Source organism: Luteibacter sahnii, from assembly GCF_034063545.1.
Taxonomy (GTDB): domain Bacteria; phylum Pseudomonadota; class Gammaproteobacteria; order Xanthomonadales; family Rhodanobacteraceae; genus Luteibacter; species Luteibacter sahnii.
This window is the reverse complement of record NZ_JAQLOK010000002.1, coordinates 282,739-398,081: the sequence shown is the minus strand read 5'-3', so window position 1 is coordinate 398,081 and position 115,343 is coordinate 282,739. Positions and strand designations below refer to the sequence as shown.

101 protein-coding genes, 2 tRNA genes and 1 pseudogene (2 of these 104 only partly in view) are annotated in these 115,343 nt (G+C 65.7%); 53 read left to right on the top strand and 51 right to left on the bottom strand.

The window, feature by feature from the left end:
• The 19 genes from PI246_RS07135 to PI246_RS07045 all read left to right on the top strand — a co-directional run.
• A protein-coding gene (locus PI246_RS07135; protein ID WP_320550598.1) for a sensor histidine kinase crosses the window boundary here: on the top strand, window positions 1-469 show its end. It extends 737 nt beyond the left edge of the window; only the last 469 of its 1,206 coding nucleotides appear in the window; its start codon lies off the left edge, out of view; the stop codon is at window positions 467-469.
• Window positions 469-1,602: a sensor histidine kinase gene (locus PI246_RS07130; RefSeq protein WP_320551206.1), complete on the top strand. Its 1,134-nt coding sequence runs from the start codon at window positions 469-471 to the stop codon at window positions 1,600-1,602. The genes PI246_RS07135 and PI246_RS07130 overlap by 1 nt, the downstream gene beginning before the upstream one ends.
• Window positions 1,599-2,201 carry a response regulator transcription factor gene (locus tag PI246_RS07125; protein ID WP_320550597.1) on the top strand — a complete coding sequence of 201 codons (603 nt, stop codon included), beginning with the start codon at window positions 1,599-1,601 and terminating at the stop codon, window positions 2,199-2,201. The genes PI246_RS07130 and PI246_RS07125 overlap by 4 nt, the downstream gene beginning before the upstream one ends.
• Before the next feature lie 81 nt (window positions 2,202-2,282).
• Window positions 2,283-3,479 carry a DUF3142 domain-containing protein gene (locus PI246_RS07120; RefSeq protein WP_320550596.1) on the top strand — a complete coding sequence of 399 codons (1,197 nt, stop codon included), beginning with the start codon at window positions 2,283-2,285 and terminating at the stop codon, window positions 3,477-3,479.
• Complete coding sequence (locus tag PI246_RS07115; protein ID WP_320550595.1) at window positions 3,476-5,812, top strand: hypothetical protein; 2,337 nt, start codon at window positions 3,476-3,478, stop codon at window positions 5,810-5,812. The genes PI246_RS07120 and PI246_RS07115 overlap by 4 nt, the downstream gene beginning before the upstream one ends.
• Before the next feature lie 73 nt (window positions 5,813-5,885).
• The gene (queA, locus tag PI246_RS07110) at window positions 5,886-6,917 is read left to right on the top strand and encodes a tRNA preQ1(34) S-adenosylmethionine ribosyltransferase-isomerase QueA (RefSeq protein WP_320550594.1); all 1,032 of its coding nucleotides are present in this window, start codon (window positions 5,886-5,888) and stop codon (window positions 6,915-6,917) included.
• A gap of 77 nt (window positions 6,918-6,994) precedes the next feature.
• Window positions 6,995-7,306: an STAS domain-containing protein gene (locus PI246_RS07105; RefSeq protein ID WP_320550593.1), complete on the top strand. Its 312-nt coding sequence runs from the start codon at window positions 6,995-6,997 to the stop codon at window positions 7,304-7,306.
• Window positions 7,307-7,316: 10 nt separating this feature from the next.
• On the top strand, window positions 7,317-7,679 hold the full coding sequence (locus PI246_RS07100) for a response regulator (protein ID WP_320550592.1): 363 nt from the start codon (window positions 7,317-7,319) through the stop codon (window positions 7,677-7,679).
• Between the two features lie 42 nt (window positions 7,680-7,721).
• Window positions 7,722-9,698 (top strand): chemotaxis protein CheA, encoded by a 1,977-nt coding sequence (locus PI246_RS07095; protein WP_320550591.1) that lies wholly within the window; start codon window positions 7,722-7,724, stop codon window positions 9,696-9,698.
• 181 nt (window positions 9,699-9,879) lie between these two features.
• On the top strand, window positions 9,880-10,389 hold the full coding sequence (locus tag PI246_RS07090; protein ID WP_320550590.1) for a chemotaxis protein CheW: 510 nt from the start codon (window positions 9,880-9,882) through the stop codon (window positions 10,387-10,389).
• 84 nt (window positions 10,390-10,473) lie between these two features.
• Window positions 10,474-12,186, top strand: coding sequence for a methyl-accepting chemotaxis protein (locus PI246_RS07085; RefSeq protein ID WP_320550589.1), 1,713 nt, complete (start codon window positions 10,474-10,476; stop codon window positions 12,184-12,186).
• 3 nt (window positions 12,187-12,189) lie between these two features.
• Window positions 12,190-13,059 (top strand): CheR family methyltransferase, encoded by an 870-nt coding sequence (locus PI246_RS07080; RefSeq protein WP_320550588.1) that lies wholly within the window; start codon window positions 12,190-12,192, stop codon window positions 13,057-13,059.
• Window positions 13,056-13,715: a chemoreceptor glutamine deamidase CheD gene (cheD, locus tag PI246_RS07075; protein WP_320550587.1), complete on the top strand. Its 660-nt coding sequence runs from the start codon at window positions 13,056-13,058 to the stop codon at window positions 13,713-13,715. The genes PI246_RS07080 and cheD overlap by 4 nt, the downstream gene beginning before the upstream one ends.
• Before the next feature lie 75 nt (window positions 13,716-13,790).
• On the top strand, window positions 13,791-14,909 hold the full coding sequence (locus PI246_RS07070; RefSeq protein WP_320550586.1) for a protein-glutamate methylesterase/protein-glutamine glutaminase: 1,119 nt from the start codon (window positions 13,791-13,793) through the stop codon (window positions 14,907-14,909).
• A gap of 17 nt (window positions 14,910-14,926) precedes the next feature.
• Complete coding sequence (locus PI246_RS07065; RefSeq protein ID WP_320550585.1) at window positions 14,927-16,108, top strand: methyl-accepting chemotaxis protein; 1,182 nt, start codon at window positions 14,927-14,929, stop codon at window positions 16,106-16,108.
• 10 nt (window positions 16,109-16,118) lie between these two features.
• A complete protein-coding gene (locus tag PI246_RS07060) occupies window positions 16,119-16,424 on the top strand; it encodes an STAS domain-containing protein (protein ID WP_320550584.1) in 306 nt (101 codons plus the stop codon).
• Between the two features lie 399 nt (window positions 16,425-16,823).
• Window positions 16,824-18,458 (top strand): collagen-like triple helix repeat-containing protein, encoded by a 1,635-nt coding sequence (locus PI246_RS07055; RefSeq protein WP_320550583.1) that lies wholly within the window; start codon window positions 16,824-16,826, stop codon window positions 18,456-18,458.
• Window positions 18,459-18,549: 91 nt separating this feature from the next.
• Window positions 18,550-20,220 carry a ShlB/FhaC/HecB family hemolysin secretion/activation protein gene (locus PI246_RS07050; RefSeq protein ID WP_320550582.1) on the top strand — a complete coding sequence of 557 codons (1,671 nt, stop codon included), beginning with the start codon at window positions 18,550-18,552 and terminating at the stop codon, window positions 20,218-20,220.
• An 80-nt stretch (window positions 20,221-20,300) separates the two neighbouring features.
• Entirely contained in the window at window positions 20,301-21,416 is a 1,116-nt protein-coding gene (locus tag PI246_RS07045; protein WP_320550581.1) for a catalase family protein, read from the top strand.
• 10 nt (window positions 21,417-21,426) lie between these two features.
• Here the strand turns inward: PI246_RS07045 and phbB are convergent, their stop codons facing one another.
• Together phbB and gluQRS are read right to left on the bottom strand one after the other, a co-directional pair.
• Complete coding sequence (phbB, locus tag PI246_RS07040; RefSeq protein ID WP_320551205.1) at window positions 21,427-22,167, bottom strand: acetoacetyl-CoA reductase; 741 nt, start codon at window positions 22,165-22,167, stop codon at window positions 21,427-21,429.
• Between the two features lie 62 nt (window positions 22,168-22,229).
• Window positions 22,230-23,102 (bottom strand): tRNA glutamyl-Q(34) synthetase GluQRS, encoded by an 873-nt coding sequence (gluQRS, locus tag PI246_RS07035; RefSeq protein ID WP_320550580.1) that lies wholly within the window; start codon window positions 23,100-23,102, stop codon window positions 22,230-22,232.
• 206 nt (window positions 23,103-23,308) lie between these two features.
• Between gluQRS and htpX the strand changes: the two genes are divergently transcribed.
• The 4 genes from htpX (at window position 23,309) to PI246_RS07015 (ending at window position 27,779) form a co-directional block, all read left to right on the top strand.
• Window positions 23,309-24,196, top strand: a complete 888-nt coding sequence (htpX, locus tag PI246_RS07030; RefSeq protein ID WP_320550579.1) for a protease HtpX — start codon at window positions 23,309-23,311, stop codon at window positions 24,194-24,196.
• A 218-nt stretch (window positions 24,197-24,414) separates the two neighbouring features.
• Entirely contained in the window at window positions 24,415-26,280 is a 1,866-nt protein-coding gene (htpG, locus tag PI246_RS07025) for a molecular chaperone HtpG (RefSeq protein WP_320550578.1), read from the top strand.
• Between the two features lie 162 nt (window positions 26,281-26,442).
• Window positions 26,443-27,342: an AEC family transporter gene (locus PI246_RS07020; protein WP_320550577.1), complete on the top strand. Its 900-nt coding sequence runs from the start codon at window positions 26,443-26,445 to the stop codon at window positions 27,340-27,342.
• Between the two features lie 38 nt (window positions 27,343-27,380).
• A complete protein-coding gene (locus PI246_RS07015) occupies window positions 27,381-27,779 on the top strand; it encodes an RNA-binding S4 domain-containing protein (RefSeq protein WP_320551204.1) in 399 nt (132 codons plus the stop codon).
• Between the two features lie 217 nt (window positions 27,780-27,996).
• Here PI246_RS07015 and mutS read toward each other — a convergent pair whose 3' ends face one another.
• Window positions 27,997-30,576 carry a DNA mismatch repair protein MutS gene (gene mutS / locus PI246_RS07010; protein ID WP_407069789.1) on the bottom strand — a complete coding sequence of 860 codons (2,580 nt, stop codon included), beginning with the start codon at window positions 30,574-30,576 and terminating at the stop codon, window positions 27,997-27,999.
• Window positions 30,577-30,767: 191 nt separating this feature from the next.
• Between mutS and PI246_RS07005 the strand changes: the two genes are divergently transcribed.
• Both PI246_RS07005 and PI246_RS07000 read left to right on the top strand, forming a co-directional pair.
• On the top strand, window positions 30,768-32,666 hold the full coding sequence (locus PI246_RS07005; protein WP_320550575.1) for an integrase: 1,899 nt from the start codon (window positions 30,768-30,770) through the stop codon (window positions 32,664-32,666).
• Window positions 32,638-33,123, top strand: a complete 486-nt coding sequence (locus PI246_RS07000; protein ID WP_320550574.1) for a hypothetical protein — start codon at window positions 32,638-32,640, stop codon at window positions 33,121-33,123. Before PI246_RS07005 ends, PI246_RS07000 begins: the two co-directional genes overlap by 29 nt.
• A 51-nt stretch (window positions 33,124-33,174) precedes the next feature.
• On the opposite strand, the gene PI246_RS06995 is transcribed toward PI246_RS07000, so the two are convergent.
• From PI246_RS06995 to PI246_RS06980, 4 genes are read right to left on the bottom strand one after another with little or no spacing between them, the layout of a single operon-like run.
• Window positions 33,175-34,326, bottom strand: a complete 1,152-nt coding sequence (locus PI246_RS06995; RefSeq protein ID WP_320550573.1) for a Wadjet anti-phage system protein JetD domain-containing protein — start codon at window positions 34,324-34,326, stop codon at window positions 33,175-33,177.
• Window positions 34,310-37,621, bottom strand: coding sequence for an ATP-binding protein (locus PI246_RS06990; RefSeq protein ID WP_320550572.1), 3,312 nt, complete (start codon window positions 37,619-37,621; stop codon window positions 34,310-34,312). The genes PI246_RS06995 and PI246_RS06990 overlap by 17 nt, the downstream gene beginning before the upstream one ends.
• Window positions 37,618-38,319: a DUF4194 domain-containing protein gene (locus PI246_RS06985; RefSeq protein WP_320550571.1), complete on the bottom strand. Its 702-nt coding sequence runs from the start codon at window positions 38,317-38,319 to the stop codon at window positions 37,618-37,620. The genes PI246_RS06990 and PI246_RS06985 overlap by 4 nt, the downstream gene beginning before the upstream one ends.
• 1 nt (window position 38,320) lies before the next feature.
• Window positions 38,321-39,814, bottom strand: a complete 1,494-nt coding sequence (locus PI246_RS06980; protein WP_320550570.1) for a DUF3375 domain-containing protein — start codon at window positions 39,812-39,814, stop codon at window positions 38,321-38,323.
• A 671-nt stretch (window positions 39,815-40,485) separates the two neighbouring features.
• Here PI246_RS06980 and PI246_RS06975 point away from each other — a divergent pair.
• Both PI246_RS06975 and PI246_RS06970 read left to right on the top strand, forming a co-directional pair.
• Window positions 40,486-43,623 (top strand): P-loop NTPase fold protein, encoded by a 3,138-nt coding sequence (locus PI246_RS06975; protein WP_320550569.1) that lies wholly within the window; start codon window positions 40,486-40,488, stop codon window positions 43,621-43,623.
• A 310-nt stretch (window positions 43,624-43,933) separates the two neighbouring features.
• A complete protein-coding gene (locus PI246_RS06970; RefSeq protein WP_320550568.1) occupies window positions 43,934-45,241 on the top strand; it encodes a hypothetical protein in 1,308 nt (435 codons plus the stop codon).
• Window positions 45,242-45,557: 316 nt separating this feature from the next.
• On the opposite strand, the gene PI246_RS06965 is transcribed toward PI246_RS06970, so the two are convergent.
• Window positions 45,558-46,103, bottom strand: coding sequence for a hypothetical protein (locus tag PI246_RS06965; RefSeq protein WP_320550567.1), 546 nt, complete (start codon window positions 46,101-46,103; stop codon window positions 45,558-45,560).
• Between the two features lie 460 nt (window positions 46,104-46,563).
• Here PI246_RS06965 and PI246_RS06960 point away from each other — a divergent pair, with 460 nt between their 5' ends.
• Together PI246_RS06960 and PI246_RS06955 are read left to right on the top strand one after the other, a co-directional pair.
• The gene (locus PI246_RS06960; protein WP_320550566.1) at window positions 46,564-50,346 is read left to right on the top strand and encodes an SIR2 family protein; all 3,783 of its coding nucleotides are present in this window, start codon (window positions 46,564-46,566) and stop codon (window positions 50,344-50,346) included.
• A gap of 334 nt (window positions 50,347-50,680) precedes the next feature.
• Window positions 50,681-51,214, top strand: a complete 534-nt coding sequence (locus PI246_RS06955) for a hypothetical protein (RefSeq protein WP_320550565.1) — start codon at window positions 50,681-50,683, stop codon at window positions 51,212-51,214.
• Here PI246_RS06955 and PI246_RS06950 read toward each other — a convergent pair.
• Window positions 51,181-51,900: a VgrG-related protein gene (locus PI246_RS06950; protein WP_320550564.1), complete on the bottom strand. Its 720-nt coding sequence runs from the start codon at window positions 51,898-51,900 to the stop codon at window positions 51,181-51,183. The two genes, PI246_RS06955 and PI246_RS06950, sit on opposite strands and share 34 nt — an antisense overlap.
• A 45-nt stretch (window positions 51,901-51,945) precedes the next feature.
• Complete coding sequence (locus PI246_RS06945) at window positions 51,946-52,365, bottom strand: lysozyme inhibitor LprI family protein (protein WP_320550563.1); 420 nt, start codon at window positions 52,363-52,365, stop codon at window positions 51,946-51,948.
• A gap of 358 nt (window positions 52,366-52,723) precedes the next feature.
• On the opposite strand from PI246_RS06945, the gene PI246_RS06940 reads away from it, so the two are divergent.
• Window positions 52,724-52,945 carry a hypothetical protein gene (locus PI246_RS06940; RefSeq protein WP_320550562.1) on the top strand — a complete coding sequence of 74 codons (222 nt, stop codon included), beginning with the start codon at window positions 52,724-52,726 and terminating at the stop codon, window positions 52,943-52,945.
• Window positions 52,946-53,011: 66 nt separating this feature from the next.
• Here PI246_RS06940 and PI246_RS06935 read toward each other — a convergent pair whose 3' ends face one another.
• The 4 genes from PI246_RS06935 to PI246_RS06920 all read right to left on the bottom strand — a co-directional run bounded on the left by PI246_RS06935 (window position 53,012) and on the right by PI246_RS06920 (window position 56,995).
• Entirely contained in the window at window positions 53,012-54,004 is a 993-nt protein-coding gene (locus tag PI246_RS06935) for a M23 family metallopeptidase (RefSeq protein ID WP_320550561.1), read from the bottom strand.
• 311 nt (window positions 54,005-54,315) lie between these two features.
• Window positions 54,316-55,101 carry a YkgJ family cysteine cluster protein gene (locus tag PI246_RS06930; RefSeq protein WP_320550560.1) on the bottom strand — a complete coding sequence of 262 codons (786 nt, stop codon included), beginning with the start codon at window positions 55,099-55,101 and terminating at the stop codon, window positions 54,316-54,318.
• 150 nt (window positions 55,102-55,251) lie between these two features.
• Window positions 55,252-56,334: a DUF4272 domain-containing protein gene (locus PI246_RS06925; protein ID WP_320550559.1), complete on the bottom strand. Its 1,083-nt coding sequence runs from the start codon at window positions 56,332-56,334 to the stop codon at window positions 55,252-55,254.
• A gap of 67 nt (window positions 56,335-56,401) precedes the next feature.
• Window positions 56,402-56,995 (bottom strand): NUDIX domain-containing protein, encoded by a 594-nt coding sequence (locus PI246_RS06920; RefSeq protein WP_320550558.1) that lies wholly within the window; start codon window positions 56,993-56,995, stop codon window positions 56,402-56,404.
• Between the two features lie 105 nt (window positions 56,996-57,100).
• Between PI246_RS06920 and PI246_RS06915 the strand changes: the two genes are divergently transcribed.
• On the top strand, window positions 57,101-57,856 hold the full coding sequence (locus tag PI246_RS06915; protein WP_320550557.1) for a DeoR/GlpR family DNA-binding transcription regulator: 756 nt from the start codon (window positions 57,101-57,103) through the stop codon (window positions 57,854-57,856).
• Window positions 57,857-57,882: 26 nt separating this feature from the next.
• Here the strand turns inward: PI246_RS06915 and PI246_RS06910 are convergent, their stop codons facing one another.
• The 4 genes from PI246_RS06910 to PI246_RS06895 all read right to left on the bottom strand — a co-directional run bounded on the left by PI246_RS06910 (window position 57,883) and on the right by PI246_RS06895 (window position 62,535).
• On the bottom strand, window positions 57,883-59,154 hold the full coding sequence (locus PI246_RS06910) for an HD-GYP domain-containing protein (RefSeq protein WP_320551203.1): 1,272 nt from the start codon (window positions 59,152-59,154) through the stop codon (window positions 57,883-57,885).
• A 340-nt stretch (window positions 59,155-59,494) separates the two neighbouring features.
• Complete coding sequence (locus tag PI246_RS06905) at window positions 59,495-60,433, bottom strand: DUF535 family protein (protein WP_320550556.1); 939 nt, start codon at window positions 60,431-60,433, stop codon at window positions 59,495-59,497.
• A 51-nt stretch (window positions 60,434-60,484) separates the two neighbouring features.
• The gene (locus PI246_RS06900; RefSeq protein WP_320550555.1) at window positions 60,485-61,225 is read right to left on the bottom strand and encodes a BPL-N domain-containing protein; all 741 of its coding nucleotides are present in this window, start codon (window positions 61,223-61,225) and stop codon (window positions 60,485-60,487) included.
• Window positions 61,226-61,461: 236 nt separating this feature from the next.
• The gene (locus tag PI246_RS06895; protein WP_320550554.1) at window positions 61,462-62,535 is read right to left on the bottom strand and encodes an ATP-binding protein; all 1,074 of its coding nucleotides are present in this window, start codon (window positions 62,533-62,535) and stop codon (window positions 61,462-61,464) included.
• A gap of 211 nt (window positions 62,536-62,746) precedes the next feature.
• Between PI246_RS06895 and PI246_RS06890 the strand changes: the two genes are divergently transcribed.
• On the top strand, window positions 62,747-63,457 hold the full coding sequence (locus PI246_RS06890; protein ID WP_320550553.1) for a response regulator: 711 nt from the start codon (window positions 62,747-62,749) through the stop codon (window positions 63,455-63,457).
• 26 nt (window positions 63,458-63,483) lie between these two features.
• Here PI246_RS06890 and PI246_RS06885 read toward each other — a convergent pair whose 3' ends face one another.
• The 25 genes and pseudogenes from PI246_RS06885 to PI246_RS06770 form a co-directional block, all read right to left on the bottom strand.
• Window positions 63,484-65,166 (bottom strand): type IV secretory system conjugative DNA transfer family protein, encoded by a 1,683-nt coding sequence (locus PI246_RS06885; RefSeq protein ID WP_320550552.1) that lies wholly within the window; start codon window positions 65,164-65,166, stop codon window positions 63,484-63,486.
• Between the two features lie 27 nt (window positions 65,167-65,193).
• Window positions 65,194-66,669, bottom strand: coding sequence for an XVIPCD domain-containing protein (locus PI246_RS06880; RefSeq protein WP_320550551.1), 1,476 nt, complete (start codon window positions 66,667-66,669; stop codon window positions 65,194-65,196).
• Window positions 66,666-67,181: a hypothetical protein gene (locus PI246_RS06875; RefSeq protein WP_320550550.1), complete on the bottom strand. Its 516-nt coding sequence runs from the start codon at window positions 67,179-67,181 to the stop codon at window positions 66,666-66,668. The genes PI246_RS06880 and PI246_RS06875 overlap by 4 nt, the downstream gene beginning before the upstream one ends.
• A 73-nt stretch (window positions 67,182-67,254) precedes the next feature.
• The gene (locus PI246_RS06870) at window positions 67,255-67,383 is read right to left on the bottom strand and encodes a hypothetical protein (RefSeq protein ID WP_320550549.1); all 129 of its coding nucleotides are present in this window, start codon (window positions 67,381-67,383) and stop codon (window positions 67,255-67,257) included.
• Window positions 67,384-67,393: 10 nt separating this feature from the next.
• The gene (locus PI246_RS06865; protein ID WP_320550548.1) at window positions 67,394-67,942 is read right to left on the bottom strand and encodes a hypothetical protein; all 549 of its coding nucleotides are present in this window, start codon (window positions 67,940-67,942) and stop codon (window positions 67,394-67,396) included.
• Window positions 67,943-67,950: 8 nt separating this feature from the next.
• Complete coding sequence (locus PI246_RS06860) at window positions 67,951-69,207, bottom strand: XVIPCD domain-containing protein (protein ID WP_320550547.1); 1,257 nt, start codon at window positions 69,205-69,207, stop codon at window positions 67,951-67,953.
• Window positions 69,208-69,234: 27 nt separating this feature from the next.
• The gene (locus PI246_RS06855; protein ID WP_320550546.1) at window positions 69,235-69,792 is read right to left on the bottom strand and encodes a hypothetical protein; all 558 of its coding nucleotides are present in this window, start codon (window positions 69,790-69,792) and stop codon (window positions 69,235-69,237) included.
• 24 nt (window positions 69,793-69,816) lie between these two features.
• Entirely contained in the window at window positions 69,817-71,043 is a 1,227-nt protein-coding gene (locus PI246_RS06850; RefSeq protein WP_320550545.1) for an XVIPCD domain-containing protein, read from the bottom strand.
• Between the two features lie 95 nt (window positions 71,044-71,138).
• Window positions 71,139-72,137 (bottom strand): XVIPCD domain-containing protein, encoded by a 999-nt coding sequence (locus tag PI246_RS06845; RefSeq protein ID WP_320550544.1) that lies wholly within the window; start codon window positions 72,135-72,137, stop codon window positions 71,139-71,141.
• Between the two features lie 84 nt (window positions 72,138-72,221).
• On the bottom strand, window positions 72,222-72,731 hold the full coding sequence (locus tag PI246_RS06840) for a hypothetical protein (RefSeq protein ID WP_320550543.1): 510 nt from the start codon (window positions 72,729-72,731) through the stop codon (window positions 72,222-72,224).
• Window positions 72,732-72,760: 29 nt separating this feature from the next.
• Window positions 72,761-74,050, bottom strand: coding sequence for a peptidoglycan-binding domain-containing protein (locus PI246_RS06835; protein ID WP_320550542.1), 1,290 nt, complete (start codon window positions 74,048-74,050; stop codon window positions 72,761-72,763).
• A 12-nt stretch (window positions 74,051-74,062) separates the two neighbouring features.
• Window positions 74,063-74,923, bottom strand: a complete 861-nt coding sequence (locus PI246_RS06830; RefSeq protein WP_320550541.1) for a DUF4189 domain-containing protein — start codon at window positions 74,921-74,923, stop codon at window positions 74,063-74,065.
• Between the two features lie 58 nt (window positions 74,924-74,981).
• Entirely contained in the window at window positions 74,982-75,290 is a 309-nt protein-coding gene (locus tag PI246_RS06825; RefSeq protein WP_320550540.1) for a hypothetical protein, read from the bottom strand.
• A 46-nt stretch (window positions 75,291-75,336) separates the two neighbouring features.
• Window positions 75,337-75,834 carry a DUF4189 domain-containing protein gene (locus PI246_RS18475; RefSeq protein ID WP_369335408.1) on the bottom strand — a complete coding sequence of 166 codons (498 nt, stop codon included), beginning with the start codon at window positions 75,832-75,834 and terminating at the stop codon, window positions 75,337-75,339.
• 5 nt (window positions 75,835-75,839) lie between these two features.
• The gene (locus PI246_RS06820; protein ID WP_320550539.1) at window positions 75,840-76,979 is read right to left on the bottom strand and encodes a type IV secretion system protein; all 1,140 of its coding nucleotides are present in this window, start codon (window positions 76,977-76,979) and stop codon (window positions 75,840-75,842) included.
• 61 nt (window positions 76,980-77,040) lie between these two features.
• Window positions 77,041-77,910: a hypothetical protein gene (locus tag PI246_RS06815; RefSeq protein WP_320550538.1), complete on the bottom strand. Its 870-nt coding sequence runs from the start codon at window positions 77,908-77,910 to the stop codon at window positions 77,041-77,043.
• Between the two features lie 27 nt (window positions 77,911-77,937).
• Complete coding sequence (locus PI246_RS06810) at window positions 77,938-80,406, bottom strand: VirB4 family type IV secretion/conjugal transfer ATPase (protein WP_320550537.1); 2,469 nt, start codon at window positions 80,404-80,406, stop codon at window positions 77,938-77,940.
• A gap of 58 nt (window positions 80,407-80,464) precedes the next feature.
• Entirely contained in the window at window positions 80,465-80,776 is a 312-nt protein-coding gene (locus PI246_RS06805; RefSeq protein ID WP_320550536.1) for a type IV secretion system protein VirB3, read from the bottom strand.
• Window positions 80,769-81,224, bottom strand: coding sequence for a TrbC/VirB2 family protein (locus PI246_RS06800; RefSeq protein WP_320550535.1), 456 nt, complete (start codon window positions 81,222-81,224; stop codon window positions 80,769-80,771). Before PI246_RS06800 ends, PI246_RS06805 begins: the two co-directional genes overlap by 8 nt.
• 533 nt (window positions 81,225-81,757) lie before the next feature.
• A pseudogene (locus PI246_RS18545) lies at window positions 81,758-82,504 on the bottom strand (lytic transglycosylase domain-containing protein); the annotation flags it as partial.
• A gap of 41 nt (window positions 82,505-82,545) precedes the next feature.
• Window positions 82,546-83,580, bottom strand: a complete 1,035-nt coding sequence (gene virB11, locus PI246_RS06790; protein ID WP_320550534.1) for a P-type DNA transfer ATPase VirB11 — start codon at window positions 83,578-83,580, stop codon at window positions 82,546-82,548.
• A 10-nt stretch (window positions 83,581-83,590) separates the two neighbouring features.
• The gene (locus PI246_RS06785) at window positions 83,591-84,859 is read right to left on the bottom strand and encodes a TrbI/VirB10 family protein (RefSeq protein WP_320550533.1); all 1,269 of its coding nucleotides are present in this window, start codon (window positions 84,857-84,859) and stop codon (window positions 83,591-83,593) included.
• Window positions 84,856-85,602: a TrbG/VirB9 family P-type conjugative transfer protein gene (locus tag PI246_RS06780; RefSeq protein WP_320551202.1), complete on the bottom strand. Its 747-nt coding sequence runs from the start codon at window positions 85,600-85,602 to the stop codon at window positions 84,856-84,858. The genes PI246_RS06785 and PI246_RS06780 overlap by 4 nt, the downstream gene beginning before the upstream one ends.
• Window positions 85,603-85,676: 74 nt before the next feature.
• Window positions 85,677-86,615: a virB8 family protein gene (locus tag PI246_RS06775; protein ID WP_320550532.1), complete on the bottom strand. Its 939-nt coding sequence runs from the start codon at window positions 86,613-86,615 to the stop codon at window positions 85,677-85,679.
• Window positions 86,616-86,628: 13 nt separating this feature from the next.
• Window positions 86,629-87,105: a hypothetical protein gene (locus PI246_RS06770; protein WP_407069788.1), complete on the bottom strand. Its 477-nt coding sequence runs from the start codon at window positions 87,103-87,105 to the stop codon at window positions 86,629-86,631.
• Between the two features lie 1,091 nt (window positions 87,106-88,196).
• On the opposite strand from PI246_RS06770, the gene PI246_RS06765 reads away from it, so the two are divergent.
• The 7 genes from PI246_RS06765 (at window position 88,197) to PI246_RS06735 (ending at window position 94,176) form a co-directional block, all read left to right on the top strand.
• Window positions 88,197-88,706 (top strand): CinA family protein, encoded by a 510-nt coding sequence (locus PI246_RS06765; protein WP_320550531.1) that lies wholly within the window; start codon window positions 88,197-88,199, stop codon window positions 88,704-88,706.
• Window positions 88,707-88,809: 103 nt separating this feature from the next.
• Window positions 88,810-89,853, top strand: coding sequence for a recombinase RecA (gene recA / locus PI246_RS06760; protein WP_320550530.1), 1,044 nt, complete (start codon window positions 88,810-88,812; stop codon window positions 89,851-89,853).
• Window positions 89,834-90,346: a regulatory protein RecX gene (locus PI246_RS06755; RefSeq protein ID WP_320550529.1), complete on the top strand. Its 513-nt coding sequence runs from the start codon at window positions 89,834-89,836 to the stop codon at window positions 90,344-90,346. Before recA ends, PI246_RS06755 begins: the two co-directional genes overlap by 20 nt.
• 65 nt (window positions 90,347-90,411) lie before the next feature.
• Window positions 90,412-93,045: an alanine--tRNA ligase gene (gene alaS / locus PI246_RS06750; RefSeq protein ID WP_320550528.1), complete on the top strand. Its 2,634-nt coding sequence runs from the start codon at window positions 90,412-90,414 to the stop codon at window positions 93,043-93,045.
• Window positions 93,046-93,346: 301 nt separating this feature from the next.
• Entirely contained in the window at window positions 93,347-93,544 is a 198-nt protein-coding gene (gene csrA, locus PI246_RS06745; RefSeq protein WP_144909934.1) for a carbon storage regulator CsrA, read from the top strand.
• Between the two features lie 74 nt (window positions 93,545-93,618).
• Window positions 93,619-93,711, top strand: a tRNA-Ser gene (locus PI246_RS06740).
• Window positions 93,712-93,825: 114 nt separating this feature from the next.
• Complete coding sequence (locus PI246_RS06735) at window positions 93,826-94,176, top strand: DUF3147 family protein (RefSeq protein ID WP_320550527.1); 351 nt, start codon at window positions 93,826-93,828, stop codon at window positions 94,174-94,176.
• Window positions 94,177-94,266: 90 nt separating this feature from the next.
• On the opposite strand, the gene PI246_RS06730 is transcribed toward PI246_RS06735, so the two are convergent.
• A tRNA-Pro gene (locus PI246_RS06730) sits at window positions 94,267-94,343 on the bottom strand.
• 152 nt (window positions 94,344-94,495) lie between these two features.
• On the opposite strand from PI246_RS06730, the gene hisS reads away from it, so the two are divergent.
• The gene (gene hisS, locus PI246_RS06725; RefSeq protein WP_320550526.1) at window positions 94,496-95,878 is read left to right on the top strand and encodes a histidine--tRNA ligase; all 1,383 of its coding nucleotides are present in this window, start codon (window positions 94,496-94,498) and stop codon (window positions 95,876-95,878) included.
• A 23-nt stretch (window positions 95,879-95,901) separates the two neighbouring features.
• Window positions 95,902-97,791 carry an HAL/PAL/TAL family ammonia-lyase gene (locus PI246_RS06720; protein WP_320550525.1) on the top strand — a complete coding sequence of 630 codons (1,890 nt, stop codon included), beginning with the start codon at window positions 95,902-95,904 and terminating at the stop codon, window positions 97,789-97,791.
• Here PI246_RS06720 and PI246_RS06715 read toward each other — a convergent pair.
• Complete coding sequence (locus PI246_RS06715; RefSeq protein WP_320550524.1) at window positions 97,788-98,471, bottom strand: response regulator transcription factor; 684 nt, start codon at window positions 98,469-98,471, stop codon at window positions 97,788-97,790. The genes PI246_RS06720 and PI246_RS06715 overlap by 4 nt on opposite strands.
• A 160-nt stretch (window positions 98,472-98,631) precedes the next feature.
• Between PI246_RS06715 and PI246_RS06710 the strand changes: the two genes are divergently transcribed.
• From PI246_RS06710 to hisIE, 9 genes are read left to right on the top strand one after another with little or no spacing between them, the layout of a single operon-like run.
• A complete protein-coding gene (locus tag PI246_RS06710) occupies window positions 98,632-98,949 on the top strand; it encodes a YerC/YecD family TrpR-related protein (RefSeq protein WP_320550523.1) in 318 nt (105 codons plus the stop codon).
• Window positions 98,946-99,839, top strand: a complete 894-nt coding sequence (gene hisG / locus PI246_RS06705) for an ATP phosphoribosyltransferase (RefSeq protein ID WP_320550522.1) — start codon at window positions 98,946-98,948, stop codon at window positions 99,837-99,839. Before PI246_RS06710 ends, hisG begins: the two co-directional genes overlap by 4 nt.
• Window positions 99,836-101,143, top strand: coding sequence for a histidinol dehydrogenase (gene hisD / locus PI246_RS06700; protein WP_320550521.1), 1,308 nt, complete (start codon window positions 99,836-99,838; stop codon window positions 101,141-101,143). The genes hisG and hisD overlap by 4 nt, the downstream gene beginning before the upstream one ends.
• A complete protein-coding gene (gene hisC / locus PI246_RS06695; protein WP_320550520.1) occupies window positions 101,140-102,204 on the top strand; it encodes a histidinol-phosphate transaminase in 1,065 nt (354 codons plus the stop codon). The genes hisD and hisC overlap by 4 nt, the downstream gene beginning before the upstream one ends.
• A complete protein-coding gene (hisB, locus tag PI246_RS06690; protein ID WP_320550519.1) occupies window positions 102,201-103,265 on the top strand; it encodes a bifunctional histidinol-phosphatase/imidazoleglycerol-phosphate dehydratase HisB in 1,065 nt (354 codons plus the stop codon). Before hisC ends, hisB begins: the two co-directional genes overlap by 4 nt.
• Window positions 103,262-103,855, top strand: coding sequence for an imidazole glycerol phosphate synthase subunit HisH (gene hisH, locus PI246_RS06685; RefSeq protein WP_320550518.1), 594 nt, complete (start codon window positions 103,262-103,264; stop codon window positions 103,853-103,855). The genes hisB and hisH overlap by 4 nt, the downstream gene beginning before the upstream one ends.
• The gene (gene hisA / locus PI246_RS06680) at window positions 103,852-104,595 is read left to right on the top strand and encodes a 1-(5-phosphoribosyl)-5-[(5-phosphoribosylamino)methylideneamino]imidazole-4-carboxamide isomerase (RefSeq protein ID WP_320550517.1); all 744 of its coding nucleotides are present in this window, start codon (window positions 103,852-103,854) and stop codon (window positions 104,593-104,595) included. Before hisH ends, hisA begins: the two co-directional genes overlap by 4 nt.
• Window positions 104,589-105,359 (top strand): imidazole glycerol phosphate synthase subunit HisF, encoded by a 771-nt coding sequence (hisF, locus tag PI246_RS06675; RefSeq protein WP_320550516.1) that lies wholly within the window; start codon window positions 104,589-104,591, stop codon window positions 105,357-105,359. Before hisA ends, hisF begins: the two co-directional genes overlap by 7 nt.
• Window positions 105,356-105,958, top strand: coding sequence for a bifunctional phosphoribosyl-AMP cyclohydrolase/phosphoribosyl-ATP diphosphatase HisIE (gene hisIE / locus PI246_RS06670; RefSeq protein WP_320550515.1), 603 nt, complete (start codon window positions 105,356-105,358; stop codon window positions 105,956-105,958). The genes hisF and hisIE overlap by 4 nt, the downstream gene beginning before the upstream one ends.
• Window positions 105,959-106,104: 146 nt before the next feature.
• Here hisIE and arsC read toward each other — a convergent pair whose 3' ends face one another.
• From arsC to PI246_RS06650, 4 genes are read right to left on the bottom strand one after another with little or no spacing between them, the layout of a single operon-like run.
• A complete protein-coding gene (gene arsC / locus PI246_RS06665) occupies window positions 106,105-106,440 on the bottom strand; it encodes an arsenate reductase (glutaredoxin) (protein ID WP_320550514.1) in 336 nt (111 codons plus the stop codon).
• A 2-nt stretch (window positions 106,441-106,442) separates the two neighbouring features.
• A complete protein-coding gene (locus PI246_RS06660; protein WP_320550513.1) occupies window positions 106,443-107,852 on the bottom strand; it encodes a pseudouridine synthase in 1,410 nt (469 codons plus the stop codon).
• Window positions 107,849-108,694 (bottom strand): SMC-Scp complex subunit ScpB, encoded by an 846-nt coding sequence (gene scpB, locus PI246_RS06655; protein WP_320550512.1) that lies wholly within the window; start codon window positions 108,692-108,694, stop codon window positions 107,849-107,851. The genes PI246_RS06660 and scpB overlap by 4 nt, the downstream gene beginning before the upstream one ends.
• A gap of 36 nt (window positions 108,695-108,730) precedes the next feature.
• A complete protein-coding gene (locus tag PI246_RS06650; RefSeq protein WP_320551200.1) occupies window positions 108,731-109,534 on the bottom strand; it encodes a segregation and condensation protein A in 804 nt (267 codons plus the stop codon).
• Window positions 109,535-109,911: 377 nt separating this feature from the next.
• On the opposite strand from PI246_RS06650, the gene dinB reads away from it, so the two are divergent.
• Together dinB and PI246_RS06640 are read left to right on the top strand one after the other, a co-directional pair.
• Window positions 109,912-111,099, top strand: a complete 1,188-nt coding sequence (dinB, locus tag PI246_RS06645) for a DNA polymerase IV (RefSeq protein ID WP_320550511.1) — start codon at window positions 109,912-109,914, stop codon at window positions 111,097-111,099.
• A gap of 130 nt (window positions 111,100-111,229) precedes the next feature.
• A complete protein-coding gene (locus tag PI246_RS06640; protein ID WP_320550510.1) occupies window positions 111,230-111,589 on the top strand; it encodes a PilZ domain-containing protein in 360 nt (119 codons plus the stop codon).
• Window positions 111,590-111,829: 240 nt separating this feature from the next.
• Here the strand turns inward: PI246_RS06640 and PI246_RS06635 are convergent, their stop codons facing one another.
• On the bottom strand, window positions 111,830-113,524 hold the full coding sequence (locus PI246_RS06635) for an AMP-binding protein (RefSeq protein WP_320550509.1): 1,695 nt from the start codon (window positions 113,522-113,524) through the stop codon (window positions 111,830-111,832).
• A gap of 119 nt (window positions 113,525-113,643) precedes the next feature.
• Here PI246_RS06635 and PI246_RS06630 point away from each other — a divergent pair, with 119 nt between their 5' ends.
• A complete protein-coding gene (locus PI246_RS06630) occupies window positions 113,644-114,078 on the top strand; it encodes a hypothetical protein (protein ID WP_320550508.1) in 435 nt (144 codons plus the stop codon).
• Between the two features lie 48 nt (window positions 114,079-114,126).
• Here the strand turns inward: PI246_RS06630 and acnA are convergent, their stop codons facing one another.
• Window positions 114,127-115,343 carry the 3' portion of an aconitate hydratase AcnA gene (acnA, locus tag PI246_RS06625; protein WP_320550507.1) on the bottom strand. It continues 1,528 nt past the right edge of the window, so 1,217 of the gene's 2,745 nt are visible here — the last part of the coding sequence; its start codon lies off the right edge, out of view; the stop codon is at window positions 114,127-114,129.

Here is a 115,343-nt window from a genome sequence, read left to right as displayed (position 1 = left end):
CCACGCGCTGGCCGAAGTGCGCTCGGCGGTCACCGGCATCCGTGCCACGGGCATCGCCGCCGAACTGGCCTCGGCCCGTCTCATGCTCAACGCGTCGCTGGTCACCTTCGACTATGTCAGCGACGTGCCGGCCCTGCCCGAACGCGTGGAGGCGGGACTGGCCCTGGTGCTTCGCGAGGCGGTCACCAACATCCATCGCCATGCGCAGGCGACGCACGCCGAGGCAAGGGTCGCCGTGGAAAAAGGCACGCTCACCCTGTGCATCTCCGACAACGGGCGAGGTGGCGTCGGGACCGAGGGCAACGGGCTGGCCGGCATGCGCGAACGCGTGAAGGCGCTCGGCGGTACCCTGCAGATCGATTCCGAGCGCGGCAAGGGCACGCGACTGCGCGTTGCCGTGCCCTTGCTCGCCGACGAACGTGACCGTCGCCCGCCGCTTTCGGTCGACGCAAGGCAGCTGGCGTCGTGATGGCTCTCCCGGTGCCACGCAAGGATTCGCTGCTCGGCAGCCTGCATTCGCCGGCCTACCTGCGTTGGCAGGCGGCCCTCCAGGTACTGTGGCTGTTTGCGCTCATCCAGGCGCCATGGGCGGTCAACGGCTTCCACTGGCGGTGGTTCCTGCCCACCGTGCTGTCCATCGTGATCTACCTGGTGTGTTACGCGCAGGCCTTCCTCGGGTCGATGAAGCGCCTGCCGTTCCACGCGCTCGCCATCGTGGCCACCGGTTTCGCGCTCTGGCCGGTCAACGGCGTGGCGCTCGGCCTCGTCGCCATCGGCCTGGCCCTGCTGGCGTTCGCCGCCCGCCCCGGGCTCTGGCTGGGAGCGACCGCGGCCGCCGCCATACTGACCCTCGCGTGGTCGGTGGCATTCGGTATTCCGGCGTGGCACGCCGCGGTCGTGGCTCTGACCGGCCTGGCGGGTGGCATGAGCAACTTTCTCTACGTGCGCTCGGCGCGCAGGGATCTCGAGTTGCGCCTTTCACAGGTCGAGGTGCGGCGCCTGGCGACGCTCGCCGAACGCGAGCGCATTGGTCGCGACCTGCACGACCTGCTGGGCCACACGCTTTCGTTGATCACGTTGAAATCGGAACTCGCCCGGCGCCTGGCCACGGCCGATCCCGCTCGCGCCCAACGCGAAATGGAGGAGGTCGAGCGGGTCGCACGGCATACGCTGGGGGAGGTGCGCAGCGCCGTCACCGGTCTCAGGGCGGGCGACCTGGCCAGTGAGCTGGTAGCGGCCCGGGTGATGCTCGAAGCCTCGGGTATCGCCCTGGACACGTCCATGCCCGACGCGCTGCGGTTGCCCGAATCGGTGCAGGCCTCGCTCGCGCTCGTGTTGCGTGAGGCGATCACCAATATCCATCGCCATTCGCAGGCCAGCGCCGCGCGAGTGGACATCATCCGGACAGGTAAGGAATTCTCGATGCGGATCAGCGACAACGGGCGCGGCGGACTCGCCGCCCACGGCAACGGCGTGTCGGGCATGCGCGAACGCGTTCGCCAGGTGGGCGGCTCGCTCGCCATCGATTCGCCGGCGAAGCAGGGCACCACGCTGACGATCGCGCTCACGCTGTCGCCGGCCCTGACGGAGTCCGTCGCATGATCCGCGTGCTGCTGGCCGAAGACCAGGCCATGGTGCGCGGGGCGCTTTCGGCGTTGCTCAATCTCGAGCCGGACATCGAGGTGCTCGGTTCCGCGCCCGACGGCGAGAGCGCGTGGCGCGAGCTGCAACGGCTCAAGCCCGACGTGCTGGTCACCGATATCGAGATGCCCGGGTTGACGGGCCTGGAAATCGCCCAGCGCGTGCATCGCCACGAACTGCCGATCAAGGTGGTGATCGTGACCACTTTCGCCCGCCCCGGGTTCCTGCGCCGTGCGCTCGACGCCGGCGTGAGCGGCTACCTGCTCAAGGATGCGCCGGCCGAAGGCCTCGCCGACGCGTTGCGTCTCGTGCATCGCGGTGGCCGCGCCATCGATCCGCAACTGGCGCTCGAGGCATGGTCGGATGCCGATCCGCTCAACGATCGCGAACGGCAGGTGTTGCGTCTGGCCGGCGAAGGGCACGCGGCCAGCGAGATCGGCACGCAGCTCAACCTATCGCACGGCACGGTGCGCAACTACCTTTCCGAAGCGATCGGCAAGCTCGGTGCCGCCAATCGCATCGAGGCCTACCGTCTGGCCCGGCAGAAAGGCTGGCTTTGATCGAAAGGACGATCTCGGTCGACGCATCCCGCTACAATGAGCGCCGCGCGCTTCGCGCGACGTAACGAAGGGATCCACGGCGTGGCCGTCTTCAATCGCCTGCTCCTCCTGGCCGCGATGGTCACGCTGGTGGGCGCGTGCGGCGCGCCGAACGCGCCGCTCACCCACGATGCCTACGTCTGGCAGCGGCAATGGACGCCGGGCCTGCGTGACGCCGTCGACGCCTCGTCCGACCTCGTGCGGGCCTGGCACGTGCTCGTGGCCCAGGCCGATCGCGACGGACGCTTCCACGGGTTCGCGCCCGATCGCGACACGCTCGCACGCAGCCGTCGCCCGGTCGTCCTCGTCGTGCGGATCGATGGTCGCCTTGCCCGGTTCGATCCGACAGCGTTGACCGCGCGCATCGTGTCCGTGGTGCAAGACTGGCCGGGGGCGGCTGGCCTGGAGATCGATTACGACTGTCCCACCGCGCGGCTGCCGGCGTACACCGCGTTCCTGCGCGACCTGAAGTCGCGGCTCCCCGGCGTGCCGCTGTCGATCACCGCGTTGCCCACTTGGAACGGGTCCACCGCGCTCGACGACCTTCTCGAGGTACCCGACGACGCCGTGCTCCAGGTCCACGCCGTCCAGGCGCCGCAGGCGGGCCTGTTCGATCCGGCCGTCGCCACGGCGTGGATCGACGCGTTCGCCCGCCACACGCACAAGCCGTTTCGCGTGGCCTTGCCCACCTACGGTTCGCGGGTCAGCTGGAATGCCGATGGCTCGTTGCTTTCGGTGGAAAGCGAGGCGGCCGCCCTGGCCGCGGGCGCCGAGGCCGCTGAGCTGTACGCCGCGCCGTCCACGGTGCGCGATTTCGTCGCCGGCCTCAACCGCCATCGTCCGGCCGGGCTCGTCGGGCTTGTGTGGTTTCGTCTTCCCACCCCGCAGGACACGCGGGCATGGAGTCTGGCGACCTGGCGTGGTGTCGTCACCGGGCGGCTTGCGGTGGCGACGCCGCGCATCGTGCTGCAAGCGGGGCGGGGTGGCGACGCGCCGTCCGACGTGATCGTCGACAATCCCGGCGACAGCGACATCGCGCCGCCACCGGTGGTGAGGCTGCCCGCCACCTGCCATCTCGCCGACGGCATCGACGGCTACACTCTGCGCCGTACCGCGCAGGCCCTCGAACTCGTCGCCACGCTGGCGCGGCCCATCCCGGCCCGCGGGCGTCGTGCGATCGGATGGGCGCGCTGCCGGCCCGACTCACCGCCACCCCAGCAAGGATCTCCCGTTTCATGACGAAATCGTCCACCCTGGCCGTCGCGCTGGCCGTTACGTTCGCCGGTGCCGTGGCCTGGGCCTGCGGGCCCGACTTTCCCACCCAGATGCTCGACGACCGCGCGGCGACGCTCGCGGCCGTACCGCAGAACACCTTTGCCTTCGAAGCGAAGCACCTGCTGCCGGCCACCGACGGTCTGAAGGCCGTGGAAGGCAAGCCCGGGGACGACCTCCCGGCCGCGCAGGGCGCGCGCGTCAAGGCGCTGATGGGCTCGACCCGCGGCGACGAGGCCTACGCCAACGGCGGCGACCTGCCGGAAGACGTGCGCCTGTATGTCGCGGGCGCGGTGGCATGGCACGCGGCGATGGCCGCGTGTCCGCAAGCCCCGGAAAGTCCGTATGGCGGCTCGCTGAGCAAGCCCTCCTGCACCACCTTCGACGACGCGTCGCTCGCGCGCGCGCAGTCGCGCTTCGAGGCCGTGCTGGCATTGCCCGCGGCCGATGCCGTGCGTCGCGGCGCCTGGGCCGCCTACATGCTGGGTGAAGTGCACGCGGCGCGCGCGGTGAAGGCCGCGGGCAGCCCAGCCTTCGACAGCGAGCGCGACGCGGCCGTCAAGGCGTTCCGCCAGGTGCGCGCGCTCGTGCTCGCCGGCGCCTCGGACGCGCAGGGGCTCGCGGTGGCGAGCTTCGGCGAAGAGGCGCGGCAGGCGCTGTATGTGCACGGCAAGCCGTGCGTCTGGGTCGACTTCGTCAGCGGCCGTGATTGCGGCGACGCCCTGGCGCCCACGGACCTCAAGCACGCCATCGCCCTCTACGCCGCGCAGGCGGGCCACGACTCGGACAACGCCGTACGCTCGCTGGCCGCGGTGGCCGGCGCCGTGCTCGCCGATCCGACCCAGACCGCGGCGCTGATCGACGGGCCGGTGTCACAGCGGCTCCTGGTGGCCTATGCGCTGGCACGGGTGGAACCGCAGACGGGCGACGGCAAGCCCAATCCGCTGCTCGGCACATTGGTCGACGCGATCGTCGCCGCCGGCCCTGACAAGGTGGCCGGTGCCGATCGGCTCGCTTCGCTGGCCTACCAGCTCGGCCGCTACGACCAGGCGGCGCAACTGGCCGCGAAGGTCGATTCCCCGATGGCCGCCTGGGTGCGCGCCAAACTGGCCCTGCGCAAGGGCGATCGTGAAGCCGCCGCGCGCGACTATGCCGAAGCGGCGAAGGCGTTTCCGCGCGCGGACGATCCGAAAGCCTCGCTCGAACCGGACAGCATCGACCGGATCACCGGCGAGCGGGGCGTGCTGGCGCTGGCCCGCGGCGAATACGTGGAAGCGCTGAGTCACATGCGCGACGCCGCGCTCGCGGTGGGCGGTGATGGCAACGTGTACGACGACGACCTCAGTGGCATCGGTTACGGCAACGACGCGCGCTACATCGCCGAGCGCGTGCTGACCGTCGATGAACTGAAGGCGTTCGTCGATGCGCACGTGCCGCCGACGTCACCCCCGGCCACGTCCAAGGACGTGAGTAGCCCGGGCCTGCCTGGCTTCGACGATCGTCTGCGCTGGCTGCTCGCCCGCCGGCTCATGCGCATGGGCCGGTTCGATGATGCCTATGGGTATTTCCCCGAAGGCGTCGACAAGCGCTACGCCGAGGTCGACCTTCGCGCCACCGCACGCCGTTACGCCGAGGCGCTGCACGACGGCGATCACGCCTGGACGGCGATCGGCAAGGCCGAGGCACGCTACGCCGCGGCGACGATCGCCCGGGAGCAGGGCATGGCCTTGCTCGGCTACGAGCAGGGGCCGGATTTCGCCGATGTCGATGGCGCGTATCAGTTCGGCAGCGGCCAGACCGCCCAGAGCCTGCAAGGCGACCTCGTCACCGAAGGCGAGCGCCAGCGCTTCAACGCCAGCGCCGCGCAGCCGGACATCCGCCTGCATTACCGCTACATCGCCGCCGACAAGGCCGCGTCCGCCGCCGACCTGCTGCCGCCGCGCTCGCAGGCCTTCGCGGCCACCTTGTGCACGGCCGCGTCCTGGATGCGCGAGGGCCCGCCGGATCATGACGAAGCGGAGGACGGTGAGGTCGGCAAACCGCTCAACGAGCGGCAGCGCCGGATCAAGGCCTATTACGCGCGTTACGTGAAGCAGGGGCCGTACGTGCTGTGGGCCTGGGATTTCGGTGCCACCTGCGAAGCGCCCGACTTCGATCGGGCACGCGCGCTCCAGCGGGCGGAGCGGGTGCGGGCGGTGAAGCACTTCGTCAAGCGCTGGTGGCCGGCGGAGCTGGGCCTGGCCCTGCTCGTGCTGGGCAGCCTGGGCTGGGCGTGGCGTCGACGCCGCCGCGGAGGGTGACGCCGCGCGACGGCAAGGGCCGGGTCGATTGGGCGATAATCGCCGCTTCCCCGCGACACCGGCCCTGCTCTCCGTGAAAAAATCCGACTTCGACTTCGACCTGCCCCCCGAGCTCATCGCCCAGGCGCCGCTCGCGCGCCGCTCCGGAAGCCGGCTGCTGGTCCTCGACGCGGCGGCCCGGACCAAGACCAATCGACGGTTCCACGAACTGACCGGCCTGCTCAACCCCGGTGACCTGCTGGTGTTCAACGACACCCGGGTGCTGCCGGCCCGCCTCCATGGCCATAAGGAGTCGGGTGGCGCGGTAGAGATTCTGATCGAGCGGGTCACCGGCGCGCACGAGGCCCGGGCCCAGCTCGGGGTGAGCAAGAAGCCGAAGGAGGGCGGTCGCATCCTGCTGGCCGACGGCAGCCTGATCACCGTGCTCGGCCGCGACGGCGAGTTTTTCAAGCTGCGTTTCGAGGGCGACGAACCGCTCGAGCGCGTGCTTTCCCGTTTGGGCGAGATGCCGCTGCCGCCCTACATCGAACGCCAGGCGGGGGCCGACGACCTGGAACGCTACCAGACGGTGTTCGCCCGGGAGCCCGGTGCCGTCGCCGCCCCCACGGCGGGCCTGCACTTCGATGACGAGCTGCTGGCGGCGTTGCGCGACAAGGGCGTCGATTTTGGCTACGTCACCCTGCACGTGGGCGCGGGCACCTTCCAGCCGATGCGCGCGGACGACGTGCGCGACCACGTGATGCATCGTGAATGGCTCAATGTCGGGGCGGCGCTGGTGGAGAAGATCCGCGCCACCCGTGAGGCCGGCGGCCGGGTGGTCGCGGTAGGCACCACGGTGGTGCGCGCGCTGGAGAGCGCCACGGTGGAGGGCGTGATGCGTCCCTTCGCCGGCGAGACGCAGATCTTCATCTTTCCCGGCTATCGCATCACCAGCATCGACGCCCTGATCACCAACTTCCACCTGCCGCAGTCGACCCTGCTGATGCTGGTCTCGGCGCTGGCCGGGAAGGACGCCATTCTCGACGCCTATCGCTACGCCGTGCTGCAGCGTTATCGCTTCTTTTCCTACGGTGACGCCATGCTGATCCTGCCGCCGAAGGCCTAAAGCTTTTTCGGCCAGGGCCGATAAGTCCTCCGAACGCCTCCCCGGGCAGTGGGCCCGGAGGCAAACGGGTAAGGACGATGGCCGGCAAATCCTCCAAAAACACGGGTGCCCTGGCGCTGGACGCCGATCTGCGGATCGGCGCGGCGCCGGCGCTGCGCGACGCCCTGCTGTCCGCGCTGTCCGCAGGCAAGCCGGTGGCGCTGGACGGCTCGGCCGTCAACCAGATCGACGCCGCCGGGCTGCAAGTGCTGGCCGCGTTCTCGCGCGACGCACGCGCGGCCGGTCTGACGGTAAGCTGGAGCGGCGCGAGCGACTCCCTCCATCGCGGTGTCGCCGTGCTGGGCCTTAACGAACTGATTGAATTGCCGGCGCGCGCCGGCACGAACTGAAGGTGCACCGATGGCTAAGATTCTCGCGGTAGACGATTCGGCTTCCATGCGCAGCATGGTCGCTTTCACCCTGCGTGGCGCCGGTCACGACGTCGAAGAGGCCGACAACGGCCGCGCGGCGCTCGACCAGGCGGGCGTGCACAAGTTCGACCTGGTGCTGGCCGACGTGAACATGCCGGTGATGGACGGCATCTCGATGGTCCGCGAGATGCGCACGATGGCCGGTTACAGCGGCGTGCCCATCCTCATGCTCACCACCGAGTCGAATCCGGAAAAGAAAATGGAAGGCAAGGCGGCCGGTGCCACCGGTTGGCTCGTCAAGCCGTTCGACCCCGACCAGTTGCTGGCCACCGTGGCCCGCGTGCTCGGCTGATCCACTTCCCTCCGTTCGTTCCGGTCACCCAGGTTTCTCCCCATGTCCAAAGTCGATCTGGCGCAATTCCACAAGGCGTTCCACGAAGAGAGCCTCGACGGCCTCGACGCCATGGAGCAGGCGCTCCTCGCGTTGGACGAAGGGGCGGAAGACCCTGAGCTGATCAACGTCGTGTTCCGTGCCGCCCATTCGATCAAGGGCGGTGCGGCCACGTTCGGCTTCAACGACGTCGCGGCGTTCACCCACGTGGCCGAAAACCTGATGGACGAGGTCCGCAGCGGCCGTCGCCCGATGGAAAAGGCCGTGGTGGAGCTGCTGCTGCGTTCGGGCGACATCATTCGCGACATGCTGTCCCTGCAGATGGCGGGCCAGCCGGGCGCCACGGCCGAGAGCCAGGCCCTGCTGGCCGAGCTGTCGGCCATGGTCAGTGGTGGCACGGCTGCGCCGGTGGCGGCGAAGGCCGCGGCGCCCGCCGAGGCGGTCGAGGGCTGGGATATCGCGTTCCGCCCGTTCGATTACCTGCTCAAGACCGGTAACGATCCGGCGCGCATGTTCCGCGAACTCGAGGCGCTCGGCCCGCTCACCACCATGGTGGATGCGTCGAAGCTGCCCGCGCTGGCGGACATGGATCCGACGGCGTCGTACCTGGCGTATACCCTTCGTCTCGACGCGGGCGCCAAGCGTGCCGCGGTCGAGGGCGTGTTCGACTGGGTGGACGGCGACTGCGACCTCGCCGTCACCCCCCGCGTCGCAGCCGCGCCGACGGCTGCGCCCGCACCGGTCGCTCCCGTCGCGGCATCGGCCGCGCCGCGCGCCGTGCGTGAGGTGGCCACCAGCAGCGAGGCCAGTTCGGTTCGCGTTGGCATCGAAAAGATCGACATGCTGATCAACCTGGTCGGTGAACTCGTCATCACCCAGGCCATGCTTACCCAGTTCGACGACGGCGTGGACGCCTCCCAACTGGAGATGTTCCGGCATGGGCTGGCCCAGCTGGGCCGCCATACGCGCGAACTGCAGGAAAGCGTGATGAGCATCCGCATGCTGCCGATCAGCACGGTGTTCAACCGCTTCCCCCGCCTGGTGCGCGATCTGGCGCAGAAGCTCGACAAGAAGGTGGTGCTCGACCTGCGTGGCGAGACCACCGAACTGGACAAGACCGTGCTCGAGAAGATCGGCGATCCGCTGGTCCACCTCGTGCGCAACGCCATCGACCACGGGCTGGAAGGGCCGGCCAAGCGCACGGCGGCGGGCAAGTCCGACACGGGCACCCTGCGCATGGAGGCCTTCCACCGCGGCGGCTCCATCGTGGTGGAGGTGGGCGACGACGGCGCGGGCCTGAACCGCGACGCGATCGTGGCCAAGGCGATCCAGCGCGGCATCATCGCCTCGGGCGAGGGTATGTCCGACGACGCCGTGGCCGAGCTCATCTTCGAGGCCGGGTTCTCCACCGCGGCCGCCACCACCGACCTTTCCGGCCGCGGCGTGGGCATGGACGTGGTCCGCCGCAACGTGATGGACCTGGGCGGCACGGTGAGCATCCGCAGCGTCTACGGCAAGGGCACCACCTTTACCATCACGCTGCCGCTCACGCTGGCCATCATCGACGGCCTCACGGCCGCCGTGGGCAGCGAAACCTACATCGTGCCGCTGGTCTCCATCGTCGAATCGGTGCAGGTCAAGGCCGATGCCGTGCGCAGCGTGGTCGGCGGCGGCGAGCTGTTTCGCTTCCGCGACGAATGGCTGCCCATCGTCCGCCTCTTCGACGTCTTCGGTTGCGAAGGCGAGCGCCGTGCGATCCAGGACGGCATCGTCATCGTCGTCGAAGGGGAGGGCACGCGCATCGGCCTGTTCGCCGACGAGCTGATCGGCCAGCAGCAGGCCGTGGTCAAGTCGCTGGAAGCCAACTATCGCCGGGTGGTGGGTATCTCCGGCGCCACCATCCTCGCCGATGGCTCGGTCGCGCTGATCACCGACATCGCCGGACTGGTCCGCCTCCAGGCTCGCCGCAAGGCCGCCTGAGTTCGTCCCCATCGCCGGTGCGTTCGGCCTTCCCTGACCAGGGGATCGCCGGTCGCACCGGCGATGTCGTGTCCGGCGCATGCCGCTCGTTTCCGGCAAGACGCCCCTCAAGTCTCCACGGACATGGCCGATACCCTTTTCAAGGGAGCCACCGCCCGATCCGACCCGCCGTGGAAACGACATGAACCAGCCAGCCAGCAACGCCGCGACCGCCGAGGCCGCCCAGTACCTCTCCGTGAACCTCGGCAACGAGGAATACGGCGTCGACATCCTCGCCGTCCGCGAAATTCGCGGTTGGACGGCGGTCACCCGCATCCCCCAGGCGCCGCCCTACGTGCTGGGCGTGCTCAACCTGCGCGGCGCCATCGTGCCGGTGCTGGACCTGCGCCTGCGCTTTGGCCTGGCCCGCGAGGAATACACCGCCACCACCGTATGCGTCATCGTGATGGTGGCCGGCCGTCAGTTCGGCGTGGTGGTGGACGCCGTCTCCGACGTGGTGGAAGTCGCACCCGACGGCGTGCGCCCGGTGCCCGACATGGGCACCACCGTGGATACCGAATACCTCAAGGGACTGACCTCGGTCGGTGAGCGCATGGTGCTGCTCCTGGACGTGGATCGTCTTCTGCAACCGCAGGACGCGCAGATGCTGGACGCCGCCCTGGCGGCCCAGGAAACGAAAGCTGTCGCCTGAGCATGGGCTATCGGCGGGGAAGGGGCCCCGCCGGACACATCGAGCCCGGATCGCCCTAGCCGCACTTTGACGATTGGAACCGTGATGAAGAAGTTCAGCCTTAAGATTCCTGCCTTGTCCGTCCGGGGCCGCCTCTACGGCGTTCTCGGCTTGCTCACGCTGATGCTGTTCGGCGGCGCGGCGCTGGGACTGGGCGCGATGTACTTCCAGAACGAAGGCATGCGCCAGATCTACGAGGAGGAGATGGTTCCCTCCGAAATGCTGAGCCGGGTCAATACCCAGTCGCTGCTCTCGTTCATCGTCCTGGGCGAAGCCGCGGCCAAGGTCGGCAATCCCGACCAGGTCAAGCAGAAGATCGCCGAATTCGATAAGTACCAGGCCGACCTCGACGCGGCCAAGGCCGAATTCCACAAGGTGCCGATGTCCGACGACATCAAGAAGCTGTACGCCAAGTGGGAAGCGACCAACGCCGATTACAACGATGCCAAGAAGGACATGCTCGACGCGCTCAAGGAAGGCGACCAGGGCGCCAACGACGTGCTCGAACTGCAGGTGCGGCCGTTGCTGATGGACCGCCAGTCGCAGCTGACCAACCTCATCGAGGCCAAGCGCAAGGAAGCCGAGGCGATCTTCGCCAAGGAATCCTCGCAGTACAAAGTCATCCGCGCCGTGGCGATCGCCTCGCTGGCGATCGGCCTCGCGATCTGCCTCATCATCGCGATCATGGTGGTGCGTTCGATCATCAACACGCTGGCGCAGACGGTGAACGTCGCCCACGAGATCGCCGGCGGCAAGCTCGGCCATGACATCAAGGTCACCCGCAACGACGAACTCGGCCAACTCCAGGCCGCGTTCAAGGCGATGGACGAGCGTCTGGCCGACATCGTCACCGAAGTGCGCCACGGCTCCAGCTCGGTCAGCACCGCCGCGCAGCAGATCTCGCGCGGCAACGACGACCTCTCGCAGCGCACCCAGGAACAGGCCTCGAGCCTGGAAGAAACCGCCTCGTCGATGGAGGAAATGACCTCCACCGTGAAGCAGAACGCCGAGAACGCCAGCCACGCCAACCAGCTTGCCCGCGGTGCCCGCGAGCAGGCGGAGAAGGGCGGCGAGGTGGTGGCCCAGACGGTCGTCGCCATGCGCGAGATCAACGCCTCCTCGAAGAAGATCTCCGACATCGTCAGCCTGATCGACGAGATCGCGTTCCAGACCAACCTGCTCGCCCTCAACGCCGCGGTGGAAGCCGCCCGTGCCGGTGAACAGGGCCGCGGTTTCGCCGTCGTCGCCACCGAGGTGCGCAACCTTGCCCAGCGTTCGGCGAACGCCGCCAAGGAGATCAAGGGCCTCATCAACGACAGCGCCAACAAGGTCAAGGCCGGCTCCTCGCTGGTCGACCAGTCGGGCAAGGCCCTGGCCGAGATCGTCGACAGCGTGAAGAAGGTGACGGACATCGTCGCCGAGATCGCCGCGGCCAGCTCCGAGCAGTCCGCCGGCATCGACCAGGTCAACCATGCGGTGCTGCAGATGGACGAAATGACCCAGCAGAACGCTGCGCTGGTCGAACAGTCCGCCGCCGCCGCCCGCGCCATGCACGAGCAGGCCACGGAGCTCAGCCGCCAGGTGTCGTTCTTCCACGTCACCGGCGAAGCGGCCGCCGCGCGTCCGCCGCGCAAGGACGCCACGCAGGTCGAGATGGAAACCGTGTTCGCCTCGGTGCGCGACACCGCCCCGACGCCGGCTCCGCGTGCCTCGCGTCCCACCGAATCGGCCGATACGGCCGTGTGGAAGGAGTTCTGATCGATGAATGCGCTCGTCGACACCGGCGATGCCGCCGCGGCGGGCGGCCAGGGCCCGAACCTCGGTGAGGCCGAATTCACCTTCCTGCGCGAGTTCGTGCTGCAGCATTGCGGCATCTCGCTGGGCGAACACAAACGGCAGCTCGTGCAGGGGCGCCTGTTGCGCCGCCTGCGCGCGCTGAGCCTGCCGGGGTTCGCGGCCTATTGCGACCTGCTGCGCCGCGATCCGGAGTCCGAACTGGGCGAATTGGCCAGCTGCATCAGCACTAACGTCACCTCGTTCTTCCGCGAGATGCACCACTACGACATGCTCGTCGACGAGCTGCTGCCGCGTTGGCTCGCGGAAAAGCAGGGGGGACGGCTGCGTATCTGGTCGGCGGGCTGCTCCACCGGCGAAGAACCCTACGCTATCGCGATGGTGCTGGCCGAAGCGCTGGAACGCGCCAAGGCGAACGTCGACGCGAAGATCCTCGCCACCGACCTTTCGCCGCAGGCGCTCGAGGCCGCGCGCAAGGGCGTGTACGCCGTGGATCGCCTGGGTGGTGTCAGCGAAGAACGCCGCAAACGGTGGTTCCAGCGTGGCGAGGGCAGCTTCGACGGCTACGCCCGCGTGCATCCGCGCCTGCGCGAGCTGGTGACCATCCAGCCGCTGAATCTCCTCCACGAATGGCCGATGCAGGGGCGCTTCGACGCTATCTTCTGTCGCAACGTGGTGATCTATTTCGACAAGCCGACCAAGCAGCGCCTGTTCTCCCGTTATGCGGGCATGCTGGACAGCCGCGGCTATCTCTTCCTCGGTCATTCGGAATCCATGTACGGACTGTCCGACGACTTCGATCTGATCGGCCGCACGGTCTACCGGAAACGCTCATGAGCGACATCCTGGTCGCGCCACCCCGCACCTTCGTCGGCTTCGACCCCAAAAACGTGCTGCCGGGGTTCGAGCACCTGCGCCGCTTCTGGGATCCCGCCCAGGAAGTGGTGACGGTGAAGATCCTGCCGGGCGAGTATTACGTCAGCTCGCAGGAGGAAATGATCTCCACCGTGCTGGGTTCCTGCGTATCGGCCTGCGTGCGCGACACGAAGCGTCGCCTGGGCGGCATGAACCATTTCATGCTGCCCGAGCCGACCGGCGAACGTGACAGCTGGAGTTCCACGGTGGGCCGTGCCGCGCGCTACGGCAACGACGCGATGGAGCAACTGATCAACGCGATCCTCAAGGCCGGCGGCAAGCGCGACGACCTGGAAGTAAAGATCTTCGGCGGCGGTCGCGTGCTTGCCACCATGACCGACATCGGCCAGCGCAACATCGCCTTCGTGCAGCGCTATATCGCGACCGAGAAGCTGAAGCTGTGCGCGGCCGATGTGGGCGACATCTACCCGCGACACGTGCAGTTCTTCCCGGTGAGCGGGCGAGTGCGCGTGCGTCAGTTGCGCTCCACCCACGACAACAACCTGGCCGATCGCGAGAAACGTTACCTCAAGCGATTGGCCGACGATCCGATAAAGGGAGAGGTGGAGCTGTTCTGACGCTCCATCGCCTGATCCACGATCCGGTCGGCATGCCGCCTCGGATGCCCAAGCCTCACCCACCGGCAAGAGTCCATGCAGAAAGTACGCGTCCTCATCGTCGACGATTCGGCCCTTGTCCGTAAGGTGCTGACCGCCATGCTCGAGTCCGACCCGGGCATCGAGGTGGTGGGCACCGCGCCGGACCCGCTGATCGCGCGTGAGAAGATCAAGGCGCTCAATCCCGACGTGCTTACGCTCGACGTCGAGATGCCGCGCATGGACGGCCTGACCTTCCTCGAAAACCTCATGCGCCTGCGCCCGATGCCGGTGGTGATGGTGTCCACCCTCACCGAGCGCGGTGCCGACGTGACGCTGCGCGCACTCGAGTTGGGCGCGGTCGACTTCTTCACCAAGCCGTCGGCAGACCTGGCCACCACGTTCATGGAGCACGCGCCGGACATCTGCGCGAAGGTCCGGCTCGCCGCCGGCGCCAAGCCGCGCGAGCGCTCCGCGGTGGTGAAGATCGACCTCAGCCCCGCCAAGCTCGACGTGGCGCCGCGCCTTTCGGCCGATGCCGTGCTGCCGCGCGCGCAGACGCCCGGCTCGCGCGGCGGTACCCGCATCATCGCCATCGGTGCCTCCACCGGTGGCACCGAAGCCATTCGCGTGGTGCTGGAGGCGATGCCGCCGACCGCGCCGCCCATCGTCATCACCCAGCATATCCCGGCCGCGTTCAGCGGGCCGTTCGCGGCGCGCATGGACACCTGCTCCGCGATGAAAGTATGCGAGGCCCGCGACGGCCAGCCCATCCAGCCCGGCCATGTGTATATCGCGCCGGGCAGCCAGCACCTGCTGGTGATGTGGGACGGCGCGCGCCACGTCTGTCGCCTGCACGACGGCCCGCCGGTGAACCGGCACAAGCCGTCGGTGGACGTGCTGTTCCGTTCCATGGCCGCCAGCGTCGGCGCCGCCGCCATCGGTTGCTTGTTGACCGGCATGGGCGACGACGGCGCGCGCGGGCTGGGTGAACTCAAGGAAGCGGGCGCCCCCACGCTCGTGCAAGACGAAGCCAGCTCCGTCGTATGGGGCATGCCCGGCGCCGCATGGAAGGCCGGGGCCGCCGCCGAGATGCGATCGCTCGACGCGATCGCCAACCGCCTGCTCGAACTGGCCCATACCCCCGTATCCGTCGCCGCGCGCGTCGGCACCTGAACAGCGAGACTTCCATCATGGTCATTCCCAAGAACGAACGCAGCATCGGCTTTGCCGCCAGCATCGTGGCATTGCTCCTGGTCCTGGTGTTCCACGCGGCCTGGGTCGCGCCCGTCGTCGTGGCGCTGCTCGCCGCCACCTGGATCGCGATCGCCCTGCGACCCGCGCCGGTGCCCGACGTGGAGGTGGTGCTGACCCCCTCGCCCTCCAGCGACGAAGCGTCGGTGCGTGAGGCCATGGAAGACGTGCGCAGCGCCATCGTCGACGAACTCGGCCACGCCAGCCGCGAACTGAACCAGGCCCTCGACCTGCTCCGCGACGCGGTGGCGGAACTGGGCGGCGGCTTCAACGGCCTGTCGCACAAGACGGGCAAGCAGCAGAAGCTGCTCAGCGAGATCATCGAGAGCGGCGGCAAGGGGATTTCCGTGCAGGACTTCGCCTCGCGCACCGCCGGCCTGCTCGAGCATTTCGTCGGCCTCATCGTGCACCTCTCGCGCGACAGCCTGCGCATCGTCTATCGCATCGACGGCATGGCCAAAGAGATGGACGCCGTGTTCGCGCTGCTCAAGAACGTGAACACGATCGCCGAGGAGACCAACCTGCTGGCGCTCAATGCGGCGATCGAAGCCGCCCGTGCCGGCGAATCCGGTCGCGGATTCGCGGTGGTCGCAGGCGAGATCCGCAACCTCGCCCAGCACAGCAACCAGTTCAACGAGAAGATCGGCACGCACGTGGAGCGGTCGCGCATCGCCATGGAGCAGCTGCGCGAACTGGTCGGCAACATGGCCTCGCAAGACATGAACGTGGCGCTGCAGGCCAAGGGCGACATCGACGAAATGATGTCGAACATCACCGAGTCGAACGCCCGCACCAGCGCCGCGGCCGACGAAGCGGCGACCATCAACCGCGGCCTCGGCAACGACGTCTCCACCACGATCCGTTCGCTGCAGTTCGAGGACATCCTCAGCCAGCTCCTGCACCAGACCCGCAGCCGCCTGGTCGAACTGCAGGACGTGACCGCCGACTGCACGCGTGACATCGAAGAGCTGGCCTTCGTGCCCGCCGAAACGAACGAACTCGGCGCCCGCGCCCAGCGTGTCCGAGCCCGCCTGGCCGAGCAGCGTGAGCGCGCCCGCCTGCGTGCACGCGGTCCCGCGCTGCAGCAGTCCATGGCCGCCGGCGACATCGACCTGTTCTGAGGAAAGCATCATGGCCATCAACGTCCACCACGATACCGAACAGGGCGCGCTCACCCTTCACCTGGGCGACCGCTTCGACTTCTCCATCCACCGCGCCTTCCATGACGTGTGCCTGGGCGACATTCCGCCGGCCCGCAGCTACGTGCTCGACCTTGAAGAGGTCACCACAATGGATAGTTCCGCGCTCGGCATGCTTATGCTGCTGCGCGAGCACGCTGGTGGCGACCGGGCCGAGATCCGCCTGGTGAACGCCAGCCCGCAGTTGCGCAACACGCTGCGCATCGCCGGCTTCGACAAGTTGTTTACCGTGCACTGAAGCCTCGTGTACGGATGGTTTCGACGCCCCTTCGGGGGCGTTTTTTTTTTGGTTCATCGCGCAAGTGCGGGGGATGTCGCATGGATGCTGGCCTTGCCGCCGGCTCGGACGGTGAGGCCCGAACCTTCGGTGCCCACCCTCAAGGCGAGCTCCGCACAAGGGATGCCGTGGCACGGGCCCGGTTTTTTGTATCGATCCAGATTAGCGGCTGTCGACATCGCATGGCCGCGTTTTTGACGTCTTTCCGAATTGGCGCATTGCGCGTCGCGATGGCGGCCAAATTTGCGTAATTGTTCTCTTTCCCTGGGCCTTAGATGACTTCAAGGCTGTGACGGGGGTCGCAGTCTGCGAATCGCTCCGTATCTGGAGCACGAAACGCTGAGGCGTTGGGAGACCGACATGAAAGACACGACTTTTGGCAAGGCCTTTTCCCGTACTGTCCTGGCGAGCTGCCTGCTCGCCGCGATGGTGTCGGTCACCGCGTGCAGCGGCCATGGTTCGACGCGTTCGGGTGGCGGTAGCGGATCCACCGTGAACCCGGGCGGTGCTGGCGGCAGCGACGGCTCCACGAATGGGGGCGGTAGCGGCGGCACCGGCGGTACCGGCAGTGGGACGGGCGGCGGAAGCGGCTCGAATGGCGGCGCGGGTGGCACCGGAACCGGCACCGGGACCGGCGGTGGCACGGGGGGCGGCGGCGATGGCGGCAACGGCGGCGGGAGCACGGGCGGCGGTGACGGTGGCGGCACCGGTGGCGGCACCGGTGGTGGCATTACACCCGCAACGGCCAGCAACGCGATCGGCATGGTCAGTACCGGCCTCGGTGGCATCATTTCCGCGACGGGAACGGCCGTCTCCGGCATCGGCGTGCAGATTCCCGCCGTCACCGCGCTCGGTGGCACCGGAGGCCTGGCGAACGCCGTGGGCAGCACGGTTGGCGATCTCGGTAACGCCGTTACCGCACTGGGCGATGGCCTCACCAGCGGCCTGGGCCAGACGGGCAACATCGAGAACCCGCTTGGCGTGACCACCGCCAGCGTGGGCAACGTCGTGAACTACACGGGCGAGGCCGTCCAGGACCTGGGCGGCGGCGTCGCCACGGTGGGCGGCGGTACGCCGATCGCGCCCATTACCTCGGCGACGGGCACCCTCGTGACCCGTGTCGGCGAGGGCGTGGATCAACTGGGCGACCGGCTGGGTGGGGCGATGGCGTCGAACGTGGGCGACACGTTGACCCAGGCGGTAAGCGACGTGCTGAACCCCGTCGCGTCGTCCATCGGCAGCACGACATCGCCGGTTGCGTCGGGGAACCTTGTCGCGGCGACCGGCATGGCGGCCGGCGGTCTCACCGGCGGCGTGGCGCAGGGCGTCACCAACCTCGGCACCACCGTATCCGGTGCGCAGGCGCCCGGACAGCTCGGCAGCGTGACCTCGCTGGCGGGGCAGGCGCTCCAGGACACGGGCGGCACGCTGGCATCGGTCAGCGGCACGCTCAACAGTGGTTTGGGCAAGGCTGGCGGCAGCAACGCCACCATCGCCAACACCGGTGCTGGCGTGGGCGCGACCCTGGAATCGGCCTCCAACCTCGTCAGCAACCTGACCGGCCCGACCAGTGCACTCGCGTCCCTTTCGCCGGTGACGTCGCCCGTTTCCACTATCGTCGACAAGACGGCGGCCACGGTGACCTCGGTGACCTCGACCAACGGTGCGTTGTCGGGCGTCACCAGCCCCGTCAACACGCTGGTGAACAACGTCGCCGACGCGACCGGTTTGTCCGGCGGAACGAGCGGCGCCGGTGGTGTGCTCGGCGGCCTGGTCAGTGGCGTGACGAGCACCGTGTCGAGCGTGTCGCAGCCGTCGGGCGGTACGGCCACACCCGTCAGCGGCGTGGTCGGTGGCGTCGTGGGCGGCGTGACCAACACGGTCTCCGGGTTGACCGGCTCGGTCGGTGGCTCGACCTCGGGCGCGACCCAGACCGACCCCGTGGGTGGGCTCCTCGGCGGCATCGGCGGTGCCCTGGGCGGCAAGCGCCGTTGAGTGAAACGACGGCGGGCGATGCCTGGACATCGCCCGCCGCCTGGAGGACGCGCCAGCGTCCGCGATACCGGCCCCGTTCGCAGGAGCTCGCATGCTTCGATGGATCGCTTGCCTCGCCGGCATGACCGTCGTATTCGCCGCGCACGCCCAGGTGCGCCTTCCCGCCAATCCCCTGCAGAACCTTCCCCGCACGGAAACACCCGCGCAAGCGCCGGCGGTCCAGGTCAACGTGCAGGCGCCGACGCAGGCGATGGAGGCGTTGCTCGCCACGTCGCTAACGCCGTCACGCTTCGACGTGACTGGCGTGAGGTCGATCCGGTTTTCGACGGTCGCCGACGTCTTTGCCCCGCTGCGGGGCAAACCGGTCACGGTGCGCGAGCTGATCGACGCCGCGAACCGGGTCACCGCGATGTACAAGCAGCAGGGATACGCGTTGTCGTTCGCGTTCGTACCCGCGCAGACATTCACCAACGGCGTCGTGCGGATCACCGTGGTCGAAGGGTACGTCGCGGAAGTGAAAATCAGCGGCGACGCGGGCAACATGGCATCGCGCATCCGTGCCATGGCCAACCATGTGGTGGGCGAGCGTCCCCTGCGCCAGGACACCTTCGAGCGCTACACGCAGCTTCTGGGCCAGCTTCCCGGTGTGAAAGTGGGGGCCAACGTGCCGCCGCCGACCACCACCGACGGGGCGACGCGCCTGGATCTGACGGTGACCCGCCAGCGCTATGACGTGAGCTACGGACTGGACTTCAATCACCCCGGTACGCAGGGCGTGTTCAACGTACTGGAAAACGGATTCACGCCACTGGGCGAGCAGTTGAGCCTGTCCACGTTGTTCCCGAACGGTGGCGGACAGCGGTTTTACTCGGCGGGATGGCTTGAGCCGATCGGTTCGCGCGGCTGGCAGGCAAGGGTGGACGCCAGCCGTTATTGGGGTAACCCCGATACCGACAGCAGCCAGTTGCCCTCGTACCTCGATCACCGACTGTCGCAACAACGCGTGTCGCTCAGCACGATCTATCCGCTGGTACTCACCAACACCCGACGACTTAATCTGACCCTGGGCGTGTACGCGTCGCGACAGGACGATCGCTATCGCAACGTGGATACCGGCGCGATGATCGCCCTGCAATCGAGCGTGCGCGTGCTCAACGCCGAGCTGGCCTGGCTGCGCGTCGCGACGGATCGCACCCTCCAGTTCAGCGCAGGCGTCGCCCACGGTTACGACGCCATGGGCGCCTATTCGCGGGTGGTGACCAACGTAGCCGGCGGCGTGACCGCGTCGTTGCCCGATGTCTCGTTTACCCGCTACATGATGAGCGGCTCGTGGTCGGAGCAGTGGCCCTACAAGGTCGGGACCGTGATGCGCGTGACCGGTCAATACAGCGACGACACGTTGCCGTCGACGGAGCAGATCAACTTCGGTGGCCCCAGCTACGCCTATGCCTACGATCCCGGGGACGCGGCCGGTGACAGCGGTTGGGCCGCGTCGCTGGAAGTCAATCGTGCGTTCGCGACAGGGCGGTCGTGGATCCGTTCGATCGTGCCGTACGTGGCGTACCAGAGCGCGAGGGTCTATGTGAACGGTGGACGCCCGTTGATCGATCGGCTCGACTCGGCCGCCCTCGGCGTGCGCGTCTCGGACGCGAAGCACTACTCGATCGATGTCGCGCTGGCCAAGCCCACCGGCGACCGCCCACCGGAGACCGGCACCCGCGAAAAACGCTGGAACCTCACCTTCAGCTACAAGCTGATGTAGCTTTCCGCGGCGTCGACCCGCCACCGCGCGTTCACATCCGCGGCGGCACGATGCGCCGTCATCCCGACGGACGCCGTGCCATGCCCCTGTCTCTCCACCCCGCGCCGATCCCCTATGACGACCGGCTGGAAGAGATCGCGCCCGACGAAGCCGAGACCACCGAGCAGTTGATCCAGACCCTTACGGAGATCAACCAGACGACCCTCAAGCATGAAGGCCACGCCAACCGTTCGGTACACGCGAAAAGCCATGCCCTGCTCGTGGGCGAGCTGACCATCGCCGACGACCTGCCGCGCGAACTCGCGCAGGGCATCTTCGCCCGGCCGGGCCGCTATCCGGTGGTGATGCGGCTTTCGACCGTACCCGGGGACATCCTCGATGACGCCGTGTCCACGCCGCGCGGCATGGCGGTGAAGATCATCGGCGTGGAGGGCGAGCGTCTTCCTGGCAGCGAGGGCGCGGTGACGCAGGACTTCGTCATGGTCAACGGCCCGGCGTTCAAGGCGGCCGACGCGAAGAAGTTCGCCAGTTCGCTCAAGCTGGTGGCGGCGACGACGGATCGCGCGGAGCGGGCGAAGAAGGCGCTGTCCGCCGTGCTGCGCGGCACCGAGCGGGTGATCGAAGCGTTCGGCGGCAAGAGCTCGACTTTGCTGGCGCTGGGCGGGCAACCGCAGACCCACCCGCTGGGCGACACCTATTACAGCCAGGCCCCGCTGCGCTTCGGCGACTACGTGGTGAAGGTCTCGGTAGCGCCGCATTCGCCCAACCTCACCGAACTCACCGACGCCTCGCTACCGCTGCAAGGTCGCTACGATGGGCTACGCGACGCGATGGTCGAGCATTTCGCGACGCAGGGGGGCGAGTGGGACCTGCGCGTGCAGTTCTGCACCGACCTGGACACCATGCCGATCGAGGACGCGTCAGTGCCGTGGCCAGAGGAGAAGAGCCCTTATCTCGACGTCGGGCGCATCGTGGTGTGGCCGCAGCCCGCCTGGAACGACGCGCGCCAGGCCGCCATCGACGACGGTCTCGCGTTCAGCCCCTGGCACGGCGTGCAGGCGCATCGCCCCATGGGCTCGGTGATGCGGGCCCGGCGCCTGGCTTACCGCACCATGGCGAGGTTCCGCGCGCACCACAACGGCGTGGCCATGAACGAGCCGACGTCGCTGGCGGACATCGGCCTGGACACGCCCTGAGCCCGGGCGTTCACCACCCCATGTAGTGCCCGCCGTTGATGGCGAGGTTCGAGCCGGTGATCCAGCCGGAGTCTTCGGAGGTGAGGAAGGCCACCGCATGGGCGATCTCTTCCGGACGGCCGAGCCGGCCGACGGGGATCTGCGACACGATCTTGGCGCGGATGTCCTCCGGCACCGCCATGACCAGGTCGGTGGCCACGTAACCCGGCGAGACCGTGTTCACCGTGATGCCGAAGCGGGCGTTTTCCTGGGCGAGAGAGATCGTGAATCCGTGCACGCCTGCCTTGGCGGCAGCGTAGTTGGCCTGGCCGTACTGGCCCTTCTGCCCGTTGATCGAGCTGATCTGGACGATGCGTCCCCACTGGCGCGAGCGCATGCCCTCGATCACCGGACGGGTGACGTTGAAGCAGGCGTTGAGGTTGGTGTTCACCACCTCGGTCCACTGCTGGTAATCCATCTTGTGAAACGTGGTGTCGCGCGTGATGCCTGCGTTATTGACGAGGATTTCCACGGGGCCGGCGTGGTCTTCGACGGCGCGGATCATCGCTGCCGCGGACACGGGGTCGGACACGTCGCCGGGGACCATCGTCACGTCGATGCCGTCGCGGATCATGTCTTCGCGCCAGGCGGCCGCCCGGGCTTCGTCGCGGTAATTGGTAGCCACCCGGTGGCCCTGCCGGGCAAGGTAACGCACGATCGCCGTACCGATACCGCCGGTACCGCCGGTGACCAGTGCCGTGCGTTGCGTGATGCCGTGCTTCATCCCAAGCCTTATCCGTGTTCGGTGGAGCCCGCGAGGCGGGCAATCGGGTGTTATAGCGCCGCTTCCCGCCCAAGACTACTGCGGCGAAGCGCCGCAGGATCGAAGGCATCCCGCGCCGCCTCCAGTAATGCCCAGGGCGTGTCCGGCGCCACGCGCACCGACACTCCCAGCCAGTCCAGCGCCCTGCGCAGGGCGGGCAGGGGATCCGAACGGTCCACCGGGAGGGCGGCGCTCGATTTGGAGAGCTTGCGGCCCTCGGCGTCGCGGACCAGTGGCAGATGCAGGTAACCGGGCGAAGGCAGGTGCAGCAGGCGTTGGAGGTGGATCTGCCGGGCGGTCGACTCCAGCAGGTCCGCGCCGCGCACCACGTGGGTGACACCTTGCGCGGCGTCGTCCACCACGCAGGCCAACTGGTAGGCCCACAACCCCTCGACGCGGCGGATGACGAAATCGCCGGCGACCTGGCGCAGGTTCTCTTCCTGCGGACCCCGGACATCGTCGATCCAGCGGATGACCGTGTCGGGGGCGTGCAGGCGCCAGGCCGGGGGACGTGACGGGTCGGGCGACGCCACACAGCGCCCGTCGCGATGCATGCCGCCGTCGGGCGCGAGGTCGGCACGGCTGCACCAGCAGGGAAACACCTGGCCCGCGTTACGTAGTTGATCGAATGCGGCGGCGTAGGCGGCCTCACGCCGGGACTGGTAAAGCACGCGCTCGTCGGCCTCCAGGCCGAACGCGTCCAGGGTGCGCAGGATGTCCCGTGCCGACCCCGCCACCTCCCGCGGTGGATCGATGTCTTCCATGCGCACCAGCCACTCGCCGCCCGCGTGGCGGGCCATCAGCCAACTGGCCACCGCCGTCACCAGGGAGCCGAAGTGGAGGGCGCCGGTGGGCGAGGGAGCGAAACGACCGCGATAGTGCATGGACGACGACCGGACCTATGGTGAGATGTTTCTCAGAATGGTGGCGAGGCGAGGCGGAGAGTGTAGGTCAGACCGCCGCCGCCACGCCCGCGCCGCAGCGGCCCTCGACATGGCGCGGGCATGGCAGGCATTGAATCGTTCAGCCTCTGCCCCGAACACTTGCCGTGGGCGGCGCCCCATCGACTGCCGCCGTGAGAGAAAACACCATGTTCAAACGCATCGCTTTGTTCGTCGCCACCAACCTCGCGGTCATCTTCCTGCTTTCCGCGGTCTGCCACCTCCTGGGCATCGACCAGTGGGCGGCGCAGCGCGGCATGGGCCTGGGCGGCCTGATCGTTTTCGCCTCCGTCTTCGGCATGGGCGGCGCCTTCATCTCCCTGGCCTTGTCCAAGTGGATGGCCAAGATGTCCACGGGCGCCAGGGTCATCGGGCAGCCCGCCAACGAGGCCGAACGCTGGCTGGTGGACACCGTGCGCCGCCACGCCGAGAAAGCGGGCATCGGCATGCCCGAGGTGGCCGTCTACGACGCCCCCGAGATGAACGCCTTCGCCACCGGCATGACCCGCAACAGCGCCCTCGTGGCGGTGAGCACCGGCCTGCTCCAGCAGATGGATCGCGAACAGGTCTCGGCGGTGCTCGGCCACGAGATCGGCCACGTCGCCAACGGCGACATGGTCACCCTTACCCTCATCCAGGGCGTGCTCAACACGCTGGTGATCGTGCTGGCCCGCGTCGTCGGCCGCGTGGTCGACAGCTGGCTCAGCGGCGGCCGCGACCGGGAGGGCGAGGGTGGCATCGGTTACTTCGTCACGGTGATGATCCTGCAGATCGTCTTCGGCCTGTTCGCCTCGATGATCGTCATGTGGTTCTCCCGTTGGCGGGAATTCCGCGCCGACGCCGCGGGCGCTAGCCTGGCCGGCCGGGGCTCGATGATTTCGGCCCTCCAGCGCCTGTCGGGCAACCACGGCGATACCACCCTTCCGCAGACCATCCAGGCCTTCGGGATTTCCGGCCAACTCGCCTCGGGCTTCAAGCGTCTGTTCATGAGCCACCCGCCGATCGAGGAGCGGATCGCGGCCCTTCAGCGCGGGTAAGTTCTTCAGGGGATGGAGAAGCGGGGCCCTGACCCGTGGGCCTGAGGGACCTCGAGCGACACGACGCGATATCGCCCTGACAAGGTAACCGGCCCCCTCAGGCGACCGCCGGCCCGGCGCCCCCACTTCCCATCCCCCGTCCCCATCCGCACCCTTTTGCCGCCCGCCTCCCATCCCCATAATCCCCGTTCCCTGTCCCAATCTGAAGGAACGGCACCGTGAGCCAGGAAACCCGTAAGTTCGAAGCCGAGGTCGCCCAGGTCCTGCACCTGGTGACCCATTCCCTCTACTCGCACAAGGAAATCTTCCTGCGCGAGCTGATCTCCAACGCCTCCGACGCCTGCGACAAGCTGCGTTTCGAAGCGCTGGCCGACGCCAGCCTCACCGCCGACGACGCGGACCTGCGCATCCAGATCTCGTGGGATCCCGACGCGCGCACCATCAGCGTTCGCGACAACGGCATCGGTATGAGCCGTGAGGACGTGGTGGCCAACATCGGCACCATCGCCAGCTCGGGCACCCGCCGCTACCTCGAAGCCCTGTCGGGCGAACAGAAGGCCGACGCACGCCTGATCGGTCAGTTCGGCGTGGGCTTCTACTCCGCCTTCGTCGTCGCCGACCGGGTCACCGTGATCACCCGTCGCGCGGGCCAGCCGACCGGGTCGGGCGTGCGCTGGGAGAGCGACGGCAAGGGCGAATACTCGCTCGAAGACCAGAACGTCACCGAGCGTGGCACCACCGTCGTGCTGCACCTGAAAGAAGGCGAAGACGAGTTCCTGAAGCGCTGGCAACTGCGATCGCTGGTCACCAAGTATTCCGACCACGTGGCCTTCCCGATCCGGATGCCGCAGGAGAAGGACGGCAAGCCCGATCCGACCGACTTCGAAACGATCAATTCGGCGTCGGCCTTGTGGTCCCGGTCCAAGAGCGAGATCAGCGACGACGAATACAAGAACTTCTACAAGGCGCTCGGCCACGACTTCAACGACCCGCTCGCCTGGACGCATAACCGCGTCGAAGGTAGCCAGAGCTTCACCACGCTGCTCTACGTGCCCGAGCAGCCGCCGTTCGACCTGATGATGGGCGGACGCGACGAGCGCAAGGGCCTGAAGCTCTACATCAAGCGCGTCTTCATCATGGACGCGGCCGAAGAGTTGCTGCCGAACTACCTGCGTTTTGTCCGCGGCGTGATCGATGCCGACGACCTGCCCTTGAACGTGAGCCGCGAAATCCTCCAGCAGAACCGCCAGCTGGAAAAGATCAAGGCGGCCTGCGTCAAGCGCGTGCTCGATCTGCTCGACAAGCTCTCGCGCGACGAGCCGGAGAAGTTCGTAACGTTCCTCAACAGCTTCGGCAACACGCTGAAGGAAGGCATCGTCGAAGACGCGTCCAACAGGGAACGCATCGCCAAGCTGCTGCGCTTTGCCTCCACCAAGGGCGAGGGCGCGCAGAAGACGGTGTCGTTCGACGACTACATGGGCCGCATGGCGGTCGGACAGGACGCGATCTGGTACGTCACCGCCGACAGTTACGCGGCCGCCGCGGGCAGCCCGCAGCTCGAGGCGCTGAAGGCCAAGGGCATCGAAGTGCTGCTCATGTTCGATCGCGTCGACGAATGGATGCTGGGTTATCTCAACGAGTACGACGGCAAGCGGCTGCGCAACGTCGCCAAGGGCGAGTTCCCGCTCGACGAGGCCGACAAGGCAAAGCAGGAAGCGGCCAGCGCCGAAGCGGCACCGTTGCTGGAGCGGGCCAAGACCCTCCTCGGCGAGCGGGTGAGCGACGTGCGCGTGTCGGCCCGCCTCACGGACTCGCCGTCGTGCCTGGCGCTGGCGGATTTCGAGATGGCCCCGCACCTGGCTCGCCTGCTGCGTGAGGCTGGCCAGGAGGTTCCCGACTCGAAGCCGGTGCTGGAGATCAACCCGGCCCATCCGCTGGTCAAGCGCCTGTCCAACGAAAGCGACGATGTGAAGGCCGGCGACCTTGCCGGATTGCTGCTTGAGCAGGCCGAAATCACGGCCGGCGCGCAGCTGGCCGACCCCGCGGCGTTCGTGCAGCGCATGAACCGGGTGCTGCTCGGCTGACGCGCAGGGCCCGCTCCGTTCAGGAGCGGGCCCACCGTATCGTTCGCCCGATGCCGGCTGCCGCCGGCGCCTGAGGATTCGCGGGCGGGACCCGCTCCTGCGACGCGTTTTCGAAGGGCGGGCGTGCCGCTGGCATGACGAGCCCTTTGCTATCGTCCCCCCATGTCCGCCTTGCTCACCCTGTTCGCCTGCCTGGCCCTCGGTATCCTCTGTCGCCGCTTCGCGCGCCTTCCCGACGGCATCGTGCCGGGCCTCAACTGGTGGGTGCTCAACGTGGCCTTGCCCGCCCTGGTGCTGGCCCTCGTCCCCCGCGTGGCCCTCGACGCGCACCTGTGGCTACCGGTCGCGGGGATGTACGTCACCTTCTTCGGCGCCTGGTTCGTGTTCGCGATGCTGGGGCGCCTGTGGGGCTGGTCGCGCCAGCGCGTGGGTTGCCTCACCCTCGCCTGCGGCTTAGGAAACACCTCGTTCATGGGCTATCCCATGATTGAAGCCCTGCATGGCAAGGACGGTCTCTCCATCGCCGTGATCGCCGACCAGATGGGCTGTTTCCCGTTACTCGCGGCGGGCGGCATCGTGGTTGCGTCGATCTATTCGGGCAAGGGTACCCAGGTCGGCGTGGTGGTGGGCCGGGTCCTCCGCTTTCCTGCGTTTCTCGCCTTGCTGCTGGGCATGCTCGTCGGCGTCACCGGTGGGTGGCCGGAGGCGGTGGATAGGCTGTTGATGCAGATCGGCCAGACCCTTACGCCGCTGGCGCTGTTCTCGGTAGGCCTGCAGTTCCGCCTCGCGCTGCGCCGTGAACACGCCGGGCCCCTGCTGGCGGGGTTGGGCTGGAAGCTCCTGCTGGCGCCGCTCGCCGTGTTCGGCTTCGGTGTCTTCGCGGGTGTCGGCGGACTCGTGCTCGTGGTGGCCGTGCTGCAGGCGGCGATGGCGCCGATGATTTCTGCCGCGATTCTCGCCGACCAGCACGGGTTGGAGCCCGATCTCGCCAACACCGTACTAAGCGCCGGCATCCTGCTGTCGCTCGTCACCGTGCCGCTGGGCAATGCGTGGCTGGGCTGAGTCTTGGATTTCAGCGACCTCGCCCGCACCACTCCGTGATGACCGAACACGCAACGACCGCCGGCGTCCGCGCCGACGTGTGGCTCTGGGCCGCACGCTTCTTCAAGACCCGAAGCCTTGCCAAGCAGGCGATCGATGGCGGCAAGATCGACATCAATGGCGCCGCCTGCAAGCCGGCGAAGACCCTGCATGTGGGCGACACCGTGCGGGTCACCCGCGGCGAGGAGCGGCTCGTCTGCACCGTGCAGGCGCTCTCGGAGAAGCGCGGTCCAGCGCCCGAGGCCCGCAAGCTCTACACGGAAACCGACGAAAGCCTCGCCGAGCGCGAACGGCAACGCGAGGATCGCCGGCTCACCGGCGGTGCGTTGCTACGGCCGGATGCGCGCCCCGACAAGCGTTCCCGCCGTCTGATCCAGGATCTGAAAAAAACGCTCTGACGCCATCGGCGCGTCGGAAAAACCGCCCCCCAATCCCCGGCCCGGGCTGCTGACGCGGGACGGGGGTAGGGGACGCCACGGGACCCGAAGATGGAGAGTCGGGAGGCCCCGTGAAACCTGAACACGCAAAGAGCCTGGAACGGGGGCCACTATAGGCAGCGACATCCCGCCAGGGAATTCGATTGTTCAGATCGTTCCGATAGAGTGGATCAATGTGTCAGCGCAGCATCTTGCGAAGTTTGTAGATCTGCTCCAGCGCGGCGCGCGGGCTCAGGTCGTCTGGATCGATGGCGCGCAGGGCCTCCTCCACCGGCGACGGCAGCGGAGGCGCAAACAAGCCCATCTGCGGCGCCGGCGTGGGAGGCGCCGCGACGGCGGCGGTCACCTCGTGGCCCTGTTCGAGCGCGGCGAGGTAGTGGCGGGCGTCGGCGATCACCGTCTTCGGCAGGCCCGCGAGGGCCGCTACCTGCAGTCCGAAGCTGCGGTTGGCGGGTCCGTCCTTCACCGTGTGCATGAACACCAGTTGCTCGCCGTACTCCACCGCGTCGAGGTGCACGTTGGCGATGGTGCGGAATTCGCCGGCCAGCTCGGTCAGCTCGAAGTAGTGCGTGGCGAACAGGGTGAACGCGCAGCTCACCGATGCCAGGTGCACCGCGGCGGCGCGGGCGAGCGAGAGGCCGTCATAGGTGCTGGTGCCGCGACCGACCTCGTCCATGAGTACGAGACTGCAATCGGTGGCGTTGTGCAGGATGTTCGCCGTTTCGCTCATTTCCACCATGAAGGTCGACTGGCCCCGTGAGAGGTCGTCGCCCGCGCCGATGCGGGTGAAGATGCGATCGATCGGTCCGATGCAGGCGGTCGATGCGGGCACGTAGCTGCCCACGTGAGCGAGCAGCACGATGAGCGCGTTCTGGCGCATGTACGTGGATTTGCCGCCCATGTTCGGGCCGGTGATCACCAGCATGCGACGTCCGCGGTCGAGTACGAGGTCGTTCGGCTCGAACGGCTCGTCGCGCACCTTTTCCACGACCGGATGTCGGCCGCGTTCGATCCGGATACCCGGCGCATCGGTCAGGTCGGGCATCGCCCAATCCAGCGTTTCGGCGCGCTCGGCCAGGTCGGCGAGCACGTCGAGCTCGGCCATCGCCGACGCCGCCGTCTTCAGTTCGGGCAGCCGTTCGATCAGGTTGTCGAGCAGCAGCTCGTAGAGCGCCCGCTCGCGCATCAGCGAGCGCTCTTTGGCCGAGAGTACCTTGTCTTCGAACTGCTTGAGTTCGTCAGTGATGTAGCGCTCGGCGTTCTTCGTGGTCTGTCGGCGCGTGTAATGCGTCGGTGCCTTCTCCGCCTGCGCACGGGTGATTTCGATGTAGTACCCGTGGACGCGGTTGTAGCCGACCTTGAGCGTCGAGATGCCCGTAGCGGCTTTTTCGCGTTCTTCCATGTCGACCAGAAACTGGTCGGCGTTGGTCGAGAGGCGGCGAAGCTCGTCGAGCTCGTCATCGTAGCCTTCGGCGAGCACGCCACCGTCGCGAAGCAGCACGGGCGGTTGCGCCACGATCGCGCGCGCGAGCAGGGCCGCGGTGTCGGCATGGTCGCCGATGCGCTCGACCAGCGCGTGTAGCAGCGGACTGTCCAGGCCTGCGATTTCTTCGCGCAGCGCGGGCGCCGCGGCGAGGCCGTCGCGCAGCGTGGAGAGGTCGCGCGGGCGGGCCGAGCGCAGCGCGACCCGGGCGAGGATGCGCTCGAGGTCGCCCACGCCGCGCAGGCGCTCGCGCAGGTTGCCGTGGCGGCGATGATCGATGAGGCTGCCGATGGCCTGGTGGCGGCCACGCAGCGTCGTGCGGTCGCGCAGCGGGCGGTTAAGCCAGCGGCGGAGCAGGCGCGCGCCCATCGGCGTCACCGTTTCGTCGAGCACGCCCAGCAGCGTGTTGTCGACGTTGCCGCTCGCGTGCGAATCGATTTCCAGGTTGCGCCGGGTGGCCGCATCCATCGCGATCGTCTCGCTGGCGCTTTCCACCGCCATGCCCGTGAGATGGGGCAGGGCGCTCTTTTGGGTTTCTTCGACGTAGCCGAGGAGACACCCGGCGGCGGCGATGGCCAGCGGCAGACCATCCACGCCAAATCCCCGCAGGTCGCGGGTCCTGAAGAACCGGCACAATTCACGCGTGGCCGCGTCGCCGTCGAAATGCCACGGCTGGCGTTTGCGCAGGCCCGGCAGGGCGCTCACCAGCTTCGGCCATGCGACGTCTTCGCCCACGAGCGTCTCGGCCGGCTGCAATCGGGCGAGTTCCGCCGCCAGCCCCTCGGCGGAGGCCACCTCGGTGAGCAGGAAGCGACCGGTGGAGAGATCGACCCAGGCCAGCCCGTACCCCTTCGGCCCCGCGGCGATCGACAGCAGGAGGTTGTCGCGACGCTCCTCCATCAGCGCCGCATCGGTCACCGTCCCCGGGGTGACGATGCGCACCACCTCACGTTTCACTGGCCCCTTGGAGGTCGCTGGATCGCCGATCTGCTCGCACAGCGCGACCGACTCGCCCAGTTTTACCAGGCGAGCGAGATAGCCCTCCACCGAGTGGTAGGGCACGCCCGCCATGGGAATCGGCGCACCGGCCGACTGGCCGCGCTGGGTCAGGGTGATATCGAGCAGCCGCGCCGCCTTGCGGGCGTCGTCGTAGAACAGCTCGTAGAAATCGCCCATCCGGAAAAACAGCAGGATATCCGGATGCTCCGCCTTCGCCGTGAGGTACTGGCGCATGAAAGGAGTGTGTTCAGCGGGCTTTGCGGCAGTGGCGTTCATTGCAGTTGGATCAATGGCTTGGTGCGATTCTGGGTGCGACATGAGCGTGACGGATGACCAATTTCGTGAGAGTCCGACGCCGCCATGGGAGTCCATGCGGCGTCCATGAAGACCTGTTGGCTTCTGTGGATGTGTCCATGGCGTCGGTGGTGTGCCAAGATCGCTAGATCATGGACACACCGGATGGACCTATGCCCAGCGCCAAAGTCGCCAAGTATCGCCTGTCGCAAGCGCAACTGCGCGCATTGACCATGGAGCAGCGCCCGGCCCTGAATGCCGAGGGCAAGACCGTCCTTGAACCGAATCCGGATCCCAGACCCTACCGGATTTCCGATGGGTCGCAAGGGGCGCCGGCGGGCTTTGGGTTCTATGTCGGGCCCCGCGGCGCGTTCTACGAAGTGCGCTCCCGCGTGGGCAAAAAGGCCGTGCGTTTGTCCTTGGGCTCGGTGCAGGAGCTGTCCCTGGTCAAGGCGCACGAGCTGGCAGCGGCGAAGCGCTCGTTCATCCGGTCGACGGGCGAGGATCCCCGCCAGGCCCTGCGCACCGCCGAAGCGGTCCAAGAGGCCCGCGGGTTGACCGTGGGCCAAGCGCTGCGGGGCTACATCCGGTTCTTGGAGGAGCAGCAAGGCCGCGGGAAGACCAAGCCTGCTGGCGTGAAAGGGGCTCAGGATTCGCTGGCGCGGTTGTCGCGCGAAGAGGTGGGGTTGGCCGATTCGCCGATTGCGGCGTTGACGGACGAAGCGTTGAAGGCTGCGTGGCATCGGGTGCGGCACTCAGCGATGCTGCGGTCCACCCGATTGCCGGCGGAGGTCAAACTGAAACTCGAAGCGGCGGGCGAGTGGTGGCGGCTCGATCGTGCCGCGCTGGTGTCCAAGCTGCGTCTGACGGGCAAGAACGTGGAACTCGCCTACGCCGCCGGCATGGCCGCCGCCGAGCACACCCTCAGCGACGCGTCGCGCGCCGTGGACCGGGCCATCAAGCTTGAGCGCAAGGCCGCCGACAGCGCCATGCGCCCGCCCGTTTTGATCTACAACCCGTTCCAGGTCCTGGCCGACGAAGGCCTGCATCGGTCCACGCGAGAATTGCGCAAGCATTACGATGCCGCCCGGGTGCGCAATCCGCTTGGCGTGGACGACGCTGCGACCGGGCAGCAATCGTTGCCGACCGTGCTCAAATCGCTCATCGAGCGCCGCGACATGCAGCAAGGTCAGAATGCCACGGCCATCGACTACATCCTGCTGACCTTGCTGTGGGGCACGCGCCGCAGTGAATCAGCGCGGTTGTGCTGGTATGACAGCTGTTCTGCAGAAGAGCGCGACGGGCTGGCATCGTGGGTCTGGATGGCCCGGTCGGCCGACGCCAAGAATCCGACGACGGGGCTTCGGGGGTCGCAGGTGTTCTTGCACGACACCAAAGCCGGCGAGGCCCAGCTTTTGCCGGTGGCCTATTTTGCTGAGCGCGTACTCCGTTGGCGGGTCGAGGCGCGCGCCCAGAGCGAGCAAGCGTTGGCGGGCGCGATCGCGGCCGGGCGCGAGGCCGCCAAGCAGATGCGGGCGCGCACGCGCGACATCGTCCTGCGCGCCAAGGCCGACGCCGTGGTCGACCGGGCCGAGTGGCGGCTCGCGCAGACCCAGCGCTGGGTCTTTCCCGCACGCAGCCCCAAGGCGGTCGAAGGCCATTACTTGGACAGCAAATCGATTCTGGCCACGATCAAAGCCGATGCGGGACTGACCGAGGTGGGGCTGACCATGCACGATTTTCGCCGCACCTTGGGTCGATTCGCGGCCAAGCTGTTGTCGGGGCATATGGTCAGCCAGTTGCTGCGCCATCACGCCACGCGCGGCAACGACACGGCGATGGCGGACGTGACCCAGCGGTACGCCCAAGGCGAATGGCCGGACTTGTGCATGGCCATGGCCAAGGTCGAAGAGGCGCTCATTGCCACGAGCCCCGCCGTTTGGAATATCCTGCGCGATCCAGGGGACGTCGCCCGCCCTCGGATGGATGAGCGCAACGACCCGTTGCTTGATGTGCCGAAATATCGGAGCAAGCGCAGTGGCGGTGAACGAGGTCAAACGGACGAAGGCTGAAGCAAAGGCGGCGCTGCTCAAGCGCCGCGCGGAGGCGCGCGCGCGGGCGGACCAGGCGATGGCGGTCCTCCATGCCACCGCCGAAGCGAAGCAGCACCGGGCGGCGCTCACGGCCCTCGATCGCATGATCGTGATCGGGAGGGTGTTGAAGTTCGACACGCTCGAGACCCTGTTCCGGCCGCACGTATGGATTCTGGACGTCAACGGGCACACGGTCGGCCACGCGCTCACCGTCGAGGCCATCGCGATCGACCCCTCGACCGGCGCAGACGGCGTGGTGGTGGAGCGACTCGATGAAGTCTTGAGACGGCCCTGGCGTGCGCCGGACGATCAGTCGGCGTGGGCGGCGCTGTACGCTCACGCGCTTGCGGCCCTCGCCGAGCAAGCGCAGGCCCACGCCGATGCCATCCAATCGGCGATCCGCCTGCGAGCCGCGCTCAGCGATCCGTCGGGTTGATCGCAACGGCGGACCCGCCCGGATCCCAGCCCTGGCATGCGCGTCACTTGATTACGATCCAAGGCTGCACCAGGCATGCAACGCTTGGTGCACGACGGCGTCGGGCAGCCGCTCTTGCTCTAGGCGCCCTCGATCGGATCGGCGCAGATGATCATAGAACCTTGCTTCCTCGACGGTCAGCCCATCGGGCGCTTCCATGGCCGCGGCGACGGGCTCGGGCACGGCCGATTGGCCTTGGTGCGCGTCGAACACGTCGCGGGACATCAGCAGCGCTTCGGTGTGCGGTTGGAGGCACCGCACATGAGCCAGCATCTGGAGGCCCCAGGTGTCCATGTCGCCCCAGTAGCCGATCTCGCATTCGTGCAACCACGGGGTCGACGTCCAGGACAGATTGAGGCCTGAGCCCAGCACCGCGATCGTATCGGGCAGTGGAGGCACTTGGTGGAGGCTGCTCTCGTTCTCGATCAGGAGCACGCGGGACGCCGGTAACGGCGACACCGCCAATTCATACGTCCGAACCCGCTGCTGCGCAAAGGACAGCAGGTTGGCGCTTAGGGGCACTACTAACAGCCAATGATTGGCCTCGTCCGCAGCGCCCAAGAACGCCTCCAAGCCCTGTCGCGAGGCCAGTCCTTCAAATCGCACATCGAGCAAGGCGACGATGAGGCCACGGTGGCGCTCCAAGAACTTGGTGTCGACGCCCGCGACGGCAAGCGCCCGCAACGGTCGGCCCTCGGCCATGCCAGGCGTGAGCGCCGATGCCACATGGGTGGCGCGGACCACCTCATCATCGTCGCGATCGCGCCACAAGGCACGCTGTCGAACGAGCACCGACCAATAGGTGCGATCGACGCGCGCACACAACAGTTGCAGCCGCGCCACTTCGGCCTGGACGGCTGCATCTCCTGTGGCCAACGCGGCGTCCGTGGCCGACCGCAGGATCCAATGCGTTGGCACAGACACAGGCTCGTCGCCGCTGCGAAAGCGGGTGTCCTCCCACATCACCTGTCCCACGGTGACCTGGCGCCACGCGGCAAGCTGCGCGCGCACTTGGCCCGTTTGATGGGTGAATGCGTGGGCCGAGGGGCGACCGATCGGCAAGTTCGCGGGCCACGCGTCAGCTTCCAGAAGCCACTGGACGCGCTTGTCGGCGCGTTCCCATTGCTTGGCGAGCGCAGCGGCCCATTCAGCGGGCAGTTTCAAGGTCAACCTCCGTTCGGCGGGCTGCGCGTTGGCGCGCATGGGTTTCCAAGTCGCTCCAACTGAGCGCAGTGAGGGTCGCTTGCGCCCCCTTGCGATGGACCACGATGGCCGACCGCGTGTGATCGCGCAGCAAGCGCAGCTCCTTGTTGGGGGTGACAAAGAGCGGGTGGAGCCCGAACTCGGTCAGCGCGCGAATGATGCGCGCGGCCACGGCGTGGGAACTCTTGGAAAAGGCTTCGTCGAGCACCACCGTGCCAAACAGCGGGCGCGTTCGCTCCGGTGGGCACAGGGCATAACTCAGGGAGGCGGTCAGCACATAGCTTGCGATGATTTCTTTCTCGCCGCCGCTGCCGCCCTGCGATCCCGTGCGCTTTTCGATGACTTTCCCCGTGGCGCGATCCTTGACCCAAACGGCAAATTGCAGGCGATAGCGGGGATCGAGCAGCGCCAATGCCCCGACGTTTTTGCGTCGCTCGACGGCATCGCGCAGCAGCGCCACCACAGCGGTCAACGCGCGGTAGTGGCTTTCGCCCGCATCGTCGTTCATTTGCGCCGAACGCAAGGTTTTCAAAGCGTCTCGCAAGGCGCGCAAACTTTGATGCTCGACCCGTTGGGGCTCTAAGCGAAGGTATCGGCCGGGTTGAAAATCGACGCGTTCGAGCGTGGCATTCAGCTCGGTCAGGCGCTCTTCGATGGCCGACACTTCCGCTTCGATCTCGCTCAGCAGCTGGGTCACACCTTGATCGGACGAATGGTTGAGGTAGTGCAAGAAGCGCTGGAGCTTTTCCGGGAGCGCCTCTTGTTCCAAGACGCGCAGGCGCTCGCGATAGGCTGGCACATCTTGGAGTTGCGTGCCGGCTTCACTCAGCGCACCGGTGTCGGCCGCTTTGGCCTTGAGCATGTTGCGCACGACCTCTTGTTCGAGCGTGTGGCGCCGGGTGGTCATGCGCCGGATGTCGCCGTCAATGCGCTCGCGCTCGGCGCGCTCGACGCCATCGAGCACGGCCGGGTCCTCAACGGACGGCAGCTGCAGCTTCTCAGCGGCCCACGCGTGGCGCTCGGGGTCCAGCGCCTCGCCAATCCGTTGGCGCACGCGATGCACGGCGCTGTCGGCTTTCTTGATGGCTTGCTCCAGACGATCGGACTGGATTTCCACGTCCCGCTCTTCGCGTCGCAGCGCTTCGGTGGCCATCCTTGCATCGTCCCAGCGCTGTTTGGCCTGGGCCGCGTCGGACGCTGGCGCGGTCAGCGCCGTCCATTGCTCTTTCAGACGCACCAGCTCCGCGTCCGCGCCCAGCGCATCAATGTCTTCGAACACCACTTGCTCGACGCGCGCGAGCAGGTCGAGCCCGCGCTGGGTGGCGTCGGCCAGGTCTTGTGCGCGGTGAGCAGCATCTTGACTGGCCTTATGAAGCGATCGTGCGTCAGCGACCTCGGCGGCGAGACGAGCCAACTGGTCGCGGTTGTCAAAACCGGTCATCCAGTCGCGATCGAGGCCTCGCTGATCTTGCTTATCGAAATAGCCCTCGCGGCTCGACATCAAGCCTTCGGCGGTCATGGCGTGTGGCGTGCGCCGCAAGGCGTCGACGCTGTCGACACAGTGACGGTCGATGTCGGCCAAGAGGTGCTTGAGCGCTTCGCGGTGCGGATGCGCCTTGAAGTTGAGCTTGCGGGTGAAGCCGTCGTCGAAGAATCGCGCCGGGTCGGCCGGGCGGTGCGCCGCCCGCACACGCACATGCAACTGGTTATCGCGCCCGTTGATCCAGGCGAGCGCGGGGCCCACTTGGTCTGGCGCGATCAACAAGCGCAGGCGCTGCCCACCGATGGCGCGCTCGATGGCTCCGCGCCAGCGCGACTCTTGGGCATGCACCTCGACCAGCTCTGCCACGAACGGCAGCTGGTCGGCGGGCACGCCCAAGTGGTCGGAAAGCTGGCGGCGGAAGTTTTGATAGTCCGGCGGGATGTTGGAATGGGGAAGGGCCTCGGCGTCCGACAGGGCTTGGGCCAAACGGTCGCTGTTGTTCTTGAGCGCCTGCTGCTTCGCGCCCAGCTCCCATGCCGTACGTCGCTGCTCAAGCAGATGGCCCGCCTCCTCTACGCGCCGACGCACCGCGGTGGCTTGATTCTCGGCCACGGCCGCGGCGGTGAGCGCCTCGCCGAGGCCGAGCGCGCCGGTCCACGCCCGATAGTCGGCAGCCATGCGCTGGCATCGGGCGAGCAGGTGTCCTTGCGTGGCGATGCGTTCCTCGAGGGCTCCGATGTGCTGTCCACCCAGTTGCCAGTAGGCGGTCTGAAGCGTCCCCTCCATCGCCTCAGCGCTTTTGAGGCGGCTTCGGACCTCCGCAAGCGTTTCGGCGCGCGCCAGGTGGAGCGCCCGGTCGCGCCCAGCCTGGGCCAGCCACAGCTCGATGGCGCGGCCGCCGTAAAACGCGGGCACGACGGCTTGCAGTCGTTCGTGCTCGTCGATGCGCAGGACCACCTCTTCGACGTCCAGCCAGCCCTTGGCGATGGGCAACAGCGTATCGCGTTGCTTGCGCGCCGTCTCCAGTGCATCCCGGATGTCGGCGAGGGTGTCGAATTCGGCCGCGACCGCGCGCGCGTTCTCAAACGCCGACCGATCGTCAAGGACCAGCTCACGAAACACCTCATCGATGCTGTCGAGCTGTTTGAGACCGGCCGCTCGATTGAGCAACGCGAACGCGTTATCACCGACCTCGAAGTGGTTGCGCAACCGAGCCAAGTAGCTTTGCTTGGCGTCGTAGATGCGCAAGCCGGCGTGCGCGCGCTCCAAATCCTTCAGCGCCCGCGTGCCACCTTCGCGGACCGCTTCGAGCCAGTCGTCCATGGCGGGGCGATCGTCGAGGCAGAAGAACCACCGTCGCTTGAGGTCATTCAGGGCCGAGCTGGCGCTGTCGAACCAGAACAGACCCCCGACGCGCACCACGGCTGTGCCGTTGCTGAAGCGGGCCGCGATGGCGGTGATGACAGGGCCCTGCCGCGCCACGTGCTCATTCGCCTCGCTGCCGTTGCCAGCGCCGGACACCCCTCGGACATAGGAGACCAAATCGCGATCGCTCTCATGCCCCCCCGTCGATGCGAGGTTATAGCGGGGCATCGCCACCAGGAGGGTCATCAGGGCATCGACCACCGTGGTCTTGCCGCTGCCTGTGGGGCCGATGATGGCGGTGCCGGCCGGGTCGATGGGGGCGCTGTGTCGCCCGTCGAAGGCTCCCCAGTCGTAAAGGTCAAGATGCGTCAGGACATAGGTGCCTGCATTCATGTCGGAAAAGGTCATACGTCAGTGCCGATGAGCGAGGGCGCAGCGCTTGGGGCCGATTCGGCCAGTGCCTTGAGGGTGCGAATGAGCCCGGCGAGGCTGTCGGGGTTGGCCAAGTGCACGATGATGGGGCGAATCGTGACGCGCTCATGCTGGTCCACATCGGAGACCACGCCGTGACCTTTCAGTTGCTCAAGGAGGGTCAGTAAGCGTTTTTTCTCCTTGGCGTCACTGCCCAGGTGGCCCAGATACGCCTGCAAATGCGGCACCAAGTCGTCCAGGGTCACGCGCGCGTCGGCGGCACCGATGCCTGCCTCGATTTCGTGCGCCACAAAGGCTTGGCGCAGCAGCGCCACGAGCAAGGATTGCTCCAGCGTCAAGCGTTGCCGGCGCACCAAGGGGTGGGACCAGTCGTCGGTCTCTTCGGCGTCAGTGGTGGCCACCACCAAGAACACCAGGCCTCGGATGTCGTCGACCCGCACCGCCAAATCCATCCATTGCAGGACGCCGCTCAGCTCCGCCGTGTGGGTGAGGGCGGCTCGGTAAAGATTGGGCTTGCTGGCTGCCTCGAGCAGGCCATACTTCATCAATTCCAGCAACGCTGCACGCATCCCAGCGTGGACGGTGCCATGCGGCGCCTCCGGCTCGGTGGGCAATGCGACGGGGGTGTCCATGGTGGCATCGGACGCGGGGGCATCTTCCATTGGCAGCGTCATCTCAAGGTTCCCAGTCGAATCGGGCGTAGGTGATGGGGTTAAACGCGAGTTCCGGCACCTCGAAGCGCAGCGCCTTGCCGTCTCGGGTCGTCAGGTCCAGCGATTCACGGGTGGCGCCCAGCGGGGTGTCTCCTTCCCGTGCCATGCCCAGCCATACCGCCAAAGTCTCGAGGTCGTGCGTCGGGGGCACGCGTTCGGCCAATTGGGGCAGGCTCAGCGGCGTGTCGCTCGACCGGATCGCCGCGAGCGTGTCTTGGACCAAGGCCTCGCGATCCAGCCCGTCGAGCGATGCCCAGAATTCGTCGTCAATGTGGTTGATGTCGCCGGCTTGCCGCTGCAAGTCAAGGTCACGCATCGTTTGTTGATCCAGCGCTTTGACGCGCAAACGCTCGATGAGCGGCAAGGACCCGCACGGGACAGCGATGGGCGGCAGCGGCGCGGATGCGCGACGCACGGCCTGTGAGTCCCAATCCACGCGTTGGGCCCACTGGAATACTTCGTTCAAGAGTTGCCCGACGCGGTGGTGCTCGGCGGCCAAACTGGTGCGCAGGAAGCTTCGCACGTCGCGTTCGCTGCGCGATCGCGTGCGAATGACCGAGGCAGACTCCTTGACGAGCCGCATGACCAACCAGCGCAAGTCGGTCCGTTGTGCGGGCGTCAGCGCGGCTTGAGCGGAGGGGTGTTGGAGGATGGCGCGAAGCCGTCGCTTCATCGCATCCAACTCCACCTCCTGCTGGAGTTGGTGATAAAACGCTTGGAACACCCGACCTTCGGCCGTCTCGAGCAGTGTGTCGTGGCCGTTGAGTAGGGTGTCGACGATGGCGCCCCGATGCTGCCCCTCGTCGACGATGGCATGACGCAGGCGGAGGTCGGCGTCTCGCCAGGAATCCTCGACGCGACGAAAGTCCGCGCGCAACCCGGTGGCCAGCGCGAACAGCTCCCGGACGCCTTCGGCTGCCTCCTGTGCGTCGGCGACCTCCACGCGCCCGGCCTCGGCCTCGCGCAGCTCGGACTCCAGACGCAGGATTTGTGCGCGCAAATGCACCGCACGGCTTCGAGGGTCCGGGTTGAGTCGGGCTTCCAAGCGTTCCACTTCGCGCTGGACCACTGCCAGTCGTGAGGCCGTGGAGGTCATGACCCGACTTTCCAGCTGACCCACAAACCGCAGTGCCGCTTCCAGGGCGTCGGTCGCATGGATGCGCCCCTCGCGCTCGGTGATAAGCCCTCGGCGAATCCAGTCCCTCAGCTCTTTGCGTGCGAGCGCCGAGGTGTCCCCATCGATGTCGAATTCGGACCGTCCGGCGTGTTCGGTGAGCAGGTCGCTCAAGGCGTGCTCGGCATCGTCGACATCCACGCCGTCCTGACGCTCCTCGAAGAGCGTTTGAAGGCAAGCAAGAATGAGCGGGCCGCGCCGGGCCGCAAGGAGCTGCCAAGCGGCGTGCTGGTGACGCGCGACCGAATAAGCCTGGGCGCGCTCTGGACTGTGCATGGCCATCACGCCGTCCTTGGTGCGGTGTGTTGATGTGCTCGTAGCCTACCGTGTCCTACGATCCTGCGGCAGAGGTGCTTGGCGGCACGTTCCGCGTGGCCGAGCCGCGCTGTGAGGCGATTTGGACCACCGGGCGTGGGTAACGCGCACCGGTGAGGTGCTGTGCAGATTCGGCAATTCTTCGCACGCCATCTCTCCCATGCCTCGGCTGCACCCGTGGCACCGAACGGCTGGGCTTGGGCCCTGGTTCAATCCCCCCGAAGGGCTGGCGTGTTGGTCGTTGCGGTGGCGCACCAGGGGATCGTCGTGCTGCCCGGCACGCCCGAGTATCGCGCGCGGGTGAGGGGCGCCGGGGCGGCCGTCATCGTGCCAGTCGTGACCTCGCAGGGCGTGGCGCGACATGTGGAGGTTGGCTAGTGGGGCGGGGTCCGGTGCAGGTTCAGAGGTTCCATTTGTCGGTGCTCTGGCACGCATGTAGCGGTCGGCCTCCCTCAGCCGCAAGCGAAGGCAGGGCAGGAGCGTGCGGTGAGACCGATATGAAGGGAGGCCGTAGCGCTCTTGAAGCGCCGGTCGCGAACCAGAGAAAAGGTGCGGCATGCTGACCGATGCGGCACCCGCGATCAGCTACGATGCCGAAGTGGGTCCGCAAGGCATGAGCCAGGACATTAGGGGGGCGCATGGACAATACGATGGAAGATGCATTTAAGCCGGTCCGTTTCATTGTGGACGACCAGCGAGCAGAAGATGCCTTGGACACGCATCGGCGAACCGCCGCGTTCTTGGCCCGCGCCATCCAAACGAACCCGACGATTCGATCGATCGCACTGTTGGGGGCGTGGGGGAGCGGAAAATCGCTCGTGATCCGCTATCTGGGTGAGTCACTGAATGCAGAAGCCCGTGGCGAAACGGGTGGTCGATCGACCGCAGCGATCGGCACCTTCGCGTTTGGGGATGGCGTTGGTGCACCCAAGAAAACGTCATTCGATCCGTCCGACACGCTTCCCGCGGACCAACACAGGCCCGATGGCCTCGCGGGCGCGTCGGAACCCGTCGCGTCTCCTGACCCCGATGTGGCCGCTGTGCACGGCACGACAGTCCCAGGTGGTGCCAGGCACGGGGACGCTCGTCGCGAAGATGGATTGACCCAGGTCAAGGATCGTTTAGTTCGATTCATGCGTTGGATATCCCGTCGCGAAGCCACACCGCCTGCCGCCACCATGTTCACCTACGACGCGTGGATGCATCAGAGCGATGCGCAACGGCGATCGTTTCTGGAAGTGCTTCTTGCGAGTCAAGTGCCCGCGGGAGCCACACTGCTTCCAAAGTGGGCCGATGCGATGGATCGCCTCACGGGTCGCTTAGAGGTCACCGACACCACGGACACGCCGGTGTCCTCGTTGCCGCTCTTTCTTTTGTTGTTGGGGCTCTGCATCGGCCCTTTTGGCGTGACCGCGCTGCTTCGGTCCCAGGCAATCGCGGACCAAATCAATGCGAGCTTGCCGAATACGAGCTTTTGGGAGTGGCTCCCGAGAACCCCCGAGTCGGTGACGTCGGTTGCCGTGTGCTTGATTTTGGGAGGGCCCGCGGCAGCGTTGGTTGTATATGTCGCAGCCTGGATCATGTTTGGCTTCGGGAAGCTCAGGGGCCTGCTTGGTTTTGCCGCACCACGGCGGCGCACAGATCTATCGATATCCGAGATCAATAATGTGTTGCTGAACCGGAAGTCATCACGCTCAAAAAAACGCGTGATCAGAGACCCGTCTCCGACCACGTTGGATTTTCAGATTCTCTTCACCGAGATCGCCCGAGCCATCCTCGATGGCGAATCGTTTGCGCGAACGCGCTGGCGTCGAATAAAGCGGCTGAAGTCAAATCGGCTAATCGTCGTTGTCGACAATATGGATAGGCTCGCCAGCGAGGATGCGAGAGCGATGTGGCCGGTGCTCCGGAGCATATGCTTGGGGACGGGGCGCCCAACTGGCCGGGACGAGGCGGATGCTGTCGGCCCGCCGGTTACCGTGATTGCCCCTCTCGACACCCATGCGCTGACTAAGGCGCCGCAGGACGAGGAGGGTGATCCCACGCGCGCTCTGGCGCAGATGGAGAAATCTTTTGATTTGATCGTGAAGATGCCAAAGCCGAGGCTGTCATCGTGGCGAAAGTACTTCAAGGATCAGCTTCGCGAATTGTTGCTGCGCGACGTTGACCCGGTGAGCTTGCAGCAGGTTGTTGGCTTGGCCGACGAACAGTTGCGCTTGGCTCATGATCGCATCACTCCACGACAACTGAATGGGATCGTCAACCGCATTGGCGCGCTTTACATGCAGTGGGGGGCATTCATCAAACTTCCGACTATTGCCGGCTACGTATTCGATGAAGCCGATTTGGTCGCCACACCCGAGAAGATATTGACGCGAGAGCCTGCTGTCTCGGATATCGACCCGAAATGGGAAGTGGCGTACTTTGCCATGTATCACGGCATCAGGCCCGACGCCAACGTTTTTGTGATCAACGATGGCGAAGTTCGCAAATGTCTCGAGGACGGGAAGGTCGAACGATGGGCTCAGTTGTCTCGTCAGCCTGATTTTGTCGCCATTCTTCAGCGCGTGATCGTGAGTCATCGCACAGGCGGAGAACATGGGCCGGTCGCGCTACACCTGCTGCTCAACGCCGCGGCATTGATGGCAGAGGATGACGAGCCGAGTCGCTACGAAGCCGTTTGGATGGCGTTGCCGAAGGCATTGCATAAGGCGCAAATTGTTGATTGGCTCACTGAGGAAGACGCAGTCAAGGGGGTTACCCTGTTGCGTCAGCTGGAGGCGAAGGAGGGCTTCCATGACGTCGCGGAGCTGTTCTTGTGTAGCTTCTTGCATAATGCGCTTTCGCGTTCGGGTGGCCGGAATGGTGGTATTGATGAGGGCATGGAAGCGGCGGCGGCACTTTTGAGAGGCAATGAAGCGCTCCTGAAAAAAGAAAGGCAGCCTGCGTTGTGCATCAAACTCAGTAAGGAGGTGGAGTCGGATGTGCTTCTGAGGCTCTTGGCGCACAAAGATGTGCCGCTTGAGGCATTGGCCGTGTTGTCCTACGAGCAAGCTTTGGAACTCGAAAACAGTCTTCTGAAGCTGATTCAGGGGGAGCGGCTTCGCATTAACGTGGTTGATGCGATCAATGGAATACTCGCGTCCAACGTGGCCATTGATTGGCCGCGAGTAACCGAACATACCATCCACGTGCTCGCGGGCACGGGCGGCACGATTCTGGCGGTCGCGGTCTTGAAAGAGTTCTTAGCTCCAGACGCGCCTGATCCGGTGAAATTGTCCAAGTTTTTTGACGGTTACGGGCAGTCCTTCATCCGAAGTGGGGTCTCCAGGAATTTGCCTGCCAGCGTTTTTGCGGGTATCGCAGTGTTTCTAGGGACGGAGTGGTCGGGGCCGGTTGATTTCGGCGATTCCTTCACAGCTTGGTGTTCAAACGAAGTCAAGGCCGGGGAAAGGATCGCCACCTTCGCAGACAAGTTCTATTCGGATGTGGCGATCATTGATGCCGCGCTCGTCCGTGGGGCAGTGAATGAGTGGTTCGCCGATCTGTCCGTCGACATCACAGTCGCGGTGCTCGAGCGCACCCAGCACTTGTCCGAATGCATCACGGCCGTGATGGCGCAGGCAGAGCTGCTTCAGATGCGCTATACGAACGAGCGTGCAACGCGAATCGTAACTGCAGTGAGTTTGGCAGGCGGGCCGCCCCCGGGTTGGATTTCGATGCCTGCTGTCGCTCATCCGGATGAAGGGCTGTCCGAGGAGGATGCAACACTGTAGTCGTTGGCGCAGCGGCCGTTGCGCGCCGTTGAGCATCCAACGGCATGATCGCTTCTAACGTCGTGGTCGATAGGTGGTCTGGCGTCGTGGCTGCGCTGACTAAAGTTCGGATTCTACGTGATTTGACGCGCTGTTCTGCGTCGTCGTAAAGTCGGCGTCATGTACCAATTTGGCCAGTGTGGGGCGGTCAGTGCTGGACTGGTCTGACTATGTGGCATCCGAACAAGACACGCATTGGGGCACGGACTCCGGGAACGGCGCAGACTTTTCCGTTGTTGTGTGGACATCGCCCAACCGCGGGCGCCTCGCCATGTTCCAGGCCAAGCGTGTCGAGCCCCCACAGCCGCAGAACGGGAACCAGAAGCGGACACGGCGCAGCGCTTTGACGTTTGCGGGCCGAGTGCTGTTTGAGCAAGGCGAGGCGCGGCTGGACGTACATCGCCGCCCGCACGCACGACGTCAGCCCAAAGCGTTGTGGCGGTCGGCGCAAATGTTGCAGCTTTCACGCACGGGCAGGGACATTCTCCGAGTCCAATCGCTCGCTCAGCTGCCTGGAGAATCAGAGCTTGGGCTCGCCGAGGTATTTGCACGCTATCGCGCGAACGGCCCAACGGTCCCAGGCGACGTCTCTGTGAGCTTCGATGCGACCGTCCAGCAGTTGGCGGAGGGCGTCGGATATTTGACCGGGAAACTATGGGGTAGTGAGGCACGGAAGGCCCGGGACAAGTTTCAGGCCAGGGTCGCGGAGTGGCTTGGGCGCACGAAGGACGCGCGGCGCATGATTGTGGGTCTGGAGAATCGGGCTATTCTCGAGCGCCGGTGGGTTGCGCCAACCTTTGCGGATCTCTCGTGGATCCATTACGTCGCCTATCTGCGCGATCCCCCGACGTCACAACATCGGGATCAGGCGGACGGCGCGGTTACCGTGCCGTTGTCCGAGTTGGTCACGCCCCACGCGACCGAGTCAAAATCATCCGCAAAATCGCCTAACATCATCGATCTCGCGACTGTGCAGTGTCGCAGCTTCGCGAACCTTTTGTTGGCGGGCGTCTCGGACTCGCGCGCAACGGGCCGTGGTTGGCTCGACGTCGACCGAGCACTGGTGGAAGCCATCATGCCGGCGCTTCGGAGCCACGGAAAGGTCGTCAACCTTCGGACGCAGCGAGGCTGGCGCTTGGAACTGAAGCGTCGAGAGCGCTTGGCGGACCTACGGCTATTGGCTGCTGCGCGCCCGAGGGATGAGAGAGGGCGGTTTCTTCCGGGATTTGGTCCGCCATCTGGCCAGGCTGGACGTACCGATGCATTTTCAGCAACGGTCTCCGGCGCGCTGCTTGGTGCTCGGGCGTCGGAGCAACGATTGCTTGAGCATTCCCCTGAGTTAGAATCCGAAGGGCCCCCGCTTCAACCTGAGGAGCTGCCCGAACGACGCCCCAAGGCACCGGAGCAGCTAGGCGCCGAATTCGTGGTTCCTGAGGAAATCGACTTCACCGTCTTCACGGTCTTCGAGCCGACTCCTCCAGCGGGTCCAGCGGTCACGCAACGGCGTAGGCGCGACAGGCATGGTCGCCCGAGATTGCTTCCGCCCCCCGGCCCTGATAATCGCGGTGGAAGCGACTGACTAAGATGTTTATCGCGGCCGGCCCTCGGTCTGCTTGAATCTACAAGCGGACCCGCTGTGCCGGCTCGGTGGGCGTTCAACAGCACCCACCACGGCTCGCTCGGAGAGCATCGCCTCGGCCCACGCTAGGCGAACTTGGCCAAGCTTCGCCGTCGATCCGTCGCGGAAATCGCGCTGGAGAGCATCGGGGACGATCGGTCCTGCCATCACGACAGCGAGAATCGAAAGCAGAAGAACGCCGTTGCTGGTCATGCAGACATCTCAGCTACACATAGCCCAAATCGTTACTGCGCCACTTACTCTCGCCGGCGGTCTTTCAAAGCCTGCGCCGCGTCACGGCTGGGGTGGCACCCAGGGTCATTGCCGCTTCAATGCCTGCGGCGCTGCGTTCGGCGTGCGCTTCGTCCCAGCGCAATCGTTGCTGGACGCCCCATTCGGCGGCATCGAACCGCCGACGCAGCGCAGCTGCCTGCGCGAGTTCGTCGTCCGTGAAGCGCCTGCCGTGGCGTTCTTCAGCGTCACAGTGGCGCTTATGCGCGGTGTAGCCACTGCCGCACTCGCCGTGTTCGCTCCATTGCGGCTGGCCGTCCATCGACGCACGGAAGAACGCGTCGTCGCCCGTGCGCATCGCATAGTCTACATCGGCCCGGATGACCGCATCCTTCCACAGGTCGAATGAGGCCCACTCGCGCAAGCGAGCGATGAGCGCCGGCAGCGAGGTATGCGCCGTGCAGAATTTTTGGCTCGGGAGAGGTTCCTTGATTTGGAAGCTTTTTCCGTCCGTCGGGCTATGGCGATAGCATAGTCCGCACGCGCTGATGTGGCGCTGCCAGCGCTCTGGTAGCGGCACTGGCGTCTTCAACGGCTGAGAGCGTCGCGTTCGGCTGGTTGTAGGCTTCAGCGGCGTGGGGCGCTTTAGGTGGTGTTGGGCGGGGCGCACCCTATCGCAACTTTCGACGCCGTCAAGTGCTCGGGCGCCTTTAGGGCGCTAAGGAGATTAGCGGTCAGGCTTTCTCCCGCTCGTATCCGTCGACCGTCTTGTACCGGCTTACCGCTTCAGAACGGTATCCAATTGGTGCCAGGCGCCGGCGGCGGCTTGGGCTTGCGATTCGGAGGGTGTTCTTGGTCGGACTTGAGGACGAGACGAGATAGCGTTGTGGCGGGCCATGGCGCTGAGGCGACCATGAGGTGCACGTTGCTGCCGAGTCTGCGTCCGCCGTAGGCCGTGGGGGCGATTCCGTTACATGTAATATCTGCGTCACGTTGACTTCGGCATCGCGCTCCGCGCGATTCGTGCAGCGCTAGCGGACCTTGGAGATGAGATGCGATTCCTTCCTGGTGGGCCATGGATACCGGACGCGTTGTTGAGTGCGCGAGATGCCGGCGAGGTACTGTTTTTTTGCGGCGCAGGTGTGTCTCGGGCGAAGGCAGGCCTTCCGGATTTTGTGACCCTCGCCATGCAGGTCGCCGATGCCCTGGGGGCAACACAGCAGGGCGATGCTCGCCGCCTGCTCCGTGCGGCGATCCCAGCTGAGGACGGCACCAAGCCGGTGGGCAGCGTGGCGATTGATCGCGTCTTTACGCTGTTGCAACAAGAGTTCGAGATCGCGGACGTGCGCCGGGTCGTCGCCGTGCGATTGTCCACGCCCGCGAACTGCGACTTGGCTCCGCACCGTACCTTGTTAAAATTGTCTCAGGTACGTGGGGGGCAACCCCGGCTGGTCACCACCAATTTTGACCTGCTGTTCGAGCAAGCAGAGGTAGGGATTCAATCGTCGGCGCCGCCGCGGCTGCCCGATCCGCGGCGGCCGCAGGATTTTCATGGCGTCGTTCACCTACACGGCGCCGTGAACGCAACGTTCAACGGCGCCGAGCACGACGAATTTGTGCTGTCTAGCGGGGAGTTCGGTCACGCGTATCTCTCGGATGGCTGGGCCACCCGATACATTCAAGCATTACTCGAGCGATTCATCATCGTCTTCGTGGGCTATTCGGCTGACGACCCGCCGGTGCAGTACCTGTTGGAAGCGATGAACCGGGGAGCAGCTGGGACGCCCAGGCTGTACGCGTTCCACCTGGGTACCGCCCAAGAGGCTGTTGCCCAGTGGTCGCATCGAGGAGTGACGCCCATCCCCTTTGATACGTACTCAGCCCTCTGGGATAGTCTGGACGCGTGGGCCAAGCGCGCGTGCGATCTCGATGCCTGGCATCGTTCCATCATTGCACTGGCCGCGAAGGGCCCAGCATCGCTTGCACCGCATGAGCGCAGCCTGGTCAGCCATTTGGCGCGGTCCACCGAGGGTGCACGCGTGTTGGCTACCGCAGAAGTCACCGCGCCTGCGGAGTGGCTCTTCGTATTCGATCGGGCGCTCCGCTACAAGCCCCCTTCACGATGGGGGGCGGGGTCCGACTCGCTCGACCCATTCGAGGTCCTAGGTTTGGACGATGATCCGCCGCCCGAACGTGTCGAGGTCGAAAACCCTGCCGCCCGGCGCACGACTCCTGTAGAGGCATGGGACGCATTCGAGATTGCAACTGAAGATCGTGCCAGCGCGTTGTCCGATGCCTTTGCGACCCTTACCGGTCCAGGCGCGGCTGTGGCGGGCGTGCTGCCACCGCGACTCAGCCATCTCGCGCGCTGGATTTCCCGCGTGGCCGACCAGCCCGCCTCGGTGGCTTGGATGGCAGGGCGGCAAGCGCTGCATCCGCATCTGCGCCGCCTGATCACGTGGCGGCTTCGCCATCAGCCTGCAGAGTTTTCCGAGGATGTTCGCGAGGCGTGGACGCTTCTGATGGCCTCGGAAGACATCGACAACGGACCGCTGCGTCACGCGATTGGGGCTGAAGTCGCACGCGTTGGTTGGTCGAGCCGAAGTGTTCGTGCTGCCGCAGCGCTCTACAGGCCGCACATTGTCGTAAGGCAAGGCTCGGCCATGCCGTGGTCCGAACTGCACCCGGAGGTCTCGCTGACTTCGCTGATGCGTGCCGAAGTCGAGTATCCGAGGCCTTACGCACCATTTGAGTTTCCGGCAGACCTGCTGTGCCTTGTCTGCCGCTTGTTTCGCGGGCACCTCGAACTCGCGGTGCAACTCGAAGAGGAGATGAGGGGATCGGGTGCACTTTATTTTGATGCCATCCGTCCGTTGGAGGGCGAGGGTCGAAGCGAATTTCGGTTGACTGGCCTAATGGGTACCTTCGCGGGGCTCGTCGAGTCGTTGGCTGTCGCGGACGCATCCGCTGCCAAGCGAGAGGTCGAGGCGTGGAAAGGTTATGACGATGCAGCATTCACGCATCTGCGGATTTGGGCCGCCGGCTTCGTGGACATGATGGGCGCAGACGAGGCCGCCGAGACGCTCTTGGGTGTCAACGCGGAGGTATTTTGGTCATCCGATCACGAGCGAGACTTGATGCTGACCATGCGCGATCGTTGGGATGATTGGGCATTAGATCAGCGTATGAGTTTTGAGCGACGCCTGCTCGAAGAGCCATTGCCTTGGTTTGCTGGGCGCGACGATCGCGACGAGATCATTGCACATTACCGCCTCAATCGTTTGCAATGGTTGAAAGAGCAAGGGGTGGCGGTTTCTTTTGATGAGTCCGAAGTCATGGCCCGACTGAAAACCCAGTCACCGAGCTGGGAAGAGGCTGCTGCGCAGCAAACGGCTCAACCGAGGGTGACTCGCGTCCGAGGTTTGCGCGACGACCCGGACGACAGCCCTCTTGCGGTGGTTCCGCTCGGCGATGTTGTGGCTGCCGCCCATCACCTCTCAGGATATGATTTTGGCCAAGGTACGGTAAGAAACCCGTTCGCGGGACTGGCACAGCACTATCCTGCTCGTGCCCTTCGCTCGCTGGTCTTAGCCACCCGGCAAGGGATCGAGACAGCGGCTGCTTGGTCGACCTTCTTGCAACGCCAAATTCAAAGCACCCCATCCGACCGCTTGCGGGCGCAAGTCACGCGTCGGCTTTCGCGACTGCCAGTCGCGACGACACTAGCGATTGCCCATCCGCTGGTCGACTGGATGGCCAGTCAAAGCGAGCACCTGACCTCGCGCGAGCCGGCCGCGCTCGAAGCACTGTGGGCGCATATCCTTGCTGTGCTCGACGCCGAAGCGCCAGAAGCGCGTTCCGGTCGCATTGGATGGGTGAATGACGCCATCAATCGCCCAGTCGGTAAGTTGGTTGAGTTGATGTTTCGAGATCCTCGCATCAAGGGCTGGCGGCTTGAGGCGGATGTGGATGAGGACTGGCTCAGGCGCATCGACGTGTTGCTTCAGCTGCCTGAGCCGAGAGGCTTCCAAGCTTTGTCGCTCGTGGCGCTTCGCTTTGCATGGCTCTCATGGCTGGCGCCCGCCTGGACGGAGGCTCGGTTGGTGCCGTGGGCAGCCGATGAAGGCGCGGGTGGCGATGCCCTCTGGTCCGGCATCCTAACCGAAGGTCAGGTGCCTTCGGCGACTTTCTTCATGCAACTCAAGTCTTCTTTGCTCCGGCGTGCCGTCGACGAAAAGGTCGGTCGCACGTTTCAACGGACCATGGCTGGCATGCTGCTCATAGGATGGCGGGGCATCGATCGGCACCTGTCAGTGACTCAGCAAGTGACGGATGTAGAGCTGCGAGAGGCATTGATCCTCGGCGATGACGAACTGCGTCGCGGCACACTCTGGCAGCTGGGATACTGGGCAAAAAACGAAGAAGAAGCAGACGGATATGCGTGGGATGATCACGTTCTTCCGTTCCTGGACCGCGTCTGGCCACTACAGCGATCGGTGCGAACGGGCGCGTCTTCGAGTGCCTTGTTGAATCTCGCATTTGACGTGCCAGAGCGATGGTTCGACGCCGTCGTGACGGCCATCGCGCCTCGCCTCACAGAAGTCGACACGGGCGCAATGATGGGTATCCTCGACGAAGCAGGCATTCCCGGCTTCGTTCGCGGTCACGCCCTTGCGTTACTGACTCTGCTTTGGGCCGTGCTCGCTGAAGATGCGGCTCGATGGCCGTACGGTGCCGACGTGTATTTACAGCACTTGAGCAGCCACGCCGATGTCGCCGATGACCCAAGGCTCATTGAGTTGCAACGCCGTCGCCATCGTGCCGGCCCGCTTTGAGTGTGCCTGACCGGGTATGCGATCGCGAACTTTGATTGGGTAAGGCGGACTTGACGAGATTCCGCGTTCTGCTATGCCTATTGGAGCGTTACTCACCGACTGCGAAGTCCGTGAAGACGCGTCGGTTTGGTGCCGGTACTCACGAGGGGCACCGAGATCCACGTTAAGCTGGATCAATCAGTTAAACAGCGTTTGGTTCAAGGGTTAGCTAACCCTTGGTACTAGGAACGCTAATGAAGAGAGTACAACTTAGTGTTGCAGTGGAAGGGCGCATCGGCACCAGTCGAATCGGCGCGCGCGTCAGCGCTCAGGGCTCATTCGAAACGTGGTCTCCATGAGCTACCGCATCCAGCCGCAAGCCTGTTGGCAGCGAGCGCTCAGTCCCGATCACTCGGCCCCGAAGGCGGATGCCCCCCTTCGACTGATTGAATGGTGCGTGCTTTGGTTGATCCATGCCGACCCTCGGCTTGCCACGCGACGCCATCGCCCGCGCTTGCGGGCGTTGGTCATGCAGCTGGACCCGAGCTTTCATCATCGTCGCATTGGCGATGCCTTGGGGCGCCTGCGAGATCTTCATGCGGCAGGCATGGTCACGACCCGTGGCTTCGACGGCGGGATGATGGTGCCGACCGATGCATGGTGCGAGGTGGCCTTCCAGGCCACGCATCGCGCCTTTGGGCGGCACGACGCTATCGAAGAGACAATGCAGGCGCGGCGCGATCGCTTCTATCGCATTGTGCAGCTGCGCACATCGGGCGAACAGGGTGGTCTCGATTGGCTCAACGAGAGTTCGCCGCCGCCCATCGAGAGAGCGGTTGAGCCGAGGCCAAGCGATCACAAAAGTCTATTCGACGACACCGAACCGTGAACGGATGGAACAGTTCGCACGGTCACGCCGTTGGCTGCCAGGGTGGCATCGGCACCGGCCAGCGCCTCCAAAGCAACTCTCTCGTGAGCAAAACGCGCCTTTAGGGAATCGTGAAGATGAGGCGAGCCGGCGAAGAGCGTTTCGACGTGTGCCGTTTTGTAGTCTTGCACGGCGCCGACGATGTCCTTGTCACTCAAGGTTGCCAAGTCATAGTGCTGCCCGAATTTCTCCTGCAACCCCTTATCAAAAATGCGCGGCGTCAGTCCTCGGCATTGCACCGACGTGCTCCACAGCGCGTCTTGCACGGCCATGCCCCGGTCCGACAAATCTATGCCTCGAGCTTCGAGGGCGGCCACTTGCTGGGAGTAGTGCGATTGCCCGACAAATCGCTGTTGGTCTTCGCCAAAGCCTGGGTCCGTGCGGGCCAGCGTTTGCCACTTAGCATTGAAGGCGGGCGTGACGGGTGTGAGTCCCTGGAATTGGGCGCCATAGGGCGACTGGTCGAGATACTCGCGGAGCGTGCCGGATGCTGACGACAGTTGGTAGGCGCCATAAGAGACGCCGCCCTTGTCATGTTTGCCCGTTGAGATGGTGCCGACATCGCCGCCGGATTCATAGTGGGCCGACGTTTGGCCCAAGTGCCACTGACTCGCGACATGCTGCGCGCGTTCAAGATCATCCGTCATCGCTTTAACTCCTTTATTCGGTCAGTGTAAAACGGGTAACGGCTTTCAGGGATGGATGCGTTGTGCTTCCAGTTCAGCGGCGCGCAGGGCGGTGCGGTTGAGTCGACACTCGTTAGCGCCAAGCATGGCCGCGGTGCCGCCATCGGCCGGCGGTGCGCACGCTTTATCGCGGTCGGCTATCCACGCGCGCTCCTGATCTCGCAGCGCCCGCCGCCCCGCGTCTGACAACGATTCGCGCAGTGACTTATAGGCGGTGTTCAGCCGACGGTCCTGAAAGTCGAACTCTGTGCCGATGCAGTTGTTGAGCGATAGCGTCACGCCTTGGGCTTGGGCCAGGCAGCGGTCGTAACCGGGCCGCAGCGGTGGTGCCTCCTTCGTATCGACTGGGCTTGCCGAGACGGTTGCAGCGACCGTGCCCAGAGCTAAGCCTAAGCCGATGATCAAGCGTGTCGAGATAGCATCCATGGTTTCATTCCTGGGGGAGTATCAGTCGTGGCCGAACGGCGCGATCGACGTGGTCGAGCCATGTTGCCGGAATGGTGAGGCGGTCACAAGAAACCTGACCTGTCTCTAGCTGCCGTATCAAGGACTACTGCCTACGTCCGGGATTGATGTGCGCGCAATATGTGTATTTCTCCGGTAACCCCGATCATCCGACCCACAGCAACCAAGTGCATCGGTAAAGACGCGCCAGGGCGCGGCGGTTGGTGTCGCTGCCATGGCGGCGGCACCAGCGGCGGGGTATGTGCTTGAGAATGCTGTTGAGGTAACCGCTGACTCAACCACGACGGGAGGATTGAAGGTCGGGTAGATAGGTAACGCATTGCCTCAGTTGCCCGTTGGCTTCAACAGCGCGGACAACGCGCACACTATTGGGCTTAACGAGCGCGGCACGCTGGATGCTCTGTGCCAGCAGGGCCTCGTTCACAAAAAGGGGAAGGAGATCCTCGTGACAGGCGATGAACTGCTGGCGCGAGCGATGGTTGCGAGGCGCCATGTAATCTGGGTGATGACCATCGAAACATGGTTGAATGAATCGCGCTGATCCTGTGGATGACTCGGACGTCAGGAAGACGTCGCGAATGTTTTTGACAACCCTTTTGTCTACGTTCTACAAGGCAGATACAGGCCATTCAACGAGAGTGTCGTTCAGTGGCAGGGTGCCGTTGGCTGCATGGCACGGCGACGGGGTCCAGGGATCGCCCAAGCCGAACAGTTGGGCCTCGTGTTCCGTTCCGCACGCGCTGAGCCGGTCGAAGACGTAGGGCATCCCTTGGGACTCCTCGAAGGTTGCCGCGTTGCTGACCTGGAAATGCAAGTGCGGCGCCGCCGAACTGCCTGACTCGCCCAGTTCACCGATCACCTCGCCGAGGGATACCTGCTGTCCCGATGTCACGCGCACCGATCCCTTCCGTAGGTGCGCGTAGGCGGCGAATGCACCCCCGCCCAGGTCGATGACCACGTAGTTGCCAAACAAGCCGTTGAGCGATAACGCGTCAGACGCTGCTGGCGCGGTCAATGGCTCGTGGTCCGCCTGGCCGTCGCGCGCCGCGACGACTCGCCCCTTGCCGACGGCCAGCACCGGTGTGCCGAAGCCGAACCAGTCGGAAAGCCGTTTCCCATGCGATGTGTTTTTCGGTGTGAACGCTCGCCCGTCGGTATCGATGCGTACGAAGTCGATGGCATAGCGCTGGGGAATGGTCAGCGATCCGTTGACCGCCACCAGGCTACCCCAGTGGTGCGATTGCGCGTTGCCGGGGCCTTCATGCGCGAGCCAACGCCCACCGCGCAAGGGTGGACCCAGGCGAAGCGACGACGGCGGTGAGACGGTCAGCGGTACGCCATCCACGGCGCTCGATACGTTTTTCTCGTCGGCAAGAACGATGCGATGCGTGAGCGACGCCGGTAGAGCGTTGGGCGACAGGGTGACCCAGACGAAAACGGTTCCGGTTTTACCCGGTCCTAGGGTGGCGGGACCGTTCTCCTTCGCCGCAGGGCGAAAGGCGTGGGCCACGTCGTTCGCGTCCAGGTGAAGAAGCCGACGGTGTCTTTCATCCATGACCTCTACGTCGGAAACCTTCAGCGTTCCGGAGTCGTCGTACACGTTGGTCACCTGGATCTCGTACGCCAGATGAGCGAGACCGTCGCTGCCCATGAACGGCGATGGAGGAAAGAGAACACGCGCTTCCACTGGGGCAGGGGTCTGGGCGATGGCCGTGACGGCCGCTGAGATGCCCGGGGCGGCAAGAAGCCAGGCCCAGAGGCGTTTCGATATCTTCGGCATCGCGTTCCCCCGGGGCGTGTTCGCTCGTATATCACGTTTCCCAAGGTCGTACCCGCGGCAGGGCTGGACGATCGTCGGTGAGATTCCCTGCGATCCGGAAGGCGCGCCGCAGGTTTCTCAACGCAGGTCTTTCAAGCGCCCGTCGCCGCCTCATCGCCCGGTACAAACCCCAGGAAAGCGAGGGCATCCGGGAGCGCCGTCGCATCGACCGCATGGCACGAGGCCTGCGCCAGGAGCTGCATCGTGTGCCGGCGATGCGACGCGAGCCGCCAGTCGCGATGGCCGTCTGTGTCGGTATCGTCGCGCTGTGCCCGTCGCAGGGCATCCGCCAGCCGTTCGGACAGGGGACGATGCACGACCGTCGCTTCGTTGCTCAAGCCCGCGACATCGATCCCCAGCGATGCGCAGAGCCGCGACTTGACGCGCGCATCCCGTGCGTCGGCGTCGCGCATCGCCGTGATCGACCGTGCGACCTCGGGATCGGTCCATGCCCCGGTGTCATCGCGTAACGTGGCCACGCTCGCCCACGCGTCGGGCGGACAGAGCTTGGTGGCCGGATCGAAAGGCACATGGGGATTGACCTCGGCGGGATAGACACGACACGCCCGGGGACGCTCGTCGTAGATGCCGCAACGCATGTCGGGCAGGAGGTTCGGGCAGGCGTCGGGAAACGACGCCATCAGCGAGACGATAACCCGGATGGGCAGTTGGCCGCTCACGGCCGGGAACGAGCGCCGTCGCTTGTGCGCCGCCGGTCCGTTGTCGGGCGCCGGCTCATCCGGCCAGGGGATGGCTTCGCAGAATAGTTCGACGCTTCCCCCGCGCGCCAACCACTGCGACGCCTCGTCGACGCTAAGCGGCAGCCGCAATCCGTGGCAGCAGCGACCGCACATCGTGCAGGAAAACGATATCTTCATGGTGCCGCCGGCAAGGATTCGTTGGGAGGGTTCCCTCAAGCCATTATCGCGTCACGCGACGTCCGGGGTTATGCCACGCCTGCCACGGAAAACCGGCACGTCGTGAAGACGCAACCAGGGATCCGGCCTGGCCCTCGTGTCGTCCGCGAATCAGGTGGGCGTATCCACGTCGTCCCATGCCGCGTCCTCGAAGCGAGACAGCCAGTTCAGCGCGTAATGCCGTTCGAGCACGACGCCGGGAATGACGTGGGCGGGATAGTCACGCCTACCCAGGCTCGCGTCGCGCACCGCCCAGTGAATCCGATAATGCAGGTCGAGCGCGTCGAGCAGTTCACCGGTCGGTCGTCGCGTCGCGCTCGCCAGTTCGCCGGATGCGGCGGCGTCGAGTACCGCCGCACAGACACCCGGCACATCGCAGATCGTGCCGGGGAAGGGCAGCGACGGCACAAAACCCACTGCCCAGGCGAGCAGTGCCAGGCTCTCGTAGCGCCAGCCCATCGCGTTGAGGAGATCGTCGTTCTCCCCGCCCGCCGAGAGAAATGCGGTTTCCTTTGGCGACAGGTGCGCGAAGGCCTCGGGCAGGCGCTCCTGCATCACCTCCACCGGTACCGGATCGTTCTCGCGAAGGCCTTCGGCAAAGGTGCTGACGACGAGCAGGGCCATGAGGCGTCCCGTGACCGTCCCGGCCTCCTGCCATCGCACTTCGTCCTGTCCCAGGAGCGGGGGCAGGCTGGCGGCGACGGTGATGCCGCGGCTGGCGAGGAGGATTTCCGAGCGGTGCTTGCGCTGCTGCGCGTCCTCGGGATGGGGCACGACGGACGCCGGGTCCGTGTCGCCCGCGCCGTCGATAAGCACCCGGCCCCAGGGGTCGCGGACACCACCGTCCTCATGGAAGACCACCGCATTGGCCGACTGCGCCCACTGCGCGAAGGCAGGCAGCGCGGCATGCGGGACGCGCAGGCTCACCTGGTGCCGCACGCGCTGGAGGTGACGCATGAGGTGGTAGCGCGTGTGCGTCATCTGCCCATCGCCGCGGCTCAGCACGTAGCCGATGAACCCGTCGAGGTGCGCGGACAGTTCCGGATCGCTCCGGTCGCCCTCGCCCAGAGTGATATGCGGGAACGTCCTCGCGGGCATCGGATCGATCGTGGCGTATGCGTTCAGGCGTGGGCCGTCGTCTGCCGTGATGGCGGGTTCCGGCTTTGTCAGTATCGATTTCAGGCGATCGAACATGCGGTCGTTTCCTCCTTGCGGGGCGCTACAACCCGACAATCATAGAGGGTGGGCGATCAAGCCCGTGTTACGCGTCGTGCCGGGAAAACAGGTGCAGCGCCGCGTATTGCAAGAGCATGATCGTCTTGCCGTCGCGAATCGCACCCGCGCCGATCATGGCGAGCGCCTCGTCGATATTCACCTCCATCACCGCGATGTCCTCGCCCTCGTCTTCGTTACCGCCGCCCCGCGTGGCACGGTCGCCGGGCGCATATTCGCTGACGAAGAAGTGGAGGCGTTCAGTCACCGAGCCCGGGCTCATGAAGGCGTCGAACACGGGACGCACGTTGCGCAGGCAAAAGCCGGTTTCTTCGAGGGTTTCGGCGCGGATGCGGGCTTCCGGTTCGGCGTCGTCCAGCAGGCCCGCCGGTACTTCGATGAGCAGGTCGTCGTGCCCGTTGACGAATGCCGGGTAGCGAAACTGCCGGGTGAGGATCACGGTGCGCCGGCCGGGATCGTAGAGCAGGATTGCGGCCCCGTTGCCCCGATCGTAGGTTTCCCGCGACAGGCGCTGCCACGTGCCATCACTGCGCTGGAACGAGAAGACGGTCTTTTTCAGGACACACCAGTCGTCGGCCAGCACCCTGACGTCCTCGATCCGGATACGACTTGCGATGCTCATGCGGCGTTCCTCGCAGTTGAGAGCGCTGACGCCCTCTGGATGGGCGGACATCTTTCGTGCAATATCGTGCAAGGTCAAGTAAATTCGTGCAATCAGGAGCGGCCGATGCTTACGAGCGAACGCAAGGCGTTGATCCAGCAGATTCTCCAGCGAGACGGCCGGGTGGTTGCGAAGGCGCTCAGCCAGGCGTGGGGCGTTTCCGAAGACACCATTCGTCGTGATCTGCGCGAACTCGCCAGCGACGGTGTCCTGCAACGGGTGCACGGCGGCGCACTGCCGGCGTCGCCCGCCATCGCGGACTTCGCCCAGCGCGAGCGAACCGGGTCAGCCGCCAAGGCGAACCTCGGGCGCCTCGGCGCCGGGTTGATCCGTCCGGGGCAGATCGTTTTTCTCGATGGCGGCACGACCCACGTGCACTTGGCCCGTCAGCTACCCCGCGACCTGAAGGCGACGGTGGTCACCCATAGCCCGAGCATCGCCGTAGAGCTGGCGCACCATCCAACGGTGGACGTCGAGATCGTCGGCGGCCGGCTGTTCAAGCATTCCGTCGTCGCCATGGGGTCGGCGAGTGCCGAGGCCATCGCCCGCATCCGGGTCGATGCGTATTTCATGGGCGTCACGGGGTTGCATCCCGACACCGGCGCGACCACGGGTGACCACGAGGAGGCGGCGCTCAAGCGGCTCATCGCACGTCAGGCGGCCGAGACGATCGTCCTGGCGACGCGCGAGAAGCTGGGCGCGGCATCGGCCTATGGCATCCTGCCGTTGGCCGGTATCGCAACGCTGGTCGCCGAGGCGGGGCGGGATGACGACCGGCTGGTGCCTTTCCGTGCCGCAGGACTGTCGATCGTCACCGCCTGACGGCTGCGTTGCGCCTCGTGGCCGCATCAGGCCCCGCACGCCCTGACACGCGCAAGCTCGGCCAGCTCGTCGAACGGCCACTCCTGGCCGTCTTCCTTGGCAACGATCTGCACGGTGTCGTCCGCCGCACTCAGGTCGATGTCGAACGGCGTCACGCGGCTGGCGTTTTCCCACGAATAGAACACGCGCACGCACGGCCGGGTGATCGACGGCCCGTTTCGACCGAACACCACGCCCAGGTAACCATGGGAAAGGCGCACGAGCGAACCGGGCGGGTAGACACCCACGACGCGGACGAAGGCACGGAACAGCCGGGGATCGAACTGGCCGTCCCAGGTCGCCATCGTCTGGAGCGCGACGGCGGGATCCCAAGCGCGTTTGTACGCGCGGTTGGAGGTGAGGGCGTCGAAGACGTCACAGAGGCTGACCATCCTCGCGAGCAACTGGATCTGCTCGCCGGCAAGGCCGTGCGGATAGCCGTCGCCGTCGAAGCGCTCGTGATGGTGCAGGCACGCGTCCATTACCACCGGGTCCAGTCCGTGGCAGCGCACGAGCAGGCGATGCCCGTGGCTGGCGTGCTCACGCACGACGTTCATGTCGCGCGGCTCCAGGCGGCCCGGATGGTTGAGCAGCGCGGGGGACACGCGGGCCTTGCCCACGTCGTGAAGCAGGCCGGCCAGCGCGGCATGACGGACGTCTTTATCATCCAGCCCGAGGTGTCGTGCGAAGCGCACCATCAAGGCGCTGACCGCGACGGAATGCAGGTGGGTGTAGTCCACCGTGGCCTTGCAGCGCAGCTCCGCCAGCAGCGCGTCGGGTTCAGTGTCGACCGAGTGGACGATGCCGTCCACGGCCCAGCGCGATCCGTCCAGATCGAGCACGCGCCCCTGCTGGGCGTCATCGAAGAGTTGGGCGACGACGCGCCCCGCCGCGTCGCGCAGCTGCCTCGGATCGACGGGTGCGGCGGCGCGGACGGGCTCCGCGACTGGGGCGGGGTCTTCGGGCAGGTCCAGGCCCAGCGCCGTGTCGATGCAGACCGTCGGGATACCGAGCCCGGCGATTTTCTCCAGATCGGATGGTGATTCCACCAGGAATTTCCGTCGCCAGAACGGATGCGACGTCCAGGTCATGCCGAGGCTGTGCACGAACATGCCGATGCGAAGCCGGTCTGTGGGGATCTGCCGAAGAGTCTGCGAGGCCACGGGAAGGTGCGCTTTCTGGATCCAGGATGGAAAACGAGGGAGCGGTGTCGGAACGCCGGCGGGGAGGGCGCTAGCCAGGACCCCGCAGCCGGGCATCGCGGCGAGCCGTGTCGAAAGATCGGGCGGCACGCGGACGCGCATCGTTCACGCAGTGGTCACGTTGGGTCAAAAGGTGTCGTATTACGCAATGGGACGGCGTTGCGCCGCAAGCGCATGGCGGGCGTCGCGACGCTCGCAGGGTGTCGACACGAACGGAAGGACGGCGCACCGCACGGGCCATGAAGCCCGGGGCATCAGGTCGTAAGAGGGGCCAGGCACGCATTCCGCATCTCTCCGTCGCAGGTGGATATCCTGCGTGGGATTAAGCATGCACCGTGCCAAGGCGGCGCGGTCGACGGCCGTAAGATGTTGCGTCCGGTAGGGCCCGAACCGGCGTCTAGGGTCGCTTGCGATGGTAGGCGGCGGACGACGCGTGCACCGCCAGCGCGTAAGCCACCTGCACGCTGAGGTCGTGACGCAGGTTCTCCCGGGCCCGGAAGGCGGAACGGTGCTTGCTGTCGACGCGGGCGATGCTGCGTACCGGTTCGTCCGAGGGTGTGCCGAACAGCCCATCGTCGCCGCGCATGGCGCCCGCTTCGAGCCAGAAGGTGTCGTAGCAGGCCTTCACCCGGGTGGTATTCCCGAAGACGTGCGCCCGGTTGCCCGGTCCTCTCACCGTAGGCACGCCCACCTTGCGCGCGATCACCCGGACCATCGACAGCAGCAGGTCTTTCGGCCGCAGGCCATGGCATGCGCGCGTGATCGCGCGGATATCGGTCAGTGTCGTTTCCGACCGTGCGCCCTGCACGCAACCCACGAGCACGTAGCCCGCGTCGGGGCAAAGGGTGAGCGTCATGCTGACGACGGGTTCGTGGTCGAGGCTCAGCCCGATCACCAGTTCACCCTCAAGACAACGAAGGATTGGCGCGGCGAGAAACACCCGCAGTTCACGCCCGTCTTTGAGTGACGTTCGCGCCACATCGATGCGTTCACCGCGTCCCAGGCCCGCGAGCGCTTCGGGACCGAGCAGCGTCGGCAGGTAGGCATAGTGATCCAGCAACAGCCGGAGCTTCTGCCGGCGGGAAAAGCCACGCGACACCCAGCGATGCTGCCAGCGCTCGAAGAGATGCGTGTCGCGCGCCAGCAACGGCGAAAGAGCGTCGCTGAACAGCATGGCCATCCATCGATCGTGCAGTCGGGGCGCATACAGCGACCTGATCACGTAGCGCAGCGCGCGCGTGCGTGGGCGCGAATGCCAGTCGTTTCGATGGTGGAGGCTCGCATGCAGGTGGGAAAGATGGGCCGAAAGCACGGTAGAAACTCCAGGGTGCGACATTGCGTGCGCCGTGCGGATGGATGCGGGAAGGCGCGCGGGAAAGGGCGTGATTCAGTCGCCGAGGGAGTCCATGACCTGCTTCACGAGGTCATCCCTCGGCATGCGCTCAAGCGGAATGCCGGCGGCGTCGAACCAGGTTTCGTCGGCTTCCGGATGCGGGCCGGTCAGCAGCACGCGCCCATGCCCGAAGCGATAGCGCGCGGCGGCGACGTCGCCGTTGGCGTAGGTCGCGATGGGCTGATACCCGGGCGACGCGCTTGCGGCGGGAAAGTAAGGCCCATCCTGATAGAAGACGCTGTTGCGTCGACCGTGCCACCAGGTGTCCACCGCCTGGTCGTCGATCGTGTCGGCTTCGAAGCCTGGGCGACCTACTTCGGAGTCGAGATCGTCGTCGATGAGGCCAATGTTCGACGCGTCGGCGAGGTAGGCGCCCATGCACAGGCCGAGGTATCGCCCCCCATGCCGGACGAATTCGCGGATCGCCGTCACCCGTCGTTCGCCGAGGGCGCGCAGTGCGCCGGGGATGTCCTGGCCACCGCCGGGCTGCACATAAACATCGTAACGGGCCAGCGTGTTCGCCGTGATGTCCCGGCGCTCGTGGGCGCCGACGAAATCGACCTGATAGTGCCCACCCAATCGCTCGATAGCTTGCTTGGCGGTTTGCGAGCAATCCTCGCAGGCGGCGGGTCCGCGGTAGACGGCTACGCGCACGACGTCGCTCGCGCGGGCGGTGCTGACGGCCACCAGCGCGACCGCAAGCGTCCACAGCATCCCGATGAGGTAAAGAAACATGCCGGCCCGTCCGCGACGGGCGGCTTGCCTGGGTTTCGCCACACTACGTCGGATGGGTGCGCCATCGACGGGAAACATAGGGGCTGCCACATGGCCCATGGGCGGGTATCTCCACCAGCGCATCGAAACGATGCGCGGAGGTTCGCCGCTACGCGTTGAGGGTCGGTGGAGCCATCATGGAGAAGGTATGGAGACGCATGCCGGGCCGTCAGGCCGGGGTATCGATCCGGGCGGGTTCAGCCGGCGAGGGTCGAATCGACTGGCAGGGTCACGACGAACCGCGCCGCACCGCCTTCCCCTTGGTGGTAAGTGACACGACCGTGGTGCGCCATGGCGATGCTGCGGACCACGGCAAGGCCGAGGCCGCTGCCGCCGTCGGCGCCGGCACGGGGGGACCCGGCGCGACTGAACGTGTCGAACAGTCGTGCAAGCAGTTCGGCGGGTACGCCGGGACCGGCATCCTCCACCACGAGGTCGACCGACGCGTTGCGGGTCGCGAGCGAGACGTTGATGGTGCCGGGGTTGGCGTGGCGCCGGGCATTGTCGAGCAGGGCGATCAGGGCCTGGCGCACGCGCAGGGCGTCGCAGCGGACCATCACGGGCGAAGCCGGGAGGTGTACGGCGATGGGGTGCGCCGGCATCGTGGGTGCGATGAATTGCACGACGTCCTGCAACGCGTGGCGCAGATCGACCTCGGCGTGATCCAGGCGCAGATGGCCGCCCTCCGCGAGGCTGACGACGCGCAGGTCCTCCACGAGGCGCGAGAGGCCCTCCACATGTCGTACGAGGTTGCGCAGCAGTTCCGGGTGGGGTTCGAACACGCCGTCCGAAAGCCCCTGCAGCCGGCCTCGCAGGATCGTGACCGGCGTGCGCAACTCGTGGGCGATGACGGCGTTCCATACGGCCATGTCTTTGTCCGACCGTTCCAGCCGGTCGGCCAGGGCGTTGTAGTCGGCGAGGAGGCCGGAAATTTCGCCGAATGGGCGGCCGGTCATGGCGGCGCGGGCGGAAAGGTCACCCTGGGCGGCACGGCGGATCGCGCTGGCCAGGGAGTCGATCGGCTGAACGAAGCGGCGCGAGAGGCGCAGGGCGAAGGGCCCCGCGATAGCGATCGCGACGACGGCCGTCAACACGAGCCACAGCAGTTCGGGCACCGTGGGAATCCACGAATCGTTCTCGCAGATCGAGGTCGGATCCGGGACGAGCGCATACAACGCATACGACGAGGCGAAATCGAGGACGACGGCGCCGGCGACGAGTGCGCTCGCCCACATGATCAATCCACGACCGATCTTCAGACGGTAAAACATGGGGATTCCTGAAACGGCATAGGTTAGTCGTTCCTCGAAAGGGCACGGCAGATGGCGCCACGACGACGGGCGGCATCATCGTCCAGCGATGCTATCGCATCCACCTCGGTCTGCCGGATGGCTTGTGTGGAGGCTCGATGGAAGCGTGATGCCGCGTCGCGTGGCATGGTGCGTGTGCTAAAACAGGCAGAGCGATCGCGGAGACCGGTGCATGCAAGGGGTGGTTCGAACGGAACACGTCGTGGTCATCGCCGAGGACGACCCGGATATCGCGGATATCCTGAAGTCGTACCTGGAGCGGGGTGGCTTCCGCGTGGCGGTGGCGCGCGATGGCGACGAAGCCCTGCGGCTCCATGCCCAGCTGAAACCCGACCTGCTCCTGCTCGACGTATCGATGCCGCGTACCGACGGGTGGGGCGTGCTCGCCGAGGTCCGCCGGCGTGGCGACACGCCGGTCATCATGGTGACGGCGCGTGACGAAGACACGGACAAGATCTCGGCCTTGCGCATCGGTGCCGACGACTATGTCACCAAGCCCTTCAACCCATCCGAAGTGGTCGCCCGCGTCGGCGCCGTCCTGCGCCGTGCGTTTCCCGGCGCGGGGCAGCGCGTGGTCGTTCGCGTGGGCGAGGTCGAAATCGACGAAGACCAGCACGCGATCTACGTACACGCGATGGGATATCGGCAGGCGGTCGTCACCACGGCGACCGAATTCCGCCTGCTCGCGCGCATGGCCCGTTCGCCACGGCGGGTGTTCTCCCGCTCCGAGCTGCGCGTGGCGTGCCTGCCCGAGGGCGACGCGCTGGAGCGCACCGTGGACAGCCACCTGAGCAAGTTACGCAAGAAGCTCGAAGACGCCGGCGTGCAGGGCATGCTCGCCAGCGTGCGAGGGGTGGGCTACCGGTTGGCGCCGGCGCGTTAGCCGCCACCCGCCTTAAGGAGGATGGATCACACCGAAAGCGTGGGAACGTCGACCTTGGGCATCAGGCGCGAGGTGAAGTACTTGTCTTCGTAGTAACGGATCTTCTCGCACATCACCGGGTGCGGGATGCCCTCATAGAGGAAGACTTCCTTCTCCGTGCCCATGGCTTTGAGTTCCTGCGGCAGCATGAGCGCGCGCTTTTCCTCGGTGTGGCTTCGCGTGATGTCGCCTTTCTTGCTCTTGGTGATGTTCTCGCGACGCACCGTGGTGTATCCGAGCATTTCCGAGTAATCGTTCGCATCCTGCTGTTCGCGCGGGGCGTACACGATCTGGAGCGCATGGTTGGTGATGACGGTGCGCGAGACATCCTTGCCGTAGACGGCGTCGAGCTGAGCCATGCTCTGGATGATCGGCAACAGGCGGATGTTGTAGCCGGCCATGTACGACACCGCCGAGGCAATGATCTCGACCTTGCCGATCGAGGTGAATTCGTCCATGAGGAGCAGGCACTGGTGTTTCAGTGCCGGGTTGTTCTGGGGCAGCTCCTTGGTATTGAGGTTGATGAGCTGGCTGAAGAAGAGGTTGACGATGAGCCGGCTCTCGGCGAGCTTGTTGGGCAGGATGCCGATGTAGATCGTCATGCGTTTCTTGCGCACGTCGGTGAGCAGGAAATCGTCGTCGCTGGTGGCCGCATCAAGCACCGGGTTGATCCAGGCATTGAGCGGCTCCTTGAAGGTGCCGAGGATGGACGCGAACGTCTCCGCCGCCTGCGAGAGCAGGTTGGCGAACGCCGACTTCGCGTTGGCACTCAGGAAGGGTTCGTTCGACAGTCGGGTGTAGAGTTCGCGCAGGTCGGTACCGTCACCTGACGACAACCGGTAGATCATGCCCAGCGTCGGCTTGACCTTGAGGATGTCGGGAAGCCCCTGTCGATCGTCGTGGTCGCGCTTCTCGCACAGGTAGAGGGCGAACGCCATGAAGGCATTCCGCGCCTGGCTTACCCAGAATTTCTGGTCGTCCGACCCGTCCGGATAGAGCATCGAGGCGATGCTCATGAGATCGGACACGCGGAATGCCGGGTCTTTCGAGACGTAACTGAGGGGGTTCCAGCGGTGCGTGCGGCGATCTTCGGCGAACGGGTTGAACAGGAATATCTCCTGGCCCTGGCTGGCGCGCCAACCGCTCGTGAGTTCGAAGTTCTCCTGCTTGATGTCGAGCACGACGACCGATTCCTGGTAGTCGAGCAGGTTCGGGATCACCACACCCACGCCCTTGCCCGAGCGCGTCGGGGCGGCGAGGATCACGAACTGCTGGCCGGGCAGGCGGACCAGGTCGCCGTGGAACTTGCCCACGAGGATGCCGTTCGGTGCGGAAGACAGCATTTTCTTTCCGCGCAGATCGCCCGCCGAGGCGAAGCGCGCATCGCCGTGCATCGATTGCTTTTTCTTCCGGAAGAGCAGATAGGCGACGACTGCCCATAGGATTAGCGGGACGAGAAAGCCGACGACGCCGGCCAGCTTGATCTTCCAGGCGAACGACTGGACTTCGGGGCCTCCCAGCGCGTGCACGTATTGGATGTACGTGTTCCACTGCAACGGCACGTCGGTGCGTCCGATGCCGAGAAGAATGAAATAGCCGGAAAGGTACTCGCCGGCCAGGAGGGCGGCCGCGAAAAGGCCGGCCGCCCAGTATCCCCTGTGTTTGCTCATGTGCACTATCGCCTTTCAGATGGTTCGTTACATGCCTGGCGCCGGGGCGCTCCGAGCGGGATCCTGACGCGTGGCCTGCATCGCCAGGGTCTGTTCGTGCTGCTTCGCCACGTCGTGCCAGTTCTCGCTGCTTTGGGCCAGCGGCGTTGCAACCGCCTGGCGAGTGTCCACTTCCACGACGCGCTTCAGCGGCGAATCGACCGCACCCTGGATAGCATACGTCCGTGACGCATCGCCATTCATCATGACGCGGTCGATGCGCTCCATGCCTTCCTTGCGGGCCGTTACCGCAAGCACGCCCGACAGGTTGTCACTGGCCGCGTCCGGCTGGCGGCCCCGGGCCGAATCGATGTCGCGCACGGCGCTTTGCGCTTGCCTGAACAAGGCGTTGTCCGGGTGGCTGGGGTCGTCCATGCCCACCTTGGGTTTGTCATGTTCGAACCATTCCTTCGGATGGGTCAGCGTGTGCCACGCTGCGCCCGCCTTTTCCTCGAACGCGTGGAGGCCTTCGCCGATCTCCTGCCTGACGTGCTGGACGCCCTCCTTGATATGCGCCAAGCCCTCCCTGGCCTCGTCGACGATATGCCCCACGCCCTGGCGAACCGTACCTAATCCGTCGGCGACGGCTTCGAGGCCTTTCCGTTCGATCGTGTCCTTGAGATCGCCGATGGCCTTGGGGATTTCCCACGACGCGGACAGGCCCTTGCGGATGTCCATGACGTCGTTACGATACCGGTCCACCATGCCTTCATGGGCACGGTATCGGGCCTGGCTCTCCTCACTGATGATCGACTCGCCCAGTAGCTTGCTGTGAGGCACGAAGTTGTCGATGGCGTGGGCGCTGAAGTCGGTGGCCTTGATGGGATTGCGAGGCGAAAGGATGGTGCTGTCGTCGCGGTAGCCCGCTTTGGTCAGGGTATCGATGTCCTGCTGTGCCGCGTAGACGCGTACCTCGCCGAAGTGGGCGCTGGCGGCGCTGACGAGATCGCCCGCCCGCACGTGATCGATGACCTGGTTGCCGCCCTCGGGAATGCCCTGGCGGAGCCCGGCCGCGCCGTAGGCATTGAACGTCTCGCCTTTCAGGCCATAGGTCGCGGCGCTGATCTCGGCCAGGGTACCGCCCAGGGAGTGGCCGGTGACGGTGATGTCCGGCGGCGCGCGCCCTTCGTCGGCGGCATCCTGCCTGGCTTTTTCCATCACCCGCCGGGTGAACGCCAGGGCGTCGGCACTTTGCAGGTTAATGCCGGTCAGCACCATGCCCGCGTCCACCCCGCCGTCGCGTACCGGTTGACGATCGAATTCCGTTCCCCGGAAGGCGACGATCACCTGCTGCGGCTGGACGTCTTCGCGTACGTAGGCCTGCGCCTGGAAGCCCGTGATCGGGTCGTCCGCGGCGTCCATCACCCGGTACGAGATGCCGTCGAGGGTGACCATCTTGTCGATAGCGGTGTCGTGATAGACGTCCTGCGAGAGCAGGGCGTAATCGGTCGACCGCGGGCTCATGGCAGCCGCTCCGCCGCGTGCATCGTGATGCTGAAGGTAGCGTTGGATTGGAAGGCCTGGGGATCGTTGGCCCCGATGTCGATGCGCTGGCGCTCGGCATGCTCGTACGATGCATGCGAGAAATACTTCACGACGTCGTGCTTGCCGAGGATGTCTTTCTTGTAGATCGAGGGGCTGAAGCTTACCTGGCCATGCCGGAACGCCGCCGCGACGCCGACGACCGACCAGTGGCAGACGCCCTGGTTGAAGTAGTCCTCGTCCTGAAGTCGATCCAGGAAGATTTCGCCGGTGTAGACATTGTCGCCGGTGCGGCGGAAGGTCACTGGCACGCTCTTCTGGGGTACGACGGTCGCCCCCATGACCGGGGTCATCGGCACGCAGTCCGGGTTGCTGACCTCGTAGTCCACATGGCCTTCGATGGCGTCCAGCGCGCCGGGCGCGCCGTGGATCGTGGCGGTGATCTCGTAGCGCATCCGCGGTTGCGGGTTGAGTTTCACGTCGGGTTGTTTCATGGCTTCACCATAAGCGGGTAGGGCGGCGCACACGGATAAGGCGATGGCGACGGCATGCCAGGGCTTGCGAAGGTCATGGCGTGTCATTGGGCTGCCTCCTGCCTACCGTGACGGCGGTGATGACGAGGAACTCGCGATTCGGTACGGCATCTTGCTCCGCTGCATACGCCACGACGTCATCGGCATTTTCTTCGGGATTCATGTCAGAGGCCTTAGTGGATCGGCAGATGCCTATGTACAGAGGGATCGTCAGGCAACGTCGAGGATGCGCGGATTAGGTCCGTATCATCGGTCTCGGTGATGGAACCGGCGGTGCAGTCGTCGTCCATGACGGGCTTATCCCTGCCGTCGCGTGTGACGACGAGGCCACCTTTCTGCATACCCTCAGTCCCGGTCACCGAATACATGGCGTAGCGATAGCCACCGTTGTTGAAACCGAACGCGTACCCGCCGGTGTTTCCACCGAACATGAGATGCGTGCGGCTTAAGGTGTCCTTGGCGCCTGCCTTGGGGTAGATCATTTCGGGCGGCGTACCGCGCTTGCCATACGCGTAGTAGAAATAGGTCGACGCTGACGCCGACGCCATATGGACGCAAATCGACGCTGTCTTGCCGCCACGGGCAAGGCGGCAAGACAGCACGGGGGTGTCGCCGGACGCGCACATCGAGGCCGCTTCCGCGTGCGTGCCGGCGACCCATCCAAGGGCAAGGACGGTAATGGCCCGCGTGGCATGACGTATCATGGCGTTGTCATGGTTCAAGCGGCTCGTCACGCCATCCCCGGATGCATCTGGGGTTGAGACGGCTGCGGCTGCGCTGGCGCGTGGGCGCGTGCGGCCTGCGCTTGCATCGCTTCCTGGCTGCTCTGCTCGATCGGCGTCGACAGCGCTTTGTTGACGTCGAACTCGGCGACCCTCTTCAGTGGCGAGTCGAGCTCGCCCTGCACGGCGTAGCCTTTCTTGCCGTCCTCACTCACCACGATGTGGTCGATGCGATCCAGGCCGCCCTTCATCGCGGCGACGGTCGCGGCGCCGGCAAGCCGCTGGCTCTGTTCGTCGGGGGTGCGGCCGTGCTGGGCGTCCAGGCGGTGCGTGGCGTCATGCGCGCTTTTGAGCATCGGGTGGCTGGCGTGGTCGGTGGCGTCGGGGCGCGCCGCCGCCTTTTCCTTCGCATGCAGCGATTCGAGCGTCTTCGGGCCGACCTGCCCGTCGATGTCCAGGCCATGCGTGCGTTGATACGCTTCGACGGCTTCGCGGGTGTGCGGTCCGAACCGGCTGTCGGGATCGAGGCGCTTGCCGCGCGCGTCGGTGACGCCCAGCGCGTTCAGCCGCTCCTGCAGGGCCTTCACCTCGGCACCGTGGGCGCCTTCACGCAGCACGTCGCCGCCGTCGGCTTTGACCGGATGGGCGGATGGCGTCGACGCATGGGGCGCGGAAGGCGTCGGCTGCTCTTTCGCGTCGTGCCCGCCGTGTAGCGGTGCGCGAACCTGGAATTCCGGCTTGGCGCGGAGCGCGCCCACGATCTCCATGTTCTTGCCGTCCCAATACTTGCCCGGCGCGATGGTGACGTCGGCCGGCCCCGACGACACCTGGGAGCCGATGAAGCGGATATGCCCCTTTTCGTCGTAGTCGCGCACGATGCCGACGTGTTGGCCACTTCCGTGCTTGTCCTTGAACATGATGATGTCGCCGGGTTGCAGGTGACCATTCGGCTGGCGCGCTTCGGCCGCCGGGATGACGTCGAAATGCTGCCGTGCGTAAGCCGTGGTCTCGTTGCCCTTGAACAGATCGCGGGTGCCGAACGGTGTGCTGCCCACGTCATATCCCGCGTCGTGAAGGCCGCGCCAGACGAACGACGAGCAATCGACGCCTCGTTTGCCGTCGTGATCGTTGTCCTGCTCCGTACGGCTGCTGTCGGTGGCGTTGCCGCTCTTGGGGTGGAGCGTCATATCCGGTCGGCCGTACTCGAACTGCTGGCCCGACTCGAAGAAGTGGATCCGCGCTTCGTTATAGATGTCCCGATTCATATGTAACTCCTGGTGATGTCGATAAGGTCACAGACCGTTGGCGTACTGGTCGAGATCTCCCTGGCCGACCCAGCCCGCTGCACAATCGCCGGCATAGTCGTCGCCGGCGCGATGGCACGAGGTTCCCGTCGTTGCCGTTTTCCACTGGACCGGATGATCGGCCCCCTTGCAGAGCTCGTTGCCTTTGCATCCCTTGACGCTTGCGGTCGGGATGGCGACCACGTAGAAACGCGATTCGTCCGGGCGCTGCACGATGGCGGCGACGCACACGAACTGACCGTCGGCGAGGTGAGCGATGGTTTTACCGTGGCCGTCGATGGCGTTGCCGATATCCACGCCGCCGTCCGCGGAAATGCCGCCGTACATGGCGCCATCGCCACATCCGAGGAACTGGGCGGTATGGCCGTCGGCCTTGCAATCGGGCGAGCCGTGACCATTGTCGACACAGGTGACGGTCGACGCGGGCGCCATTTTCCGGAGGGCATCCTGCGCGGACGCGACCGAATCGCCCGCGTGGCCGGCCTGCACCGCGCAGGCGGACATCGTGGTGACGCAGAACAGGGCGGAAAGAATCACTTTGGGCATGGAAACGCTCCGATCGGGGGACAGTCAGTGTCCGGGCATGTGCTTGATGGCGGCCGACCCATGAACGACCTCCGCCTCCGCGGGCTTGGCGCGTTCTTCCAGGGCCTTCGCGCTGCGTTCGATGGGTGTATCGATGGCTTGTGCCACACCCACCTCCGTGACCTGCTTGAGGGGCGAGTGGACGTCGCCTTGAACCGCGAAGGCACGGCTCGCGTCGTCGCTGAGCGCCACGTGGTCGATGCGATCCAGGCCCTGTGCGTGTGCGGCGACGGTGAGCGCCGCGGCGAGCCGTTCGCTCCGTTCGTCGAAATGCCGTGCGTGCGTCTCGTCCAGCTTGCGCACGGCATCGCGCGCCTGGAGGAAGAGCGCGTGCTGGGGATGGGTCACCTGGTCGAGCGGGGGATAGGCTCCCTGCGCGTGACAGCCGCGGCGTCGGGAAGGGGTTTCGACGTATTCCGTCGTCACTTCCAGCACATCGCGCTGGAGTTCGAGCATGAGGACGGGATCCCCCATGTCGCCGGCGGTGTCATTGAGCGTCTGCGAGCGATCCCGCTCGGTTTTCGACCGCCGCCTTGCGTCTTGCCGGCGTGCGTCCAGGCCGACCACCGATGAGCCTGCCGACACGTCCATCGGGGATGCCGGACGATCGGTGGCCGGGACGTCCAGGCGTTCCATCAGTTCGGGGGTCAGACGGCGCTCCCATGATTCGAAGCGGGCGCGACGGTCGTCGAGTCCGTAGAGCTTGCCGTTGAGAGCCTCGGTGGCGGAGCGGACGTCCTCGCGGGCCGACGGCGGTACGCGGTTCTTCCAGTACCACGCCGCGATCTTCGCGGCATGCTCGGGTTCGGCGGCCAGTTCGGGATGCGCGACCAGATCCAGGCCCAGGGCCTTGCCTGCCGCGCGGTAGTGATCCTTGCCGGGCACGGGAAGATACCCGCGTCCGTGATAGCGGTAGCCGTCACCGGGCTGATCGTTGCCGTTGCGACCGCCGTACATGAGTTCGGCCAGCGCTTGGGGGCGGCCGAGCAGCGCCTCCTTGCGTGCGGCATCGAGCGCCTGGGGCCCGTTGCGCCAAGCCGCCTGCGCGGGGATTTGCGCCACCCCGCGCATGTAACGGAAGCTCTCCTGCAACCGGTTCAGCCCGTTGGACTCGTGCGTGACCTGGGCCATGTAGTTGGCCAGTTCCCTACGCGAGCGGATGCCACTCGCGTAGGCGGTGGTAAGCACCTGTGTTTCACGATCAATCGCCATGTGTAGCTCCTGTATGACTATCGGTCGGCGTCGCCTCCGGCGTGCCGTCGATCCGTCGTCCGGACGGACCGTGTCGCGTGGTCGTGCCTATGTCGTCACAGGCCCGGTCCCGGTGCCAGCGGCTTCTGCGATGGTGGTGTGTCCTGGGCTGGCTGCGGTTGACGGTCGGGATGGGCGGCCAATTGCTTCATGCTTTCTTCGAAGGGCGTATTGACCGCCCGCGCGGTCTGCACTTCGGCCATGCGTTTGTGCGGTGAGTCGAGCGCGCCCTGCACGGCATAGCCGCGCGTCGCGTCGTCGCTCAACACCACGTGGTCGATGCGTTCGAGTCCGTCCCGGCGCGCGGCGACGGCCAAGGAACCGCTGAAATTCTCGCTGAACTGATCCGGCTGACGGCCGCGCTGCGCATCGAGCAGATGCACGCCCTGCCGGGCCTGGTCGACCAGGGTGGTATCGGGGGAGGGCGTTGGTGTTTTTTCCATCGGAAGACCGACGCTGCCGCTTTCGAGGCGCTGCATGACGTCAGGCGTCAGGCGCCGTTCCCAATCGGCGAAGCGTCGCTCGCGGTCTTCAAGCCCGTGGTATTTCCCGTTCATCGCGAGCGTGGCGGCCTTGACGTCTTCTTTCGCATGCTCGGGCACGCGCGATGACCAATACCAGGCCGCCACCTTCGACGCGTTCTGCGGATCGGCCGCGAGGTCGGGCTGGCCGGCCAGGTCGATACCCAGCGCGTCGCCGGCGGCGCGGTAGCTGTCCTTGCCGTTGAGCGGGAGGTAACCGCGGCCGTGGTACTTCCAGCCATCGCCGGGTTCGTCGTTGCCGTTGCGTCCGCCGTACATCAGTTCGGCCAAGCGCTCGGGCTTGCCCTGCAAGGCGTCCTTGCGTGCGCTGTCGAGCTGGTTGGCGCCTTCGCGCCACGCCGACTGGACGGGGATCTGCGAAATGTGTCGGGTATAACGAAAGCTTTCCTCGAGCCGGTTCAGCCCGTTGGATTCATGCGTCACCTGGGCCATGTAGTTGGCCAGTTCCTTGGGCGAGCGAATGCCTGCCGAATAGGCATCCATCATCACCTGGGTCTCACGATCAATCGCCATGTGCAGCTCCTGGTTCACTCTCTCGATGGCAGCCATCGGGCACTGCCTCGTTCCGCCTAAAAAGGTGGCGGCAATGACCTCGGATCAGGGGAGGGTGACCTCCGGGACCTTCTCCGGGTCGAAATCTTCGAATGCGATCCGGCCCAGTTCCTCCGGGCTCAGTTCGATGCGTTTTTCCAGCCCGGTCTCACTGTCGGAGACCTGGCGGCTTACCTTGTCCACGAACCAGTCGTCGTGATCGGCGGCATAGATGAACGTGAATTCATCGGACCACCGCTCGCGACTACCGCCGCCGTTGACCACCGTGAAACCGCGCGGTTCGAGCTTCACGTACCCGAACGGATCACCCGCTACGCCACCACGGTGGGCGCAGGGCACCACGCGGCGATTGGCGCTGGCTTCGCGAAGCGAACCGCACGCCTCGCGAACCAGAATCAGCACGGTTCGTTCAGGGCCCTCTCCCAGTTTCTCGTCACCTCGAATGGGGGGATCCAGAACGAGCAACGCATCCATGCGGCCGTCCCCGGTGAGGTCGCCGGTTTTCCACTCGAGAATCCGGGCGCCTCCTGCCGCAAACGGCCTCAACTCATCCATTATCCGTCCTTGTCGCGTCCAAGTCTTACTTAGGGATGACCGGGCAACACAGGCTGCGTCGGTGCGACCGTGGCCTGCGCGCTCGCCTGCTGCTGCGTCTGGGTGGTGCCCTGCGCCGCTTGCGCGTGCTGGGCCTCGTGCGCCATCGCCTGGGTGCTGCTTTCGGCGAGCGGCGTGCGGGCCGCGTGTGCGACGTCCACCTCCGCATGCCGCTTAAACGGGGATGACACGTCGCCCTGCATGGCATAGGCCTTGCTCGCATCGTCCGACACCGCGACATGGTCGATCCGATCAAGCCCCGCACGAACAGCGGCGGCGGTCAGCGCGCCCGACACGTTATGCGTGTGTGGTCCCGACGCGTGGCCCATCCGCCGTTCGAAATCCTGCATGCCGGCCAGCGCCTGTTCGTACATGCCGTGGGCGGGATGGGCCCGGTCGTTCAGCAGGGGGGTGTGGGATGCCGAGGGGGTCTTGTCCACCTTGGCGGCCTCCTGGATGGCCTTCAAGGTATCCTTGCCAACGATGCCGTCGTCGTTCAGGTGGTGGGCACGTTGAAACGCCTGCACCGCCTCCTTGGTTTGCGGACCGAAGCGGCCATCGGCCTCGAGCGGCTTACCGTTGCTACCGGTAAAGCCCAGCGCCTTCATCGATTCCTGGACGTGGCGTACGTCCGGGCTGTTCGCGCCCTGCTTGAGCGCGTGGCCCGAGGCGTGCGACACCGCTTCAGCCTTGCCCATGGTGTCGCGAAGTGCCTCGGCGGAGAGCGGCTTCATCGTCTGCACCGTACCGGCGCGCCAGCCCTCGGCCTTGCTCAGCCCGTCGGCCAACGCGTCGAGTTCCTTGGATGTCATGTTGCCGATCCGCTTTCCATGCAGGTCGACCCCTTCAGCCGCGGCGGTGGCATGAATGGTCTTGATCTGATTGGCGTGGTGCGTCGATCCGCTGTAGTCGGCGACCGAATACGCCTTGACGACGTCCTCAACCGTCTTGTCGGACCATTTTTCGGTGAGCAGCTGCTCCTGCGCGGCGCGTCCTGATTCGTAGTTCTTGAAGACCGCGTTGCCCCACTGGTCGAGGTCGACCACGCCGTCGTAGTTCTTTTGGGCGGACGCCAGCGCCGCCGCCTTGGTTCGCGACGTATGGACGGTGGTGTCGGCGCTGTCCTTGTAGCCGAACTTCAAGTTGCCGGGGTTGTTGTTTCGCCAGGCGACGGTACCCTCGGACGCCTTCAGCCACGAGCCGTCCTCCAGTTCATACATCCGGTTCGTGCCCTGGGTGGCTACAAGCCGCTTGATATCCTGGTTCGATACGGTATCCATGAGGCGTCTCCGTCAGTCTTGGATAGGGCCGGCGCTGCAACTGGTGCGTACCGACTGGCATTCACCCGTGCCCTGGGCTTGGCATGCCGAAAGGGCTTCCTGCTTGGCTTTGTCCTTGGATGCCGTCGTGGGCGTGGCGGCGGCGAACGATGCGCCCGACGCGTCTCGTGCGAGGGAGAGGCAGCCATTGGCGATGCGGGCAACCACGCGGCAGGTGCCGTCCGTGTCGCACGCTTTCTTGAGTCCTTCGTTCAGAGATGCTTCGCTCGGCCGCCCCATGAGGAAGTAGAACGAATGGTCCTTGTCATTCAGCGCCAACGCGCTCCAGAAGGACTTGGCCTGCCACTGCCCGTCGAAGTCGGCGAGCAATCCCGAAGCGGGCAGCGCGAGCTTGATCGTGCGGCCATCACTTTCTTCGCGGGACGCCGACGTCACGCGCCACTGGCCATTTCGGAAGTCGAATCGGTACATCACGCTCGTGGGCTTGGCGGAGCCGTAAACCTGCCCGATCTCGATGTGCCCTGGCGTCACCTTGATCCCGTCGCCACCCATCAAAGGATCGCCGCGCTCCGGACTGCAGGTGGAACACGCCACGACGGCGTCGTTGCTCACGACCGGGCGGAACGCGCCATTCTCCTTGTGAAAGACCACGAGGTGACGTTGACGCGAGCCGGACGCATCCGGCGCCGACTCGTAGATGGCGACCGCATCGGCACCCGCCTGATCGCCGCTGGCCGTGAAGACGGCGACGCGGCTGCCCGGCGGGGCAGCTCGCAGTACTTCGGCTGGCACACTGGATGCGGCAGCCGCTGCATACGTCGAGATAACAAACAAGACGAGCGGGGTGACGAAACGGCTGGCGATCTTCTTCATGAGCGACTTCGTGTGGGCCATCGTATCTGGGCAACGCCTAAAACGTATCTGAGGACATTCACGAATCAGCGTTTGCTGGATCCTGTGTCATCGACGTCGTCGTCGGGCGATACATATACTCAAATGCGTGCGGGCAGACCTGCGAGAAAAGCGTGGCGGAAAACGGCTTGAAACAATACCAATTGACGACCGTGTAAAGTCCGCGGGTCTTGTCCAGGGGAACCCAGCAATCTTCTGGTACCCCATAGGTGCAAAACGTAAACGGGTCATTGTTGTAGTAAGGAATGTATTGGTAATAACCCTTACCCGCGTTTGCGCCGGCACTGAACATCATGCAAAGGAAAAAAAACAGACTGGATCGCTTCATGTCGGGCCCTCTAGAGTGAGTATCGGCTTGTCAGGACGTAGACTGGTCAGTCCACCCGCTCTTGATAGCTGCAGGATTGGTATCTCACGACGCATCGGTTGCTTCCACCGCAGCGCGATATCGCATTCACGGCAGCTTTGTCGACCGTAGCCGCACTTGCCGCCTGAACCTGCCCGCCGGAGCGGCCTTGAGCCACGGCGACGCATTGATTGTGATACGTCAGGACCTCTGCGCAGTCCTTTCCACCTTTGGAACGGCATTGCTCCAAAGCGGAACGGACGGCAGCTGCAGACGAAGCCATATGCTCCGAAGATCCAGGAATGCCAAGGATGGGATCGATGGCTACCGAACCCCAGCGATCCTCCCAACGGCCTTGTGGTTCGGAGTTGACCGGAGTATCTCCGCCTTGGTTGTACGGGGAATTCGGCGCAGACGGAGGAATGCATCCTGGATTGCCCGCTCCCGGAATGCCAGGCGCGCACTGAGCGTAAACCGAACCCGGGACAGTCGCTGCGACGAGAAAACATATCGCTAGAAATTTCATGGCAATTACGTCCGCGCCGTCTTGACCGTATCGGTCTGCGGAGTAGATCCGCTCGGACCGAAAGCCGATAGAACCGGCGTAGCGGCCGGTGGCGATGCGCCATGCAGCTCAGCCTGCGAAGGCGGCGGGGTATACGTTCCAGATGGCCTACCTTGAGAGCGCGCCTGAGCGTCCTGAGCCCCAATCTGCGACCCCACCGAGCCGAACGACGAGTACGAGGCGAACTGGCCAAGCGTACCCTGGAAGAACGACGCTGCCATAGGGGGCGCCATGACGATCAGAGTGGAAAGCAAGAGGCCGATGCCCCCTTGCTGCATGGCCATGCTGTTGATGCCGTCGGTGACCGTACCCTGGTTAAGCCCCATCGATGTGAGGTACTTCGCGGCATACGCGATCGTGATGGCTTTCATCATCTTCATGGCGATCGTCACCATGACGGATAGCACGGCCAGGGAGAACATCGTCCCTATGCCGTACAACAACCACTTCTGAAAGAGTTGTTTGGTGGAGTCGAAGAGCAGGCACATGATGAAAAACGGACCAAAGCCGATGAACAGGGCAAGGGCGATCTTGTTCAACAGCAACATGCATCCAGCGACCACGCTGGGCCCGGCGACGCCAATGCCGGTGAACCAGCGGTTACGGTCTTTGTCCTCTTGTGCCGCGGTCTTGTCACCCGTATCGACACTGTCGATGAGCGCCATCGCGACTTCCATCTGGCGCAGGTTGTCGTCGATGGACTCGAACGGGCTTTGCCCTGACGAGGTGACGTAACTCGCGATGGTTGACGACACGCCGTCCGATAGCGACCAGTAGACCGAGCTGGAGGCGTAAGCGGCCGTCGTCGCGATGAAAACGATGAGCACCGCCTTGGCGGAGTCACCCACCAGAGCCATCATGGGCTGGCGCGACTGCCCCGTGACGATGCGGAATCCTTGCCACATGATCCACACGGTGAGCACCACGACGGCCACGACGCCAATGATGTAGGCGGAACTGGAAAGAAGCCGCCACTGCATGTAGTCGATCTCGTTCCCCAGGAACTCGTTGAGGGTCGAGAAGAACGCGTAGTTGGCCAGATCACCGCCCGCGCTCGTAAGGTCGGCGAGGGGGGCGGTCATCAGGTTTGCGATCTGGTTGATCATGCAACCATGTCCTTGCAATAAAAAATGTTACATCGCGCTCGGGTGAGGAGCGTGTTCAGAATCACATGCCGTCAGTGATGTGTAGGGTCTTCATGCCGGCGGGGGCGGTCGACTGGGCGTCTTTCAACGCCAGCTTCAGCGCGGCGCCTGCGACGGCCGCGTTGACCGCGCCGCTCAGGTCGATCTGGCCGCCGCCTGGCAGCGAAATGCCCAGTCCCGACTGGGACGCTGGCTTACCCGTATTCGCCGCTCGTGCAAGGCGCGACTGCTCTTCTTGCAGGTACTTCAGGTTCGCCTCGTAGGCGTAGTTCACCGTCTGCATCTGCTGCTGGTCGAGCGCGATCAGGTTATAGAGTGCCGTCAGCTGGTTGGTATTGTCCTCCAGCCGGCCAAGCGCGTTCGGATCGTCCGACGAGATGTTCGAGCGCTGCTGCAGGATCTGGCGAAGCATGTCGTCGCGCGTCTTCGTATTGGCGTACATGGTGAGCATGTACTGATACTGCGCGTTCTGAATCTGCACGATCTTCTGGCAGTTATCCTGCTGCGGCTGCGGGAGCGATCCGCAGCGCGTGTTCGGATCCTGGATCAGCTGGGTGCTGTCGGCGGGAAGCGCCTGAGTAGGATCCTTTACCCGATCGCCCGGACGGCCGCTGGTATATGGGCCGATCATCAGGCGCTTATTGATAGCATCGAGATTGGCGTTGACCGTTTTGTCACCACCGCTCTTCGCATCGCCAATGGCATTCTTCATGTCATTGGTGTGCTGCTCGATGCTGTTGAGGTAGCCGTGCGTTCCGTCGTCTCGCACCGCCCACTCCTGGGCGTCGGCGACCGAGCATAGGCTTGTCGCACCGAGCACGAGGCCGAAGAGAGCGAGACGGCTGAGCCGCTGTCCGATAGTGGCGTGAGATTTCGAGGTAAGGGTCGGCATGATGTTCTCCATCGTCGATCTGTCTGCTCAACCCGCTGCGCTGCGCGCGGCGCGGGAAGACTGGGGGCCAGGGGTGGGCTTCTTGCCGCTGCCCTTGCGGTTTTCGTAAAAATCAGGGAGCCACTGGTCGGGACGCAGGTCGTCGGCATGTACGCCGAGCGTGTCGCTGCGGGCCTGAAGGATCTCGTGCATGATTTCGATGTTGTCGGTGGATGCGGAAATCACCGCCAAGGCGTCGTCCATGCCGCGCAGGTTGAGCTGGCAGACCGCCGAGGCGTGGCCCTGCTTCACCAGGAAGCAGCGCGAGCGTTCGTCGAGGCTTACCACGACCTGGTATTCGGCCTCCGTGAGCTTGAGGCCCTCGACGTAGTCTTCGCGGCTGGCGTTCGGATTGGGAAGCAGGATCATCGTTGCCGTCTGCTCGATCAGGGCGGCGGAGATGTCGCTGGCGAGCGCATCCTCCGGGCTCTGCGTGGCAAAGATGCCCATGCCGTTCTGTTTACGGATGGTCTTCTGCTTGTTCTTGGCGAATTCCTTCAGGCCACCCTTGCCGTCCAGGATTTTCCAGAACTCGTCCATCACGTAGATCAGGCGGCGACCGTCGATCAGGGCTTCGAGCCGGTGGATGAGGTAGTTGATGACCGGGGCACGGACCTCGGCATTGTCGATGATGTCCGTGTAGTCGAAGCCGATGATGTTCGCCTTGGTCAGGTCGACCGTATCGCGCGGATTGTCGAACACCCAACCCAGCGAGTTGCCGGCCGTCCACTTGCGCATACGGATGAAGAGGCCATCGTCACCGAGGTTGGGCAGGCTCTTCTGGAAGTTGGTCATGTTGCGCAGGTGCATCGGCGTGTCGAGCATGCTCTCCACGGCGCGGAAGATGTCTTCCTCCTCGCGCGAGCTGTACACCGCCTTGCCCGCCAGCACCTTGATCAGGTCGGCGAGGAACTGCACGTTTTCTTCGCTGCGCTCGCACTGGAACGGGTTGAAGCCGGTTGGCCTGCCATTCTCCAGAGCGAGGTAGTTGCCGCCGCAGGCGCGCACGAAGATCTCGGCGCCACGATCCTTGTCGAAGAAGAAGATCGTCGGCGCGGGGTCGAGCTTCTGCACCTGGCTGAGCAGAAAGTTGATCAGCGCGGTCTTACCCGTACCGGACTTACCGATGACCATCGTGTTGGCGATGGCTTTCTCACCGAGGGAGTTTTCCGCCGGGTGAGTCGCATGGAAATTGAAGAAGTACGGCTGCCCGTTGGTCGTCTGCAGCGTCGTGACGCAATCGCCCCATGGGTTGTTCTCTTTCTTGCCGGTAGCAAAGTTGTGCAACGGCGAGAGGCCCAGGAAGTTGAGCGAGCTGACGTTGGCCAGTCGCGTGCGGTATTTCCAGTTACCCGGAAACTGCGCGAAGAAGGCGGCGGTGACAGCTAGATCTTCCTTGACGCTGACGAAGCCGGCATTGGAGAGTTCGGCTCGCGTGGTGGCGAGCTGCTGGGCGAGCGCTTCCTGCGATGGGCCGTAGACGGCGATCGAGAAGTGGTATTCGCCCAGAACGAAGTTACCCGATGCGAGCTGGTCCATGGCCTGGTCCATCTCGACGATCTGGCTGACGGCCTTGTCGCCGGAGGAGATCATCATGCCCTTGGTACGCTCCAGAGCCTTGAGCGCGGCCTGGCGACCCATGGGGCTGAACGAGTGCGTGATGACGTATTCGAAGTCAAGATACTTCAACCCGTTGAGGATGCCGGGATAGGTCCCCTCAGGGTATTCCTTGACATTGAGGATGGCGCCGAAGTGGTTCTCTCCGGAGGGCGTGGTCAGCACGAAGTCGCCCGTGCGGTTCGAGAACCGCTGCCGGCTGACGGCCAGGTAATCCTTGACGGGTGCCTGAAGCACGGGCACCGGTTCGTCGATGCGGTTGAGGATGTAGCCGAAATGCTCCAGCACCTCGGAAAAAACGATGCCGTTGGGGGCTTCGTACATGCCCAGGCGGTTGGGCGCGTAGTCCTTCAGCACGGCCTCGACGTTGCCGGCGAGTTCGAGAATCTTGGCGACCGCCTGTTTCTGCTCAGCCTCGAGCTTGGCGATGTCGCTCGACTTTTCGACGAAGCGCTTACCCTCCACGACCGGACGATAGATCATGGTCAGGTAGAGCTCGTTCTGCATGAGCTTCTGCGCCGAGAGGGCGCCGAAGTAAGCGTCGGACAGCGACTGGTTGAATTCGTGCTCGAACTTGCTGATGTCCTTGATCCGACGGCGGCGGCGGATGTCGTGCACCCAGAACGCCACGTTCACGAAGTCCGGCGCGCGCAACGTCTGCAGCATACGGTTGAACGTGTTGTGGCGATGTTCGATCTCCCACTCTTCACGGCCCACGAAGGGCAGGCCGCCCAGGCGCCAGACCATGAGGAAGTCGCCCGCGGTCGTCTTGACGACGGTCGGCGAGACGTGGGTCGACAGTGGGATGTGGTCGGCGATCGGGGCGTCGGGCGTGAACATGGCGGTTTACCGTGTGGCTCTGGAAAGGCCCTGGCAGTTGCCTGCCAGGGCGTGGCTGTCAGCGTTTGGATTTCTTCGAGGGATCCCGGTAGCTGTTCGGCGTGAACACCCACATACCGTCGTGCTCCTTGAGGTTTCGCATGCGAGTGCGGAACTGGAAGCGCAGCCCGAGCAACCGGAAGATCATTTCGTCACGCTTGGCCATCTGCCGCATGATGAAGATGACCACCGGGATGGTCAGGAGGTAGAAGAGGTTCAGGTACACGGACAGCAACAGACCGGCACCCGCTCCCATGAAGAAGGGGATGTAAGGCACCCCCATGAACATGGGTGGGCGGGTGCAACCGCGGAACAGCGCGTTCTTATGCATGCAGGTGCAGGAAGTGCTGGACGTAGCCGATGGCGTCGATGACCAGGCCCAGCTCCTTGCCGCTGCTCGAGGTGCAGGCAGAGGCGCCGGCCGTGGTGGAGCCGTTACCGCCGACCACCATCTTCGCGACCTGCGCGGCCGCGCCGATCAGCACGCCGCCGACGAGCGCCGGAGCGACATCGCCAATGCGCTTGTGCGCGAAGGCGATCTGGTAGCCCGAGAAGATCACGGCGATGGTGACCACCACGATGGAGGCGGCGTTGAGCAGGGCGTTGATGTTCTGGAAGAACCCGCACACCTTCGTGCCGGTATCGCCAAGACCGTCGCTGTCCGCGCCGAAGGCGACGGCGGGAAGCATCAGGGCCATGGTCACGAGAACGAAAGCGATCTTGCTGGACAGCGGGGCGTTCGACGGATCGATCGTGGTGTTGTAAGACGGCTGGGCCATCGCAATAACTCCTAGGTCAACGGTTGGTTCGATGTCGCGACTGCTCGGGGCAGTCACCGGAATGGCTACGTAGGTAGCCGGTGAGGTGGATCCATTGCCCCGAGGCGGCCGGTGCAATGAGGCGGCCCGTAGGCCATCGCCGGCATCCCACAGGACGGAGTGCCGGACGATTCGGTGAGCCGACGCGTGCGCCGGCGACAAGTTCAGAACACGAAGGCGCCATCGCCACCTCCGTTTCGAAGATCGGCGCCGTCGACGGCCGGGGTGCGGGCGGCGGATGGCTGAGGTACGCCCGTGGTCGGCGCGGCGTCGTTAGGGCCTCGCACCTGTGGCACGAACACCCCGTTGTCGTTGTTCTGGGGCGCCGCCTGGTCGCCCCGTGGCGATGCGGCCGAAACGCCCACGCCGGCCATGAGCGCAGCCGTCGTCGGATCCGTCGGGATCTGCCCCGGCCGAGGCGTGGCGGGAGGCAACTGGGCGCCGATCTGGCTCATCACCGCGGCCGTCGCCGGATCGGTCGGAATCGGACCCGGGGGCGCGCCAGGCGAGGGCACCATCCCGGGCTGTTGCAGCGAGGCCTGCGCGAGCGCCATCTGTGCCTGACCGATCATCTGCAGGTCGTCGGCCGTCATGGCGCCGGTCGGTGGAGCCGCCTGTGGGCCCACTGCCGAAACGCGGCTGATGGCCGGCACGATGGCGGCGGACAGTGCGGCGTCGGCGACGCTGCGCATGGCCACGCGCGCGGCGGCATCGTTGCTGGCGACGGTCGGTGCCGCCTTCGCCATGCTACGGGCCGCGGTCGACGCGACCTGAAGAGGAATAGGGCTTGCCCCGACCATGGCGGCCTGTCGCGCCATTGAGTCGAAGATCTTCTGGACGTAGCCGTCCTGGTAGCCGGTGACAAAGTTACCGGAGTAGTAGCAGCTGAACGCCTTGCCCCAGTCGCCACCGGCGCTGGCGTAGCACTGCGCCAGGATCCGCGAGCCCGCCTGGAGGTTGGGGCAGAGGTCGAACGCCTTCTCGTACGAGTCGAGCCCGTATTTGCCGAGATTGGCGCGATTGACCTGCGCGACGCCGAGGGAAAAGTTGTAGCCCTTTTCTTCCAGCATGCGCACGGTGGCGACCGCCTCGGGAAGATTCTGCGGCTGGCGCACGAGCTGGCCGCCCACCACGCCGATGGCGTAGGGGTTTCGGCTCGATTCGACATTGACGACGTGCTGCATCACCTCCGCCGGGACGGCGAGGTTTTGGCAACCCATCATTTCAAGTCCTGTTAGCACCTCTACAACTCCTGTCTGATGACCTTGGGGTGTTACGTGTCTTACCCCCCGCCCATGGCCCGGGCGGGGTTGAAATCGATGCCGGTGATGTGACGCTTGCCGGCGTGCGCGCGGATGTGTACTACGATGTCGATGGTGAGCATCAGCAGGCGCTTGATCGTGGCGAACTCCAGGCCGGCGCCCTCCGTGGATGCCTTGACCATCAGGGCGAGCTGGTCCCAGGTCTGCTCGACGCTGCCCGCGTGGCAGCTTGTGATCGACCCGGGGTGGCCGGATGCGCAATTTCGGATGAAGTAGAACGACTCGTCACCGCGCAGCTCCGCCAGGATAATTCGGTCGGGCTTCATGCGCAGGCAGGCTTCCATGCAGCTCTTGGCGGTGACGTTGCTCGCGCTCTGGCCGCCCTTCGAGTACAGCAAGTGCACGACGTTGGGCTGGTCGATGAACAGCTCGCGGGCATCCTCGATGGTAACCAGGCGCTCGTCGGCCGGAATATGGTTCACCAGCGACTTCATGAAGGTGGTCTTGCCGCTACCGGTGGCGCCGGCCACCACGATGTTCTTCTTGCCGAGCACGGCCCGACGGAAGAAGTCGGCGTAGCGGCGCTCGGCACGCAATTCCAGCAGTTCGCGGTCGACATCGCTGAGGGCGTGTGCCCCTTCAACCACCTGGTCGAAGAAGCCGTCGTCCTGGTACTGCGCCAGCGTCTTGGTCTGTCGGGAGGGCAGGCGAATGGTGATCGAGACGCGGCCCGCCTCGCAGGCGGGCGGAATCACGAACTGCGCACGCTGGCCCGTCGGAAAGGTCAGCGACACCACGGGATCGGTGTCGGTAATGCGTTGTCCCGTATTGCTCTCGTTAACCACGGCCGTGCAGAACTGCCGCGCACGTTCGAAGGTAAGGCTCGGCACCTCGACGCGACGCCACGCCCCGCGCGATTCCAGATAGAGCTCGCCCGGGCGATTGATGCAGATTTCCGTGACGTCCGGCGACGCCAGGAAATCCCGGACGCCCAGCACTTCGTACTGGTAGTCCAGGAAATCGTTCCCGACGACGGCGAGGGCGGGTTCGTTCATCGTGGGCTCGTCAGTACCGGGCGACCACGCCAGCGAAGTCGACATCCTTGGCGACGTAGATGTCCAGCACGGTGCCTTGGTTGATCGTCACCGTGGCCGGGCGATTCGCCGCACGAGCCACGGCGCTGTTGGCCAGGTTCTGCAGCGTCTGGGCCGTATTGCTCTCGAACGGGCTCTGCGTGACCACGCCGTTGCTGATCGTCGTCTGGCGCGGACCGTGTTCGGCGGCTTCATACTTGAATGCGTCGCTGAAGAGGCTGATCAGCAGCGCCGACCCGATGCGGCTACCCCAGTGGGCGTTATAGATACCCGGGTGGCCGGCACCGCCCAGCGTATCGATACCGGGGCTGGCCATGTTCACGTCGATGCCGGTAGGCGTCACGATGCGATCCCAGATCACCGCCACGCGGGGGCCGTTGGGCTCCATCGCGTACTTGCCCAGCACCTTCGAGCCCTTCGGCAGGAGCAGGCGCTTGCCGGTGAACGAATAAACCGGTTCGGTGACGATGCACGACGTGAATCCGGGGATGTCGGTGATGATCTTGGTTTCAAGCGTGCAACGGATGAACGTACCGCGGAGCATCAGCGTATCCGGATGCGTGAGCGGCTCGGCGCTCGACACGTCAGGGAGCTTGCTTTCGCCGTAGGCGGTATTGATGGGCACACCGTTGTACGACTGGGGCGGCAACTGCTGCGGACCCATGTAGCCCGGTGCGAAGCCGCCGGGGCCCGGCGCGGCGTTGCCGTTGCCCAGCGGGCCGCCGGCGACGGCCGCGCCCGACTGCTCCGCCGCCGCGATGCGGCGCTCGAGCAGGGTCGGGCCGGCGGGGCGCGACGGCATGTTCATCTGCGCAGGGCGAGTCTGCTCGGGCGTCGGCAAGGGCGGAGGAGGCGCCAGCGCGATGGGCTGCGCGGGCTGCGGCGGGGGAAGCTCCTGCAGGGGCTTAGGCGCCGCTGGCACCGTGACCGTTTCTTCCCGAGCCTTCGGCGGCGCCGTGGGCTGGCTGGAGCCGCTGGTCAGCAGGAAATAGCCCACGGCAAGCAGCAGCACCACGATGCCGGCGAGAAAGGCGATCGCGCGCCGGTTCATCCGGCGTACGTCGGCAGCGGCCAGTTGCGGGGCGGCCGCGTCCAGGTCCGGCTGCGCCTGACGCTGCTGGTTGGCGGCATACGGATTGCCCGATAGCGGCTCCTGCTGCTGCGCGCGCTCGTCATGCGGCGGCACGGTGTTGCCGCGCGCCGATTCGTCGTCCGGGTGGTAAGGATTATTCGGGCTCACTTCTTCGTGTTCCTTCGCAGACCCACGACATTGTCGTCGTGACGAATCACCAGGTAGTTGTACGTGCCGTGGACGACGATCGTGTTGCCTTCCACGGTCGTGTTAACGACCGATTCCACTCCATGCTCCTTTTCACGCATGTATACCGTCGGGAAATTGCCCGTCGGAAACTGCTTGAGGTCCGGCATCTTGATGTACGTGAAACGCCCATCGTCATAGACGTTGGTCGGGACGATCCAGATCGGCGTCTTGCGCGTCTTCGCGTAGTCGTAATCGAAGTTGTAGTCGCGACCCTTCACCAGAGCGGTGTCGAGCATCGGCGCGTCTTCGACCTTCTTCGTCTCGGCGAGGAAGCTGGTGTCGGCGGGGTAGGTGAACGTCACCTTGTATTGCACGCCCGCACGACGCGCCTGGTCGAGAGTCTTCCAGTCGGTGGCGACGACCTTCAGTTCGAAGATGTACGAATGCGTGGCCGTGCGCACCATCATGTTGGTGTCGACGTCCACGTTCTTGGGCTTGACGTAGAAAACGTTTTCACGGCGCGTGAGCTCCCAGCCGCTGCTGAAGCCCGTGCTGTAGTCCAGGATCTTCTCGTTGGGGCTCAGCTCGATCTGGGTCGTGATGCCCAAGCCGGTACGCACCGTGTAGATGCGGTTGGGCTCGTATTCGTAGGTCTGCAACGCGGGGGCGGGCGCTGCCACGACCGAGGCCGGCGGAGTCGCGGTAGGTGTCGATTCGGCCATGGCCGACGCGGTACCCACGGTGATAGCCATGCCGAGTGCGACGGCCAGGGCGGGCGGGATGGATCGGTGACTCATCAGCGACGGACTCCGTTCACGCTGCCACCCTGACCCGCGGGGGCGGGTTGGGCGGTGGGCTGGGCAAAGGGTTGGGACGCGGCGGGGGCCTCGGCCGAAGGCTGGTTGGCCTGAGGCTGCCCCGTGATGGTGGAGGCGGCGTCAGGAGCCGCCGCAGGCACTTGGCCGGCGGATGACGCCGATGCGGGACTGACCGGCACCTCGGCGGGCGCGGTGTCCGCGTAGTCGTTATCCACGCGATAGCTCGTCACCTGGAAGCCGAGCGGATTTTCGACGCGATAACGGTCGTCCATGCGCAGGTTCGGCTTGTAGACGAACGACATGGTGGCGATCTTGCTGTCCAGCGGCGTGGTCGCGCCCGTGTTCTTGTTGTACACCGAGCGCTGGAAGCGCACGGTCGCGCCCGTCGGCGGCTCCCCTGGCGTTTCGCTGGGGATCATCACGATGCTCAGGATCTTGACCCGGATGGCGCGGTCGCGCCCGTAGGTCTTGTAGGGCGCGTTCGGGTTGCGCACGGCGTTCAGGGCCATGTACTCCGAGGCGAGCTTCTGCGACGACATGGTCATGACCGTATCCCAGTCGCGCAGGAGGATCATGTCGTAGTCGTACGCCTCGCGCGCCATGATGAAGTGCGAGATGTTGCTACGATTGATCGCGTCGCGGGCGGTCAGCTGGCGGTTGAGCACGTCATCGGTGAGGCGCGACAGCGAACTGGTACCCGTGTAGGCGTCGGCCATGATGAGGTACGGCACTTTTTCCTTCAGGGGAAGGATGTAGAAGTAACCGCCGATCAGCGACAGCGACACGAACAGCGAGCACATGGCCACGATCCAGGCGCGCCGCTCGCTGCGGCGGGCCAGGTCGGCGATGGACACTTCGAAGTTGACCGATTTCGACACGGCGTCGTCGATTTTCGGCGAGTCCTTTTTCTTCAGCATCGTCGTCAATCCGTCACTTCGAGGCGGGCGTCGGCGAGGACGCCTCGGAAGGGGCGGGCGCGCCGGCGGCGACCGGTGCCGCGACGCTACTGACTTCCTCGACGACGATCTGCGGCCCGTCGATGAGCACGGCGACGCCCTGCGGCGCGTAGATGGCGCTCAGCTGGGCCGCCGCGTCGCGCGCTTCGGAGGTGTGGATTTGTGACGCAGCCTTCGGAAGCGTGAAGTCCGAACGCAGACGATAGGAAAGCTTCCGGTTGGTGTCGGTGCTCCAGCGCGTCAGCATCACCTTGAGCGTGCCGTCCATCGGGGAGGCGTAATACGAGTAGGGCACCTCGAGCGGAATCTCGCTGGCCTTGTCGTCGTAGTGGTTCACGGGCTTCCAGGAGCCGCCGAAATCCTTCGCCATCGGCGTTCCGCAACCGATAAGCGCGAGGCAAAGCATCGCGGAGGTGCCAAGCTGGAGCGTGGAGAAAAGGGATGTTTTCACGTTGAACTCGTAACTCTCTGAAAGGCAAGGTCTTTCTGATTACGGGTTGCGGCGTCGGTCCGTCGACGGACACCAGAGACCCACCCGGTACGGCCTGATTCTTATTCGGAAGAAGATCGTGTCCGCGCGTACGAAAACGCATAGTGCGCACAGGACGATGGACCGCGACACGTCACGGACATCGGAGGAAGCTTCGGTTTTCGATACGCCCACCGAGCCCCCTGGGCTCGTACCGCCTGCCAGCTATCCATTGAAACTTCCTGTTTGGGGCGAGGTGTTACGCCCCGTCAACGTTGTAACTCCTGAGACACCGTCGTCCGCAAGATCGCGATGCAAGCATGGCGATTTTTCGTAGCTTGGATGGAGCGCTGACGGATCCCCCACTCGGCGGACGAAGTCCGCGCCAAAAAAATACCCCATCATCTTTCGTTTGGCTAGCTCGGATGTGTGATGGCTTCGTGATTGATTTCGCGTAACAAACACGTCATGGAAACGTTTACATTTACGTTCGCCCTTACGGGTCTCGGGCCCAACCCGCATGTAAGCGCAGTCGGACGTCGAACAATTGACAGATAGGTGCCCGCAAGGTGACAGCGGAACAATTTACGTATCACGCGTGATACACCTGTGAGGTCATGTCCCATCCAAGCAGGACAAATGGCACCTGACGTCACGTTACGAGTGGCGTTCCCGTTGACCATGGAGGACGTCGATCCGTCGGTCGTCGTTCGTCGCCGGGCCCTGGTACGCCTCACCCCTGGCCGTGATTGCACACGCTCCGGTGGCCCCTTTTTCCATACGCCGTCGTATCGCTCGCGCAACGTGCGAAGGGTGTTTCATAAATCAATCAAGACGTGCTTTCTTTGCCAGTGCCCGAGACGACGGCTGACAAGGCGGGAGGGCGGCTGCGGGGGGGCTGCACAGGCGAATACCGCTGCGCCATGGGTGCGTGCGGCTCGCAGGCCGCGGGTGCAGCATGGCGCGTTGTGATGGGTGGCGGACTCGGCGGTTCCATGATGCCTATGCTTGGCGCGGGCGCTCGCCGGGTGTAGAACCTGCCGTTTACGCATCGCGATAGAGGCAAAAGCCGCATGACTCCCGAGACTGTTCCTTCCGACGCCGAACTGGCTGCGCTGGCAGCCGACGTCGCCAGCGCGGCGATCGACCGCCGGGTCATGGTCGCGACGGCGGAGTCCTGCACCGGCGGGTGGATCGCCAAGGCGCTGACCGACCTGGCCGGCAGTTCCGGCTGGTTCGAGGCCGGAGTGGTGACTTACAGCTACAGCGCCAAGGAGTCGTTGCTCGGCGTGAATCCGCGAACCCTGGAGCGGACCGGCGCGGTGAGCGAGGAGACGGTGCTGGAAATGGTATCCGGGGCGGTCGCGCGCTATGGCGCGGGCGTGGCGGTCGCCGTCACGGGCATCGCCGGCCCGTCCGGCGGCACGGCGGACAAGCCGGTAGGCACCGTGTGGATCGGCTGGAAGCGCCGCGGGGATTACGCCCACGCCCGGTTGTTCCATTTCGGTGGCGATCGCGAGGCCGTGCGGCGGCAGACGGTCGCCGCGGCGCTTGCTGGAATGGCGAATGAGCTGCGCCGCTGAGGTCCGCTCCCTATGGCACACTTGCCGATCGTGGATCGCAGTCGCTGAGACCATGCTCAGGCAAGATCCTCTTTAACTGATCAACACGTAACCGGATACCACGATGGACGATAACAAGCGCAAGGCGCTGGCCAGCGCCCTTGGCCAGATCGAAAAGCAGTTCGGCAAGGGTGCCGTGATGCGCCTGGGCGACCGCGTCGACGACCAGATCGATACCGTATCCACCGGCTCGCTCGGCCTGGATATCGCCCTGGGCATCGGCGGCCTGCCGCGCGGACGCATCGTCGAGATCTACGGTCCGGAATCCTCCGGCAAGACGACCCTCACCCTGCAGGCCATCGCCTCGTGCCAGCGTAACGGCGGCACGGCGGCCTTCGTCGACGCGGAGCACGCCCTCGATCCGTCCTACGCCGAAAAGCTCGGCGTGAACGTCGCCGACCTCCTGGTCAGCCAGCCGGACACCGGCGAGCAGGCGCTGGAAATCGCCGACATGCTCGTGCGCTCCGGTGCGGTCGACCTGGTCGTGGTCGACTCCGTGGCGGCCCTCACCCCCAAGGCGGAAATCGAAGGCGAGATGGGCGACTCCCACGTCGGCCTGCATGCGCGCCTGATGAGCCAGGCGTTGCGCAAGCTAACGGCCAATATCAAGAAGTCGAACTGCCTGGTCATTTTCATCAACCAGATCCGCATGAAGATCGGCGTGATGTTCGGTAGCCCCGAGACCACCACTGGCGGCAACGCGCTCAAGTTCTACGCCTCGGTGCGCCTGGACATCCGCCGCATCGGCGCGGTGAAAAAGGGCGAAGAAGTCATCGGCTCCGAAACCCGCGTCAAGGTGGTCAAGAACAAGGTGGCACCGCCGTTCCGCCAGACCGAGTTTGAGATCCTCTACGGCGAGGGCACCTCGCGCGAAGGCGAGATCATCGAGCTGGGCGTGCGCGAAAGCCTCATCGACAAGTCCGGCGCCTGGTACAGCTATAAGGGCGATCGCATCGGCCAGGGCAAGGAAAACGTCCGCCAGTTCCTCCGCGACAACCCGGCCATCGCCAATGAAATCGACACCGAGCTGCGCGCCCGCCTGTTGGTGAAGCCAGGTTCGGCATCCCCGGCGGCCGGTTCCGAGCAGGATGCGCTCGAAGAGGCCTGAGTCAGGCTCGGGGCGGGGCGACGGCAAGGCCGATCGCCCCGCCCGCACCGCATACGACAAGGCGCTGGGCTTGTTGGCCCGGCGAGAGCATTCGCGTCGCCAGCTCCGGCAAAAGCTGGAGCGCGGCGGTTTCGCGCGCGACGAATCGGCCGAGGCACTCGAGCGCCTCGGCGACCAGGGCTACCAGGACGACGACCGCTTCGCCGGTTCCCTCGTCCGCAGCCGGGTAGGGCAGGGATACGGCCCCGCCCGCATTCGGGCCGAGTTGCGTAGCCAGGGCATTGCCGACGAGGTCATCCGCCGGTTGCTGGAGGCGGCGGACGTAGACTGGCACCAACTCGCCGCCGACCAGCTCCGGCGTCGCTACGGCGGGGCCACCGCCGACCCGGCTGAACGGGCGCGCCGGGCGCAATTCCTCTTGCGTCGGGGCTTCGCCGCCGCCACAGTACGGGTTCTTACCCACGCCGATGCGGAAGACGCCGACGACGACTGAAGGCACTGAGCCTTGATTCCGGACGGGGTACTTCCGCGATACGCGGCCCCCAGCCCCGATCGCTCATGAAAACCGCCGACATCCGTTCGACCTTCCTCGAATTCTTCCGCTCCAAGGACCACACCATCGTGCCTTCGGCATCGCTGGTGCCGTCGAACGACCCCACGCTGCTGTTCACCAATTCGGGCATGGTCCCGTTCAAGAACGTGTTTCTCGGTAGCGAGAAGCCCGGCTACGTACGCGCTGCCGATGTGCAACGCTGCCTGCGCGCGGGTGGCAAGCACAACGATCTCGATCAGGTCGGTTACACGGCTCGTCACCACACTTTCTTCGAGATGTTGGGCAACTGGTCGTTCGGGGATTACTTCAAGCGTGATGCCATCCGTTACGCATGGGAGCTGCTTACCGAGGTCTACCGGCTTCCCTCCGACCGCCTGTGGGTCACCGTCTACCATACCGATGACGAAGCCTTTGGCATCTGGCGCGATGAGATGGGTGTGCCGGCCGACCGCATTGTGCGCATCGGCGACAACAAGGGCGCGCCCTACGCCTCGGACAACTTCTGGCAGATGGCCGACACGGGTCCCTGTGGTCCCTGCACGGAAATCTTCTACGACCACGGCCCGGACGTGGCCGGCGGCCCGCCCGGCTCGCCCGACGAAGACGGCGACCGCTACATCGAGATATGGAACCTCGTCTTCATGCAGTTCGATCGCGCACCCGACGGCACGCTTTCGCCGTTGCCCGCGCCTTGCGTGGATACGGGCATGGGCCTCGAGCGTCTGGCGGCCGTGTTGCAGCACGTGCATTCCAACTACGACATCGACCTCTTCGCGCACCTGATCGGCGAGGCTTCGCGTCTGACCGGCACGGCCGACGTGGGCAACAAGTCGCTGCGCGTCATCGCCGACCATATCCGCGCAGCGTCGTTCCTCATCGTCGACGGCGTGCTGCCCTCGAACGAAGGACGCGGCTACGTGCTCCGTCGCATCATCCGGCGTGCGCTGCGCCACGGATGGATGCTAGGCGTGCGTGGTGATTTCTTCTGGAAGATGGTGGCGCCGCTCGTGGCCGAAATGGGCGAGGCCTACCCTGAGCTGGCCGCGAAGCGTGTGTTCGTGGAGCAAGCCCTGAGAACCGAGGAAGAACGATTCGGCGAGACGCTCGAACACGGCATGCGTCTGTTCGACGATATCGCCGCCAAGTCGGGCCAGATCATTCCGGGCGCGGATGCCTTCCGCCTTTACGATACCTACGGTTTCCCGGTGGACCTCACCGCGGATATCGCGCGCGAGCGTGGCATGACCGTGGATATGGACGGCTTCGAGCGTGCGATGGGCGAGCAGCGGGCACGCGCCCGTGCGGCGAGCAACTTCGCCACCAAGGCGCAATTGCCCGCCGACGTGGCCAGCGCGCTTGCACCCACGGTATTCACGGGCTACGAGTCGCTTGAATTGGCTGACGCCCGCGTCGTTGCCATCGTGCGTGACGGCAAGGCGGTCGATGCGCTCGCCGATGGCGAACAGGGGTTTCTCCTGCTCGATCGCACGCCGTTCTATGCTGAATCGGGTGGTCAGGTGGGCGACACCGGCGTGATCCGTCATCCGTCAGGTGCCCTTGCGGTGCAGGACACCCAGAAGGTCGGTGGCGCGTTCTTCGCGCATTTCGGCGAATGGCAGGGCTCCGCACCGCTGCGCAAGGGTGACGTCGTCGGTGCCGCGGTCGATGCCGCGCAGCGGCAGTCCACCGTGCTCAACCACTCGGCGACGCATCTTCTCCACGCGGCCCTGCGCACGGTGCTGGGCGATCACGTGACGCAGAAGGGCTCGCTGGTGGCGCCCGAGCGGCTGCGTTTCGATTTCTCGCACTTCAAGCCGGTAACCCCCGAAGAGCTGGCGCAGATCGAGCGGATGGTCAACGACGAAGTGCGCCGCAATGCCCAGGCCGAAGTGCACAACATGGGCTACGACGAGGCCATCGAATTCGGCGCCATGGCGCTGTTCGGCGAGAAGTATGGCGCCGAGGTCCGCGTCCTGCGGATGGGTGAGTTCTCCACCGAGCTGTGCGGTGGCACGCACGTGTCGCGCACCGGCGACATCGGTCTGTTCAAGATCGTTTCCGAGTCGGGCGTCGCCGCCGGCGTGCGCCGTATCGAGGCGGTGACCGGCGCGGGCGCCATGGCGCGTGTGGCGGAGGAGGAGCGCATCCTCGGCGAGGTCTCGGGCATGCTCGCTGCCACCGGCGACGACGTCATCGAAAAGCTCCGCCAGTTGTTCGATCGCCAGAAGAAGCTCGAGCGCGAAATCGAATCGTTCAAGGCCAAGGCGGCCAGCTCAGCCTCCGCCGACCTGGCCGCGTCGGCCGTCGACGTGGCCGGCATCAAGGTGGTCGCCGCGCGGCTCGAAGGGCTCGACGCCAAGTCATTACGCGACAGCGTCGATGTACTCAAGCAGCAGCTGGGCGATTGTGCGGTGATTCTCGCGGGGGCTGTCGATGGGCGGGTCGCGCTCGTGGCCGGCGTGGCCGGAGCGGCTGCGGGCAAGGTGAAGGCGGGTGATCTCGTGGCCGAAGTGGCCTCCCGCATCGATGGCAAGGGCGGTGGGCGTCCGGACATGGCGCAGGGCGGTGGCCTGGATTCGGCCGAACTTCCGTCGATTCTTGCCGGCATTCCCGGTTGGGTCGAAGCCCGCCTTCGCTGAACGGGAGCAAAGGCCCTTCACGCCGGATCGCCGTGAGGTGATCCGGCCCTCGCTTTCCGCCGCCGCGTGCGTTGCGCGGGCTGGTTTGGCTCAGCTAGTATCAGTCGAATGTCGAAGGCGTCCTTCGGTATCGACCCGTCGGACCGACATGGCAGGACAGCTGGTCGGCGACACTCACAATTTAGAGCCGGGGAAGGCGGTCGGCCTTCGATGGTCGAAACGTCGATCCATCGGCGACAAGCACTCGGGGTGAATTGTCGTTGGTGGGGAAGCCAATACCTGATTTTATGGAGTATCAATCATGCTGATTCTGACCCGCCGGGTCGGTGAAACCCTGATGATCGGCGACGAGGTGACCGTCACCGTCCTGGGTGTGAAGGGCAACCAGGTGCGCATTGGTATCAACGCGCCGAAGAATGTCGCTGTCCATCGCGAAGAAATCTACCAGCGCATCAAGAACGAGGGCGACACCGGGGATCACTCCGGAAACGATCACTAACGCTTTACGGAGCAGGCAAGGACAAGTATCCTTGCTGGCTCGTCGAGTCGGCACGGCCGTCGAGACAACCATTCGGAGAGTTGCCCGAGAGGCCGAAGGGGCTCCCCTGCTAAGGGAGTATAGGGTCAAAAGCCTTATCGAGGGTTCGAATCCCTCACTCTCCGCCAGTTTGCAAAAAGCCCTGACCTGTCAGGGCTTTTTTGTTTTTCGTCCTTGGTTTGCCGGGCCGGGTCTAAGCGTGCGCTAAGCCGACACGTCGTGTGCTGCGATACCGTCCCGTGATGCCCTGGATCATCGTCAAATACCTCGCGACCGCCGCCGTCGTCGTGGCAGTGTCCGAGTTTGCCAAGCGCAGCGATCGCATCGGCGCGCTCGTGGCCGCGCTGCCCCTGGTCACCTTGCTGGCGCTGACCTGGCTTCATGTCGAGCGGCAGCCCGTGGAGAAGATCGCCAACCATGCGTGGTACACGTTCTGGTACGTCGTGCCCACGCTCCCGATGTTTCTCGCTTTTCCCTGGTTGCTGGCGCGCTGCGGATTCTGGCCCGCCATGCTGGCCGCGGCAGTGATCACCGTGCTGTGCTTTGCGGTGTTCGCGTCGCTGGTCAGGCCCCTTGGTATCCGGTTGCTCTAACCTCGCCGAGGGGCGGGGCGGGGGGAGAAAGAAAAAAGGCCCCGAAACCTCGCCATCGGCGGACTTCGGAGCCTTCATTCTTCGAATGATTGGTCGGGGAGACAGGATTCGAACCTGCGACTTCTACGTCCCGAACGTAGCGCTCTACCAGGCTGAGCTACACCCCGACGGGAGCCGCGTATATTAGCCACGGCCGGTTCACTTGGCAACAGGTGTGCATGTCTTTTTTACGACGGCGCGCCGGAGGCGAGGGGTGGCATCTGCTAACCTATGGGGCTGCCGCACGGCGGCTCCGCCCAGCCTGTCCCAGAGGAATTGCATGGCACTCACCCCGGCCCGCACCATGCCCGGTGTCCTCGAGCTCCTGCCGCTCGACCAGATCGCGTTCCAGCGCATGCTCGACACGATCCGCCGCAACTACGAGCGCTTCGGCTTCCTGCCGATCGAAACCCCGGTCATCGAGCACAGCGACGTGCTGCTGACCAAGACCGGTGGCGAGACCGAGCGCCAGGTCTACTTCGTGCAGTCCACGGGCGCGCTGGGTGCGGCGGAGAAGGGCGACGTGCCCGAATTGGCGCTGCGCTTCGACCTTACCGTGCCGCTGGCCCGCTACGTGGCCGAGCACGAGCACGACCTGAGCTTCCCTTTCCGTCGCTACCAGATGCAGCGCGTCTACCGCGGCGAGCGCGCCCAGCGTGGACGCTTCCGTGAGTTCTACCAGTGCGACATCGACGTGATCGGCAAGGATTCCCTGTCGGTGCGTTACGACGCCGAGATTCCGGCGGTCATCTACAGCGTGTTCCGCGAGCTCGACATCGGCGCGTTCACCATCCAGCTCAACAACCGGAAGCTGATGCGCGGCTTCTTCGAAAGCCTGGGCGTCGCCGACGCCGAGCAGCAGATGCTCGTGTTGCGCGAGGTCGACAAGCTCGACAAGCGTGGCCCCGACTACGTGCGCGATACGCTCACGGGCGACGCGTTCGGGTTGTCCGCCGAGGTGGCGGCGACCATCCTGGACGTCGTGCAAGTGCGCTCGACCTCGGTGGACGATGCGTTCGCGAAGCTCGACGCGCTCGGCGACGGTTCGCAGACGATGGCGCAGGGGCGTGCCGAACTGAAGGAGGTGCTCTCCCTCATCCGCGACTTCGGCGTGCCGGAGACGCATTTCGCGCTCAATCTCTCCATCGCCCGTGGCCTGGATTACTACACGGGCACGGTCTACGAGACCACGCTCAACGACCATCCCGGCATCGGCTCGATCTGCTCGGGCGGCCGCTATGAGAACCTCGCCGGTCAGTACACCCGCTCGCACCTTCCGGGCGTGGGCATCTCCATCGGCCTGACCCGTCTCTACTGGCAGCTGCGCGACGCCGGCCTGGTGTCCACGGCGCAGAGCTCGGTCGACGTGCTCGTGACGCAGATGGACCCGACCTTGCTGCCGCAGTACATCGCGGTGGCGACCGAACTGCGCAACGCCGGCATCGCCACCGAGGTGGTGATGGAGAGCGGCAAGCTGGGCAAGCAATTCAAGTACGCCGACCGCGCAGGCATTCGTTTCGCGATCGTCATCGGCGAGGACGAGATCGCCAAGGGCGTCGTCACGGTGAAGGATCTGCGTCGCGAAGACCAGTTCGAAGTGACCCGCGCCGAACTCGTCAAGACGCTCCGCGTCGAACTGGCCCAGGCCGAAGTCGGCCGTTAACCCTCACTTTCTCGCAGCCTGCCATGACCCAAAGCATCCTTCTCGACGGGCGCAGCCTCACGCGCGCCCAGGTCGCCGCCATCGCTCGCCAGGACGCCACCATCCGCCTGGACGATACACAGTTGCTCAAGGTCAAGCGGGCCGCGGATTTCCTCGCGGAAAAAGTGGGCGGCGGCGAGCCCATCTACGGCGTGACCACGGGTTTTGGCAGCAATGCCGACAAACTGCTCGGCGCGCATCGCGTTCGCGACGAACTGCCGGGCGGTAATCCCGAGCCGCGTGAAGGCACGTTGCTCGAGGAGCTGCAGCACAATCTCATCATTACCCACGCCGTGTGCGTGGGTAAGCCGTTCGGTCGGGACGTGGTGCGGGCCATGCTCGCCATCCGCGTCAACACGCTCATGCGTGGTCATTCGGGCATTCGCGTCGAGACGCTGCGGGCGCTCGCCGAACTGCTCAATCGCGACGTCATTCCGGTGATTCCCGAGAAGGGTTCCGTCGGCGCGAGCGGCGACCTGGCCCCCCTGTCGCATCTGGCGATCGTGCTGCTCGGCGGTGGCGAAGCCTTTTATCGGGGGGAGCGCCTTCCCGGCGCGGAGGCCCTCAAGCGCGCGGGACTCGAGCCCGTGCGTCTCTCGTTCAAGGAGGGTCTTGCCCTCAACAACGGCACCACGCAGATGCTCGCCACCGGCGTACTCGCGCTGGATACGATGGACACCTTGATCCGCACGGCCGACCTGGCCGCCGCGATGACGCTCGATGCGTTCGCGGGCCGCACCGGCGCCTACGCCGAAGAAGTGCACGGCCTGCGTCCGCATCCGGGCCAGGTCGACGCAGCGCGGCAGATCCGCGGGCTGCTCGAAGGCTCCACGCTGGCCGACATCGCCTATCACCTCGTGCCGCGTTTCCGCCCGTGGTTGTCCGACTCGTGGAGCGAGCCGGCCGACCAGGCACATCGGTTCGACATCGGTTGGGACTGGGTGCCCGCCACGCAGCGCCATGGCAAGGAGGCGTTCTACGCGCGTTTCCTGCCGTTCAAGGGGGGCAAGAAGCATCAGCCCCAGGATGCCTACTGCCTGCGCTGCGCGCCGCAGGTGCACGGTGCCGTCCGCGATGCCTGGGAGCAGGCCTGCCGCGTGTTCGACATCGAACTCAACGCCGTCACCGACAATCCGCTGGTGTTCCCGGATGCCGAGAACGCCGAAGTCATCGAAGACCAGGTCATCTCGGCGGGTCATTTCCATGGCATGCCGCTGGCCCTGGCGATGAGCTACGTCAAGGCCGCGATCCCGGTACTCGCGTCGATTTCGGAGCGCCGCACGGCCAAGCTGGTCGACCCCGCGAACAACGATGGCCTGCCGGCCTTCCTTATTGGCAACGAAGACGCGACCGACTCCGGTTTCATGATCGTGCAGTACACGGCCGCGGCGTTGGTGAACGATCTCGCCACGCGCGCCCATCCGGCGTCGGTGTACTCGGTGCCGACCAGCGCCAACGCCGAAGACCACGTGTCCATGGGAGCCAACGAGGCCCGTCACGTGCTGGAGATGACCGAAGACCTCGGTCACGTGCTGGCGATGGAGCTTTACACCGCGGCCCAGGCCCTGGAATACCGCCAGGACATGCTCAATGCGGCACGTACGCTGGCCCTTCGGGGGGATTGGCAGGCCTTGGCGTCGAAGATCGCTGGCGCGCCGCGCAGCGATTCGCCGCACTACGCCCGTTTCGAAACCGAGGTGAAGGCGCTGATGGCCGCGCTTGCCCGTGCCGACGACTTCCACGGCGGCCACGCGGTGCGTAAGGCGTTGGCGACATTGCGCGAGCACGTGGCATTCATGCAGCGCGATCGCGCCATGGACGGCGACGTGCGTCGCGTCTGCGAGCTGGTGGCGTCGGGGAATCTCGTCGCCTAGGCGCACGCCGTGCGCCCCGGCGGGCTTGCCGCGACGGCGTCCGCCGAGCCCGCGTCGGCATGAAGGCCCGCGAGATAACGATAGAACTGGGCGTCGTTGGCGAGGCCCAGTTTCGCCATCGCCGAGCGCTTCTGCCGGCTGATCGTCTTGATGCTGCGCCCCATGGTGTGGGCGATGGCGTCGAGCCCATGGCCCTGGGCGTAGGCACCAAGGACGTCGCGTTCCCGTGGCGTCAGCCCACTGCCGAGGCCCCGGCCAGGGGGTGAGGCCGGGGTCGGATGGCGGGACGCGGGGCTCAGGTAGTCCCGTCCGATCATCGCCGCGTGCACAGCCATTGGCAGGTGCTTCAGGTCACTGCGTTTATCGAACACGGCCACCACGCCCAGGTTGCGCAGCGCGCGCAGGACCGCCGGCTGGGCGAGGGCGGTCAGCACCACGATGCGCACCGGGGGGTGCTGCCGCCGGATGCGCCGGATCATCGGCATGCCGTCAGGCACCAGGCCGGATGGCAACGAAAGCTCGGTGACCAGCAGATCGCAGGCGGTATCGCGCAGGTGGGCGAAGAGGGTGTCGGTGTCGTGTGCCGCACCGACCACGCGGTGGCGGTGGGACCGCAGCACGGCTTTCACGCCGGCGGCGACGAGCGGCTGGCCGTCGGCCACCAGGACGGTACGGAACATGCCGGACGGCCTCCTTGGCCTTGGGAAAAAACAACGGCCTGCATCTTCGCCGTGGCTGACCGCCGGGTATATGGAAGGAAGGCGCGATCGGCCGCCCATGCTTGCCATGGAAAACAGCGGGCTGTTACGATGGGTTATCGTATTAACGCGTTAACACACTATGAAGCGTCGATCGCCCGATGCCCAGACACCCGACAACGCCGCGGAAGCCAGTCTCTGCGAGGCCCTGCTGGCCCTTTCGTCGGTCGAGGAGATGCGTGCGTTCCTGCACGACCTCTGCACCCCGGCCGAAATCGAGGTGATGGTCGATCGCTGGCGCGTGGTGCCCTTCCTGCTGGAGGGGCGCTCCTACCGCGAGATCCACGAGCGCACCGCCGTAAGCATCACGACCATCGGGCGCGTCGCCCGTTACCTCAATCAGGGCAACGGTGGCTACATGGCCGCCGCCGCCCGTCGCAACGTCGAAGGTGCCGTATGAAATCGCGTGATCGCCTGCGCATCGCCATGCAGAAGTCCGGCCGGCTCACCGAGCCGGCGCAGGAGCTCCTGGCCCGCTGCGGGCTCAAGTTTCGACAAAGCCGCGACAAGCTGTTCTGCTTCGGCGAAGGCGAGCCGGTGGACCTCCTGTTGGTGCGCGACGACGACATCCCCGGCCTCATTGCCGAAGGCGTCTGCGACCTCGGCATCGTCGGCCGCAACGTCCTGCGCGAGTTCCAGCTGTCCCAGCCCGAACCGGGGGAGGGGTTGGCCGAACTTCGTTCCCTCGGTTTCGGCCGTTGCCGCCTGTCCATCGCGGTGCCGCAGGAGGACGGCTACGACGGCCCGGCCCAGCTCGATGGGCGGGCGATCGCCACCTCCTACCCGGGGCTGCTTGGCGAATGGCTGCGTAGCCATGGCGTCGCGGCGCGGGTGGTCTACCTGGCCGGTTCGGTGGAGATCGCCCCGCGCCTGGGCACCGCCGATGCCATCTGCGACCTCGTTTCCAGCGGTGCCACCCTGGTAGCGAACCAGCTGCGCGAAGCGGCCGTGGTCATCGAAAGCGAAGCCGTGCTGGCCGGTCGTCGCGACCTGCCGGCGGACGAGCGCGGCGAAATCGCCGAGTTGCTGCTGCGTCGCCTCGATGGCGTGATCCAGGTGCGCGACTCGCGGCTGATCCTGTTGCAGGCACCGCGCAACGCGCTCGACGACATCACCCGCCTTCTGCCGGGTATGCCTGTGCCCACCCTGACCGCGGTCGACGGCGCACCGGACCAGGTGGTGGTGCAGGCGCTGTGTGCGGGCTCGGTGAGCTGGCGCCAACTCGAAGACATGAAACGTGCCGGGGCCCGCGACATGCTGGTGCTGCCGGTGGAGAAGATGCTGGCATGAAACGGATCGACTGGAACGGCCTCGACGAGGCGGGTCGTGCGGCGGCGTTGGCGCGTCCCGCGCAATCGCGCGCGACCGAGTTACGCGACGGGGTCGAGGCGATCGTCGCCGACGTCCGCCGGCGCGGTGATGGCGCCCTGCGCGAACTCACGCAGCGCTACGACGGCATCATCCTCGATACGCTGCAGGTCGGCGACGAGGAGTTTGCCGCTGCCGAAGCCCGGCTGACGTGCGAACTGAAAACCGCGATCCGGGATGCCGCCGACCGCATCGAGCGTTTCCATCGGGCGTCGGCGCCGGTGGCGGTGTCCGTGGAAACCGCACCCGGCGTGCGCGTGGAGCGCGTGCTGCGGCCGATCCGGCGTGTGGGCCTCTACGTCCCGGCGGGTGGAGCGCCGCTGCCGTCGACGGCGATCATGCTCGGCGTGCCGGCCACCATCGCCGGATGCCGCGACGTGGTGCTCTGCACGCCCGTGCAGGCCGACGGCCGCTGCGACGACGCGGTGCTCTACGCGGCGAAGGTGACCGGTGTACACCGCGTGTTCAAGCTGGGTGGCGCGCAGGCGATCGCCGCCATGGCCTACGGCACGGATACCGTGCCTCGCTGCGACAAACTCTTCGGCCCGGGCAACGCGTGGGTCACCGAAGCCAAGCTGCAGGTGGCCGGCGACCCGGCGGGCGCGGCCATCGACATGCCGGCCGGGCCGTCCGAAGTGCTCGTCATCGCCGACGAGGAGGCGGACGCTCGGTTTGTCGCCGCCGACCTCCTGTCTCAGGCCGAACATGGCCCCGACTCACAGGTGTTGCTGGTCAGTCCGTCGCATGCCCTGCTCGAACGCGTGGGCGACGAAGTGGAAAGGCAACGGCGGGCATTGCCGCGTGCCGACATCGCCGCCGCGGCACTGGGCGAGAGTCGCCTCGTGCACGTGCGCGATCTCGACCAGGCGCTGGATGTGAGCAACCGCTACGCGCCCGAGCATCTGATTGTCCAAACCCATGATCCGCGCGCTCTGCTGGAGGGCATCGAATCCGCCGGTTCCGTGTTTCTTGGCCCGTGGACGCCCGAGTCGCTCGGCGATTACTGCAGCGGGAGCAACCACGTGTTGCCCACGTATGGCTATGCGCGCAGCTACAGCGGCGTATCGGTGGCGAGTTTCCAGAAGCAGGTGACCGTGCAGGAGGCCTCCGCCGAAGGCCTTCGGCACATCGGGCCCTGTGCCGCGACGCTTGCCGCCGCCGAACAGCTCGACGCGCACCGCCGCGCCGTGACGCTCCGTCTTGCCGCCATGGATGCCATCGCATGACCGTGCTCGATCTCGCCCGGGCGGACATCCGCGCCCTCGTTCCGTACTCCAGTGCCCGCATGGAGGCGTCGGGCGGCACCGTGCTGCTCAATGCCAACGAATCGTCGCGGCCACCGAACGTGCCGGGCGGGGAAGGTCTCAACCGCTATCCGGATCCTCAGCCGCGTGCCTTGGTGAATGGCCTGGCCGAGCTCTATGGCAGCGACCCGTCAAGGCTGCTCGTCACCCGCGGTAGCGATGAAGCCATCGACCTGCTTGTGCGCGCGTTCTGTCGCGCGGGCCAGGACGCGATACTCATCTCACCGCCCACCTTCGGCATGTATGCCGTGTGCGCGCGCATCCAGGGCGCGCAGGTGCTGGAATGTCCCTTGGGCGACGCGGGCACACTCGACCCGGCGCGCCTCTTGGCAGCGGTGACGCCGCACACACGGCTGGTGTTCGTCTGTGCGCCCAACAACCCGACCGGCAACCGGGTGGACATCGACACCCTGCGCTATCTCGCGACGGCCCTGGCCGATCGCGCCGTGCTGGTGGTGGACGAAGCGTATGCGGAGTTCAGCGGCGTCGAAAGCGCGGTGACGCTGGTCGACGAGGTCGACAACGTCGCCGTGCTGCGCACCCTCTCCAAGGCTTGGTCGCTCGCGGGTGCACGCATCGGTACCGTGATCGCCCGCGACGAGGTCATCGACCTGTTGCGCCGTATCATCCCCCCTTACCCGCTGCCGTCGCCGTGCGTCGATGCGGCCCTGGGTGCGCTGTCGGAGGAGGGGCGCCGCCTGCAGCGCCACCACCTGCAAGAGATCCTCACTGAGCGCGCACGGATGACGGTCGAGCTGGCGAACCTGCCCGGCGTGCGCGAGGTATTGCCGTCGCACGCCAATTTCCTTGCCGTGCGCTTCGACGACGCGTCGACCACCTACCGGCGCCTTTATGCCGCCGGCATCGTGGTGCGTGACATCACGAAGTATCCGGGCCTGGGCGATGCGCTGCGCATCACCGTGGGCACGGGTAACGAAAACGATCGCGTGCTCGCCGTGCTGCGTGCGGGAGCATCCGCATGAGCCGCAAGATTCTCTTCCTCGACCGGGACGGCTGCATCATCGAGGAACCGGCCGACGAACAGATCGACAGCCTCGACAAGCTGGCGCTGCTGCCCGGTGTCATTGCCGCGTTGCAACGTTGCGTGTCCGCCGGCTACGAGCTGGTGATGGTGACCAACCAGGATGGCCTTGGTACACCGTCGTTTCCGCAGGCCGCGTTCGACGGCCCTCACCAGTTCCTGCTGCGCCTGCTCGCGTCGCAAGGCATCGCGTTCCGCGAGCAGCTGATCGATCGCAGTTTTCCCCACGATAACCTCGACACCCGCAAGCCGGGCACGGGGCTGGCGCGGCACTGGCTGGCCGACGATGGCTGGAGCCGGGCGCAGTCGGCGATGGTGGGCGACCGCGAGACCGACCTCCTGTTCGCCGCCAACATGGGCGTGCGCGGGTTCCGGGTGGGGCCGCGGGGCATGACGTGGGACGAGATCGCCCACGCGCTGATCGATGCGCCGCGCACGGCGGACGTGGTGCGGCGGACAAAAGAGACCTCGATCCACGTCACCGTGGACCTGGATCGCGTCGCCGAGCCGCGCATCCATACCGGCCTCGGTTTTTTCGACCACATGCTCGAACAGATCGGAAAGCACGGCGGCTTCTCGCTCGCGCTGACCTGCGAAGGCGACACGCATATCGACGAACACCACACCATCGAAGACTCGGCACTGGCCCTCGGTCAGGCACTGCGCCAGGCGCTGGGGGACAAGCGAGGCATCGGTCGCTATGGCTTTGCCCTGCCGATGGACGAGAGCGCCGCCCGTGCCGAGCTGGATCTCTCCGGGCGGCCTTACTTCGTCTTCGAGGGCGCGTTTCCCCGCGAGAGGGTCGGTGACATGCCGACCGAACTCGTGCCGCACTTCTTTCGCTCGCTCTGCGAGACGCTCGGCGCCAACCTGCACCTCACCGTCTACGGCGAAAACGCCCACCACATGGTGGAGGGTTGCTTCAAGGCGCTTGCGCGCACCTTGCGCCAGGCCATCCGGCGCGAAGGCGCCGATCTGCCCAGCACGAAGGGGAGCCTGTGAAGCGGGTCGTGCTCGTCGACGCGGGCGGCACCAACATCGGTTCGGTCCGCTACGCCCTGCAACGCCTCGGCACCGATGCGGAGCTGACGGCCGATGCCGCGCGCATCCGGTCGGCCAGTCATGTCATTCTCCCGGGCGTCGGGGCGGCGGCGCCGGGCATGCGCCGGCTGAGGGACGCCGGACTCATCGACGTGTTACGCCAGCTTTCGCAGCCCGTGCTCGGCGTCTGCCTGGGCATGCAGTTGCTCTGCGACCACTCGGATGAAGGCGATACGGAGTGCCTAGGGGTGATCCCCGCGACGGTGCATCGCTTCGAGGACCGCCCCGGCCGGCGCGTGCCGCACATGGGCTGGAACCACATACGGCGCGACTCGGCCCACGCGCTCACGGAAGGGCTCGGCGACGACGATACCGCCTACTTCGTGCATAGCTATGCGGTGCCCGTGGGTGCTTATACCCTGGCATCGACCGAGCACGGCGGGCTGTTTTCCGCCGTCATCGCCGCCGATAACTTCATGGGCATGCAGTTCCACCCCGAGCGTTCGGCGGGCGTGGGCGCTAGGCTTCTGCGGAATTTTCTCTCGCTATGACTTTACCGATTCCCGCCATCGACCTGCGCGACGGCAACGTGGTGCGTCTGTTCAAAGGCGATTACACCCGACAGACCACGTTCGATGTGGCGCCGCTCGATCTCGCGACACGTTACGCGCGGGAGGGTGCCACCTGGCTGCACGTGGTCGACCTCGACGGCGCACGTTCGGGACGCTTCGAGAACCTGCCGGTCGTGACCCGCCTGGTCGCCGCCGGGGCGCTCGACGTACAGGCCGGCGGCGGTGTCCGTGACGAAGAGGGCGTCCGCCGCCTCCTCGATGCGGGCGTCGGCCGCGTGGTCGTAGGGAGCATCGCCATCCGCGAGCCGGCAACGGTGGCCGGCTGGATCGACCGCCTTGGGCCGGAGCGAATCGTGCTGGCGCTCGATACGCGCTGGCGCGACGGCGCCTGGACGTTGCCGAGCGCCGGCTGGACCGCCGACGAAGCGCGCACGCTCGATGAGTTGTTGCCGTTCTATCGCGAGGCCGGTGCACGCCACCTGCTGTGCACGGACATCGACCGCGATGGCACCATGACGGGGCCCAATCTCTCGCTCTACGAACACATCGCGCACGTCGCGCCGGGTTTCCAGGTGCAGGCGTCGGGCGGCGTGCGTTCGCTCGCCGATATCGAGGCCCTGGTGGCGCGGCGGCTTGATGGGGTGATCCTCGGTCGTGCGTTGCTGCAGGGGGAGTTCACGCTTCGCGATGCGTTACGTACCGCGGAGGTCGCATGCTGAGCCGGCGTATCGTGCCTTGCCTCGACGTGCGCGACGGGCAGGTGGTGAAAGGTGTGCGGTTCCGCGATCACGTGGTGGTGGGCGGCATCGTGGACCTCGCCTTGCGGTATCGCGACGAAGGTGCCGACGAACTGGTGTTCTACGACATCACGGCGAGCCCGGAATGTCGCCGTGTCGACCGCGACTGGGTGGAGCGGGTTGCTCGCCAGATCGATATTCCGTTCTGCGTCGCCGGTGGCATCCGCAGCGTGGACGATGCGCGCGAGGTGCTGCACGCGGGCGCGGACAAGGTGTCCATCAACTCCCCCGCGCTCGAACGGCCCGCGCTGATCGGCGAGATCGCCGACGCGTTCGGCGTGCAGTGCGTTGTGGTTGGCGTCGACAGCCTGCGCGACGAGGACGGCCAGTGGCGGGTTCGCCAGTACACCGGCGATCCGTCGAAAACGCGTGCGTTGCGCAAGCGCACGCTCGATTGGCTGGTGGAGGCACAGTCGCTGGGCGCAGGCGAGATCGTGCTCAACTGCATGGGCACCGACGGTGTGCGTCGCGGCTACGACATCGAGCAGCTGCGGGCGGCGCGCGCGTTGTGCCGCGTGCCGCTGGTGGCCTCCGGCGGCGCGGGTACGGCGGCCCATTTCACCGAGGTGTTCGAACAGGCGGATGTGGACGCCGCGCTTGCGGCGAGCGTGTTCCATTCCGGCGAGATCGCCATTCCCGCCCTGAAGCGCGAACTGCGCGCACAGGGCATCGAGGTTCGCGTATGACTGATATTTCTCCCGACTTCGCCAAGGGCGACGGCCTGGTGCCTGCGATCGTGCAGCACGCGCGCACCGGCGAAGTGTTGATGCTGGGATACATGAACGCCACGGCGTTGGAGACGACATGCCGCAGCGGTCTCGTCACGTTCTATAGCCGGAGCAAGCAGCGCCTGTGGACCAAGGGCGAAACCTCGGGCGACACGTTGTCGCTGGTGGACGTGCGCCAGGACTGCGACGCGGACACGCTGCTGGTTCGTGCGTTGCCGGCGGGGCCCACGTGTCATACCGGCACATCGAGTTGCTTCGGTGACGAGGTCGTGCCGCCGCTGGGGTTTCTCGCCGAACTGGATGCCGTCGTGGCGTCCCGCCATGCCGAGCGCCCCGAGGGGAGTTATACCACGCGGTTGTTCGACGGCGGCATCCGCCGCATGGCGCAGAAAGTGGGCGAGGAGGGCGTCGAGACTGCGCTGGCCGCGGTCGCGGAGGACGACGAGGCACTCCTCGGCGAGGCGGCGGATCTCGTTTTTCACCTGGTGGTGATGCTGCGCGCGCGCGGGCTGGGCTTCGAGCGCGTTGCGGAAAAGCTCGCCTCGCGGCACCGCTGAGGGGGGGCGAGCGCGCCGGCATTCGCCGGTTCGCCCGCAAGGCGGGCTTCTACATCATGGACGGTGGGAACCGCGTCGGCGAAACCCTCCGCATGCAAAGGAACAAATGAAGCCGCCACCGATCATGGTGCGGGGAGCCGCGCGTCTCAGAGGATCGCCAGCACCGCCTCCGGAGGCCGCCCGATGACAGCCTTGTCGCCGTGGATCACGACCGGACGTTCGATGAGCTTCGGCGTGGCGACCATCGCAGCGATCAGCTGTGTCCGGCTAGCATCCGAGGGCACATCAGCGTATGCGTCTTCACCCTTGCGCATCAGCGCGCGCGGCGCGATGCCGAGCTTCTGGAGCACGACATCGATCTCGGCAGCGGAGGGGGGATCGTTCTGGTAGTCGACGACCTGCGGCTCAAGCCCCCTCGCCCGCAGCAGTGCGAGCGTCTCGCGCGACTTCGAACAGCGCGGGTTGTGCCAGATCGTCAGCATGCTCAGAAATTGCCACCGCGATTGCCGCCGCCACCCCGGTTGCCGCCCGGACGACCGCCCCGGTTGCCGCCGCCGGCACCGCCGCCGCCCGCCGGGCCACGGCCCTTGCCACCCGAGCCACGGCTGCCGCCGGCGCGGTTGGGGCCACCCATGCGGTTGCCACCCTGGCCACCCATGGCACGATTGCCACCGCCCTGGCCGCCCTGACCGGTGCGCGGACCGCGATTGCCGCGATTGCCTGCCGTATTGCCGTTGGCGTGGCCCTGGGTGTTTCCACCGCCGGTGCGGCTGTCCCCGGCGAACCACGTACGCAGCGCCGGAAGCTCCTGGCCCGGCGCCACCGCGCGCGAGCGGCGCGGCTTGGCCGGACGTTCCGGACGGGCGACGTTGCCGTTCACCTCGCGGCCCGGCTTGCGGGGACCGCCCCGGCCGCCCTTGCCGCGCGGATTGTCGTCGCGGATGCGGTCGAACGCGGTCAGCTCGCGGGCCTCGTCGTGGCGCGCCGAGCTCCAGCCACCCGCGCCGCTCTTTTCCGGGCGGTATTCGGTGACGTGGCGCGGCGCGCGGCGCTGGTGCACCACGGCATTCAGGGTGAGCACCGGCGCGGGCGCGCCGAGGCCGGCGTGTTCGCGCAGCTCCTTGATGGCGGTTTCTTCCATCGACTCGCAGTCGCCACGGCGCAGCGCGCGCGGGAGCTCGACGTTGCCATAGCGGATGCGCTTGAGGCGGCTGACGAGGAAACCCTGCGAATCCCACAGGCGGCGCACTTCGCGGTTGCGGCCTTCGCGGATGGTGACGCGGAACCAGCTATGGCTGCCGCCACGGCTGATCACGCCGATCTCGTCGAAGCGGGCGGGGCCGTCTTCCAGCTCGACGCCGGCCTTGAGGCGCTCGATGACCTCATCGGGCACCTCGCCGTGCACGCGGCAGAGGTATTCACGCTCCAGGCCGCTCTTGGGGTGCATCAGTGCGTTGGCCAGTTCGCCGTCGGTGGTGAGCAGGAGCAGGCCCGTCGTGTTGATGTCGAGGCGGCCCACGGCCACCCAGCGCGCGCCCTTCAGGCGCGGCAGCTGTTCGAACACGGTGGGGCGACCCTCGGTGTCGTCGCGGGTGGTCACCACGCCTTCGGGCTTGTGGTAGACCAGCACTTCGGCATCGCTGCGGGTGTCGGTGGCCACGACGAACTGCTTGCCGTCGATCGCGACACGGTCGCCCGCGCGCACGCTGGCGCCGATGCTGGCGACGGTGCCATTGATTTCGACGTCGCCGTTCTGGATGCGCTGCTCGAGCATGCGCCGCGAGCCCAGGCCCGCGTTGGCCAGCACCTTGTGCAGGCGCTCTTCGAGCTGGGGAGCGTCGGCGGCGGCGCCGCCACGCTTAAGGGAGAGTACGGATCGATTGGGCGCATTCATGCGCGTGACTCCTCGGTGTTTTTCTCGGCGTCGTCGCTGTCTTCGTCGTCGGCGCGCGTGGGGTTCTCTGCCTCGTCGGCAGTGGAAGGTGCCGCGGCGACGTCATCGTCGCCGGCAGGCGGTTCGTTCGCCGGTGCGCCGTCGCCCGGAAGGGCGGACGATGCCTCGGTGGAGGGAGCGTCGGACGCGTCGACCGGGGCCGGTGCGTCGTCAGGGGAGGCGTCGCCGTCGGTGGCCTCGCCGGGATGGGGCATCGCCGCACGGGCCGCGGCGGGAACCGCGTCGCCATCGAGGCGCATCTGCGGGTTGATCTCGTCGAGGTCGCGGATGTCCGACAGCGGGGGCAGGGCATCCAGCGACTTCAGGTTGAAGTAATCGAGGAAGGTACGGGTGGTGCCGAACAGCGCGGGTTTGCCCGGGACGTCGCGGTAACCCACCACGCGGATCCATTCGCGCTCTTCCATCGTCTTGATGATGTTCGAGGACACGACCACGCCGCGTATCTGCTCGATCTCGGGCCGGGTGATCGGCTGGCGGTAGGCGATCAGGGCCAGCGTCTCCAGCAGGGCTCGGGAGTAGCGGCTTGGCTTCTCGGCCCACATCCGCGATACCCAGCCGTGCACCTCGCGACGAACCTGGTAACGCCAGCCGGAGGCGACCTCGACCAGCTCGACGCCCCGGCCTTCGCAGTCGGCCGCCAGGGCCGACAGCGCCGCGGCGATCGCCTCGCCATCGACCTCCTCATCCTCGCCGAAGAGCCCCTTCAGCTGGAGGAGGGTCATCGGCTGGGTCGATGCCAGCAGCGCCGCTTCCACGATGGGTTTGAGTTGTTCGGGTTGCATAGGCCTTCGATGTGCCGCGACGCGGCGGATGGCGGATCAGGCGAGCGCTTCGTCCAGCTCGCTGTCGGTGCGGACCTTCGTCCGCAGGTAGATCGGTCCGAGGGCTTCTTCCTGAACGATCTCGACGAGCATTTCCTTCGCCAGTTCGAGCATGGCCAGGAACGTCACCACGACTCCCAGCCGTCCCTCGGTGACGTCGAACAGCGTTTCGAAGCGGTGGAACGCGCCACCGCCGAGCGCGCCGAGCACTTCGCCCATGCGCTGGCGGACGCTGAGCGGTTCACGCTGGATCGCATGGTGCGTGAACAGTTCGGCGCGGTTGAGCACGTCCTTGAGCGCGAGCAAAAGTTCCTTCAGGTCGAGCGGGGGCGGTACACGCACCACGTTGTGCTCGCCGACGAAGGCGTGCACCACGGTGGTGTCGCGTTCCAGGCGTGGCAGTTCGTCGATGTCCTGCGCGGCCTTCTTGAAGCGTTCGTACTCCTGCAGGCGCCGCACCAGTTCGGCGCGTGGGTCGTCCTCGAGACCTTCTTCCGCCGGGGGGCGGGGCAGCAGCAGCCTGGACTTGATCTCGGCGAGGATCGCGGCCATCAGCAGGTATTCCGCGGCCAGCTCCAGGCGCATCACCTCGCGCATCATCCCGATGTAATCCATGTACTGCCGGGTGATCTCGGCGACCGGGATATCGAGGATGTCGAGGTTCTGCCGGCGAATCAGGTAGAGCAGCAGGTCGAGCGGCCCTTCGAATGACTCGAGGATGACTTCGAGCGCATCCGGCGGGATGTACAGGTCTTGCGGCATCTGCAGCACCGGCTGCCCGCGCACGAGCGCCAGGGGCATTTCCTGTTGCTGCGGTACGCCGGCGAAGGCGTCACGGGTTGTTTCGACCACCTGGACGTCGGTTGTCTCGTTAGTCATCGGCACACGTCAGAAGGGCCGCGATCGCGGCCGGGAACGCAAGCAACCATCGATGCCGTGAAGCGGCTGCGCCGCCACATCCGGCATGCCACGCACCGTCGCCGACGAGCGGGAAGCTCCAGCTGGACACCCAGGAGGGTCGATACCCGTGAAGGAACGACGGAAGCCGCCACGTCCGGTCCAGATCCACGGACCGGGAGGGCGCGGCGCCCGAATAAGTTCACCCGATGTGCGACAGGGTATCGCCTGGGCTGGCGCAAGTCCAGCGCGCCAGGCGGCCTATCCGGCACAATAGCCCGATGCAGACGGCCCAGCGAGCGATCATTCATGTCGACATGGACGCCTTCTACGCGTCCGTGGAGGAACTGGACGATCCCTCGCTGAAGGGCAAGGCCGTCGTCGTGGCCGGCCTGGGGCGTCGTGGGGTGGTGTCCACGGCCAATTACGAGGCCCGGCGATTCGGGGTGCGGTCGGCCATGCCCACGGCCGAGGCCCGTCGGCGGTGCCCGCATGGCGTGTATGTCGTTCCCCGCCATGCCCGTTACAAGGCCATTTCCGACGTCGTGTTCGGGGTGTTCGGCCAGTTCACCCCGGTGGTCGAGGGCCTGTCGCTGGACGAGGCCTTCCTCGACGTCTCCGCCAGCCTGAGGCTTTTCTCATCCGTGGAGGCGATCGGCCGGCAGATCAAGGACGACATCCGGGCCAGGACGGGGCTCAATGCCTCAGTGGGGATGTCGCACAACAAGCTGCTGGCGAAGCTGGCGAGCGAGCTGTCCAAGCCGGACGGCTTCCTTGCCATTCGGCCGGAGGAGGTGCGCGGATACCTCGATCCGCTGCCGGTGGGGCGCATGTGGACCGTGGGCAAGGTGGCTGAGGAAGCGTTGCACAAGGTGGGCATACGTACCCTTGGCGACCTGCTGCGAGCGGATGACTGGCGCCTGCACAAGGCCGTGGGCGCGCGGCACGGCGAGCAACTGCGCGCCCTTTGCCGCGGTGAAGACCCGCGCCCCGTGGTGGCGGAGGCCGCCGAGGTGTCGATCAGTGCGGAGTGGACCTTCGAGACCGACCTCGACACGCTGGCGCTGGCGGAGGCCTGGATGTTGCGCCAGTGCGAGCGCGTGGGTTCCCGGGCCCGGGCTCGCGGACTGAAGGGACGCACCGTGTCGGTCAAGCTGCGCGAGCCCCCCTTTGTGACCCATAGCCGCCAGGCGCAGCTGCCCGTGCCGGGCCATGCCACCCCGGAGATATACGCCGTGGCACGTCGCTTGCTTCAAACCTGGTGGAACCAGCATCCGCGGCCGCGGTTGCGCCTGCTGGGCGTGTCGCTTTCCGGGTTCGACGCCCGGCAGAGCGACGAACAGCAGGATATGTTCGCGACGCCCGCGTCGGAAAAGCCTTCCGATGGCGTCCAGGACAGGATCAACCAGCGCTTCGGCGCCGGGGCGCTGGTCCGGGCGGGTGTGTTGAAGACGCGTGGTAAGGATTGACGCGGCGTACTGTTTAAGCCGACCCGTACTGCGCTAATGTGTCGATAAGTGACACGGATGGTAAGTTTTGCGAGGTGCGATCATGTCGATCGCGGATGACGATAAGACACCGGGATGGGTGGAAGATCTGATGTGTTCTGACAAGGCCACCGCACAGCACGCCCACGAGCGCCATGCACGCATGAAGGTGCCCGCGGCCGTTCTCATGAGCCGGCGGCACGAGGCGTTTTCCACCGAACTGGTCGATATCTCGGCCACGGGCGTGTTGCTGAAGCGGCCGCCGCGCTGGAGTGGCGCCGTCGGCCAGGTGTGGGTGCTCGACATCGTGTTCGCCCACGACCTGCACATCAACATGGAAGCCGAGGTGGCCCGGGTGTCGGCCCGGCAGGTGGGCCTGAAGTATTCGCTCATTCCCGAGGACAAGCAGGGGGCTTTGTGGGACCTGCTCGGCGGCTACGCCGATACGCTCGAGGAATGGCACGACGAGTGATCGTTAGCCCATTGGCGCGGAAGGTGCGCGCCGGGCGACTTGCTACGACGTCTCGTATGGATGGCGCAAGGAGGCCTGCGGGCCATTGCCATCATTCGCCCTGGGTCGGCTCCCCATCCTTTGATAGCCGTGAACGCGTCCCGGCGGGGTGGGGGGCGGACCGTGTCCGCTCCCCCCGGCTTTCGCCGATCGCCGGCCCGGTCGGCTACCTTACCTTCGGTCGCTACGGTGGCGGGCGCCTCAGGTCTTGGCGCTTTTTTTCTTGCGTTCTTCGTCGCGCAGCTCGCGACGGAGGATCTTGCCGACGTTGCTCTTGGGCAGCGCATCGCGGAACTCGATGTGCTTGGGGCGCTTGTAGCCGGTTAGGTTTTCGCGGCAGTAGTCGCGCAGCGCGTTTTCGGTGAGCGAGGGATCCTTGCGCACCACGAACAGCTTCACCACTTCGCCGGAATGCTCGTCGTCCACGCCGACGGCGGCCACTTCGGCCACGCCAGGGTGGTGCATCACGGTGGCTTCGATCTCGTTCGGATATACGTTGAAGCCCGAGACGAGGATCATGTCCTTCTTGCGGTCGACGATGAAGGCCTGGCCCGAGGCGTCCATGCGAGCGATGTCGCCGGTACGCAGCCAGCCGTCGGCGGACAGCACCTTGCTGGTTTCTTCCGGTTGCGCCCAATAGCCCTTCATCACCTGCGGTCCGCGGATGCAGAGCTCGCCTTCTTCGCCGATAGGCACGGGCTGGCCCTGCTCGTCGCGGATCTGCGCGTCGGTGTTGGGAATGGGATAGCCGATGGAGCCGGTGTAATCGGTGATGTCCACGCGGTTGGCGAACGCCACCGGCGAGGTCTCCGTCAGGCCGTAGCCTTCGATGATCGGGCGGCCGGTGACCTTCTTCCAGCGGTCGGCCACGGCGCGCTGCAGCGCCATGCCGCCGGCCATCGCCAGGTGCAGACGCGAGAAATCGACGGTCTCGAAACCCGGGGTGTTGAGCAGGCCGTTGAACAGCGTGCTCACGCCGGTGATGGCGGTGAATGAGGTTTTCTTCAGCTCCTTCACGAACGCCGGCATGTCGCGGGGGTTGGTGATGAGCACGTTCAGTCCGCCCAGGCTGGTGAAGATGAGGCAATTCACCGTGAGCGAGAAGATGTGGTAGAGCGGCAGCGCCGTGATGATGGTTTCGTCGCCCGGCGTGGCGTGGTTGGCCACCCAGGGGCGGGTCTGCAGCATGTTGGCGACCATGTTGCGGTGCGTGAGCATCGCGCCCTTGGCCACGCCCGTGGTGCCGCCGGTGTACTGCAGGAAGGCCAGGTCGTCGGGCTGGATGTCGACCGTCGGCATGGCGTGCGCCCGCCCGCGGGAGAGCGCATCCTTGAAGCGCACCGCCTTGGGGAGGTCGTAGGCGGGGACTTCCTTACGGATCGACTTCACCACGAAGTTGATGATGGCGCCCTTGGGGAAGCCGATCAGGTCGCCGACGGCGGTGGTGATGACGTGCTGCACCTTGGTGCCGTCCAGTGCCTTCTGCGCGGTGGCGGCGAAGTTGTCGAGTACCAGGATCGCCTTGGCGCCGGAGTCCTCGAGCTGGTGGTGCAGTTCGCGCGGGGTGTAGAGCGGGTTGGTGTTGACCACCGTCAGGCCCAGTCTCAGCGCACCGAACAATGCGACCGGATACTGCAGCAGGTTGGGCAGCATGATCGCGATGCGATCGCCCTTCTTCAGGCCGAGCTCGCCGGAAAGGTAACCCGCGAACGCCCTGGACAGCTCATCGACCTGCCGGTAGGTCAGCGTGTGGCCGAAGTTGCGGAAGGCCGGACGATCGCTGAAGGTCTCGCAGGACGCCTCGAACACCGCGGCGACGGACCGGTAGGTCGCGACGTCGACTTCCGCCGGCACGCCTTCGGGATAATGATCAAGCCACGGACGCTCGATGCTCATGGATGGGATGGACTCCAGTGGTGACGGTCGCACGGCCTGCCGTCGTAAGCTCGCGGCATTGGAGCATACGCGTGCGTATAGCGGCAAGCCGCATCGCAGCGACGTTTGAGGAGAAAAGTATGCGTTCGTTGTTGAGGTTTTTCGTGTCGATCGGTGTCGTCGTGCTGATGGCGGCGTGCCATCGCACCGCGGACGATGTGCAGGTGCGCAAGGCCATCGCCGAGTCGGCCGCCGCCGCCGAGGCGGGGCATGCCGGCGATACGGTGGCGGCGCTCACCGACGACTTCGACGGCAATACGGGGCAACTCGACAAGCCGTCGCTCGCCAACCTCGTTCGCGTGACGGCGATTCGCGGACAAACGGTGCATGCCGTGATCGGGCCCGTTTCCGTCGAGCGGCGCGGCGATCGCAGGGTCGCCACGTTCACCGTGACGCTTGCGGCAGGGCAGGGCGTGCTGCCCGACCAGGCTGGCGTCTACCGCGTGGACACCGGGTGGCGAAAGGACGATGGGACATGGCGGTGCTTCACCGCATCGTGGCGCCGGTCCCTGTGATCGGCGACGAACCAAAAAAAAGCCCCGGCGGACCGGGGCTTTCGCTTCTTACGCCGCCTTCGCGAGCGAGCGAAGCACGTACTGCAGGATGCCGCCGTGGCGGAAGAACTCGCGCTCCTTCGGAGTCAGCAGAAGCACCTTCACGGTGAACTCCTTGACCGAGCCGTCCGCACGCGTGGCCTTGACCGTCGCGCTCTTCGACTCACCGTTGTTCAGGCCGGTGATGTCGAACACCTCGCCGCCCTTCAGGCCGAGCGTCTGCGCGTTCTCGCCGTCCTGGAACTGGCAGGGCAGCACGCCCATGCCGACCAGGTTGGAGCGGTGGATGCGCTCGAAGCTCTCGGCGATCACGGCCTTCACGCCGAGCAGAAGCGTGCCCTTGGCCGCCCAGTCGCGCGACGAGCCCGTGCCGTATTCCTTGCCGGCCATGACCACCAGCGGGGTGCCGTCGGCCTTGTACTTCATGGCCGCGTCGTAGATGGCCATCTGTTCGCCGGTGGGGATGTACTTGGTGTAGCCACCTTCCACCCCGTCGAGCATGAGGTTCTTGATGCGGATGTTGGCGAAGGTGCCGCGAACCATCACGTCGTCGTTGCCGCGGCGCGAACCGTAGGAGTTGAAGTCCTTCGGCTCGACCCCCTTGGAGATCAGGAAGCGGCCTGCCGGGCTGTCCTTCTTGATCGAGCCGGCCGGGGAGATGTGGTCGGTGGTGATCGAGTCACCGAAGATACCCATGGCGCGCGCGCCGTGGATGTCCTCGATGGTGCCTGGCTCGGCGGACATGCCGTCGAAGTAGGGCGGGTTCTTGATGTAGGTGGAATCGTCCCAGGCGTAGGTCTTGCCGTCCGGCGACGCGATCTGGTTCCACCGGCTGTCGCCCTTGAAGACATCGGCGTAGGTCGTCTTGAACATCTCCGGGCTGATCGCGCCCGCGATGAGGTCGGAGATTTCCTGGTTGCTCGGCCAGATGTCCTTCAGGTAAACCGGCTGGCCGTCGCTGCCCGTACCGATAGCGTCGGTCGTCAGATCGATGTTCAGCGTGCCGGCGAGGGCATAGGCGACCACCAGCGGCGGCGACGCAAGGTAGTTCATCTTCACTTCGGGATGCACGCGGCCTTCGAAGTTGCGGTTGCCGGAGAGCACGGACGCCACGGCGAGGTCACCCTCGGCGATGCCCTTGCTGATCTCGGCCGGCAACGGGCCGGAGTTGCCGATGCAGGTGGTGCAGCCGTAGCCGACCACGTAGAAGTTGACCTTTTCCAGCT

Coding starts and splice junctions, on each gene's coding strand:
- PI246_RS07130 (WP_320551206.1), top strand. CDS start 469: ATGGCTCTCCCGGTGCCACGCAAGGATTCGCTGCTCGGCAGCCTGCAT.
- PI246_RS07125 (WP_320550597.1), top strand. CDS start 1,599: ATGATCCGCGTGCTGCTGGCCGAAGACCAGGCCATGGTGCGCGGGGCG.
- PI246_RS07115 (WP_320550595.1), top strand. CDS start 3,476: ATGACGAAATCGTCCACCCTGGCCGTCGCGCTGGCCGTTACGTTCGCC.
- PI246_RS07105 (WP_320550593.1), top strand. CDS start 6,995: ATGGCCGGCAAATCCTCCAAAAACACGGGTGCCCTGGCGCTGGACGCC.
- PI246_RS07100 (WP_320550592.1), top strand. CDS start 7,317: ATGGCTAAGATTCTCGCGGTAGACGATTCGGCTTCCATGCGCAGCATG.
- PI246_RS07095 (WP_320550591.1), top strand. CDS start 7,722: ATGTCCAAAGTCGATCTGGCGCAATTCCACAAGGCGTTCCACGAAGAG.
- PI246_RS07090 (WP_320550590.1), top strand. CDS start 9,880: ATGAACCAGCCAGCCAGCAACGCCGCGACCGCCGAGGCCGCCCAGTAC.
- PI246_RS07085 (WP_320550589.1), top strand. CDS start 10,474: ATGAAGAAGTTCAGCCTTAAGATTCCTGCCTTGTCCGTCCGGGGCCGC.
- PI246_RS07080 (WP_320550588.1), top strand. CDS start 12,190: ATGAATGCGCTCGTCGACACCGGCGATGCCGCCGCGGCGGGCGGCCAG.
- cheD (WP_320550587.1), top strand. CDS start 13,056: ATGAGCGACATCCTGGTCGCGCCACCCCGCACCTTCGTCGGCTTCGAC.
- PI246_RS07070 (WP_320550586.1), top strand. CDS start 13,791: ATGCAGAAAGTACGCGTCCTCATCGTCGACGATTCGGCCCTTGTCCGT.
- PI246_RS07065 (WP_320550585.1), top strand. CDS start 14,927: ATGGTCATTCCCAAGAACGAACGCAGCATCGGCTTTGCCGCCAGCATC.
- PI246_RS07060 (WP_320550584.1), top strand. CDS start 16,119: ATGGCCATCAACGTCCACCACGATACCGAACAGGGCGCGCTCACCCTT.
- PI246_RS07055 (WP_320550583.1), top strand. CDS start 16,824: ATGAAAGACACGACTTTTGGCAAGGCCTTTTCCCGTACTGTCCTGGCG.
- PI246_RS07050 (WP_320550582.1), top strand. CDS start 18,550: ATGCTTCGATGGATCGCTTGCCTCGCCGGCATGACCGTCGTATTCGCC.
- PI246_RS07045 (WP_320550581.1), top strand. CDS start 20,301: ATGCCCCTGTCTCTCCACCCCGCGCCGATCCCCTATGACGACCGGCTG.
- gluQRS (WP_320550580.1), bottom strand. CDS start 23,102: ATGCACTATCGCGGTCGTTTCGCTCCCTCGCCCACCGGCGCCCTCCAC.
- htpX (WP_320550579.1), top strand. CDS start 23,309: ATGTTCAAACGCATCGCTTTGTTCGTCGCCACCAACCTCGCGGTCATC.
- PI246_RS07020 (WP_320550577.1), top strand. CDS start 26,443: ATGTCCGCCTTGCTCACCCTGTTCGCCTGCCTGGCCCTCGGTATCCTC.
- PI246_RS07015 (WP_320551204.1), top strand. CDS start 27,381: ATGACCGAACACGCAACGACCGCCGGCGTCCGCGCCGACGTGTGGCTC.
- mutS (WP_407069789.1), bottom strand. CDS start 30,576: ATGAACGCCACTGCCGCAAAGCCCGCTGAACACACTCCTTTCATGCGC.
- PI246_RS07005 (WP_320550575.1), top strand. CDS start 30,768: ATGCCCAGCGCCAAAGTCGCCAAGTATCGCCTGTCGCAAGCGCAACTG.
- PI246_RS06990 (WP_320550572.1), bottom strand. CDS start 37,621: ATGACCTTTTCCGACATGAATGCAGGCACCTATGTCCTGACGCATCTT.
- PI246_RS06985 (WP_320550571.1), bottom strand. CDS start 38,319: ATGACGCTGCCAATGGAAGATGCCCCCGCGTCCGATGCCACCATGGAC.
- PI246_RS06980 (WP_320550570.1), bottom strand. CDS start 39,814: ATGGCCATGCACAGTCCAGAGCGCGCCCAGGCTTATTCGGTCGCGCGT.
- PI246_RS06975 (WP_320550569.1), top strand. CDS start 40,486: ATGGACAATACGATGGAAGATGCATTTAAGCCGGTCCGTTTCATTGTG.
- PI246_RS06970 (WP_320550568.1), top strand. CDS start 43,934: ATGTTCCAGGCCAAGCGTGTCGAGCCCCCACAGCCGCAGAACGGGAAC.
- PI246_RS06960 (WP_320550566.1), top strand. CDS start 46,564: ATGCGATTCCTTCCTGGTGGGCCATGGATACCGGACGCGTTGTTGAGT.
- PI246_RS06955 (WP_320550565.1), top strand. CDS start 50,681: ATGAGCTACCGCATCCAGCCGCAAGCCTGTTGGCAGCGAGCGCTCAGT.
- PI246_RS06950 (WP_320550564.1), bottom strand. CDS start 51,900: ATGACGGATGATCTTGAACGCGCGCAGCATGTCGCGAGTCAGTGGCAC.
- PI246_RS06945 (WP_320550563.1), bottom strand. CDS start 52,365: ATGGATGCTATCTCGACACGCTTGATCATCGGCTTAGGCTTAGCTCTG.
- PI246_RS06930 (WP_320550560.1), bottom strand. CDS start 55,101: ATGAAGATATCGTTTTCCTGCACGATGTGCGGTCGCTGCTGCCACGGA.
- PI246_RS06925 (WP_320550559.1), bottom strand. CDS start 56,334: ATGTTCGATCGCCTGAAATCGATACTGACAAAGCCGGAACCCGCCATC.
- PI246_RS06920 (WP_320550558.1), bottom strand. CDS start 56,995: ATGAGCATCGCAAGTCGTATCCGGATCGAGGACGTCAGGGTGCTGGCC.
- PI246_RS06915 (WP_320550557.1), top strand. CDS start 57,101: ATGCTTACGAGCGAACGCAAGGCGTTGATCCAGCAGATTCTCCAGCGA.
- PI246_RS06910 (WP_320551203.1), bottom strand. CDS start 59,154: ATGCCCGGCTGCGGGGTCCTGGCTAGCGCCCTCCCCGCCGGCGTTCCG.
- PI246_RS06905 (WP_320550556.1), bottom strand. CDS start 60,433: ATGTCGCACCCTGGAGTTTCTACCGTGCTTTCGGCCCATCTTTCCCAC.
- PI246_RS06900 (WP_320550555.1), bottom strand. CDS start 61,225: ATGTTTCTTTACCTCATCGGGATGCTGTGGACGCTTGCGGTCGCGCTG.
- PI246_RS06895 (WP_320550554.1), bottom strand. CDS start 62,535: ATGTTTTACCGTCTGAAGATCGGTCGTGGATTGATCATGTGGGCGAGC.
- PI246_RS06890 (WP_320550553.1), top strand. CDS start 62,747: ATGCAAGGGGTGGTTCGAACGGAACACGTCGTGGTCATCGCCGAGGAC.
- PI246_RS06885 (WP_320550552.1), bottom strand. CDS start 65,166: ATGAGCAAACACAGGGGATACTGGGCGGCCGGCCTTTTCGCGGCCGCC.
- PI246_RS06880 (WP_320550551.1), bottom strand. CDS start 66,669: ATGAGCCCGCGGTCGACCGATTACGCCCTGCTCTCGCAGGACGTCTAT.
- PI246_RS06875 (WP_320550550.1), bottom strand. CDS start 67,181: ATGAAACAACCCGACGTGAAACTCAACCCGCAACCGCGGATGCGCTAC.
- PI246_RS06870 (WP_320550549.1), bottom strand. CDS start 67,383: ATGAATCCCGAAGAAAATGCCGATGACGTCGTGGCGTATGCAGCGGAG.
- PI246_RS06860 (WP_320550547.1), bottom strand. CDS start 69,207: ATGAATCGGGACATCTATAACGAAGCGCGGATCCACTTCTTCGAGTCG.
- PI246_RS06855 (WP_320550546.1), bottom strand. CDS start 69,792: ATGCCCAAAGTGATTCTTTCCGCCCTGTTCTGCGTCACCACGATGTCC.
- PI246_RS06850 (WP_320550545.1), bottom strand. CDS start 71,043: ATGGCGATTGATCGTGAAACACAGGTGCTTACCACCGCCTACGCGAGT.
- PI246_RS06845 (WP_320550544.1), bottom strand. CDS start 72,137: ATGGCGATTGATCGTGAGACCCAGGTGATGATGGATGCCTATTCGGCA.
- PI246_RS06840 (WP_320550543.1), bottom strand. CDS start 72,731: ATGGATGAGTTGAGGCCGTTTGCGGCAGGAGGCGCCCGGATTCTCGAG.
- PI246_RS06835 (WP_320550542.1), bottom strand. CDS start 74,050: ATGGATACCGTATCGAACCAGGATATCAAGCGGCTTGTAGCCACCCAG.
- PI246_RS06830 (WP_320550541.1), bottom strand. CDS start 74,923: ATGAAGAAGATCGCCAGCCGTTTCGTCACCCCGCTCGTCTTGTTTGTT.
- PI246_RS06825 (WP_320550540.1), bottom strand. CDS start 75,290: ATGAAGCGATCCAGTCTGTTTTTTTTCCTTTGCATGATGTTCAGTGCC.
- PI246_RS18475 (WP_369335408.1), bottom strand. CDS start 75,834: ATGAAATTTCTAGCGATATGTTTTCTCGTCGCAGCGACTGTCCCGGGT.
- PI246_RS06820 (WP_320550539.1), bottom strand. CDS start 76,979: ATGATCAACCAGATCGCAAACCTGATGACCGCCCCCCTCGCCGACCTT.
- PI246_RS06815 (WP_320550538.1), bottom strand. CDS start 77,910: ATGCCGACCCTTACCTCGAAATCTCACGCCACTATCGGACAGCGGCTC.
- PI246_RS06810 (WP_320550537.1), bottom strand. CDS start 80,406: ATGTTCACGCCCGACGCCCCGATCGCCGACCACATCCCACTGTCGACC.
- PI246_RS06805 (WP_320550536.1), bottom strand. CDS start 80,776: ATGCATAAGAACGCGCTGTTCCGCGGTTGCACCCGCCCACCCATGTTC.
- PI246_RS06800 (WP_320550535.1), bottom strand. CDS start 81,224: ATGGCCCAGCCGTCTTACAACACCACGATCGATCCGTCGAACGCCCCG.
- virB11 (WP_320550534.1), bottom strand. CDS start 83,580: ATGAACGAACCCGCCCTCGCCGTCGTCGGGAACGATTTCCTGGACTAC.
- PI246_RS06780 (WP_320551202.1), bottom strand. CDS start 85,602: ATGGCCGAATCGACACCTACCGCGACTCCGCCGGCCTCGGTCGTGGCA.
- PI246_RS06775 (WP_320550532.1), bottom strand. CDS start 86,615: ATGCTGAAGAAAAAGGACTCGCCGAAAATCGACGACGCCGTGTCGAAA.
- PI246_RS06765 (WP_320550531.1), top strand. CDS start 88,197: ATGACTCCCGAGACTGTTCCTTCCGACGCCGAACTGGCTGCGCTGGCA.
- recA (WP_320550530.1), top strand. CDS start 88,810: ATGGACGATAACAAGCGCAAGGCGCTGGCCAGCGCCCTTGGCCAGATC.
- PI246_RS06755 (WP_320550529.1), top strand. CDS start 89,834: ATGCGCTCGAAGAGGCCTGAGTCAGGCTCGGGGCGGGGCGACGGCAAG.
- alaS (WP_320550528.1), top strand. CDS start 90,412: ATGAAAACCGCCGACATCCGTTCGACCTTCCTCGAATTCTTCCGCTCC.
- csrA (WP_144909934.1), top strand. CDS start 93,347: ATGCTGATTCTGACCCGCCGGGTCGGTGAAACCCTGATGATCGGCGAC.
- PI246_RS06735 (WP_320550527.1), top strand. CDS start 93,826: ATGCCCTGGATCATCGTCAAATACCTCGCGACCGCCGCCGTCGTCGTG.
- hisS (WP_320550526.1), top strand. CDS start 94,496: ATGGCACTCACCCCGGCCCGCACCATGCCCGGTGTCCTCGAGCTCCTG.
- PI246_RS06720 (WP_320550525.1), top strand. CDS start 95,902: ATGACCCAAAGCATCCTTCTCGACGGGCGCAGCCTCACGCGCGCCCAG.
- PI246_RS06715 (WP_320550524.1), bottom strand. CDS start 98,471: ATGTTCCGTACCGTCCTGGTGGCCGACGGCCAGCCGCTCGTCGCCGCC.
- PI246_RS06710 (WP_320550523.1), top strand. CDS start 98,632: ATGAAGCGTCGATCGCCCGATGCCCAGACACCCGACAACGCCGCGGAA.
- hisG (WP_320550522.1), top strand. CDS start 98,946: ATGAAATCGCGTGATCGCCTGCGCATCGCCATGCAGAAGTCCGGCCGG.
- hisD (WP_320550521.1), top strand. CDS start 99,836: ATGAAACGGATCGACTGGAACGGCCTCGACGAGGCGGGTCGTGCGGCG.
- hisC (WP_320550520.1), top strand. CDS start 101,140: ATGACCGTGCTCGATCTCGCCCGGGCGGACATCCGCGCCCTCGTTCCG.
- hisB (WP_320550519.1), top strand. CDS start 102,201: ATGAGCCGCAAGATTCTCTTCCTCGACCGGGACGGCTGCATCATCGAG.
- hisA (WP_320550517.1), top strand. CDS start 103,852: ATGACTTTACCGATTCCCGCCATCGACCTGCGCGACGGCAACGTGGTG.
- hisF (WP_320550516.1), top strand. CDS start 104,589: ATGCTGAGCCGGCGTATCGTGCCTTGCCTCGACGTGCGCGACGGGCAG.
- hisIE (WP_320550515.1), top strand. CDS start 105,356: ATGACTGATATTTCTCCCGACTTCGCCAAGGGCGACGGCCTGGTGCCT.
- arsC (WP_320550514.1), bottom strand. CDS start 106,440: ATGCTGACGATCTGGCACAACCCGCGCTGTTCGAAGTCGCGCGAGACG.
- PI246_RS06660 (WP_320550513.1), bottom strand. CDS start 107,852: ATGAATGCGCCCAATCGATCCGTACTCTCCCTTAAGCGTGGCGGCGCC.
- scpB (WP_320550512.1), bottom strand. CDS start 108,694: ATGCAACCCGAACAACTCAAACCCATCGTGGAAGCGGCGCTGCTGGCA.
- PI246_RS06650 (WP_320551200.1), bottom strand. CDS start 109,534: ATGCCCCTGGCGCTCGTGCGCGGGCAGCCGGTGCTGCAGATGCCGCAA.
- dinB (WP_320550511.1), top strand. CDS start 109,912: ATGCAGACGGCCCAGCGAGCGATCATTCATGTCGACATGGACGCCTTC.
- PI246_RS06640 (WP_320550510.1), top strand. CDS start 111,230: ATGTGTTCTGACAAGGCCACCGCACAGCACGCCCACGAGCGCCATGCA.
- PI246_RS06635 (WP_320550509.1), bottom strand. CDS start 113,524: ATGAGCATCGAGCGTCCGTGGCTTGATCATTATCCCGAAGGCGTGCCG.
- PI246_RS06630 (WP_320550508.1), top strand. CDS start 113,644: ATGCGTTCGTTGTTGAGGTTTTTCGTGTCGATCGGTGTCGTCGTGCTG.